Genomic DNA, 111,631 nt, shown 5'->3' with positions numbered 1-111,631 from the left:
GTCCGCCTGGCGGACTAGCCCGCACCGCTGGTCCGTCTCGCGGACTAGCGCGGCAGGCCGGTCGCGCCCTCCCCGGCTGCGACCGGCCACCGTCGTGCCCGCGGTGTCCCTGATCAGTACGAGTAGCCCGAGCCCTCGGCGTCGCTGGTGCCGCTGTCCGCGGGCGGCGCGACCGGCTTCGGCGTGGAGGTGGGCAGGCAGCTGAGGTTCTTCTTGCCGTCCGGCTGGACCACGAACCAGGTGCCGCCAACCGCCTGGCCCTTCCACTGGCCGGGCTTCTTGTCGCCGATGTAGCGGTAGACCGGCCAGCCGGCGATGGTGAGCTGACGGGTGCCGTCCTGGCGGGTCACGCTGCTGACCTTGTCGTCGGACACGCCGCTGAGCTGCGGGTTGCCGTCGGTCAGCGCCGGCGGCCACACCTCGGCGCACTTGTCGACACAGTTCGACGAGGGCGGGTCGGCGGTGTCCTTGTCGAAGCGGTACAGGATCCAGCCGTCCTGGTCGGTGACCACCTTGCCCATCCGGGCGACGCTCTTGCCGACCAGCTTCTCGGTCAGGTTGACGTTCGCGGGCGGCGCGTCGGCTGCCGGCGCCTCCGCTGACGCCGACGCCTCGGCTTCAACCGACGCGCTGGGCTCGGCCGCGGCGACGGCGACCGGCTCGGCCGCGCTCGAGTTCGCCCCGTCGTAACCTGCGGGAGCGCAGGCCGTTAGTGCGACCATCGCGCTCGCGACGATGACGGTCCGCTTCATCTTTGCCACGTGCCCTCCTCATTCTTGGCAGTTCACCCATAGGTACGGGAGGCAGGCTGTCAAGGTTGAAGTAATAACAGTGGTCAATTTCACTTGGCCTGATTGAACCAATTCCAGCGCGAATGCGTACGCCCCTGATGCGAGACTTCTCCGGCAACGACAGATCGGCGCCGGCCATTGTTGCCAGGCCGGCGCCGATCCGTACGCGAGACTACATCGGTAGCGTGACCAGCGGACTCGCCACACCATTGGCGTCCACCGACTGCACCTGGAGTTGCTTGATGTCCTCCACCGGAGCCGACGTCGACGCACTCAACTCCAGACCCTGCGGTCGGGTGTTGGTGCCGTAACCGCCATCCGGTACGGACCAACTCGAAACGACCTCGGTGCTGGCGTTCTTGCGCACCACCACCAACCGGCAGGTGCGCGGGCCGGGCAGCTTCCGCAGAACGAAATTGATCCGCGTCCCGTACTCCCGCTTCACCAGGAACATGGTGGTCTGCACACCTGTCGTCGGGTCGGTGGCCTCGACCTGGTCGCCCTCCTCCTCGGTGCCGCCGACACCCGGGCCGCTCGGCGGGGCCGTCGGCCCGCTGGTCTGCGGGTCGATCGGCGCGCTCGGCGTCGGACCGGCGACCGGAGTCGACCCGCTGTCGGTCACGTTGACGAAGCCGTACCCGCTCAGACCGCCGAAGACCACCACGGCGGCGGCCGTCGCGAGCATCTGACGAAACCGGGTACGTCGCCGGTCGGCCCGGACCGCGCCCAGCGTCCGGTTCAGCAACGCCGGGTCGGTGGCCGTCTGCTCCAGCGCCATCATCGTCTCGCCGTCGATGTCGGAGAGCAACCCGACCACCGGCACCATCGTCTCCAACTCGGCCGCGCACGCCCAGCAGGTCGCGAGGTGCTCCTCGAACCGCTCCGTGTCCTGCTCGTCGAGCACACCGAGCGCGTACGCCGCGACGTCCATGTGGTCCGGCCGGCTCATTCTGTCACCCCCCGCTCCTGCAGAGCCGTGCGCAGCGCGCGCAGCGCGTAGTAGACCCTCGACTTGGCGGTGCCGAGCGGTAGCCCCAACTCCTCGGCGGCCTCCGGCACCGTCCGCCCCCGGAAGTACGTCGAGATCAGGATCTCCCGGTGCGACTGACTGAGCGTACGCAGCGCGTCCGCGACAGTCATGGTCCGCAGCACCCGGTCGGTGCTGTCCGCCTCGGCGAACGCGGTGAGATCCCGGTCGTACGTCTCCGGCGGCCGAGCCTCCTGGCTGCGGTGCTCGTCGATGGCGATCCGCCGGGCCACCGTGACCAGCCACGGCCGCAGCGACCCCTGCCCCTGCGTACCCAGACGGTGCGCGTTGCGCCAGGCCCGCAGCAGCGTCTCCTGGACGATGTCCTCCGCACGCTGCCGGTCCCCCCCGGTAAGACGCATCACGAACATCAGCAACGGACCGGCGTGCTCGGCGTAGAGCTGACGGATCAACTGGTCGGAATGGCTGGCCTCGGTTGTCGTCGCCTGATGGCGTCCGGGCGCCGGTCGCGGCGTCACCGGACCATTCTGGCGAGACGGCGCGTGCGCGTCGACCCCCCGGGCAGACGACGTCGGCCGTGACGAGGACCGCGCCGACATCCAGTCCGCGCCAACCACGTCGCCATGCCAACCGGCCGCCACCGCGTGCATGCAGACCTCCGGGGTGTCCGTAACCATCGCCGGCCCACGAAGCGGGCCGCCCGGTGGTACGCAGCAGCGCCCCGAGCGGATCAACAAACGGCGGAAATTTTTTCCCGCCGTCGTTGAGCCGGCGGTCAGCGGCGGACGGAGAACAGGCCCGGTGGCGGCGGATCCGAGCCGGTCGCGTCGGCGTCGCGGACCACAGGCGCCCCGCTGGCGAAGCGGTCCAACTCGTCGCCGGCCACCACCCGGCCCGGGAACCAGTCGCCGGCGGCGCGCCGGGTCAGCTCCGGCACCGGGGGCGTGGACCGCCCCGCGACCAGCACCAGATTGCCGTACCGGCGGCCCCGCAACACCGCCGCGTCCCCGACCAGACAGGCCTGCGGCAACACCGAGCGGACCGTGGCGACCTGCCCCCGTGCGTGCCGCAACGGCGGGCCGTCGGCCAGGTTCGCCAGATACCAGCCCGCCGGGCGGAGCACCCGGGCCACCTCGGCCGCGTACTCCACCGAGGTGAGATGAGCCGGGGTACGGGCACCGGCGAACACGTCGGCGACCACCACGTCGTAACTGGCGTCCCGGGTGGCGGTCAACACGGCCCGCGCATCCTCCACACGGACCCGCAGCCGGGCGTCGGACGGCCACGGCAGCACCCTGCGGACCAGCTCCACCAGCGCGCCGTCCACCTCGGCCACCCGCTGGGTGGAGCCGGGCCGGGTGACCGACACGTAGCGGGGCAGGGTCAGGGCACCGCCGCCCAGATGCAGCACCCGCAGCGGCTCACCCGCCGGTGCGATCAGATCCACCGCGGCCGCCAGCCGCCGCACGTACTCGAACTCCAGGTGCGTCGGGTCGGTCAGGTCGACGTGCGACTGCGGCGCGCCGTCCAGCAGCAGCGTCCACGAGCCGGGCCGGTCCAGGTCCGGCACGAGCTCGGCCTGCCCCGTGTCGACAGGCTCGACCACCCGGTCAGCCGCCCGTTTACGTCCCATCCCGACAAGTATCCGCGGTCAACGGGCCGCGCGCGCCGCGGCGGTCAACGCGCGGTGCAGCAACCGGGAATCGCCGAGCAGGGCACGCAGCCGGCGCTCCAGCCCGGCGATCGGGATCAGGTTCTGTGGGGCCCGCGGGTCCTTGTACGGGGTGGAGGCGAAGCGGGGCAGGGTGACAAGCGACAGGTCGGCCAACTCGATCGCCGCCTCGACGGGCAGGTCGGCCGAACACTCCACCCGGACGATGCCCGCCCACGGGGCGCCGATCGCCACCGGCAACCGCAAATACCACGACCAGCCACCCCAGGCGGTGCCCAGCCGGAACACCGGGGACCGCTCACCCGACGCCATACCCGTCACCACGGCCGTCAGCCGGGCATCCAGATACTGGCTGTGCTGGGTCTTGATGTAGCCCAGCGTGCGCGGCAACTGCCGGCGACTGCGCAACGGGCCGTCCACCACCAGCAGATCACCGTCGACCCGGGCGGCGTCGGACACCGCCACCTCCAGCGCGGTCAGCGGACCCTGCACGGCAGCCGGTAACTTCGCCAGCTCACCCGTGCCACCCACCCGGTGCACCGGGTAACGGATCGAGCCCGCCACCACATCCTGCGCCGACGGGCTCGCCGTGAACAGGCCCCGACCCACCCGGGTACCGGCCAACTGCGCGGCACCCCGACCCAGGTCACACCGGACCACCCCGGCCGCGTACGAGGCGGCCAGACCGGGGAACGACAGGCCGTCGGCCTCCGCCGTCCAGATGCTCGCGTCGATCCGGCGGACCCCGTCGACGAGCAGCACCACGTCGGGCGCCCGCACTCCGGGGCGTACCCCGATCGCCCGCCAGTCCACCGCGGGCAGCTCCACGTCCGCGTCGACCTGCGCGCTGCTCGGCGCGGCCGGCCCGGCGGTCGAGGCCTCGAACGACGCCCCGTACGCCGGATCCCACGAATCCACGAAGAACGCGGGGTCACTCACCGGCCGGCCCGTCCCATCCGCGCTGCACTCCTCGCGCTCACCGGCCCGACCTTTCGTTCGCGACTGCGGGGCTCCGCTGCGCTGCACTCCTCGCGCTCACCGGCCCGTCCGCTCCACGCGCGCGGAACGCGCATCCTTGCGCACCTCGAAGCGGACCGGGATGCGTTCGGCCAGCGCCGGCACGTGGGTGACCACGCCGACCATCCGGTCGCCCCGGGCGGCCAGGTTCTCCAACGTGGCGGCGACCGTGTCCAGGGTCGCGGCGTCGAGCGTGCCGAAGCCCTCGTCCAGGACTATCGACTCCAGGCTCGCCGCCGTTGTCGACATCCCGGCCAGCTGCTCGGAGAGCGCCAACGCCAACGCCAGCGACGCCTGGAACGTCTCACCGCCGGAGAGGGTCCGCACCCCCCGGCGCAGACCCGCGTCGTGGTGGTCGACCACCACGAACTCGCCCTTGTCGTGCACCAGCTCGTACTGGCCGGAGGACAACTCCCGCAGGATCCCCGACGCGCCGTCGACAAGCAGGTCCAACGCCTCGGCGAGCAACCACCGCTCGAAGTTGTTGGCCCGCAGGTGCCCGGCGAGCGCGCGCGCCACCTGCGCCTCCCGCTCGTGCCCCGCCCGCTGCTCGCGCAACGTGCCGGCCTGCTCGCGACGCTCGTGCAGCCGCCGCCGTTCGGCGTCGGCCCGCTCGACCGCCACCGTCGCCGCATGCACCGGGTCGTCACCGACCGGCACGTCGGCGGCGGCGAAGATGCCGGTGATGCGCCGCTGCACCGCGTCGGCCACCGACTCCGCCTCGGCGACCGCCACGGCCCGGCTCGCCCGATCGGCGCGGCGGCGGTCCGCCTCGGTCGCCGCCCAACCGGTGAGCGCCGCCCACGCGACAGCCACGTCGTCCCGATCGGTCACCGGCGGGCCGAACCGGGCCAACCCGTCGCGGGACGTGTCGAAGGCCCGCCACGCCGCCCGCAGCCGCTCCTCGGCGGCGTCCACCCCGGCCCGGGCCTGGCGCGCGGCCTCGCGGCCGGCCCGCACCGCGGTCGCCGCCTCCTCCAGCGCACGCCGCAACCGGGCGTGCTCGGCCAACTCCCGGCGCAACACCGCGGGCTCCGCCGCCCCGGCGAGCTGGTCGTCCAACTCGGCCAGTCGGGCGTCCACCTGCTCCTGCCGGGCCCGCGCCTGCACCAGCAGCCGCTCCAGGTCCCGCGCCGCCGCGTCCCGCTCCTGCACGGTTGCCTGCGCGGCCTTGGTCGCGGCCCGCGCCGCCTTGCCCGCCGCCGTCGCCGCCGCCACCGCCGAGTCGGCAGGCACCGCCGGCACCAGCTCCACCTGCTGCTCGCAGACCGGACAGGCCGCCCCGGCGTGCAGGTGCACCCGCAGGCTGACCGCCAGGTCGGTGGCCTTCGCCTCCTCGTGCGCCCGGAAGGCCGCCTCCAACTCGGCGTCGGCCCGCTCGGCGACCACGCGGGCAGCGGCCAGGGCCGCCACCGCCGTGGCGTGCTCGTCGTTCGCCGCGCGCACCGCCGCGCGGACCGTGTCGGCCTCGCCGGAGAGCCGGTCCCGATCGTCGTATGCCCGCAGCAGCAGCCGCACCGCGCTCTCGTCGCCGGCACCGGCCAACTCGCCGCGCAGCTTCTCCTCCCGCTCCTCGGCCAACGACACAGCGGTCGCCGCCGCCTCCGCGTCGGCCCGCGCCGAGGTGACCGCGCGGGCCACCTCGGCCACCCCGCGCGGCGCGCGCACCCCGGTCAGGACGGTCAGCTCGTCGTCGAGGGCGGTCAGCGCCGCCGCCGCCTCCCGGGCGGCGGAGCGGCCCGCCGCCAGCTCCGGAACGGCGGCGGCCACCTTGCCGGCCAGCTCGACCATCCGGTCGACCCGCGCGTCGGCCTCGGCCAACGCCTCGTCGTCCACGCCGGTCAGCCCGGCGAGCACCTGGTCGACCGCCTCCAGTCGGGCCTCCGCCTGCCCGGCGCGCGCCGTCGCCTTCTTCTGCACGTCCTCGTAGACCCCGAGGCCGAGCAGGTTGACCAGGATCTGCTGCCGGGTCGCCGGTTTGGCGTGCAGGAAGTCCGCGAACTGCCCCTGCGGCAGCACCACACAGCTGGTGAACTGCTCGTACGGCAGCCCCACCGCCTCCAGCACCGCCTGCTCCATCTCGGCGGGGGTGCCGGCCACCACCTCGCCGAGGTCGTCCGGGCTCAACCCGGTGTCCAGTTTGGTCACGTCGAAGCCCGCCGGCATCAGCTGCAACCCGGCGTTCGCGGTCTTCACGTTGCCCCGGCCGTCCCGGCGGACCACCCGGGTCGCCACGTACCGGGCGCCGCCGGACTCGAAGACCAACCGCACCCGCGCCTCGGTCGCCGACGGCGCGAGCGCGTTCGCCAACCCCCGTGCCCCACCCCAGCGGGGCACCATGCCGTAGAGGGCGAAGCAGATCGCGTCCAGCACCGTCGACTTGCCCGAACCGGTCGGGCCGATCAGCGCGAAGAAGTCGGCGTCGGTGAAGTCGACTGTGGTCTCGTCCCGGAAGACCGTGAAGCCGGCCATGTCCAACCGCATCGGACGCATCAGTGCTCGACCTCCTCGAAAAGCTCGTCGAAGAGCTCCCGGACACCCTCGTCGGCGTGGCCCCGGCTGTCCAGGTAGTCGGCGAACAACTCCCGCGGCGAACGCCCGGAACGCTGGGCGATGCGCGCGCCGCTGCCCGGTGCGGTCAACAGTTCCGGGTCGATCCGGATCTCCAGGGCCCGGGGGAGCAGCTCCTGCACCTCCTCGCGCAGGCCGGCGCGGGGCTGCTCCCGCACGTACACCCGCAGCCAGGCGTCCGGTGCCTCGATCTCGGCGAGCTGGGCCAGGGTGCCCCGCACCGTGCGCAGCGCGCTCGCCGCCGTCACCGGCACCTCCCGCACCCGGGCGGCGGTGCTGGCCGTCACCTCGACAATCGTCACCGAGGGGACGTTTTCCTGCTCACCGAAGTCGACAGCGAGCGGGCTGCCGCTGTACCGCACCGGGCAGGGGCCCGCGACCCGCTGCGCCCGGTGCAGGTGGCCCAGCGCCACGTAGTGCGCGGTGGCCGGGAAGACCGTGGCCGGAACGGCGTAGCCCAGCACGGTGTGCGCGTCGCGTTCGCCGCCACCGGTGGCCGCGCCGGTCACCGTGAGGTGCGCGGTGACCAGGTGCACCCGGTCCGGTTCGGTGAAACTCTCGGTCAGTCGTCCCAGCACCCGGCCCAGGTGGTCGGCGTACGTCTGGTTGGTCTCCGCGGCGGTCAGGTCGTACATCTCCAAAGCGCGCACCGCGTACCGCTGGGACAGGAACGGCAGCGCGGCCAGCCGCCACCGCTCGCCGCCGGCGGTGGTGCCGTCGATCACGTGCTCGTCGGGATCTTCCCGCACCCCACCGCGCAGCGTGATGCCGGCGGCATCGGCCCACGGGCGCAGCGCGTCCAGCGCGGGGCCGTTGTCGTGGTTGCCGCCGATCGCGACCACGTCCGCGCCGGTACGCCGCAACGCGGTCAACGCCCGGGTGACCAGCCGGGTCGCCTCCGAACTGGGCGCGGCGGTGTCGTAGAGGTCACCGGCGACGATCACCAGATCCGGCTGCTCGGCACGGGCGATGTCGATCACGCCGGCCAGCACGGCCTTGTGCTCGTCGGCCCGGGACTGCCCCTTGAGCACCTTTCCCACGTGCCAGTCGGAGGTGTGCAGGATCTTCATGGCTGTGCTGGCCCCTGCCTAGAACGGGATGTCGTCGTCGGAGCTGCCGCCCCCGGAACCCACCACCGCGAACGGGTCGGCGGACTGGGTGATCGAGCGCAGTGTCTCCGATGGTGCCCGGCCCGCCTCGGAGACCCGGGTCGCCCAGGCCGGGAACGGGAACTCCAGGCACAGCGGCACCGGAATGTCCGGCTGGTTGACGAACATCGTGCCCGGCTTGGCCAGCAACGCCCGCTGCCGCTGCGCGGGCGGGAGGAAGCCGTACTCCGGGCGGGAGGCCTCGGCCGGGTCGAGTCGGCCGACCACCCGGATCGCCGAGTTGGTGACGATGCGCCGCTCCACCTCACTCGCCGTCTGCTGCGCGCCGATCAGGATCACCCCGAGCGAGCGGCCCCGCTCGGCGATGTCGAGCAGGACCTCCTTGATCGGCGAGGAGCCCTCCCGGGGGGCGTACTTGTTGAGCTCGTCGAGGACGACGAAGAGCAGCGGCTTGGCGGTGCCGGACTTCTCCTTGCGCTCGAACTCGCTCTTCAGCGTCACACCGACCACGAACCGCTGCGCGCGGTCCGGGAGGTTGTGCAGGTCGACCACTGTCACCTGGGCCGACTCGCTGGTGTTGATCGAGTGCGGGCGGCGGGTGGCCAGGTCGCCGCGGATCAACCGGGCGAGGTCCTTCTTGCTGCCGATCAACCGCCGGGCGAACGCGTTGACGGTGCCCAGACCGACCGCGCTGCCCGCCCAGTCGGAGCGGGTCTCGTCGTCGTTGAGCTGGTCGACGATGTGGTCGACCAGGTCGCCGTAGGAGCCGAGCCGCACCCCGTCGATGCTCACCCCGCCGTCGGCCGGCTGGGCGTAACGGGCCAGGTGCGCGGTCACCGAGTGGACCACCATCGTGTACTGCTGGCGCTCGTCGTCGGCGTCGGCGAAGACGTACGGCAGCAGGCGGTCGGCGCAGAACTCGCTCAACGTCCAGTAGAACGAGTCCACCCCGGTGAGCCGGCTGCTCACATCAGGTGTGCCCGCCGCGTCACCGACCCGGGGCGGGGCGTACACCCGCACGTCGGGGAAGGCGCCGGCGCTCAGCCCGAGCTTCGCGTACGCCGCGCGGGTGGGATCGTCGAGGCGGGAGTTGGGGTGGTCCAGGAAGAGCAGGTCCTCACCCTTGACGTTGAAGATCAGCGCCTTGGCGTTGACCGCGTCGCCGCCCAGCACACCGGAGCGGAAGACCGAGTAGAGCAGGAAGGTCGCGAAGCTGGTCTTGGTGGCCACCCCGGAGATGCCGGAGATCGAGACGTGCGCGCCGCGGCTGCCGTCGAGGAAGTCGGCGTTGAGATAGACCGGGACGCCGTCGCGACCCATCCCCATCGGGATGCGCCGCTCCATCCGGTCGAAGTGCAGCGCGCGCGCCCGGGCGTCGCCCTCGGCCCGGAACACCACCGCGCCCGGGGTCGGCGGCACGTACAGCTCCGGATCGACACGTGTCGTGGTGACCTCGGCCGCCTCCTGCACCTGCGCGGGAAGCGTGCCGTCCGCGATGGCGAACACGTCGGAGTCGAACTGGGCGCCCTCGTGGCGCGCGCGGACCTGGGTGACCACCCCGGCGATCGTCACCGGCTCCCGGTCCGGCAGCTCCCGCCGGGTGACCACCACGTCGTCGAGCTGCAGATAGCTGCCGGGCGCCACGGCCGTCCAGAACTGCAACGGGGTGGCGTCGGCGGTGCCCAGCACCCGCCCGACCGCCTCGCCAGGGCTGTCGAGGTCGGCGTCGGTCATCGGGCGACTCGGGTCGGTCGGTCAGCACGGTCGGGAACCATGAGGTGCATCCTGCCCGAGGAGTACGACAGGTCGCCACGCGACGCGTCGGACGACACCCTGCGCCGTCCGGCTCCTGACGCTGGGTGCCTGGGCGAGAACAGTGCGTCGCTCTCTCAACCTCTCGGCCGGCGGTCGCGTTACCCAGACATGGAGCCCGCATGAATGACGACTTCGAGACCTTCGTCTCGACACGTGGTCCCCGACTCCTGCGGTTCGCCGTTCTGATCACCGGTCAACGCGCGGACGCCGAGGACCTGCTGCAGGAGGTGCTGATGCAGGCGTACCCGCGCTGGCGGGTGGTGCGGGAACGGCAGCCGGAGGCCTACCTGCGCCGCGCCATGACCAACCGCCTGATCAGTCGCTGGCGCTCGCCGTGGAGTCGCCGACGCGTCGCCGGGTTGCCGGACCACCTCACGCAGCCGGACGAGGTGGGTCGGGTGGACGACCGCGAACTGCTGCTGGACGCGCTGCGTCAACTCCCGCCCCGGATGCGGGCGGTCGTGGTGCTGCGGTACTGGCTGGGCTGCTCCGAAGCGGAGACGGCCGCCGAGTTGGGCTGCTCGGCCGGGTCGGTGAAGAGCCAGGCGTCCCGTGGCCTGCACCGACTCCGCGCCGGTCTGGAAGGTGCCGCTGCGCTCCCGATCGACGTCACGAAGGAGAACCATGCGTGATCACGAGGTCACCGAGATGCTCGATCGCGCGGTCGCGACTGTCGAACTGCCCGCGGGTTTCACCGCCCGGGTGGTCGCCGGCAGCCGGACCCGACGCCGGCGACGTCTCCTGCTCTCCGGCGGTGCGCTGGTCGTCGTGGTGGCGCTGGCATCCCCGCTGGTGACACCGGATGGACCGGCCGGGCCGGGTGGTGGTGCGGGGAGCGGCGACGCGGGGCCGAGCGCCGAACTAGAGGTCCCGGCCGGGATCGTCGGCTCCGACGGCGGACCCGTCACGCCCGACCGGGTGGTCGCGGTGGGTCGGGCCGGCGCGGAGACGCTCGTGGTGCTGCGCCGTACCGCGCGGGCCCAGGAGCTGTCCGGGGGAGGACAGGCGGCCGAGGTGTGGATCGCGCCCGAGGGCGGCGACCCGCGCCGGGCGCTGGACTACCTCTCGTACGACCTGGCCTGCCTTGAGGGTGACCAGGTCTGCGCGGAGATCCGGTCCGCCGGCGGGGGGCTGGGACTGGCGATCGCCCACCGGTCGGGCGGCCGGCTGTTCGTCCTGGCTCAGGCGCCCGAGGGTCGTACCGTCGAGGTGGTCGTCAACGGCGTGCCGCAACCGGTCGGTGCCGCGCCGCGCGGCGCGGTGGCCGAGGTGGTCGCCGACGAACCGTACGACGACGTGCAGGTGTGGGCCACCATGGCGGACGGCCGGCGTTATCGGATCGTCTGGGCGCCCGGCGCCGTGCTGATCGACTGATTCCCCGGAGAACCGACAGGTCACCGACGGGCGTGGCGCAGCAGGAGGACACCGTCCTCGGCGGCCAGCACGTGCCGCAGGGTGAGTTGGCGCGGCGGCGCGGGGTCTCCCGCGCTGATCCGGCCCGGTCCGGGACCCGCCAGCAGCGGCGCGACGGTGAGGCACAGTTCGTCCACCAGGTCGGCATCGGCGAGCGCGCCGAACAGGTGCGGGCCGCCCTCGCAGAGCAGTTGGGTCAGCCCGCGTCGGTGCAGGTCGGCGAGACCGGCGGCCAGGTCGACCCGCTCGGTGCCGCGGCGCAGCAGGTCGGCGACGTCGGTCAGGCCGGGCGGCGGCTCGGCGTCGGCGTGGGTGAGCACGATCGGCCGGGTCGGGGCGTCGGCGAAGGCGGCCTGCCTCGGATCCAGGTCCAGCGAGCCGGAGACGACCACGAGCGTGGGGTACTCGGCCAGCCCGTGCTCGCGTCGCCAGGCGCGGCGGCGCTCGTCGAGGCGGACCGCACGGTATCCCTCGTGGCGCAGCGTGCCGGCGGCCACCACCAGCGCGTCGCAGAGCATTCGCAGCAGCCCGAACACCCGTTTGTCCGGCTGCCCGGAGAGCCCGGCCGAGTAGTCGTCCACGGTGACCGCGCCATCCAGGCTGGTGACGAAGTTGACCCGCAGTCGCGGCTCGTCCGCGCGGCGGTACAGGGCGGTCAGCGCGGCGTCGTCGAGTTGCTGCGTCGACGGCTCGGGCCAGAGCCGTCGGATCGGAATTCCGACGCTCATTCGCTGGCCGGACCGGTGACCGGAGGGGTCGGTTCGGCGGTACGGTGCTGGCAGTCGCACCAGTTCCGGCCCGGGCAGTCGTCGTGTCGCCGGGCCCGGCACGCTCGGCAGATCATGCTCGCAGCCTAAGCCGCGGGAGGACAGGACAGCATGCCGCGTCAGATCTTCCAGCTGAAGATGTCCCTCGCCGGCGTCCGCCCGCCGGTGTGGCGACGGGTGCTCGTGCCGGCCGGCTACACGCTGGACCGGTTGCACCGGGTGGTGCAGCACGCGATGGGTTGGCGTGACTGCCGCCTGCACTCGTTCGAGATCGACGCCATGCAGTACGGCGAGCCCGACCCGGACGGGGAGTTGGCGCTGCACGACGAGCTGGACGCGCGGTTGGACTCGGTGCTCGGCAAGGGCAGCCGGTTCTCCTACACCTACGACTTCGGCGACTGGTGGGAGCACGACCTGGTCGTGGAGGACGCGCTGACCGCGGACCCGGACGAGCGGTACCCGGTCTGCCTGAACGGCGAGCGGGCCTGCCCGCCGGAGGGTGTCGGCGGGCCGTCGGGGTACCAGGCGCTCCTGGTCGCGTTGGCCGACGAGGACGACCCGGTCGGGCCGATCGATCCCCGGCACGCGACGCTGCGCGACTGGGTGGGGTCCACCTTCGACCCGTCCCGCTTCGACCCGGACCGGGCCACCACCCTGCTGCGCCGCTTCTGCTGAAATCGACGCAGGTCGAGGCGGAGTTCCAGGCCCGGGGAGCGGTAACGATCTGGGAACGCTCCCAACGTCCTATTGACACCCCCGTTACCTGTCGGCAATCTCATGGGAGCGCTCCCGGAGGTGGCATGGGTCACTCACACACACCCTGGCGCGGCGCGATGAGCACCCCCACCACACACATCAGCCTCACCACCGGAAAGAGGGGTCAGCGAATGAGTGTCACCACGCGGCGTACCCGCCTGGCGGCCGCTGCCCTGGCCGCGATCACCGCGGTCAGCGGTCTCGCAGCCTGCGGCAACGACGACGACAAGCCGGCGGCCGGCGAGAAGCCCGCCAAGCTGGTCGTCGACACCTTCAGCGAGTTCGGCTACGACGAGCTCGTCAAGCAGTACGAGAAGGACACCGGCATCAAGGTCGAGCTGCGCAAGACCGCGCAGCTCAGCGAGTACCGGCCGAAGCTGGTCCGCTACCTGGCCACCGGCAAGGGCGCGGCGGACGTCACCGCCCTGGAAGAGGGCATCCTCAACGAGTTCAAGACCAACCCGAAGAACTGGGCTGACCTCACGCCGCACATCGCCGACCACTCCAAGGAGTACCTGCCCTGGAAGTGGGAGCTGGGCAAGGCGCAGGACGGTCGGCTGGTCGGCCTGCCGACCGACGTCGGCAGCCTCGCCGTCTGCTACCGCAAGGACCTGTTCCAGGCCGCCGGTCTGCCCACCGAGCGCGACCAGGTGTCGGCGCTCTGGCCGGACTGGAAGGGCTTCCACGACGCCGGCCTGAAGTACAAGCAGGGCAGTGGTGGCAAGGCGTTCGTCGACTCGATCACCGCCGTCTCCAACGGTGTCATGTTCCAGGGCAACGGTGACCTGTTCTACGACAAGGAAAACAACATCATCGCGGACACCAGCCCCGCGGTGAAGAACGCCTGGGACACCGCCACCTCGATGGCGGACATCTCCGCCAAGGCGCAGACCTGGTCGCCGGAGTGGTCGGGTGGCTTCAAGCAGGGCACCTTCGCGGTCACCTTCTGCCCGTCCTGGATGCTCGGCATCGTGTCGGACAACTCCGGTGCGGCCAACAAGGGCAAGTGGGATGTCGCGGCCGTTCCGGGCGGCGGCGGCAACTGGGGCGGCTCGTGGCTCGCGGTTCCGGAGCAGAGCAAGTACCCGAAGGAGGCGGCGAAGCTCGCCGAGTACCTGACCAACGCGAAGAGCCAGGTGGAAGCCTTCAAGCTCAAGGGCCCGCTGCCCACGAACCTGGAGGCGCTGAAGAACGACGCGTTCCTCAGCTACACCAACGAGTACTTCAGCAACGCGCCGACCGGCAAGATCTTCGGTGAGAGCGTCGCCAAGATCCAGCCGACCCACCTGGGTCCGAAGCACCAGGCGGTGAAGGAGAACGCGTTCGAGCCGGCCCTGCGGGCGTTCGAGAGCGGGCAGGCCAACAAGGCCAAGGCCTGGGAGCAGTTCACGAAGGACGCCAAGACTCAGGGTGCCTTCTGAGTGATCCCCTGCCGGTGGCGTTCGGGGTTTCCCGGACGCCACCGGCCGGTCCCCTCCGCGTAGCGCCCTGCGCGAGGGCCCCCGGGCCTCGCCGGAAAAGGAAATTCGCATGAGCCTGTCGGCCACGACGGCACCGCCGTCGCCAGCAGCACCGCCTTCTCCCGACGTCTCTTCCCGACGTAGCCGGGCAAGGTTACTCAACCGCCTCGACGTCAAGTACTCGCCGTACCTCTACATCGCCCCGTTCTTCCTGATCTTCGGCGTGTTCGGGTTGTACCCGATGCTGCGTACCGTCTGGATGTCCCTGCACGACTGGGACATGATCGGCGACCACTCGTTCATCGGCTTTGACAACTACACCCGGCTCGTGTCCGACGAGTACTTCTGGAACGCGCTGGTCAACACGTTGGGCATCTTCGCCCTGTCGACCATCCCGCAGCTGTTGCTCGCCCTCTTCCTGGCGAACCTGCTCAACCGGACCTTCCTGCGCGCCAAGACCTTCTTCCGGATGGCCATCTTCGTGCCGAACGTGGTGTCGGTGGCCGCGGTCGCGATCGTCTTCGGGATGCTGTTCCAGAAGGAGTTCGGCCTGTTCAACTGGCTGCTCAGCCTCGTCGGTGTCGACGCGGTCGACTGGGACGGGCAGCGGTGGAGCTCCTGGTTCGCCATCTCCACGATGGTCAACTGGCGGTGGACCGGTTACAACACCCTGATCCTGCTCGCCGGGATGCAGGCGATCCCGAAGGACCTCTACGAGGCCGCCGCGATCGACGGCGCCAGCCAGTGGCGGCAGTTCTGGCAGATCACCCTGCCGATGCTCAAGCCCACCTTCATCTTCGTGGTCATCCTCTCCACGATCGGCGGCATGCAGCTCTTCACCGAGCCCCTGCTCTTCGCCAACGGCAACATTCTCGGCGGCAACCAGCGGGAGTTCCAGACGCTGGCCATGTACATGTACGAGATGGGCATCGAGAACCTGAGCACCGCCGGCTACGGAGCCGCGGTCGCCTGGGCGATCTTCATGATCATCGTCGTGGTGTCGCTGTTCAACTTCCTACTCGTCCGCCGCTCGGCGAAGTGAGGAGAGATCGATGATCTCGGCTTCCCAGCGCCTGTGGCGCACCAGTCCGCTGACCTACGTCGCGCTCGTCCTGGCGGCGCTGCTGTCGATCTACCCGTTCTACTACATGTTGGTGATCGCCACTCGCAGCCTGGACCAGATCAACGACGTGCCGCCACCGATTACCCCCGCCGGCGCGTTCGGTGACAACTTCGGGCGGGTGCTCGACAACGACGCCGCCAACTTCTTCACCGGCATGATGAACTCGGTCATCGTCTCCTCGGTGGTCACCCTGTCGGTGGTGCTCACCGGTTCGCTGGCCGGGTTCGCCTTTGCCAAGCTGCGGTTCAAGGGCAGCAACGCCCTCCTGCTGACGATCATCATCACCATGATGATCCCGACCCAGATGGGGCTCATCCCGCTCTGGAGCATGATGCAGGACCTGGGGTGGTACGACACCCTCTACGCGGTCACCGTGCCGTTCCTGGTCACCGGCTTCGGCGTGTTCATGATGCGGCAGTACGCCAGCCAGGCGATCTCCGACGAGCTGATCGAGGCCGGTCGGGTCGACGGGGCGAGCACGTTCCGGATCTACTGGAGCATCGTGCTGCCCGCACTGCGCCCCGCCGCCGGCGTCCTCGGTCTGCTGACCTTCATGGAGACCTGGAACTCGTTCATCTGGCCGTACGCCATCCTCACCCCGGAGAACCCGACCCTCCAGGTCTCGCTCTCCTTCCTCTCGTACGCCTACTACACCGACTACTCCCAGGTGTTCGCCGCCACGGCGATCGGCACCATCCCCCTGGTAATCGTCTTTCTCGTGTTCGGCCGCCAGATCATCGGCGGGATCATGGAAGGTGCCGTCAAGTCGTGAGCAACCCCGCCAGCCCCAACGCCGTCGACGTCCTCGACGAGCGCCCCGGGCTGACCTTCCCACCCGGTTTCCTGTGGGGGGCCGCGACAGCGGCATACCAGATCGAGGGGGCGGCGGCCGAGGACGGCCGTACCCCGTCGATCTGGGACACCTTCAGCCACACCGACGGTCGAGTCCTCCTCGGGCACACCGGCGACGTCGCGTGCGACCACTACCACCGCCTCGGCGACGACGTCGCGCTGATGGCCGAGCTGGGCCTCAAGTCGTACCGTTTCTCGGTCTCCTGGTCCCGGGTGCAGCCCGGCGGCGTCGGCGCGGCCAACCCGCAGGGGTTGGACTTCTACCGCCGGCTGGTCGACGAGCTGCTGGCCAACGGCATCGAGCCGTGGCTGACCCTCTACCACTGGGACCTGCCGCAACCGCTGGAGGACGCCGGCGGCTGGCCGGCCCGGGACACCGCGGCCCGCTTCGCCGACTACACGACACTGGTGGCCGACGCGCTCGGCGACCGGGTGCGCTACTGGACCACGCTGAACGAGCCGTGGTGCTCGGCGTTCCTCGGCTACGGTGCCGGTGTGCACGCCCCCGGCCGCACCGACGGTGCGGACGCGGTGCGCGCCGGGCACCACCTGATGCTCGGACACGGCCTGTCCGTGCAGGCGCTGCGGGCCGCCCGGCCGACCGCCGAGGTGGGCGTGACGGTCAACCTCTACCCGGTGGACCCGGCCAGCGACGCCCCGGCGGACGTGGACGCCGCCCGCCGGATCGACGGGTTGGCCAACCGGTTCTTCCTCGACCCGCTGCTGCGGGGGTCGTACCCGGAGGACCTGGTGGCCGACCTCGCCACGGTGACCGACTTCGGCCACGTGCACGACGGCGACCTGGCGACCATCGCCACGCCGCTGGACCTGGTCGGGGTCAACTACTACAGCCGGCACGTGGTCGCCGCGGCGACCGAGGGCGCCGCGACCGACGCGGCCCCGTCGTGCTGGCCGGGCAGCGAGGACGTCCGGTTCGTCAGCCGTGGCGTACCGGTGACCGACATGGGCTGGGAGATCGACGCCCCGGGCCTGGCCGAGACGCTGCGCCGGGTGCACGACTACACCGACCTGCCGCTGTACGTCACCGAGAACGGTTCCGCGTTCGTCGACTCGGTGGTCGACGGGCAGGTCGACGACGTCGACAGGTTGGCCTTCTTCGACGCCCACCTGCGCGCCGCGCACGAGGCGATCAACGACGGAGTTCCCCTGCGGGGATACTTCGCCTGGTCGTTGATGGATAATTTCGAATGGGCCTGGGGTTACACCAAGCGGTTCGGCATGATCCACGTCGACTACGACAGCCAGGTCCGCACCCCCAAGTCCAGCGCCAAGTGGTACGCCTCGGTGATCCGGCGCAACGGTCTGGCCGCACAATAGGCTCGGGCCAGCCATCAGGACGGCCCTGGCGTCCACCTCTCGCAGGTGGCGCCGGGTCCGCCCGCCGTCGGAGGAGCAGACGATGACAACGCAGCGCACCCGGTCGCTCGGGCGCCCGACCCTCGACGCGGTCGCGGCGCGCGCCGGTGTCGGTCGGGGCACGGTCTCCCGCGTGGTCAACGGCTCGCCGCAGGTCAGTCCGGAGGCCCGGGCCGCGGTCCAACAGGCCATCGCCGAGCTGGGGTACGTGCCGAACCGAGCCGCCCGAGCGCTCGTCACCCAGCGGACCGACTCCGTCGCGCTCGTGGTGTCCGAGTCCGGCGAGCGGGTCTTCACCGAGCCGTTCTTCGCCGCGATCGTCCGGGGGATCAGCTCCGGCCTGCTGGAGACGCCGATGCAGCTCTGGCTGGCCATGGCGCAGTCGCCGGTGGAGCGGGAGCGGGTCGAGCACCACCTGACCAACCAGCACGTCGACGGCGTACTGCTGCTGTCGTTGCACGACTCCGACCCGCTGCCGACGCTGCTGGAGGAGCGCGGCCTGCCCGCGGTGCTCGGCGGCCGGCCCGCCCGGATGCTGCAACCGGGCGCCCAGCCGGCCTGGTTCGTCGACGTGGACAACGTTGGCGGGGCCCGGCAGGCCGTCGAGTACCTGGCGAGGCAGGGGCGACGTCGCATCGCCACCATCGCCGGCACCCAGGACATGGGCGTGGGCCTGGCCCGCCTGGCCGGTTACACGGAGGCCGTGAAGGCCACCGGGGCCGGCGTCAACCCCGACCTGATCGCGTACGGCGACTTCAGCGAGGGCAGCGGCGCGTCCGCCATGCGCCGGCTGCTGGACGTCTGCCCGGACCTGGACGCGGTATTCGTCGCGTCCGACCTGATGGCGTTCGGCGCGCTGCGAACGCTGCGGGAGGCCGGCCGGCGGGTGCCGGAGGACGTCGCGGTGATCGGCTTCGACGACGCGACGATCGCCCTCCGGGCGGACCCGCCGCTGACCACTGTCTTCCAACCGGTGGAGGAGATGGGCCGACAGATGGCCCGCCTGCTGGTGGCCCGGATCCGCGGCGAGGACCTCCCGGCCACGCACCTCCTCCTGGACACCCACCTGATCCACCGCGCCAGCGCCTGACCCCCACCCGGGGGCGGCGCGGGTTACGGGGTCCAGCGGCGGAGTTCGCGCTTGGCCAGGGAGTTGCGGTGGACCTCGTCGGGGCCGTCGGCCAGGCGTAGGGTGCGGGTCTGCGCCCAGAGGGCGGCCAGCGGAGTGTCCTGGCTGACGCCGGCGCCGCCGTACCCCTGGATGGCCTTGTCGATCACCCACTCCGCCATCGCCGGGGTGCCGATCTTGATGGCCTGGATCTCGGTGTGCGCGCCCCTGTTGCCGACGGTGTCCATCAGCCAGGCCGTCTTCAGCACCAGCAGCCGGGCCTGCTCGATACGCACCCGCGACTCCGCGATCCACTCCCGGACGACGCCCTGCTCGGCGAGGGGCCGGCCGAACGCGACCCGCCCGAGCGCCCGCTTGCAGAGCAGCTCCAATGCCCGCTCAGCCATTCCGATCAATCGCATGCAGTGGTGGATCCGGCCCGGGCCGAGTCGGGCCTGGGCGATGGCGAAGCCGGTGCCCTCGGCACCGATCAGATTTTCCGCCGGCACCCGGACGTCGGTGAAGTCGATCTCGGCATGCCCGCCGTGGGAGCCGTCGGTGTAGCCGAAGACGGTCATGCCCCGGCGCACGTGCACCCCGGGGGTGTCCCGGGGGACCAGCACCATGCTCTGCTGGCGGTGCCGGTCGGCGTCGGGGTCGGTCTTGCCCATCACGATGAAGATCTCGCAACGCGGGTCCATCGCGCCGGACGACCACCACTTGCGGCCGTTGATGACGTACTCGTCGCCGTCGCGGGTGATCGAGGTGGCGATGTTTGTGGCGTCCGAGGAGGCGACCTCCGGTTCGGTCATGCAGAACGCGGAGCGGATCTCGCCCTCCAGCAGCGGCATCAGCCACCGCTTCTGCTGCGCCTCCGAGCCGAACTCGGCAAGCAGCTCCATGTTGCCGGTGTCCGGTGCCGCGCAGTTGACCGCCTCGGGCGCGAGGTGCGGGCTGCGGCCGGTCAACTCGGCGAGCGGCGCGTACTGGAGGTTGGTCAGGCCGGCGCCGTAGCGCGGGTCGGGCAGGAACAGGTTCCACAGGCCGCGTCTGCGGGCCTCCGCCTTCAGCTCGGCCAGGACCGGGGTACGCGACCACGGGTCACCGGCGGCCACCTGCTCGGCGTGCACCGCCTCGGCCGGGTAGACGTGCTCGGTCAGGAACCGGGTCAGCTCGTCGCGCAGCTCCTCGGTCCGGCTGTCGTATGAGAAGTCCATCACCGCTCCCTGGCAGCGGTCAGCCCGTGCGCGACCAGCGGTGCCACCATCTCGCCGATCCGGTCGAAGCCCTCGCCGAGCGTCTGCCCGAGCGTGTGGCGGTAGTGGATGCCCTCACAGATCACCGCGAGCTTGAAACAGCCGAGCGCCACGTGCCAGTGCAGCGGCCCGACGTCCACGTCGCTGCGCCCGGCGTACCTGTCGATCAGCTCGCCGCCGGTCGGGAAGCCGGCGCGCGGGCCGAGCCCGTCGGCGACCGGGTTGCCCGCGGCCGTGTCGCTGCCACCGAGCACGTCCCAGTACGTCAGGAGCAGCCCCAGGTCGGCGAGCGGGTCACCGAGGGTGGCCATCTCCCAGTCGAGGACGGCGTGCACGGCCACCGGGTCGGCCGAGGCGAGGAGGTTGTCCAGCCGGTAGTCGCCGTGCACGATCCGGCCCGCGTTCGCGCCCTCCGGGGCGGTCGCCCCGAGCAGGTCACGCAGCTCGTCGATGCCGGGCAGGTCCCGGCTGCGCGAGCGGTCGAGTTGCCCGCCCCAGCGGCGGACCTGCCGGGCCAGGTAGCCCTCCGGTCGGCCGAAGTCGCTCAGCCCGACCGTGGCCGGCTCGACGCTGTGCAGCGCGGCGAGCGTGTCCATCATCGCCATGGCGAGAGCCCGGCGTCGGTCGTCGCCGAGCGGGTCGGTCTGCGCGCGGGTGCGGAACACCTCGCCGGGCATCCGCTCCATCAGGTAGAAGGGCGCGCCGATCACCTCGGGGTCGGTGCAGAGCAGCAGCGCGCCCGGGACCGGCACCTCGGTCGGCGCCAGCGCCGAGATGACCCGGAACTCGCGGGCCATGTCGTGCGCGGTCGCCAGCACGTGCCCGAGCGGAGGGCGGCGCAGCACGATCTCCCGGTCGCCGACGCGCAGCAGGTAGGTGAGGTTGGACTTGCCGCCCGCGATCAGGTCGGCCCGCAGCGGCCCGACCGCCAGCTCGGGTCGGTGCTCGGCGAGGTAGCCGGCGAGCCGGTCCAGGGAGAGCCCGGCGGGGGAGGCGGGGACGGTGCCCGGTCGCGACGCACTGACGGCCGGATCACTCATCCGACTAGTTGATGGCAGCTCGCTCACGTTGTCAAGGTCAGAATTTCCCCTCGGGACATGCCTCTGCAACAGGGACGAAATGGTCAACCGGCAGGCTCTGACACAGCCTGCCGGACGCTTGTCGCCGGCCCGCCGAGCGGAGGGACAGACATGTTGCTGCGAGTTCGGGTCACCCTGCCGGACCGTCCGGGCACGCTCGGCCAGGTCGCCCGCACGCTGGGCGTCTCCGGCGCGGACATCGTCCAGGTGGTGGTCCTCGAACGACTCGGCGGACGCGCGGTGGACGACTTCACCGTCGTCTGGCCGGGTGCCGCCCGGGTGGAGCGGCTGCTGGCTGGTCTCGCGGCGATTCCGGGTGTACGGGTGGACGGTGTGTGGCGGGCGATCGGCGCGCCCACCACCACCGGCCAGGACGCGGAGTTGTTGGCCCAGGTCGCGGCCAACCCGGCCGACGGGCTGGCCACCCTCGTCGACGCGGTTCCCGGGCTGCTGGCGGCGGACTGGGCCGTCGCCGCCGTGGTGCCCGTCGACTGGGCCTCCCGGACCGGTGGCGGCGGGGCGACGGTGGGGCATGCGAGCTGGCGTACGCCGGTGCCTCTGCGGTTGCCGGAGGTGACGCCGCTGCGAGGTCGGTCGATGACCACGCCCGACGGCACCCACCACGCGATCGCGCCGTTCGGCCGGGCGGGCCTGGTGCTGGTGGTGGCCCGGGAATACAGCGACACCCTCTGCGCCGCCAACTTCCACAGCACCGAGGTCGACCGGCTCACCCAGCTGGTCCGGGCCAGCGCGGTGATCCTCGGCGACCGGCTGGACCTGGTCGGGGCGCCGCCGGTGGTCGCCGGCCCCTGACCGGCCGACGAGTTCCCGGGCACGACACCACCGGGCAATCGGGCGGCAACAGCCGGCGACGAGGCTCAGCGGTGAGGAAGGGAGCCAACCATGACGTTGTGGCGGATCCGAGCGACGGTGGACGACCGACCGGGCTACCTGTCGGTGCTCACGGCGAGCCTCGCGCTGCGTGGGGTCAACATCCTCACCGTGCAGGTGCAACCCACCGAGCAGGGCGCGGTGGACGACTTCCTGGTCGACGCGCCGGACGCGCTCGACGAGGCCCAGCTGATCGCCGCCGTCGAGCGCGGTCGGGGCCGGGACTGCTGGGTGGCGCGCAGCGAGGCGCGCGGCCTGGCCGACCAGCCCACCCGGGTGCTCGGGCTCGCCAACCGGCTGGTGCGCGACCCGGACGCCACGGGCGAGGCGTTGCAGACCCTGCTCGGCGCCGACTCGGTCACCTGGCGACCCGCGTCGACAGGCATCGACCGGGGGATCAGCGGCGCCACCATGACGCTGGCCGACCCGGCGGGCGGCTCGTTCGCGCTGCGCCGGGCCGCGCCCGCCTTCACCCCGGCGGAGTACGCCCGCGCGCAGGCCCTGGTCGAGTTGGCCGCCACCGTGGCGCGTCGGGCCGCGGAGCAGGTCACCCTGGTGCTGCCCGACGGGGCCGAGGTGGCCGTCCGGCCGGGCTGCGCGCACGACCTGTCCGGCCTCGTCGAGCTGCACGAGACGTGCTCACCACGTAGTCGGCAGCGGCGTTACCTGGGCGGGGCGCTGCTGCCGCAGCCGGCCCGACTGCGCCGGCTGCTGGAGCCGGGGCGCGGGCTGACGCTTGTCGCCACGACCACCGGTGCCGACGGTGCGGCGGAGTCGGTGGTCGCCATGGCCAACCTGCTCGGCGAGGGCGACGAGGCCGAGGTTGCGCTGCTGGTGCGCGACGACTGGCAGCGGCGGGGGCTCGGCTCGGCACTGCTGCGCCGTGTGGTCCGGCACGCCGACGCGGCCGGGTACGCGGCGTTGGTGCTGCACGTCCAGGCGGAGAACACCCCGATGCTGCGGACGCTGCGCCGGCTGGACCGGCCCAGCTCGGTGGAGCGCGACGGCGCGCTGCTCACCCTCACCGTCCCGCTGGCCGTCCGCGCTGCGGCGGAGACGACGGGCACGGTGCTGACGCCTGGGGCGTAGCGAGGGTCCCGGTCACCGCCGGGGCGGTTCGCGGCGGCCCGAGACGCAGAACCGGTTGCCCTCCGGGTCGGCGAGCACCACGTACGGCGGCTCGGTCGGGAGTGGGTCCGTCGGGTAGTGCCGCCAGTCGACCGCTGGGCGCAGCGAACTAGCGGAGCCGCTCCGACCGCAGCCGCCGGTCCCGGGGCGGAGAGGCTTCCCAATCGATGACAGGCGCATTACATTGTCGGTTATCCATGGGAGCGCTTCCACGGCTTTCGTGGTCACACCGCCACCTCGCTGTCGCCGGTGGCCGTGCCGCCCGTACGCCGTCCCGCGTCGGTGCGACCGCCGGCGGCACCTCCGACAGGAGCCCGCATGCGCCACCTGACCCGGCCGTCCAGCGGCCACCCCGGTCGGTCACCGGTCGCCGACCAGCCTTGGCCCCGGCGCTTGCTGGCCGTCGGCGTCGCGCTGCTCACCGGCGCGTCCCTCGCGGTGACCGCACCGCCGTCCGGTCCCGCCGCCGCTGCGCCGGCCGCGACCTACAACTACGCCGAGGCGCTGCAGAAGTCGTTGCTCTTCTACGAGGCGCAGCAGTCCGGCAAGCTGCCCGACTGGAACCGGGTCTCCTGGCGCGGCGACAGCGCGCTCACCGACGGCGCCGGCGCGGGGCTGGACCTCACCGGCGGCTGGTACGACGCCGGCGACCACGTGAAGTTCGGGTTCCCGATGGCGTTCAGCACCACCATGCTCGCCTGGGGCGCGGTGGAGTACCGCAGCGGCTACACCTCCTCCGGCCAACTGCCGCACCTGCTCAACAACCTGCGCTTCGTCAACGACTACTTCATCAAGGCGCACCCGTCGGCGAACGTCCTCTACGGCCAGGTCGGCAAGGGCGACGACGACCACAAGTGGTGGGGTCCGGCCGAGGTGATGCAGATGGCGCGTCCCGCGTACAAGATCGATGCGAGCTGTGGCGGCGCGGACCTGGCGGGGGAGACGGCGGCCGCGATGGCCGCGTCCTCGATGGTGTTCCGGCCCACCGACGCGGCCTACGCGGACAAGCTGCTGGGCCACGCCCGGCAGCTCTACACCTTCGCCGACACGGTGCGGAAGTCCTACAGCGAGTGCATCACCGACGCGGCGTCGTTCTACAAGTCGTGGAGCGGCTGGCAGGACGAGCTGGTCTGGGCCGCCATCTGGCTGCACCGGGCCACCGGCGAGGCGAGTTACCTGGCCAAGGCCGAGAGTGAGTACGACAAGCTCAACACCGAGAACCAGACCACCACCCGCTCCTACAAGTGGACGATCGCCTGGGACAACAAGCAGTTCGGCGCGTACGTGCTGCTGGCCAACCTGACCGGCAAGCAGAAGTACGTCGACGACGCCAACCGGTGGCTCGACTACTGGACCGTCGGGGTGAACGGGCAACGGGTTCCGTACTCACCGGGCGGGATGGCGGTGCTCGACTCCTGGGGGGCGCTGCGCTACGCCGCGAACACCTCGTTCGCCGCGCTCGTCTACAGCGACAAGACCACCGACACCACGCGTAAGGCCCGCTACCACGACTTCGCCGTCCGGCAGATCAACTACGCGCTCGGCGACAACCCGCGCAACTCCAGCTACGTCATCGGGTTCGGCGCCAACTCGCCGAAGAACCCGCACCACCGCACCGCGCACGGCTCCTGGTGGGACAGCCAGACGGTGCCCGTGGAAACCCGGCACACCCTCTACGGCGCGCTCGTCGGTGGCCCGTCCTCGGCCAACGACGCGTACAGCGACAGCCGCTCGGACTACGTGATGAACGAGGTGGCCACCGACTACAACGCCGGCTTCACGTCCGCGCTGGTCCGGCTGACCTCCGAGTACGGCGGCACGCCGCTGGCGAACTTCCCGGTCGCCGAGACGCCGGACATCGACGAGTTGACAGTGGAAACCACAGTGGCGCAGGCCGAGCCGCGGGCCACCGGGCTCAAGGTGATGGTCTACAACAAGTCGGCGTTCCCGGCGCGCGCGTTGACCGACGGGAGGTTCCGGTACTACTTCCGGCCCGACGGCACCGGCCCGGTGCAGGTCACCGCCGGCTACACCCAGGGCTGCCCGTCCCCGACCACGGCCAAGCAGTTCAGCGGCGACATCTGGTACGTGGAGGTCGACTGCACCGGCTACACCATCGCCCCGGCCGGCCAGTCGGCGCACCGGATGGAGGTCCAGTTCAAGATCGGCGTGCCGGAGGGCGGCACCTGGGACCCGACCAACGACCCGTCGTACCAGGCCACCGCCGGTCCCAACCGGAAGGTGCCGCTCTACTCCGGCACCACCCGCGTCTGGGGCGAGGAGCCGGGGCCGGTCGTGCCGGACACCACCGCCCCGACCACGCCGGGTAAGCCCGTCGCGTCCGGCCTCGCGCCCCGCTCGGTCACCCTGACCTGGCCAGCCTCCACCGACACTGGCGGCAGCGGCCTGGCCGGCTACGACGTCCGCGAGATCCAGGTCGGTGGCGACACGGTGCTGAACCGGCCCGTCACCGGCACCACGCTCACCATCTCGACGCTGCTGCCGGAGCACACGTACGAGTTCGCGGTCATCGCCCGCGACGGCGCGGGCAACAGGTCGGCGGCCTCACCGGTGCTCACCGTGACCACACCGCCGACCGGCTCGGCCGACACGACGGTGCCGAGCACGCCCGGCACCCCGGTCGCGTCGGCGGTCACCGCCACCGGGCTCACCCTGGCCTGGACCCCGTCGACCGACAACGTCGGCGTCACCGGTTACCGGGTCTACCGCGAGGCCGGCGCCACCGACGCGCTTGTCGGCTCGCCGACCGGCACCACCGTGGCGGTGTCCGGGCTGACCGCGTCGACGGCGTACCAGTTCTACGTGGTGGCCGTGGACGCGGCGGGCAACACCTCCGCGGCGTCCGCGCCGGTCGCGGTGACCACCGCGACCGCGCCGGTCGGCGGGGCCTGCGCGGTGGGGTACGCCGTCACCGACTGGAGCCCCGGCTTCACCGCCAGCGTGACGATCACCAACACCGGCACCAGCGCGATAAACGGCTGGACGTTGCGGTTCAGCTTCCCCGGCGGGCAGACCGTCAGCCAGGGCTGGTCGGCGACGGTCAGCCAGACCGGAGCCGCGGTCACCGCCACGGGCCTGTCCTACAACGGCACGATCGCACCGGGCGCCTCGGTCAACTTCGGCTTCAACGGCGCCCACACCGGCACCAACCCGAAGCCCACGGCCTTCACCGTCAACAACGTCACCTGCACCATCGCCTGAGCTGAGTTCCGACGAGATCTTGGACAGTTTGTCGTCACGCCGAGACGGTAACTGTCCAAGATCTCGCTCGGGCCGGGGATAACCGGCCGGGATTCCGGGCAAGTCAGCCGCGTGGGGGAGTTGCTGACCGTCGGGCACGGCACAGCCGACCGGGTGCGGCTGGGAGAGCTGCTGACCGGCGCCGGGGTGGCCCTGCTGGTGGACGTGCGGCGGTACCCGGCCAGCCGCACCAACCCGGACGTCCACCGCGAGGAGCTCGAACGGTGGCTGCCCGAGTACGGGATCGACTACCGCTGGGAGCCGGACCTGGGCGGACGCCGGCACGTCCCGGCCGGCGAGCCGGAGCCGGACACCTGGTGGAAGGTCGCCGCGTTCCGGGCGTACGCCGCGTACACCCGCACGCCGGCATTCGACGCGGCGCTGACCGGCGTGCTCGCCGACGCTGCCCGACAGAGCACTGCCGTGATGTGCAGCGAGAGCCTCTGGTGGCGCTGTCACCGCCGACTGATCGCCGACGTCGCGACCCTCGGTCGGGCAACACCGGTGGCGCACCTCACGCCGGACGGGCGGCTCAGCACCCACCAGCCCGCCGAGGGTGCCCGGCGCCTCCCGAACGGGCAGCTGTGCTGGGACGGCTGAGTCACTCCACGAGATCGTCGGCGAGCAGGTCCATCAGCAGGCCGTCGTGCCAGCGCCCGTCGTCGCCACGCTCGTAGCGGCGCAGCACCCCCACCGGGCGGAAACCCACCTTCGCGTACGCGCGGATCGCGGCGCTGTTCGCCGCGGCCGGGTCGATGGTGAAGCGGTGGTGGCCGTACTCGTCGATCAGGTGCCGGGCCAGGGTGCGGATCGCGTCGACGCCGAGCCCGGCGCCGCGTACCGCCGGGTCGAGGAAGATGTCCATGCTGGCGTGCCGGTAGTCCGGGTCCGGTTCGGAGTGCCACTGGATCGCGCCGATCACCCGGCCGTCGTGCTCGATGGCGTACAGGGTCAGGTCGTCGTCGGCGAGGTCGTCGCGGACCGCCGCGGCGAGGTCGTCGTCGCCGCGCCACCAGCGGCGCACCTCCGGCGTGGCCCGGATCGCCGCGAGGGCCGGCACGTCCTCGACCGTCGCCGGTCGCAGGGTCACCGCCCGTCCACGCAGCACCGGCTCAGCCTCGGATCTCGCCGTGCTCGACGCAGGCCGCCGACCAGCCGACCGGCAGCACCTGCACCTTCATCCGGCGGCGGCACCGGTGGCAGAACCGGGGCGGCTCCAACTGGCGGGCCGAGGCGCAACCCGGATGGGCGGCGGTCGTCGCCGACTCACCGCACCTGTCGCACCACACCTCGGTCGTCGTCATCGTCGTCACAGCGTGGCGGAGAGCGCCTTGACCGGCATCTTCAGCTCGTCCAGCAGGTCCAGGTCGGCGGTCGCCGGCCGACCCAGCGTGGTCAGGTAGTTGCCGACGATCACCGCGTTGATGCCGCCGAGCAGACCGTCCCGGGTGCCCAGGTCACCGAGAGTGATCTCGCGACCACCCGCGTACCGGAGGATGGTGCGGGGCATGGCCAGCCGGAACGCGGCGATGGCCCGCAGCGCGTCCTTGCCCTCCACCACCGGACGGTCGCCGAGCGGCGTGCCCGGCCGGGGGTTGAGGAAGTTGAGGGGCACCTCGTGCGGGTTCAACTCGGCGAGCTGCGCGGCGAACTCGGCCCGCTGCTCGACGGTCTCGCCGAGGCCGAGGATGCCACCACAGCACACCTCCATGCCGGAGTCGCGCACCATCCGCAGCGTCTCCCAGCGCTCCTCCCAGGAGTGCGTGGTGACCACGTTGGGGAAGTACGACCGGCAGGTCTCCAGGTTGTGGTTGTAGCGGTGCACGCCCATGTCGACCAGCTCGTCGACCTGCTCCTGGGTGAGCATGCCCAGCGACGCGGCGACCTGGATGTCCACAGCCGCCCGGATGGCGGCGACGCCCTCGCGCATCTGCTTCATGAGCCGGGCGTCCGGGCCACGCACCGCGGCCACGATGCAGAACTCGGTCGCCCCGGTCTTCGCCGTCTGCTTCGCGGCCTCGACAAGCGACGGGATGTCCAGCCAGACCGACCGCACCGGAGAGGTGAACAGGCCCGACTGCGAGCAGAAGTGGCAGTCCTCCGGGCAGCCGCCGGTCTTCAGCGAGACGATGCCCTCGACCTCGACCTCCGGGCCGCACCACCGCATCCGCACGTCGTGGGCGAGTTGCAGGGCGGCGGGCAGGTGCTCGTCGGGCAGGTTCAGCACCGCGAGGATGCCGGCCTGGTCGAGGCCGACACCGTCACCCAGCACCTGGGTCCGGGCCTGGTCGAGGATCTCTGGCATGGCTCGTACCCTACTAGGCCGGCGTCCACGCCCCCCGATCAGCCGGAATGGCCGGCAGCCCGCCGGCCGCCCGCACCGAGTGGATCCGTCGGGCTGACGGGGGCGGGTGGTAATTTCGCCCGGCGGGTGTCGGGCTGACCGGCGCGGACGGCGACGAAGGGGTGACGGTGGCGGACTGGCTGGCGGCGCTCGACCGCCGCGCGCAGTTGCGGGCGAAGGCTGGGCTGACCCGGCGGCTGCACCCGCGTCCCGCTGGCGACGGGGTGACCGATCTGGCCGGCAACGACTACCTCGGCCTGGCCACGCACCCGGAGGTCACCGCGGCGGCCATGGCGGCGCTGTCGGCGTACGGGCTGGGGGCCACCGGGTCACGCCTGGTCCGTGGGTCCACCGACGCCCACCAGGCGCTGGAGGACGACCTGGCGCAGTGGTTGGGCACCGATCGTGCACTGGTCTTCTCCTCCGGCTACCTGGCCAACCTCGGTGCGCTGCGGGCGCTCGTCCAACCTCGGACGCTGCTCGTCTCCGACGCCCACAACCACGCGTCCCTGATCGACGGCTGCCGGATCTCCGGGGCGGAGACGGTGGTCACCCCGCACGCCGACGTGGACGCCGTGGCTGCCGCGCTCGCGGCCGCTCCGGGCCGCCCGGCGGTGGTGGTGACCGAGTCGGTCTTCTCGGTCGACGGTGACCTCGCCCCGCTGGCCCGACTGCACGCGGTGGCCCGCCGGCACGGTGCGCTGCTGCTTGTCGACGACGCGCACGCGCTCGGCGTGACAGGTCCGGCCGGCGCCGGCGCGGTGGCCGCCGCCGGGCTGGCCGGCGAACCGGACGTGCTGGTGACCGCCACCCTGTCCAAGGCGCTCGGTGGTGCCGGTGGTGTGGTCGCCGGCCCGGCCGAGTTCGTCCGGCATCTGGTCGAGACCGGGCGCACGTTCATCTTCGACACGGCACTGCCACCGGCGGTCGCCGCCGGGGTGCATGCCGCGCTGCGGCTGGCCCGGGTCGGTGACGAGCTGCGCGCGGAGCTGTCCGACCGGGTGCGACTGGCGGTCGGTCGACTGGGTGCCGCCGGGCTGTCGGTCTCCGCGCCGGACGCGGCGGTGATCTCGGTGACCGCCCCCGGGCCGGAGGCGGCGACCGCCTGGGCCGCGGACTGCCGGGATCGGGGTGTCGCGGTGGGCTGTTTCCGACCCCCGTCCACCCCGGACAGCCGTTCCCGCCTGCGCCTCACGGTCAGCGCCGGGGTGCCCCGGGTGGATTTCGAGCGGGCCCTGGAGGTCATCGTGGACTGTGCCCCGTGAGCGCGAGGAGTGAGCCGGGGTTGCGAGCCCCGCAGTCGCGAGCAGAGGTGGCCCCGTGAGTGGGTGGGAGGGGCCGGTCCTGGTGACCGGGACCGACACCGAGGTCGGTAAGACGGTGGCGACCGCGGCGATCGCGGCGGCGGCGCAGGCCGCCGGGCTGCGGGTGGCGGTGGTCAAACCGGGCCAGACGGGTACGGCCGGCGGTGAACCGGGCGACGTGGACGTGGTGAACCGGCTGGCCGCCCCGCTGACCGGCCGCACTCTGGCCAGTTTTCCCGATCCGCTCGCCCCGTTGGCGGCCGCCCGGGTGGCCGACCTGCCGCCGTTGGAGTTGTACGAGGCGGTGGACGCCGTCCGCGCGGAGGCGGACAAACACGACCTGGTGTTGATCGAGGGCGCTGGTGGGTTGCTGGTGCCGATGGGGTTGCGTCCGTCGGGGGAGCTGTGGACGATGGCTGACCTGGCGGTGTCGCTCGGCGCGCCGGCCGTGGTGGTGGCCCGTGCCGGGTTGGGCACGCTCAACCACACCGCGCTGACCCTGGAGGCGCTCGACCGGCGGGCGGTGCCGGCCGGTGTGGTGATCGGGGCCTGGCCGAGCCGGCCGGAGTTGGTGCACTGGACGAACCTCACCGACCTGGTGCCGAATCTGCTCGGCGCGTTGCCCGACGGCGCCGGCGCGATGGACCCGGGGGTGTTCCGGCGTTCCGCGCCGGGCTGGCTCACGCCGGCCCTGCACGGTGTGCTCGACGACTGGCGGGTCTGGGCCGAGGAGAGCGGCTGAGCACCTGACTTTCGTCGGTGTCCGCGCAGGTCGGGCGTGGGTAGCCTGACCGCCGTGCGGATCCTCGACTTCTCGCTGCCAGGTCCGCTGGATCGGCGGCGTCGCCTGCTGGCGGACGCGTTGCTCTGGGCGGTGGTCGCGGCCCCGGTCGGCTACGCCGGGATCAGCCCGCCCTACCCGCGGTACGCGCTGCCGCTGCTGGTCGGCAAGTTGCTGCTGCTCGGCGCGGCGGTGGTGGAGAGTCGACGCCGACCGTTGGTCGCCCTGGTGCTGGTGGTGCTCGGGTCGGTCGTCGATGGCAATTTCGTCTTCGCCGTTCCGATCTTCAGCTATCTCACCGGGCGGCGCAGCGTCTCCGCGCGTCCGGTGGCCGGGGTCTTCGTGCTGATCGCGGCCGGCGGTACGGCGCTCAACCTGGGTCTGCTCGGCACCGGCGAGGCCACCTGGTTCCTGCTGGCCTCGGTGTTGCTCTTCGCCGCGGTGTTCCCCTGGTTGGTGGGCCGGTACCGGCGGCAGCAGCAGGAGTTGGCCGCCGCCGGTCATCGTCACGTGGAGGCGCTGAGCCGGGAGAAGCGCGGCGTCGCCGAGCGGATCCGGCTTCGGGAACGGGCCCGGATCGCTGGGGAGATGCACGACTCGCTCGGTCACGACCTCAGCCTGATCGCGTTGCGCGCCGCCGCCCTGGAGGTCGCCGCCGACCTCGACGACCGGCACCGGGCCGCGGCGGGGGAGTTGCGGGCCAGCGTCTCCGCCGCCACCGAGCGACTGCACGAGATCATCGGGGTGCTCCGCGAGGACGGTGGCGCGTCGGTGCGTCCGAGTGGGGAGAGCGTCGCCGACCTGGTCGACAATGCCCGGGAGGCCGGCCTGGCGGTCCGGCTGGAGGCCGCCTCGGCGGTCGCGGAGCTGCCGGCGATGACCGGCCACGCGGCCCACCGGGTGGTCCGTGAGGCGCTGACGAACGCGGCCCGGTACGCGCCGGGCGCCCCGGTCCAGGTGCGCCTCATCCGCGACGGTGAACGGGTCGAGGTGAGCGTGGTCAACGCTGCTCCCCCGAGCGAGCCGCTGCCCGCCCCGCCGTCGCAGGGCAGCGGGTTGCTCGCCCTCGCCGAGCGGGTCCGCCTCGCCGGTGGGACGCTCGACGCCGGGCCCCGTACCGACGGTGGGTTCGCCGTGGTGGCGGCGTTGCCGGCGACCGTGCCACCGGTGGAGGCGATCGAGAGCGACCTGGCGCCGTCCGGCGGCTGGCCCGGCCCGGTGGAGCGGCCGGTGGACGCGGAGCGGCGGCTGCACGACGCCCGCCGGCGCGTCCGGCGCAGTCTGCTGGTGGCGCTCCTGGCACCTGCCGGTTTTGCCCTGGTGCTCTCGCTCGTCTACTACCCGGTGGCGACCGCCGGGACGGTGCTGGACCGGGCCACCTTCGACCGGATGCGCGTCGGCGTGGCCCGCTCGGAGTTGGAGGGTCTGCCCCGGCGGCAGGTGGACAGCCCCGTCGGCGTCGACCGGGCCGGCTGCGAGTACTACACCGACGGCAACTTCCCCCTCGCCGAGCCGACGTGGCGGCTCTGCTTCACCGACGGCCGGTTGGCCAGCAAGGAGTGGATCGCGTAGTGGACGCCGACAGGGCCGGGGCAGCGCCGGTGCGGGTGGTGCTGGCCGACGACGAGGCGATGATCCGGGCCGGTGTCCGGGCCATCCTCGCCACCGACCCCGGTATCGAGGTGGTCGCCGAGGCAGGTGACGGACGCGCCGCGGTGGAGCTGGTCCGCGCGCACCGACCTCGGGTCGCGTTGCTGGACATCCGGATGCCGCGGCTGGACGGGTTGGCCGCCGCCGCCGAGATCCGCCGGCTCGTGCCGGAGACCGCGACGATCATGTTGACCACGTTCGGCGAGGACGACCATGTGGCCCGCGCGCTCGGGCACGGTGCCAACGGGTTCCTGCTCAAGGCCGGTGACCCGCGTGAGCTGATCGCCGGTGTGCACGCCGTCGCCGACGGCGGGGCGTACCTGTCGCCGCGGGTGGCTCGCCGGGTGATCGAGCTGGGCGCCGACCGGTTGGCCCGCCGGCCCGCCGCGCGGGACCGGACGGCCGGGCTGACCGAGCGGGAACGGGAGGTGCTGGCCCTGGTCGGGGCGGGGCTGTCCAACGCCGAGATCGCCCGCCGGCTGCACCTGGTGGAGGGCACCGTGAAGAGTTACCTGACCAGCATCTTCACCCGGCTGGACGTGCGTAACCGGGTGCAGGCGGCGATCCTCGCGTACGAGGCGGGGCTGGTCGACGGCTGAGCGGGGGCCGGGCAGCCCCCGCTCAGGTCGTCAGGCGTCGCGGCGGCGCAGTGCGACCCGGCCCAGCAGCAGTGCGGCACCGGCCCAGCCGGCGAGCAGGAGCAGCCCGACCAGGCTCGGGTAGGGCTCGGTGTCGCCGGCCAGGAAGTGCCCGCCGGCCACGCCGGGGAGCGCGTCGGCGATCCGGTTCAACACCTCGATGTCCGGGTTCTGCAGGGACAGCGGCACGATCATCAGGGTGGCGAGGAGCACGACGATCGTGAGCACCGCGCTGCGTAGTGCGGCGCCGAGGCCCAGCGCGAGCACGCCGATCAGCGCCAGGTAGACCGCCACCGCCACGATGTCGCCGATCGTCTCGGCGGCCGGGGCGCTGCCCCACTCGCCGAGCACCGGCCGGGCGGCCAGGGCGCCGACGCCGCCGAGCAGCAACCCGAGGGCGAAGGTGACCGCGCCGGTGACCACGGCCTTGGCCAGCAGCACCCGGCCGCGCGACGGGGTGCACTGCAACGTGGTCCGGATGGTGCCGCTGGTGAACTCGGCGGTGATGGCCAGCAGGCCGAGCGCCAGCACCACGTACTGGGTCAGCTCGACCGAGTCGATCACCACGCTGCCGACGGTGACGATCCCCGCATCGTCGGCCGGGTCGTCGTTGGTGTTGCCGTTCGCGACGTAGATGGCCAGTTGGCCGGCGCTCGCGGCCATCACCAGCAGCCCGGCCAGCGCCGTCCACCAGCTGCTGCGCACCGAGGAGAGCTTGGTCCACTCGGCGGCCACCGCTCCCCGGAAACTGGCCGGCGCACCGGCGGCCGGCGTGCTGGCGGGGTGGGTGCCCGTGTCGGTCCGCGTGCTCATCGTTGCCCACCCTCGGTCGGACCGCCGGCGTACTCGACGCTGTCGGCGGTCAGTTCCATGAACGCCTGTTCCAGGGTCGCGGCCTGCGCGGTCAGCTCGTGCAGTCGTACCCCCAACTCGTGCGCCAGGTCGCCGACCCGGTCCGCGGTGGTGCCGGTGACGGTCAGCTCGTCGCGGTCGGCCGCCACCACGCTCGCCCCGGCGGCCGTGAGGCGCGCGGCCAGGGCGCTCAGCCCGTCCGGGTGCGGGCTGCGCACCCGGACGGCGACCGTGCCGCCGGCGAGCACGTCGCCGATCGGCGCGTCGGCGAGCAGCCGGCCCCGGCCGATCACCACGAGTTGGTCGGCGGTGAGCTGCATCTCGCTCATCAGGTGGCTGGAGACGAAGACGGTCCGACCCTGGTCGGCCAGCGAACGCGTGAGCCTTCGGACCCAGCGCACCCCGTCCGGGTCGAGGCCGTTCACCGGTTCGTCGAACATCAGCACCGGCGGGTCGCCGAGCAGCGCGCCGGCGATGCCGAGCCGTTGGCCCATGCCGAGGGAGAGGGTCCGCCCCGGTTTGCCGGCGGCCCGCGCGTCCAGCCCGACGGTGTCCAGCACCTCGTCGACCCGGCGGACGGGGATGCCGTTGCTGCGGGCCATGGCGAGCAGGTGTGCCCGGCCGGAGCGGGCCGGGTGGATGGCGCGGGCGTCGAGCAGCGCGCCCACCTCGTGCAGCGGTCGGCGCAGTTCCCGGTACGCGCGCCCACCGACCAGAGCCTGCCCGGCGGTGGGACGGTCCAGCCCGAGGATCATCCGCATGGTGGTGGACTTGCCGGCGCCGTTGGGGCCGAGAAAGCCGGTGACCCGGCCGGGCGCGACGTCGACGGTCAACGAGTCGACCGCGACGGTCGCCCCGAACCGTTTCGTCAACCCACGTAATGTGATCATGCGCTGACGCTAGGCGTGCGGCCCGTTGCCGCACCGCGCCCGAACGGCAGCACCCGACCCTGACTTTCGTCAGGTCGTCGGCGCCTCGGTCCGTACGTAGTCCTCCAGCAGCGCCGGCGTGAGCCCGGACCGGTGGATCGCCTTGAGCGCCGCGAGCAGGTCGTCCATCAGCGCCGGCCGGAAGTGCATCAGCAGCACGTCGCCGGGCCGTACCACCTTGTCCGGGGTCTGGTAGCGCACCTTCCCCTCGTGCACGGTCTCGGTCCAGTGGAAGACCGCCTTCGCGCCGCAGTCGTGCGCCGCCCGCAACGTGGTGGCGTCGTGGTTGCCGAAGGGCGGGCGGAACAGGGTCGCGCGCGTGCCGAAGAGGGTCTCCAACCTGTCCGCCGCCCCGCAGATCTCCCGCTTCTGGTAGTCGTACGACCGACCGGCCAGCGAGGTGTGCGTGATGGTGTGGTTCTCGACGACCCCGCCCGCCGCCACGATCTGCCGGAAGTAGTCGGTGTGCTCCTGCGCCGCCGGTGAGTTGAGGAACATCGTGACCGGGATGTGCGCCCGCTCGATGAAGTCGGGCACCGCGGGCGGGCGGGCCAGTCCACCGTCGTCGATGGTGATGAAGGCGACCTTCTGGTCGGTCGGCAGGCGGTGCCAGAACTGGGCCGCACCGGTCGCGGGCAGCGGCACCGGTTGCGGTGGCGGCGCCTCGGGGAAGGTCGGCACCTGGGACACGTACCAGTCCAGACTCCCCGGTGTGGGCTTCACGGTCGGGGACGGCGAGGCCGACGGTGGGGCAGGCGAGGCGGACCGGGCCGGCTGGCCCGTGGTGATCTGCCGTGCGTGCACCGTGTGGCCGGCTGTGCAGGCGCTCAGCGCCAGCAGGGCCAGAACTGGTACGACGGCGAGGATCCGACGTGCGGGGGTCGCTGACACGCCCGGAAACCTACCGAAGTGAGATCAGGATCCGGTCAGGCCGGTGCCCCCGCCGAGCGGCGGATGACGAAGGCGTCCGGCATCCGGAAGGTGAGATTGTCCGGGCACCAGGGCGGGCGGACCACCGTCACCCCGTCCAGCAGCGGTGCTGCCTCGGCAACCACCACGGCCGCCTCCATCCGGGCCAGCACGTCACCGACGCAGCGGTGGGCGCCCGCACCGAACGACAGGTGGCGACGGGACCCACGCTGGCCCGGCCGGAACTCGTCGGGCGTCTCGACCACCGCCGGGTCGCGGCCGGCGCGAGCCAGCCAGAGCACGAGGCTGCTGCCCGCCGGGACCGCCGTACCGCCGAGCGTGCTGTCCGTCGCCGCCACCCGCCGCCAGGTGACGATCGGCGGCTCCAGTCGCAGCCCCTCCTCCACCACGTCGGCCACCGCGACGTCGCCGGTGCGCAGGCCGGCGCGCACCGCGGGTTCGCCGGCCAGCCGGTGCAGCAGCAGGGTGAGGAACTGCGAGGTGGTCTCCTGCCCGGCGACCAGCAGGAAGAAGAGCGCGCCGACCACCACGTCCGGCGGGTGCCCGGCCGCGCGCAGCTCGCCGGCCAACCCGCCGCCGGTGGCCGCGAAGTCCCGCAGTACGCGGTGGAACTGGCCCACCTCGGCAGCGAGTGCCAGCTGCCGGTCGGTGTCCAGCGGCGCCCAGAACAATTCCAGCGCGGCGCGGGCGAACTCCTTGACCGCGCCGACGGGTGCGTCCGGCAGCTCGACCAGGCGGGCCAGCGTCAGCAGCGGCAGGTCGGCGGCGAGGTCCGCGTACAGGTCGACAGGCGCGCCGGTGTCGAGCCGGGCGCCGAGCCGGGCGACCCGGTCCCGGACCAGCACGGTGAGCCAGGGCCGCTGCGCGGCGACCCGCTCGGGGTGCAACGCCGCCGCGACGATCGCCCGGATCTCCGGATGGCTGGCACCCGAGTTGTTGGCAAGCGTCGGGGGCAGCCGGAACCGGTGCCCGGCGAGCACCCGCAGCGCGGTCACCGGCATCGGGGTCACCGCGTCCAGCGCGTTGTCCGGCCGGTAGGTGACCGGGTCGGCCAGCACCTGACGGACCAGCGCGTGCCGGGTGACGACCAGGTGGCGTACGCCGACGTGGTCGCTCACCTCGGCGACGTCCGGCCAGGGTGCCTGGACCGCGGACCCCCAGCTGGAGAACAGCACGTCGACACGCTAGCGGGCGGCTCCCGGCAGCCCGGCGCGCAACTGCCAGACGGTGGTGCGCTTCACCCGTACGCTCTCCAACGCCTCCGGCACCGGCACGTCGTACGCGGCCAACTCGTCGAAGCGGTCGCGGGGCAGGAACGCCCGGCCGGGGTCACCGACCAGCGCCGGTGCGCCGGCACGCGCGGCGCGCAGCAGGAAGCGCAACACCCGCCGGGCCATCGCGTCGCTGTAGAAGACGTCACCGGCGAGCACCACCTCGGCGTCCCCGGCGTCGGAGTCGAGGATGTCGCCGAACTCGGCGTCGACGCGTACCCCGTTGGCCTCGGCGTTGAGCGCGACGGCCGCCACCGCCAGCTCGTCCACCTCGACGGCCCGCACCGCCGCCGCCCCGGCGCGGGCGGCGGCGATGGCCACCAGGCCGGAGCCGGAGGCGAGGTCGAGCACCCGGCGGCCGGCGACCAGCTCCGGGTGGTCGGTCACGTAGCGGGCGAGGGCCTGACCGCCGGCCCAGGCGAACGCCCAGAACGGCGGCGGCCGGTCGGTGGAGAACTCGCCCTCGGTCAGCTCCCACAGCCCGATCGGCTCGTCGGCCTGGTGCAACCGCACCTCGGGGACGAAGGGGACCGGGGCCAGCCGGGCGTGCAGCCGGACGAACGTGCTGGAGAGCTCGGACACCCGGCGATTCTCGCGCACCGGCGATCCCGGGCGGCGCGGGGAGGTGGACCGGTACGGGTGAGGGGTTCACCACCGTCGGTGAAATCACCACCCGTCCTTGGCGTCCGATGCGAAGACACCCCTCTGTCCGGCCCGCCCGTTTCCTCCTAGCGTTTCCCGGGAGTGACGAGAAGAGGCGAGGTGGTGGTGATCGTGTGGCGGTACGCGCTGCGGGTCGGGGCGATGGTTGCCGGCGTGACCGGGGCGGTGCTGACCCTGGCGGCGCCGGCCCAGGCGGCCTTCGCCACCGAGCTGAGCGGCCTGCCGGCCCGGTTCACCGCCGGGGATCAGGTGCGGACGATCTCCGCGGTGGTGTCCCAGACGGACCGGCGCGGCGGATGCGTGAAGGTGCGCTGGTCGATGGTGCTCAGCGTGCAGGGCATCCGACTCGACCAGGTGAAGATGGACCGGGTGGAGGAGACCGGCGACTTCCCGCTGGAGGTGCGGACCGAGGGTGACGTGGCCCGGCTGACCGACCGGCAGCTCGACCCGGGCACGCTCTGCCCGGGCCGCACGGTCACGGCACGCTACCGGGTGGCCTTCGCCGAGGACGTCACCCAGGGGCGGGTCACCCTCGCTGCCGAGGCGTACGACGCCAACGCGCGCCTGCTGGCCCGGCAGACGGCCACCCGCTCGGTGCGGGGCGCGGGCGCCACCCCGACCGGTACGCCGAAGCCGAGCGCCACCCCGACGCGGCCCAGCGAGCCGGCGAGTGCGCCGGCCGAGGTGGACGACACGTCCGGGGTGGAGCCGGCGGGCGACTATCCGGCTGACGCGGCCCCACCGGCCGGCCGCCCAGCCTCGCAGTCCGGCGGGTTCGGCGTGGTCCACGCGGCGTTCCTGCTCGGCGGGCTGCTGCTCTTCCTCGGGATGGGTCTGCTGCTGCGGCTGCGGCACCTGACCCGGGCCACGCCCGACGAGGCCGAGGACCCGCCGGTGGACCGGCGCTGGGAGCGGCCGGTTCCCGCCGACCGCTGGCGGCCGGCCCGCCGCTGATCGAGGGACGTGGGGGCCGGCGGTGGTCCGCCGACCCCCGCGGTGTCACCCCGAGAACGCCTGGAACTCGGCGATCCGGACCTGCGTCCGGGCCGGGCTGGCGGTCGCGCAGTCCGTCGTCGTGACCGGGTCGTCGTCCTGCTCACCCGCGTACCGGGGGCCGCCGGTGCACTGGCTCGCCAGCACCTCCAGTCGCAGGTGGGTGGCGAGGGTGCTGGGCACCGCGAACGTGCGGAGGTTGATGTCCCGGCTGTACGACCGGTACGCCCCGCCGGGGAACGCGTCGCCCGCGCTGGTGTAGATCCGCTGCCAGCGCGTCGGGTCCGCGCAGTCGGTGGTCGTCGCGTTGCAGGCGGACACCGCGAACGAGCGCAGCGCGCTGAGCGCGTTCTGACTGCCGGTGTCGGCGTCGCCGGTGATCGCCGGGCGCAGCATCGCGCTGACGTTCACCCGCTTGACCGTCTGCGGGGCGCCGCCGGGCAACGCCACGGTGAGCTGCCGGCCGGCCACCCCGTCCAGGGAGGCCCAGTTCGTCGCCTCGGTGTCGTCGGTGACCCGGTCCAGGTTGACCCCGTCGCCGGTGATCGTCGCCCCGGACGCGGTGGACGCCAGGTTGCGGCTCATCCGCAGGTCCACGAACCCGTCCTGGTTGGCCTTGGCGACCACGCTGAGCCGCTGGTGCCCGAAGCCGGGGGCCACGGCGAGCAGGTCGTACGTGCCGGCCACCATCTCCACGGTGTCCGGGATCGGCGTCGCCGGGTCGGTGTCGGCGATCGGCGTGGCCCGTGCCTCGTACGCCCCGACGTACACCCGGATCGGCGCGTCGGCGCTGTCCCCGCGCGGGCGCAGGGTGAGCGTCGCGTTGCCGCCGCTCGGCGAGGCGAAGCTCGGCGTCGGGTCGGTGTCGCCGGCGCCGAAGGTGGCGGCGTCCCGGCCCATCCCGGAGCGGGCGAACTCGGCCCAGATCAGGTCCTGGTTGGCGCCGCCGAAGCGGAGCAGGTCGGCGGTGAGCATGTTGTCGCGCATGTCGAGCATGCTGACCTGGCTGGCGGCCTGGAGCAGGAACGAGTCGAAGACCAACTGCGACCAGCGCCGGTTGCCGGGGCACTTGTCGGCGGCGACCTTCCCCTGTGCGCAGTCGAGCTGCCGCTGCGGGGTACCGAGGCCGTACCGCTTGACCAGCGCGGCGCGGACCCGGAAGTTGGTGGCGCCCCAGATCTCCCCGTCGGCGTGCACGGCGGGACCGCCGGTGTTGTAGCCGATGTCGGAGTAGTTGAGCGGGCTGCGGCTGAGGTCGTAGTTGCGGATGCCGCTGACCAGGTTGCCGGTGACGTAGCCGCCGGTGACGAAGGGCGTCTCCCCGGGTGCGCGCAGTCCGTTCTGGAAGAGGTACTCGGCGGCGAGCAGGTCGCCCCACGACTCGCCCATCGCGCCGCCCTGGTGGCCGCCGATCCCGCTGTCCGGGCCGGCGATCATCCGGTTGGTGATCGCGTGGGTGTACTCGTGGCCGATCACCGTCATGTCGTAGTCGCCGTCCACACACGGCGGGTACGGGCCACCGGCCTGCGGCTGCCACAGGTACATGTTCGTGGTCGGCGGCTGCCCGTCGCGCCCGGTGCCCTGGTTGGCGTTGTTCCGGTTGCCGGTCAGCGCGCCCTGCTGGGCGCGGCCCTGCTCGGCGTCACCGCCCAGCCCGGCCGGGGTGAGGTTGACCGCCTGGAGGTTCCACGCCGACTCGGTGAAGCCCAACTGGTACGACCAGTCGTGCATCCGGTTGTGCGGGCTGGTGGTGGCCGGGACGATCGGGGTGCCCGCCCCCCAGGAGAGCACCGTGTTGGCCGAGTTGCCGCGCGAGGTGAAGGTGGGTGTGCCGGTGGCCGCGTCGAGGTCCCACGGTTGGCCGGTGGCCGGGTCGCGGAAGGCGGCCTGGCAGCCGGGTGCGGGGTCGCCGCACCAGCGCACCCGCGGGTCCTGCCCGGGGTCGAGGTCGCGGGGCGGGGTGGCCGGGAAGACCGCCCAGCTCGGGTTGTCGGAGTCGAAGTCGACGAGGTCCTCACGGACCAGGACCTGCCCGGTGCCACCGTCCACGTAGCTGGTGAACGCGACCGGGTCGTCGGCGTCCGCGCCGATCATGGTCACCTCGTAGGCGGCCCGTGGCCCGTCGAGCGGGGTGGGTACGGCCACCGGCCGGATGGTGTGGCTGGCCACCGCGGCGGCGGTCAGCCCGGCGTCGGCGAGCGCGGCGGCGTACGCCTGCTCGGCGGTGCGGGTGGCCGGCGCGGGCGTACCGGTGTGCCGGGCCAGCGAGGAACTGACCGAGAGCACCGTGCCCTTGGCGACCGCGAGGGTGACGAGACCGTCCGGCCCGGCGGGCAGGTCGCCGAAGCGTTGCCGGAGGGTGACCACGGCGCCGCTGCCGATCGGCCGGACCAGCACCCGTTCCATGCTGGCAACCGCTGCGGGGTCCAGGCCGAACAGGTCGCGGTTGGCCCCCAGGTAGGCGCGGGCGGCGGCCTCCGGGTCGGCGGGCAGGCCGGTGGCGAGCGGTGCGTGGCCGGGGCCGAGGGCCTGCGGGGTGCCGAGTCGGTTCCACCGGACGTCGGGGTCGGCGGCGCGGGCCAGGCCGCGTTGGCGGGCGTCGGGTGCCGCCGTACCGGTGCGGTTGTCGGCGTCGGCGGGCTCGTGCCCCTCGCTGAACGGTCCGGACCGGCGCTCGGCGGACGCCGCGCCGCCGGTGGGGGCCGCGGTGCTCACGCCGGTGGGGAGCAGCGCGGCGACCGTGGCCGTCGTCGCCAGGACGGCGATGAGCCGGCGTCGACGCCGGCTCATCGGGGGTGACCATTCGGGTAGTGGCACGGGACCTCCTCGTGGGAGCGGAAGGGCCAGCGGTCGCCGACCGTCGATGCGCGGTGACGCATGCGCATCTGTGGATATCAGTCGATCGAGATCGCGGCAAGGTCCCGGGGGCCCGACGGGCCAACTGATCGAAACAGCCTCGGGGCGGTCAGTCGCCCGGCGCCCAGTCGGGGTTGCGGCCGAAGGCGGCCAGGAGGTGGTCCTGCTCGTCGGCGTCGTCGGGGACCCGCACCCCGGTCTGGACCAGGTTGTCGCGGCGGTAGTCGTCGATCTGGCCGGCGAACCACCGGGCGGCCACGTGCACCGCTGCCGGGTCGAGCCGAGGCTGCGCGCCGATCGCCACGGCCACGTCCCAGCCGTGGACGAGATGCTCGGCGAGGAGCTGCTGAAGGTATTCCACGGCCGGGGTCTCACCACCGGAGAGGTGCACGGCGCGGTCGAGCGTGCCCGGATGGGTGGCGGCGATCTCGGCCTGCGCGGCTGCCTCCCGCGCCACCGAGATCGGGTCGTCGCCGAGTTGGTCGCCGTCGAGTCGGTCGCCGACCTCGTCGATGGTCCGGCCGGCGAGCAGCGGGACGCTCCATCGGTCCTCACTCACCACGTGGTTGACAAGCGTGCGTACGTCCCAGTCGGAGCAGGGTGTCGGGTCGGACCACTGGCCGGGTCCGACCTGGTCCACCCGGTCGACGAATTCGGCCAGGCTCCGGCGGTACGCCTCCAGCAGATCCATGCTGCCGATTGTTCCGGTCGGCGGGGCGGGCCGAGCCGTTTTGCCGGGCCTGGTGGGGGCGATTGCGCCGGCTGTCCGGCTCAGTCCAGGTCGGTGAGGTCCAGGCCGAGCTCCCGGGCGGTGACCAGCCGGACCCACTCGCCGAACTGCCGACGGGAGATCACCCGGTCGTGCACGGCGAGTTGGACGGCGAGGCCGTCCATCACCGCGCTGATCCGCCAGGCGGCCCCGTCCGGGTCGGCGCACTGGAAGGTGCCGTCGGCCACCCCGGCGGAGATCACCGCGGCCAGGTCCTGGCGCCAGCGCAGGTCGAGCCGGCGGGACACCTTCTCCAACTCCGGGGTGCGCAGCGACTCGGACCAGCCGTCGATCCACATGGACCAGGAGGTTGCCCGGCCGGCCGGCGTGTAGAGCTTGAGGATCCGGCGGAGCTTGGTCAGCGGGGGAGCCGAGGAGCGGGTCACCGTGTCCAGTCGGGCCAGATCCTGTTCGACCGCGTACGCGAAGGCCTGCGCGAGCAAGCGTTCCTTGGTGGCGAAGTGGTAGAACACAAGTGCCTGACTCACGCCGGCGGCCTGTGCCACGTCGGCCGTCCGGGTGTTGGCCAGACCGCGCTCCACGATCACGTCACAGGCGGTGCGCAGCAGGGCATCCAGGCGGATCTCGGCCGCACGTCTCGTCACGACCGTTACCGTAGCCCATCCGACTGAACACGAACAGTTACCGCTACGGCCGGATCCGCGATGCGACAGTCGGAAGCCGGACACTTCCTCGGGGTGCCGTCAGTCGTTCCTGTGCGAGCGTTCACCGAGGTCCGCCGCGAGTGGATGATGCACGAAGTGCCTGGTGGGCGGCGTGCGGCGCAACGATGGCCATCATCGTCCGCTGGTGCCCGAGCGTGACGGTCGGTGGCGGTCCTCGGCACCAGGCCAGCCCCCTAGGAAGCCCGCAGGTGGTGGTCCCCGTCCCCGCCCGACAGGGTTGGGACGCGCCGAGGTGACCCCGAGTTGGCAGTCTCTCACCGGCTCGGCTAAAGTTCTCATCCGTCACCCGGGAACGTCCGGGGGCGTGCGGACGTAGCGCAGCTGGTAGCGCATCACCTTGCCAAGGTGAGGGTCGCGGGTTCGAATCCCGTCGTCCGCTCGGAGCTGCCGCCACGCATGACGGGGGCAACCTCGGTGGGGTGGCCGAGAGGCGAGGCAACGGCCTGCAAAGCCGTGTACGCGGGTTCAAATCCCGTCCCCACCTCGGCAACAAGCACGGGCGATTGGCGCAGTGGGAGCGCGCTTCCTTGACACGGAAGAGGTCACTGGTTCAAACCCAGTATCGCCCACCAGCAGATCAGCAGGCTCGGCACCGGATTCCGGTGCCGAGCCTGCTGCTGTTTACGCCTCCGGGACAGCGCCGGTGCGGCTTCGCATGGCACGCTTCCAGCGCGACGATCCATCGAATCGCAATGGCGGGGGCGGACCATGACCGGGGCGGCTGGACCATCCGACAGTGCCGAAGCGGGTCCGGCCCGCGCACCGAGAGTCTCGATCGTTGTGCCGGTGCACAACGAGGAGGAGACCATCGGGCCGTGCCTCGACGCGGTTCTCCGGCAGACGACGCCGGCAGACGAGATCATCGTGGTGGACAACGCCTCCACGGACGCGACCCGGGCCCGGCTGGCCGGGTACACCGATCGGGTCGTGGTACTCGCCGAACCGCGGCTGGGCGTACTGGCCGCCCGCAACCGCGGCCTGACGGCGGCCACCGGCGACGTCATCGGGCGGATCGACGCGGACACCAGGCTGCCGCCGTACTGGGTGGAGGCGGTCCGCCGGGTCTTCGCGGACGGCACCGTCGCGGCGGTGACCGGTCCGGTGACCTACTACGACATCCGCTTTCCGGCGGCCCTCAACGCGGTGGACCGGACGCTGCGCCGGGCGTGGACACTGCCGAGCCGGCAGCGGCTCGACTGGCTGTTCGGTGCGAACATGGCGGTCCGGGCTCGGGCCTGGCACGCCATCCGGCCCGACCTCTGCGACGATCGCCGCTACCACGAAGACCTCGACCTCGGCATCCACCTGCGGCGGGCCGGTCATCGGGTGGTCTTCGCCGCCGGGCTCCGGGCCGGCACCTCAGCGCGCCGTTTCCGGAACGACCCGGCTGACTTCTGGGCGTACCTGCGGATGATCGACGCCTCCTACGCCAGCCACTCGGGGCGGGGTGGTAGCGCCAGTTACTGGCGGGCCTGGCTGACCAGCCGGCTGATCATGCTCTGCTACCTGCCGTTCCGGGCGTTGCACCGAACCCACCCGGCCTACACCGCCGCCGCCCCGCCCCGGAAGAACCCGATGGCGGCGGAGCCGTCGCCCTAGCCCGAACTGGCCCGGCCGGGCGCGCTGAGTTCCTAGAAGGTGAGGATGCGGAACTCGCCCACGGGCCGGAAGCCGAGGCGACGGTAGACCGGCTCGCCGATCGGTGACGAGGTGAGGGCGGCGGCTCGGGCGCCGTGTTCGCTGGCCAGGTCGAGCGCTGCCCGGGTCAGGGCCGCGCCGATGCCCCGGCGGCGGTGCTCGGGCTGCGTACCCACGAAGTAGAGCGTGACCAGACCATGGCTGAGCCAGGCGACTGCCGTTCCGACCACCTGGCCGTCGTCCAGACGGCCGGCCAGCCGGAGCACCGTGCCGTCGCCGGTGAACGCCTTCTCCCGTTCGATCGTCGCGGCCACCCCACCCGCCGGAATCCCGGACACCCGGGCGTACGCCGGGACGAACGTGTCCAGGTCGATGGTCTCGGTGATGTGCAGGCCGGCGGGTGTCGCGACCTCGGCCGCCACGTCGATCGCCACCGTCATGATCGGCAGGCGGGCCATCTCGGCCGCGCCGAGGGCGAGCAGACCGTCGGCGGTTCCGGCGTCGCTGTCCGGGCCGACCCACCAGACCCGAGGTACGCCGTGCAGTCGCTGCCGGGCCTCGACGAGCGCGTCCCGTGGTGTACGTCCGGCCACGCGCAGCACGCCGTTGAGGGTCGCGTGCGGCACCTCGCTGCGGTACGTCGGGAGGTCCGGCCCACCGGCCACGCCGATGTTCCAGCCGAGCAGGTACGCGCGGTGCGCGGCCAGCACCGTGTCGAGAGACTCCATGATCCGGATGTTAGCGCGCCCCTCTTAACGCCTTCACCTGGGAAAATGGGTGAATTCAATGGCTGTGACCGGCGATACTTTGTCGATCGTTCCAGATAGCCGGTAGCGTTCGCGGCATGGCCCGTACCCGTGAGTTCGACGTCGACGCCGCGGTCACCGCGGCCATGGACGCCTTCCGGAGGAAGGGCTACGAGGGCACCTCCATGCGCGACCTCTCCGAGGCGACCGGTTTGGGCAGCGGCTCGATCTACGCCGCCTTCGGCAGCAAGGACGGCCTCTACCTGGCGGTGCTCGACCTGTACCGGCAGCGTTACGCCGCACCGATCGTCGATCTGCTGCGCTCCGGCAGCGACGCGCGGGAGGTCATCCGCGAGGTGTTCGTCGGCGCGGTGGACGACATCACCGGTGACGGCCGGCATCTCGCCTGCCTCATCGTCGGGGCGTCGATGGAACGGGCGCAGCAGGACCTGCGGGTCGCCGAGCGGCTCCGCTCCACCACCCAGTCCCTGGAGTTGGCGCTCCACGACCTGCTCGCCGAGGCGCAGGCGCGGGGCCAGATCAAGCCTGATCGAAGCGCCAGCGACCTGGCCGGCTTCCTGGTGACCAGCCTTCAGGGCCTGCGGGTGATGGGTGCCATCAACCCGGACCGGGCGTTGCTGACCCGGTACGCCGAGGTCGCGCTCACCTGCCTGGACTGACGGCCCTGCGCGCTGGCCGACCCGTCGGCCAAGCCATCGATCAGTGATCCGATTTCTCATCGTATGAGGAGATATAGCCATGTCCACGATCGGCGTCGGCATCATCGGCGCGAGCACCAGCGGATGGGCCTCCATCGCGCACGTGCCCGCCATCGCCGCGACACCCGAGTTCACGCTCCGCGCGGTGAGCACGTCCCGTCCCAGCAGCGCCGAGGCCGCAGCGGCCAAGTACGGCGTCCCCGCCTACCACGACCATCGCGACCTGATCCGCCATCCGGGCGTCGACCTCGTCGTCGTGGCGGTGAAGGTCCCCGAGCACTTCACGCTCATCTCCGCGACCCTGGACGCGGGCAAGATGGTCTACAGCGAGTGGCCGCTGGGCAATGGCCTGGCCGAGGCCCGGCAGCTCGCGGACCGGGCGGCGAAGGCGGACGTCCGCACGGTGGTCGGGCTCCAGGGGCGGTACGCCCCCGAGGTCCGGTACGCCCGGGAGCTGATCCGCGACGGGTACGTCGGCAAGGTGCTCGGCACGACGATGGTGGGCTCGGGGATGGTCTGGGGTGGTGAGGTCGTCGACCCCAGCCAGGCGTACTGGTTCGACAACGCCAACGGCGCATCCCCGCTCACCTCGGCCACCCTGCACGCCCTCGATCCGCTCCACTTCGTCCTCGGTGAGTTCGACTCGGTGGCCGCGAACCTCGTCGTCGGCCGCAAACAGGCGACGCTCGCGACGGACGGCAGCACCATCCCGGTCACCGTGCCGGACCAGGTCTCGGTGATCGGCACCCTCGACGGCGGCGCGGCGGCGTCCATCTTCTACCGGGGCGGGTTGTCCCGCGGGGACAACTTCCGGTGGGAGATCAACGGCAGCGAGGGCGACCTGGTACTGACGGCCGACTGGGGCAACATGCAGGTCGCCGAACTCACCCTCGCGGGCGGCCGGGGCACGGACAGCGCTGTCCGACCACTGGAGGTGCCGACGTCCTACCTGGACGGCGTGCCGGCCGAGCTGAGTCGTTCCGTGGCGGGAGGTGTGACGCGGCTCTACCGGCAGTTCGCCCGGGAGTTGGCGGACGGCACCCGGACCGTCCCCGACTTCGCGCACGCCCTCGGTCGGCACCGGCTCATCGACGCGATCGAGCGGGCCGCCGCCATCGGCGTGACCCAGCCCCTGACCCGACCCGAACTGATGAGGAGTCAGGCATGAGAGCGGTCGGACTGCTGCGCTACGGCGGGCCCGAGGTGCTGCGGGTGGTTGAGCTTCCGACGCCGCACGCCGGCCCTGGTGAGGTCCGCATCCGGGTACGGGCGGCGGCGGTCAATCCCGCCGACACCCTGATCCGGGCCGGTATGACGCCGGTGCGACTGCGCGGCGGCGACCCGCTGCTGCCCGGCCAGGACATCGCCGGCACCATCGACGAGGTGGGCTCCGGCACCAGTGGCGCACTCGCCCCGGGTGACCCGGTGATGGCCATGGTCAATCCGACCCGGGCGGCTGGCGGTGGGTATGCCGAGTGGGTCGTGCTCCCGGAGGCCTGGGTGGTGCCCGCCCCGGCGGGCGTGTCACCCGCCGAGGCGGCAACTCTGCCGTTGAACGGGTTGACCGCCCTGCACGCCCTGGACCAGCTGCGGCTGCCGCCCGGCAGCACCCTGGCGGTGACCGGCGCGCCCGGAGCCGTCGGCGGATACGCGGTACAGCTCGCCAAGGCCGCCGGTCACCGGGTGTTGGCCGACGCGGCGCCCGACGACGCCGAACTGGTCGCCGCGCTCGGCGCCGACGTGACGGTGACCCGAGGTCCGGGGGTTGCCGACCGCTTCCGGGAGTACGCCCCGGACGGGGTGGACGCCGCTGTCGACGCCGCGTTGCTCGGTGGCGCGCTGCTGCCGGCAGTGCGCGCGGGCGGTGCCGTGGCGCTGTTGCGGGGCGGGCCCGATCCAGCGCTGCGGGCGCAGGCCGACCAGCGGAGGATCGACCTGGTTTCCGCGTACGTGCACGAGTACGACGGGCGCCGCGACAAGCTCGACCTGCTTCGGCGGCTCGCCGAGGAGGGTGCGCTGACCCTGCGGGTCGCCGGGCGGTTTCCGCCGGAGGAGGCGGCCCGCGCGCATCAGCTCCTGGAGGCCGGAGGGGTACGCGGCCGGTTGGTCATCGAGTTCTGACTCCGCCGACGGCACTACCGGAGCAGGCTGGTCCAGTCACCGGCCGCTCCGCCGACCCGGCGTCTGCTGCGGGGTTCACGGGTGCGACGGGTCGGCTGCCTTCGGTGCGGCGGCCGACCCGGTGTGACGTCGATCTGTTGGCTCCGTCGGTGGTGGAGCGGGTCGGGTCACATCGGCGGGGCGATGTCCCGACGCTCCTCGACCCGCGCGTACTCCACCGGCTGCTCGGTGGTGGTGACCACCTGACGGCGGCGACCCAGGATCAGCGCGGTCATGATCAGGCCGAGGACGCCGGCGCCCATCAGGATCCAGCCGACCACGTCGAGGTTGATGCCGCCGACGCTCGCGTCGAGCGCGAAGGTGAGGATCGCGCCGAGCGCGATCAGAAAGATGCTGGTGCCGATACCCATGACAGCCTCCTTAGGGGGATGTGGTGTGCTGTCGAGCCCCTCAGTACCCCGGCGCGGACCAGCGCAACCGTCACCGTCCAGGGTGCCGTGCCAAGCGATCTTGGCATCGGGTAGAGTTCACCTGTCGCCGGCGGTTGTCGGGGACGTGCGGACGTAGCGCAGCTGGTAGCGCATCACCTTGCCAAGGTGAGGGTCGCGGGTTCGAATCCCGTCGTCCGCTCGTGATTCGCCCCGACGGGGGCTGACTGCCGGTTCCGGCGGTCACCACGGGCGATTGGCGCAGTGGGAGCGCGCTTCCTTGACACGGAAGAGGTCACTGGTTCAAACCCAGTATCGCCCACCATCCATACCGGCAGATCAGCTGGTCCGTTGACCCGGGCCGCGGGTCGCCGTTCCTGCCCGGCTTGACGGCGTCCGAGACGATTCAGCCGAGCGTCACGCCGGGCACCGCCTGGTTACTCGCCGGCGCGGAGGACCTCGCTCAGCCGGTCGCGTCGCCGCAGCGCCGACTCGACAGGTACGACCGTGGCGGCCGTCGCGATCAGCGCCACGCTCACCAGGCCCAGCAGCCACCAGGGCAGGACCGTCACCGGGTCGGCGGTTTGGCCGGTGAGCAGCCGCAGGTCGAGTGGGCCGAGCGTCAGACGTGCGAGCAGTGCCCCGAGGAGCGGGCCACACACCGCGGCGACCGCGACCGGCGGCAGCAGCTCTCCGGCGGCGACCCAGCGGGCGTCGCGTGGTCGCAGGCCGAGGGTCCGCAGCCGGGTCAGGGTCTGCCACCGCGCCGACGCACCGGCGGCCGCGGCGAGCGTGAGGCCGAGCAACCCCAGCGCCACCAGCACCGCGGCGGCCGTCCACGCCAGCCGTAGCAGCCCTGCGGTCAGCGGAGCCACCCGCTGCGCCCGCAGGACGTCCGCGCGCAGCACGACCTCGGAGGCGACGCCGGTGTTCGACACGGCCCGTGCCGCGCCGGGACCGGTCACCCAGACGGTGTTCGGAGCGGTTGGCAGCCCGGCGGCGGCGAGGGCAGTGGCGTCCACGATGACGACGTCGTTGGTGCCGCCGACGGAGGGAGCGGTACCGACCGCGGCAAGAGGGATCGCCGGGGCGTCGTCCCGGGGAAGCTTCAGCCGCATGCCGGTCCGCAGCCCGCCGTCGCTCGATCGGACCAGCGCGGGGACGTCCCCGGGGCCGGGTGCCGTGAGCCGGGCCAGCGCCGGCGCGTCGGGCAGCGGGGTGGTGGCCAGCAGGCGCTGGAACGCGTCGGCGTCCACGACGACCAGGAGTGGGGTGAGCAGTGTCGATTCGGTGAAGACGGGCGCCGAGGCGGTCACCTGCGCGACGACGACCTGCTCCACCCCGGGTGCGGCGGCGATGCGTTCGGCGAGTGCGGGTGTGGCGGTCGCGGCGTCGGTGTCGACGTTGAGCCGGGCGTCGGCGCCGACGGTGCTCCACGCGCCGTCGCTGAGACCCCGGGTGACGGTGGGGCCGAGGATGAGCGCGAACGACGCGAGCGCCGTGGTGCTGACCACAACCAGCACTGGCAGCGCGCGCCCGGCCGTCGTGGCCGCCTGGGCGGCACCGAACACGGCCAGCGGGCGGCGCGAGCGCAGGGCCTGTCGGAGCGCGAACCGCGCCCCGAGGGGCAGCAGCCGGAGCAGGACGAGCGCGCCGACGAGCGCGCCCAGGGTCAGGGCGCTGATCGGCAGGACCAGGTCTCCGGTCAGCCCACCGGCGTCGCCGTCGGGGCCGACGGGCAGCAGCCCGCGCTGGTGCAGGGCCACGAAGGCGGCGACCGCGGCGATCAGGACAGCGGCCTCCACGGCGGCGCGGCGCAGCTGACCGGTGGCCTGGATCCAGCGCCGGGCGGCCCGGTTGGCGGGTTGGCGCCGGTCGCGGCTGGCGCGGGCGGCGGCGAGGGTGCCGAACGCCGGCCCGGCGACGGCGCCGGCCAGGACCAGGGGAACGGCCCAGGTCCAGGAGACGCCCGGAGCGGCCGCGCGGGCGAGCGCGAGCCCGACGGCGGCGGCCGCCAGGGACAGCACTGTGGACTCGATGACCAGTTCCGTAGCGAGGTCGGGTAGCGCCGCGCCACGCTGACGGGCGGCGCTCAGCGCCGGGGTGCGGCGGCGGACCAGCAGGTCGGCGGCGAGCAGCAGGACCAGTACCGTGGCGGTCAGCACCCCGGCGAGCAGGACGGCGGCCTGTGCGGCGGCGACGCTGTTGCGGGCACTGGCGTCGCGCAGGGTGGTGTCGAGCCGCGATTCCCACTTCAGGGACCTGTCGCGGTCGCTCGACGAGCCGGAGGTCGCCTTCAGCTTGACCACCTGCCTGGCGAGGGCCGCGGTGGCGTCCCAGGTGAGGTCGGCGGGGTCGGGGGCGAAGTGGACGGTGCGCCGCAGTTGGTCCTCTTGCACGGCGAGTCGGGCGTCCGGTAACGACGCTCGGGACAGCAGGCCACCGAACCGGGTGGTCCCCACGCCGTCGGCGCCGGGCACGGGACGCAGGAGCGCCGGGGCGAGTCGCCAGGTGGGGTCGGCGCTGTCCGCGGGTCGGTAGATCCCGCTGATCCGGACGTCTGTGTCATGTTCCCGGCCGTCCGAGGTCGAGATTCGGTCGCCGGGGCGGAGGTCGAGTGCGGCGGCGGCCTCCTCGGAGAGGCCGACCTGCACCGGCCAGGGTGGGGCGTCGTAGGGGATCTCGACGTACTGGTCGGAGACGGCGCCGCCGGGCGCGGTGCCGGCGATCCAGGTCACGTCCGGGGGGCCCGACTCACCGTCCAGGTAGGTGAACTGGAAGGTACGCGGCGCGCTGCCGTCGGTGATGTTGAGGACCGGGCCGTTGACGACGACGACGGGCGGGAGCAGCGCGGCGTCCAGTTCGGGTCCGAGCGCGTACGTCGCCCGCGTGCGGAAGCCGTCGATGTCCTCGGCGAGGCGGGGCACCCGGACCCGTCCGCCGGCCGACCCGTCGTCGCGTTCCCAGTGGGCGAGTACGAGGACGTTCGAGTCCTGGCCGGAGCGGCGTACCGCGTCCTGGATGGCGTCGTCGGCGGCGGCGCGGAGCAGCGTCGGCACGGCCCCGGCGAGCAGCGTGACGGCCGCGATGACGGCGGCGGTGAGCAGCAGCGGTCCGGCGTCGGTACGGCCACGGCCGCGGATGCTGGGCCAGTGCGGCGCCGGCCACCGGCGGGTCAGCCACCGCTTCACGGGGCCACCCGCAGGTGCGCGGCGTCGGCCCGGCGGACCTGGACGGTGACCACGACGGCGACCGCCAGCAGGCATCCGGCCAGCAGGACGGCGAGCAGTGCGGCCTCGGCTGGCCACGGCCAGTGTGGTTGGGCGGCCGGGACGGGCGCGGCACCGGTGTCGGAGCGCACGAGCAGGGGAGCGACGACGCGGGTGGCGAGCGCGCCGATGCCCGCACCCGCCACGAGCAGGGGCAGCAGGACGCCGGCGTGCTGGCCGAGCAGGACGGCCCGGATGCCGCGCCGGGACATCCCCAGGCCGCGCAGCCGCGCCACCTCGACGGCGCGGAGCTGTAGGTCACAGGTCACGTGCAGGACGACGCCGGCGAGCAGCAGCAGGGCCGCGGCCGGGACGGTGAGTTGGAGCGCGGCCGGCAGTCCGACGCGCAGCGGGCCGCCGGTGAGGCGGGCGGTCTCCGCCTCGCGGGTCGCGACGGTGCCCAGGTGCAGGGCGTCGGCCCGCTCGGCGGCGGCGGGACCGGCTGGGTGGCCGACCCACCAGGCGTCGACCGGGAACGTCAGGTCGCCTCGGACGGCGCGTGCGCGCGACAGCGTGTCCAGGTCGGCCAGGACGGCGACTGCGCCGGGGGCCGACGGTACGGTCGGCACGACCCCCGTGATGACGATCGGGACGGGCGTGCTGCCGACCGTGATGCTGAGCTGACTGCCGTTGTCGGCGTCGACCTCGCTGGCGAAGGCGGCGGAGACGGCGACGGGCACCGGGCCGGGGTCGGGGAAGGCGGTGGCGACGAGGGTCCGGGCGGCGTCCTCGGCGCCGCCGTCGAGCTTGACGGTCGCGGCCATCCGCAGCGCGGTTCCCGTCGGCGTGGCGGACAGCGTGACGGTCGGGTCGGTCAGCTTGCCGGGGATCGGCGGCGCGGACGTGGCGGTCCAGTCCGATCCGTCGGTGGGCCTCTCCGCCGATCCGGCGGGCGGGATGGTGAGTGTGACGGCTATGGCGACGGGTCCCCCGACCATGTCGGTGGTGATCGGCAGGGCGACCGCGACGAGGCGTAGCCCGTCAGTCGTCGCGCAGTTGGGCAGCCGAAGCTCCTGGCCGTCGAGGGGGAGGGCGGGACCCCCGCAGGACGTGCGGAGGCCGGTGGCGTCCTGCAGCAGCAGCCGGGGCGTCACGGTGAGCGGAGTGTCGCCGGCGGCGGTCCCGCTCAGGACGAGCGGGGCGCCGGTCGGGACGGGGAGGCCGGCGACCCGGGTGCGTGGTGCCAGCGTGGTGCCCACGTCCGCCCATTCGCGGTCGCTGTCCAGCCGCCCGCGCAGCAGCGCGTCGGCGCGGGTGGTGTCGACGGCGACCAGGTGTGGCGGGATGCCGGCGCTGCCGAGCCACTGACCGACGGTGACACCACGGTTGAGGGCCGGACTCACCACCCCCGTGGTGGCCGCGCTGACGGCCGCGCCGTCGCCGGCCACCGGCGCCGTGCTGAGGGTGAGTGCCAGGTCGGTGCCGACGGAGAGCGCCGCCTGGTCGCGCTGCGACTGGTGCCACGTCTCGTCGAAGGCGAGGCCGAAGGTGCCGGCCGCGCAGGCCAGCCCGACGAGCAGCCCGGCGGCGACCGCCTGTGGCCGGCGGGCGGCCTCCGCGACCGCCAGCGGAAGGGCCAACCCGCGGGCGCGGTACGCCAGCCGGTCGGCGGCGCGAAGCGCGGGCAGTACCACCCGGAGGGCCAGGGCGGCGCCTGCGGTGAGCAGCAGCGCGGGTGCGAGCACCCGGACCGCGTCGACGCGTGGGCTGGCGGCGGTGGGCTGCGCGTACAGCTGCCACCACCCGACGGCGGCGAACACCGCGAGCATCACGTCGGCGCCGGATCGGGCCAGCAGTTCGCCGCGGGTGCGCTGCTCGCCGGCTGCCGGGACGGGCCGGATCGCCAGGATGGTGAGGACGGCGGCGAGCACCAGCGCGCCGCCGGTGACCGCGAGGACCTGGGCGCCGGCGATGGCCGGCCGGACGGTCAGGCCCGCGCCGTCCAGCGGCGGCAGGTGGGTCAGGCCGGCGTGCAGGGCCGACGAGGCCGGTATCGCGAGCGCGGCGGCGACGGCGGCGACGAGTCCGGCCTCGAGTGTCGCGGTGGCGGCGAGTTGGCGACGACTGGTACCCAGGGCGGACCGTAGGGCGGTCTCCTCGGCGCGGATGCCCGTGGTCAGCCGGCCGGCGAGGACGAGTGCAACCGCGGCCAGGACGCCGCCGAGGACGGCGATGGCGAGCACGACGGCGGCGGTGACGTGCCGTTGGTCGTCGGCGGCCCGCAGGGTCAGCGGCAGTTCGGAGGAGACACGGGCGAGCTGGACGCGGTCGCCGAGGGTGCCCGCCAGCCGGCTGTCGGCAGCACGGACGGCCCCGGCCACGGTCTCCAGGTCGTGGCGGTTGGGGTGGGACAGGTCCGGATGGGCGGTGAGCTCCATCCGGTCGATGGTGGCACCGGTGGTGAGCAGGTCGTCGAGGTCGACGAGGAACGGGCCGTAGGCGTTGACCGGCTGCAGGAAGCGGCCGTCCCGGTAGCCGGTGCGGGTGCCTTCGGCGGACAGCGGATCGCGGTCCCAGCCGCGCTCCGGCAGCGGGCGTACCACACCGACGACGAGCACGTCGATGGCCGGGACGGGCGCGTGGGCCAGTTCGGCGCCGAGGCGCACCCGGCGACCGGGGGCGAGGCCGAGCAGCCGGGCGGTGGACTCCAGCAGCACCGTGTCGCCAGGGTCCTGCGGCCAGCGGCCGGTGACCAGCTCGGCTCGGGCCGGCAGGTCGTCGAGCCCTGACAGGTATGCCTGGGCTCCGACGGTGGTGCCCTCGGCGAGCGTGGGCGGCAGCGCCCGCAGCACTGTCGACGCCCGCGCGGTCGTCGTCACCGGGTACGGCGCGAGCGTGGAGGCCACCACGGCACGGGTGTCGGCGGCGACCGACGACGTGTCCGGGCCCTCGACGGTGCCGGTGTAGACGGTCACGTCGACGGCGGCGGGGGCGGCGCGGGCCATGGCGACCTCCAGCGCCCGGTCGGCGGTGCGGGTGACCAGCAGGGTGCAGGTGCCCAGCAGGGTCGCGCCGATCGTGACGACCCCGAGGAGGGCTGCCAGCAACGGCCACTGCGCGCGGGCGCGCCGGCTGACCAGCCTCATCATCGCGTCACCCGGCGTCCTGTTCGTCGAGGTGCCCGTCGTGGATGTGGATCACCCGGTCGGCCAGGGCCATCATCACCGCGTCGTGCGTCGACACCACCACGGTGACGCCCTCGGATTCCACGATCCCGCGCAGCAGGGCCATCACCGACAGGCCGGTCTCGGCGTCCAGTTGCCCGGTGGGTTCGTCGGCGAGCACCAGCTGGGGCGAGGCGGCCAGCGCGCGGGCGATCGCCACCCGCTGCTGCTGACCGCCGGACAGCTCGGCCGGCCGCTGCCGGGCGTGGTCGGCCAGGCCGATCAGCTCCAGCAGCAACTCGACCCGTCGCTCACGCTCGGTGGGGTCGACGCGGGCCATCCGCAGTGGGGCCGCGACGTTCTCCGCGGCCGACAGCACCGGGATCAACCCGAAGTTCTGGAAGACGTACGACACCTTCTCGCGCCGCAGCCGGGACAGCCCGTCCTCGTCGAGCGCGGTGACGTCGGTGCTGCCGACGTGCACGGTGCCGGCGTCCGGGCGGTCCAGGCCGCCGATGACGTTGAGCAGGGTGGTCTTGCCCGAGCCGGACCGGCCGACGAGCGCCACCATCGAACCGGCGGCCACGTCGAACGACACGTCGCGCAGGGCGTGTACGACGCTCGGCCCGGTGCGGAAGCGCCGGTGTACGCCGCGCACGCGAAGCAGCGGCTCGCCGCTCATTCGCCGCTTCCCGAGTCGGGGCGGATCGTGATGTGGTCGGGTTCCAGTGCCAGCCGGACCCGTCGGGTCAGCTCCAGCGCCTGGCGGAACTCGCGGGGCACCTGGACCCGCCCGGCCCGGTCCATCACGGCGTACTCCTCGGCGATCATCTGCGTGTCACCCTCCGCGTCGGTGGTGGTGCGGCGCAGCACCTCGCTGCTGGTGCGCCCGTCCCGGATCGCGACGGTCCGTTCGACCTGGCCGCTGACCTCCGGATCGTGGGTCACCACGACGACGGTGACGCCGTACCGCCGGTTGACGTCCCGCAGCACGCCGAAGACCTCCGCGGACGTGGCGGCGTCCAGTTCGCCGGTCGGCTCGTCGGCGAGCAGGACCCGCGGCTGGTTGGCCAGCGCCACCGCGATCGCGACCCGCATCTGCTGCCCACCGGAGAGTTGCCCGGGTCGCCGATCGGCGCAGTCGGCGACACCGAGGCTGTCCAGCAGCTCGGCCGCGCGCTCCCGGCGCTCCTCCTTCGGGGTACGGGCCGCCGTCATCGGCAGGTCCACCATCTCCCGTGCGGTCAGGTACGGGATCAGGTTGCTCGCCGTCTGCTGCCGGACGAACCCGACGGTGCGCCGTCGGTAGTCCACCCGGTCCGCGCGGGACATCGCCAGCAGGTTCCACCTGTCGACCCGGACCCGCCCGGCGGTGGGGGCGTCGATGCCGGCCAGGATGGAGAGCAGCGTCGACTTGCCCGACCCGGAGGCGCCGACGACGGCGATCAGCTCACCGCTCTCCACGGCCAGGTCCAGTCCCTGGAGCGCCTGCACCTCGATCGAACCGGTCTGGTAGATCCGCACCAGGTTCTCGCAGACGATGAGCGCGTCCTGGCCGAACTCGGGTGCCCGCGCGGATGGCTGCGGCAGGGACAGCGGTGTGCTGGACATTGCCTTCTCCGTCCGGGTCGTGCCGACGTCGAGCCAGCCTCGGATGGCCTCGAGAGGCTGCGGCACGCCAGTATCGCCCACCGCAGAAAACTTCTCGTCATCGCAACCCCGGTGGCGAGCCGTTCCCGTACACAAACCGATAGCGGTCCTCACCGGAGCTTGCGAGACTCCGACCTGTGCGAGAACCGGACCGCTTCCGAGATGCCGTGCAGGTCTGGGCGGCCGGCGGCGCGGGCGCCACGGCAGCCGCCACGGTGGCCCGTGCCCAGGCCCGCGACCTGAGCACGGTCGTGCTCGTCGAGGGCTTCAGCGACCAGTGCGCGGTGGAGGCACTGGCCGAGCGGCGGGGCCGCGACCTGGCCGGCGAGGGCGTGTGCGTCCTGCCGATCGGTGGCGCGATGAGTGTTGCCCGCTACCTGCGGCTCTTCGGCGAGCAGGGGCTGGCACTGACCGTACGAGGGCTCTGCGACGAGGCCGAGGAGGGCTTCTTCCGGCGAGGGCTGGAACAGGCCGGCTTCGGTGGCGACCTGACCCGCTCGGACCTGGAGGCGCTCGGCTTCCAGGTCTGCGTGACCGACCTGGAGGACGAGCTGATCCGCGCGCTCGGCAGCGACGGTGTCGAGTGGGTCATCGACGCCGAGCGGGATCTGGCGAAGTTCCGGGTCTTCCAGAACCAGCCCGCGCAGCGCGGACGGACGGTCGAGCGGCAACTGCGCCGCTTCATGGGCACGATGAGCGGCCGCAAGGCGCGCTACGCCCGCGCGCTCGTCCACGCCCTCGACCCGGGCGCCGTCCCTCGACCACTGGATCGGCTGCTCACCTGACGCCCGACGGCTGCTGGTCGCCGGGCGGTCAGCGTTCCCGGACCACCGCGACCGGACAGTTGGCGTGCTGGATCACCTGCTGGCTGACCGAGCCGAGCAGCATCCCGGCCAGCCCACCCCGGCCCCGGCTGCCGACCACCACCGACTGCGCGGACCGGCTCGCCTCGATCAGCATCGCCGCCGGGCTGCCCGAGATCAGGTCGACGGTCACGTTCAGCTGCGGGAAGGTTCGCCGCCACGGCTCCAGCGCCTGCTCCACCGCGGCCCGCTCGTCGGGCACCCCGGCCGCCCCGCCGGGTCCCGGAGTCCAGGCGTGCAGTACGCGCAACGGCATCTGCCGGCGGGCCGCCCGTTCCGCCGCGAAACCGAGCGCCACCAGCGACGGCCCCGAACCGTCCACCCCGACCGCCACCGGGCCGTCCGGTTGACCGCCCGTCCCGTCGCGGACCACCACCACCGGGCAGTGGGCGTGGGCGGCCACCGACACGGCCGTGGACCCGGCCAGCAGGCCACCGAATCCGCCGTGACCCCGGCTGCCGAGCACCAGCATGCCGGCCTCGACCGAGCGTTCCTGCAACACCAGGGCAGGTGGTCCGTCGTACACGTCGCCGGTGATCGTCAGCCCGGGGTGGGTGGCGGCGGCGTCCGCCGCGGCCTTGCCGACCAGGTCCTCGACCTGCCGGCGGGCGGTCTCGTCCGGCCAGACCCCGGGCGTCACACCCGGGCCGACCCAGCCGGCCACGGTCAGCCACTCGAAGACGTACGCCAGCCGCACCGGTTGGCCGCTGTGCCGAGCCTCCTCCAGCGCCCACCGCAGCGCCACCGAGGCGTCGGTGGAGCCGTCGTAGCCGACCAGGATCTCCGCGTCGCGCACGTCGTTCTCCTCAGGGGTTCGTCGGGTCGGTTTCGCGGACCCAGCGCCACTCGGCGACCTCGGGGTCGTCCTCGCCGTAGCGGCGGGTGTAGTCGCGGGCGGCCTGCCGGGCGTCGACCATCCGCTGGCGCAGGTGCGCGGCGCGGGCGGCCAGCCCGGGTACCCGGTCGATGACGTCGATGACCAGGTGGAAGCGGTCCAGGTCGTTGAGCATCACCATGTCGAACGGGGTGGTGGTGGTGCCCTCCTCCTTGTAGCCGCGTACGTGCAGGTTCTCGTGGTTGTTGCGGCGGTAGGTCAGCCGGTGGATCAACCAGGGATAACCGTGGTACGCGAAGATGATCGGCCGGTCCTGGGTGAAGATGGTGTCGAACTCGTTGTCGGTCAGGCCGTGCGGATGCTCGGTGTCCGTCTGGAGTCGCATCAGGTCGACCACGTTCACCAGTCTCACCCGTAGGTCGGGGAGGTGCTGGCGGAGCAGCTCGACGGCGGCCAGCGTCTCCAGGGTGGGCACGTCCCCGCAGCAGGCCAGCACCACGTCCGGTTCGATGCCTCCGTCGTTGCTGGCCCACTCCCAGATCCCCAGGCCGCGTCGGGTGTGCTGGATCGCCTCGGTCATCGTCAGCCAGTTCGGCGCCGGCTGCTTGCCGGCCACCACCACGTTTATGTAGTGCCGGCTGCGCAGACAGTGGTCCATCGTGGCGAGCAGGGTGTTGGCGTCCGGCGGCAGGTAGATCCGGACCACCTCGGCCTTCTTGTTGACCACGTGGTCGATGAAGCCGGGGTCCTGGTGGGAGAAGCCGTTGTGGTCCTGACGCCAGACGTGGCTGGACAGCAGGTAGTTCAGCGAGGCGATCGGCTGCCGCCAGGGGATGGCCCGGGTCACCTTCAGCCACTTGGCGTGCTGGTTGAGCATCGAGTCGACGATGTGGATGAACGCCTCGTAGCTGGTGAAGACACCATGACGGCCGGTCAGGAGGTAACCCTCCAGCCAGCCCTGGCAGAGGTGCTCGGAGAGCACCTCCATGACCCGGCCGTCGGGGGAGAGGTGGTCGTCGCCGGGAACGGTGGCGGCGACCCACGCCCGTCCGGTCACCTCGAACGCCGCGCCCAGCCGGTTGGAGGCGACCTCGTCCGGGCCGAACAGTCGGAACGTCTCCGGGTTGGCGCTGATGACGTCCCGGATCCACGGGCCGAGCACCCCCGTCGCACCGGCCATCGGCTGGCCCGGCTCGGGAACGTCCACGCCGTAGTCGCGGAAGTCGGGCAGGGCCAGGTCGCGCAGCACCACGCCACCGTTGGTGACCGGGTTGGCGCTCATCCGCCGGTCCCCGCGCGGCGGCAGCGTCCGCAGCTCCTCCACCGGCGCGCCGGTGGCGTCGAACAGCTCCTCGGGGCGGTAGCCGCGCAGCCACCGCTCCAACTCGGCCAGGTGGGCCGGGTTGTCGCGGACCCCCGACAGCGGCACCTGGTGGGCGCGGTACGTGCCCTCCACCTGGACGCCGTCCACCTCCTGCGGGCCGGTCCAACCCTTCGGCGTCCGCAGAATGATCATCGGCCAGCGGGGACGCTCGACGACGCCGCCGGAACGGGCCCGCCGCCGGATCTCGGCGATCTCGTCCAGCACCCGGTCCATCGTCGCGGCGAGCGTGCGGTGCACCACGACCGGGTCGTCGCCGGCCACCACGTACGGCTGGTAGCCCGACCCGCGCATCAGGTCGAGCAGATCGGCCTCGGGGATCCGGGCCAACACGGTCGGGTTGGCGATCTTGTAGCCGTTGAGGTGCAGGATGGGCAGCACCGCGCCGTCGCGCGCCGGGTTGAGGAACACGTCGGAGAGCCAACTGCCGGCCAGTGGCCCGGTCTCCGCCTCGCCGTCGCCGATCACGCAGGCCACCACCAGGTCCGGGTGGTCGAACGCCGCGCCGTAGGCGTGGCTGAGCGCGTACCCCAGCTCGCCGCCCTCGTGGATGGAGCCCGGCACGTCCGCCGCGACGTGGCTGGGGATGCCGCCGGGGAAGGAGAACTGGCGGAACAGCTTGGCCATCCCGACCTCGTCGCGCGCCACATCGTGGTAGCGCTCCGACCAGGTGCCCTCCAGCCAGGTGTTGGCCACGATGGCCGGGCCACCGTGCCCGGGGCCGGTGACCAGCATGGCGTCGAGGTCACGCGCCACGATCACCCGGTTGAGATGGGCGTAGATGAGGTTGAGCCCGGGGCTGGTGCCCCAGTGCCCGAGCAGCCGTGGCTTGATGTCGTCGGGGGTGAGCGGCTCCCGCAGCAGCGGGTTGCCCAGCAGGTAGATCTGCCCGACGGTGAGGTAGTTCGCGGCGCGCCAGTAGGCGTCCAGCCGGCGCAGTTCGTCGTCGGTGAGGGCGCTTCGCACGTCGAGAGCGGTGTCCATCAGGCTGCCTCTCGCGGGTAGGAGTGGGGCGTCGGCTTCGCCGCCGCGCACGCCCCGGGTCAGGGCCGTTGGTTGCGGGCCGGCCGGGCGTCCGGACCGGTCAGCGGCGTCTCGCTGAGACCACGGACGACGACCACCGGTGCGGGGGAGTGGTAGAGCAGGGACTGGGCGACCGCGCCCAACATCGCTCGTCCCGGTTCGTCGCCGCGGGCGGCGACCACCGCCAGCTGCGACGTGCGGGAGGTGTCGATCAGCACCTGACCGGGATCGCCGCGGACGACACGGCACTCGGTGGGCACCGGACCGTTGCGGCCGGTATGCCGGGCCACCGCCTCGTTGAGCTGCTCGGCGACCGCGTCGGTGTCCTCGTCCTGCTCGGCCACCCGCAGCGCGAGCAGCCGGGCGTCCCGGCGGGACGCGCACTCCACCGCCCACTGCAGCGCGAGGTGCGAGCTGGGTGAGCCGTCCACCCCGACCAGCACCGGGCCCTGCGGTGGCGGTTCGCGGCGGGCCACCAGCAGCGGGCAACCGGCCCGTGCGGCCAACTGCACGGCGGGCGTCTCGGCCGGGACGCACTGGCCGCTGCCGGCCATCCCGCTGTCGCCGACCGCCAGCAGGAAGGCCGTCTCCGACCGGCGGATGAGGGTGGCCAGCAGGGCGCTCTCGACGATCTCGCTGCCCACGGTCAGTCCGGGCTCGGTCTGGTGGGCGAGTTGTGCGGCCCGGGTGAGCAGCTCCTCGGCCCGGTCGCGGGGTGCGGCGACGCTGTCCGCGGCGAAGGCCGCGTGCCAGTCGAAGGTGTGCAGCACGTGCAGGGCACGGCCGTGTCCGGCGGCTTCCTGCGCGGCCTGTTCGACGACCGGGAGGTCGAGATCCGAGCCGATGGCGACCAGCACCGCTGCGTCGGCGGGTGCGGCCATCGATATCACCTCCCGGGCGTCGCGCCCGGCACGACCACGCTGTCTCTAGCCGAGGGTAGTCGGATGGTCACGGTTGCGGGGCGGTTGTGGGTTCTCGACGACGCCAGCCTGGCGGCGGTGGGGGAAAGTGCACGTCGGCATGGCCATTCAGTGGATGCGGCGTGCCGGGGCGAGTCAGACATGATCTGAGATGCAGGCTGATCATTGGGGCGAGACAATGTCAGACGGAGTGGAGGGCCGGCCCACCGGTCGGTGGACGGCGCTGCGTGGGTCACTGGTCCTCGCCGGCCAACTGATCGCGGTGCTGGCGATGACGGTCGTCGCCGTCACGGCCTTCTGCCTCATCCCGCTGGGTGTCGGTGTATTGATCTTTCCCGGCTGCGTACGCGTCCTGCACCGTCAGGCCGAGCGGCTGCGCCGGACGGATCAGCGTCTCGCCGGCATCGACGTCGCGGTGCCGAGCCTGCCGGACCCCGCCGCGTCCGGATTCGTTGCCCAGGCGCGTCAATGCTGGCGACTCGTCAACGACCGCGCCTTCTGGCGTCTGACGCGGTGGGCGGTTGTCGACCCGTTCACCAGCACTGTGCTCGTGCTGATCGCACCACTCGGGCTCGTCGGCTGGGGTCTGTACGGGTGCGTGGCCATGCCGATCCTCTACCTCGGCCTCCGGCTGGAACCAACCGAATGGTACGTGTTCATCCCAGTCACGACGGCCAGCACGGTGCCGTACGCCGCCGTCCTCGGCTGCGCCCTGGTCGTCATCGGCCTGCTCAGCGGATCCTGGTGGTTGCGGGTGCAGGCCCGCTGGTCGTCCGTGCTGATCGGCAGCCACCTGGTCGATCTGCAAGCGCGGGTCTCCGTCCTCTCGGCCAGCCGCGAAGAGGTCCGCGACGACGCGGCCGCGCAACTTCGCCGCCTCGAACGGGACGTGCACGACGGTGCTCAGGCCCAACTCGTGGCGATCGGCATGAAGCTGGGCTTTGCCGAGACCCTCATGGCCAGCGACACCGACGCCGCGCTCGCCCTCATCGCGCAGGCGCGCGACGACTCCTCGAACGCCCTCGGTGAGCTGCGCGACCTCATGCGCGGGATCCACCCGCCCGTCCTCGCCGACCGCGGCCTGGGCGCGGCGATCGAGGCGATGGCCATCGAGTCGGCACTGCCGGTGACCACGCGGATACGGCTACCCGTACGGCTGGACTCGTCGCTCGAGGCTGCGGCGTACTTCGCCACCCGCGAACTGCTGACCAACGCCGCGAAGCACTCCGGCGCGGCTCACCTCGTGGTGACGGCGGACATCGGTGAGGATCGCCTCCGCATCGAGGTGCGGGATGACGGCAAGGGGGGCGCGGTGGTCGTCCCCGGCAGCGGGCTCGACGGTACGCGCCGACGCCTGGCCGCCTTCGACGGCACTCTCACCATCCGGAGCCCGGTGGGCGGCCCGACGGAGATCGCACTGGAGGTGCCGTGCGCGTAGTCGTCGCAGAAGACCAGACAATGCTGCGTGTGGGCCTGGTCAGCCTGCTCGAGGCCGTCGGTCATGAGGTGGTCGAGCAGGTGGGTACCGGACCCGAGCTGAGTCGGGTGCTCGGCGACTGGCGCGCCGACGTCGCGATCGTCGACATCCGCCTGCCCCCGTCGCACACCGACGAGGGGCTGCGCGCCGTGCTGGCGGCGCGACGGGTCCAACCGGCGCTGCCGGTCCTGCTGTTCTCGCAGTACGTCGAGCAGTTGTACGTGCGTGAACTCCTCGCCGACCAAGCCGGTGCGATCGGCTACCTGTTGAAGGACCGGGTGTCCCATCCTCGCCAGTTCATGGACGCCCTCGACCAGGTCGCCGTCGGCGGCACCGTACTCGACCCCACGGTCATCAGCGCGCTCATCAACCGGGTCGAACGAGGCGGGCCCGTCGGCACACTCACGGAACGCGAGCGGCAGGTCCTCGACCTCATGGCGCAGGGCCGCTCGAACACGGCGATCGGCTACGAGATGCACATCAGCGAGAGCGCGACGACCAAACACATCTCGAACGTGTTCGCGAAGCTCGGTCTGCACCCGAGTCTCGACGACAACCGGCGGGTCCTGGCGGTACTCGCGTATCTCAACGAACGCTGAGCCTGCTTGGTGGAGGAAGCTGCACCCCAGTCGGAGGTCCAGCTCCAGTGTTCGCAGCCGCCGCCTGTCCGAGGCTGGACACATGACGAAGACTTCTCCTCCGACCGGAGCGGGTGGGGCCCGCGTGACGACGGTTGTCGTCGCGTTCCTCGCGGTGTCGGCCGCAGCCTCGCCGGTACTCGCGCTGGTGCAGGGGGCAACTGGGCTCGATCCGACCATACTGGTGCTCGCCCAGTTCTCCACCGCCGTCGGCGCCCTCGTCGCGTACGCCGTCTGGCGAGGCCGCCTGCCCTACCCGCGTACGACCAGGCGAGGCGTTGTCGCCCCACTCTGTGCCGCCGCCGGGCTGGCGCTGATGGTCACCCTGGTCCTCTGGCTTCTGGCGATCGCCGAACCGCACCGCTGGCAGTCGCCGCACACCTCGATGCTTCCCGCGCCACTGGCACTGATCCTGTTCGCGCAGTTCCTCGGCGCGGCCGGCGAGGAAGTCGGCTGGCGGGGCTTCGTGCAACCCATCCTCGAAACACGCATGGCGACGCTGTCGGCCGCCGCCATCACCGGCCTGTTGTTCGGGCTCGGCCATTTCCCCGTGGCAGGCGCCGGGCTCGCGGTCTACTCCGTCTTCGTCGTATCGGCCATCGGGCTGTCCGTCGCCGCGGCGGCCGTCACGACCGGACGCCCGTGGTGGGCACGCGTCCTCGTGTCCACCGTCCTGCACTGGGGCGTCAACATCGGGATACTCGTCGGCTTCTCCAACGCCGATGAATCCATGCTGTGGATGGCCAACACCGCAATCGCGATGGGTCTCGTCGGAGCGGCGTGCGTCCCGTTCCTCCTCCGGCCGAACCGTCGAGGGTCGAGTGGTTCGCCGGCACCAGCCAGGGATCCCGGTTTTCACGCGCCCGGTCCAGGCCCGCGAGCCGATCAACGACTATGACTGATCAGGGGCGCGTCAACCAGGGTTGACACGAGGTGCGGTGTCAACGTATGTTGACGGTATGAGTCAGGCGACAGAACTCGCGGCGGCAGCCGGCAGCACCGACCCCCGGGTCGGGCTGCGCGCTGTCCGCGCGCTGCGCCGGCTGCTCGAGCGGCTCGAGGTGGTCCAGGTGGACAACGCCCGTCGACAGGGCTGGTCCTGGCAGGAGATCGCCGACGCGCTCGAGGTCAGCCGGCAGGCGGTGCACAAGAAGCACGCCGGGCGACCGGCGGTCAACTCATCCTGGGAGGCGTGATGTTCGAACGGTTCACCGACCGGGCGCGCGGCGTGGTGCATCGGGCGCTGGAGGAGGCGCGGGCCGAGGGCCAACGGCCGGTCGGCACCGAGCACCTGCTGCTCGCCCTGCTCGCCGACGACGCCGGCCTGGCCAGCCGGGTGCTCGCCGACGCCGGCGTACGCGCCGACGACCTGCGCGAGCGCGTCCGCCGACACACCGTCAGCGGGGGCACCGGCCTCGGCGACGCGGACGCGGCGGCCCTGCGGGAGATCGGCATCGACCTGGCCGCGATCGTGGCCCGCATCGAGCAGTCCTTCGGCCCGGACGCGCTGCGCGAGGCCGTGCCGGCGCCGCGCCGCCGGTGGGGGCGCAGGCGCTACCTCGGTGGGCCGTTCTCGGCCCGGTCCAAGAAAGCGCTGGAGTTGTCCCTGCGCGAGGCGCTGCGCCTGCGCCACAAGCACATCGGCACCGAGCACATCCTGCTCGGGGTGCTCCGGGAGGGGCACGGGCTGGGCGCGCTGGTGCTCACCGAGTCCGGCATCGACCTCGACGATCTGCGCCGCCGGGTGGAGAGCGCGCTCCGGGCGGCGGCCTGACGGGCGTGCTCGCGTTGAAACGTGTCTGTGGCACTTTCGACGCGAGCCCCCCGCTGGGTCGCTGAAGGTGCCCCGGTGCTGCACACTGGCGCCCGTGGATGCTGGACAGGACAGGCGGCCCTCGGGGGGCGACGGCGGGCTGCGCTCCGCCGTGGTGGTCAACCCGGTGAAGGTCGACGATCTCGACGAGCTGCGCCGTACCGTGAACGACGCGCTCAAGGCGGCGGGCTGGCCCGAGCCGCAGTGGTACGAAACCACCGTCGACGACCCCGGCCGCGGTCAGGCCGAGCAGGCCGTCAAGGCCGGCGTCGACCTGGTCTTCGCCTGCGGTGGCGACGGCACCGTGATGTCCTGCGTCAGCGCGCTCGTCGGCACCGACGTGGCCCTCGCCGTGCTGCCGCAGGGCACCGGCAACCTGCTCGCCGCCAACCTCGGTCTCTCCACCGACCTGGCCGCCGGGTTGCAGGTCGCCGTCGAGCGGGGCCGCCGACTGCTCGACGTCGGCGCCGTCGAGGACAAATACTTCACCGTGATGGCCGGCATGGGCTTCGACGCCCAGATGCTCGAGGCCACCAACGAGACCACCAAGGCCCGCATCGGCTGGCCGGCGTACGTCATGGGCGCCGCCCGCCACCTGCGGGACCGGCCGATGCGGGTGCAGATCCGCATCGACGACCGCCCGCCGGTGCGCCGCCGGGCCCGCTCGGTCCTGATCGCCAACGTCGGCCGCCTCCAGGGCGGGGTGACCCTGCTCACCGAGGCCGAGCCGGACGACGGCTGGCTCGACGTCGCCGTGCTCACCCCGCGCAGCCTGCGGCACTGGCTGGCGCTCGGCTGGGCGGTGGTTCGCCGCAGCGGCCAGGTGCCGCGGATGGAGGTGTTCCGGGGCAAACGCGTGGTGGTCAGCAGCAACCGGGCCCAGCCCAGGGAACTGGACGGCGACCTCATCTCCCCGGGCCGGCGGCTACAGGCGGAAGTTCGGCCCGAGGCGCTCTGGCTCTGCGTCCCCCAACCCCAGGACGCCCCCGACCTGGCCGTCGACGCGCAGGGCGCCGGAGAGCGGGGCGAGCAGCTGATCGAGGAAGCGCGCCGTGAGTAGCACCCGGATCGTGCCGGAGACCCGGCTGATGGCCGACGAGGAGCTGTCCGCCGACGACGCCTGGCACACGCTGAGCCGGCAGGGCGGGTGGCACCTCCTGCGAGACGCCTTCATCCGGTTCCGCTACGGCGACGGGTTCAGCCACTCGCGGGCCTTCGCACTGCAACTCTGCCTCGCCGTGGTGCCGTTCCTGATCGCCCTCACCGGCCTGATCAGCGAGCTGGGCGTCGAGGAGGGCGGTCAGGTGGTGGCCGACACCGTCCTGGCGCTGACCCCGGGCCAGAGCGCCCAGATGGTCGCCGAGCTGCTGGGCGAGGGCGAACGCGTCGAGGACGCGGGAGAGCTCGCACTCACCCTCGGTCTGCTCACCGGTCTGTTCGCGCTGACCACCACGATGGCCCAGATCGAACGCGGGGCCAACCGGATCTACGGCGTCGAACGGGACCGCCCCGCACTGCGGAAGTACCTCCGCGCCGCGGTGCTTGCCGTCACCGCCGGCCTGCCCGCGCTCGCCGGTTTCCTGATCCTGGTCGGTGGCGGCGCGATGGGCGACTCGGTGCGCAAGCACTACGAGTGGGGTGAGGTCGCGCACGGCATCTGGGACGTGGTCCGCTTCCCCCTGAGCCTCGCCCTGACGGTCCTCGCCGTCGCCGTGCTGTTCCGGCACGCGCCACGACGCAACCAGCCGGGCCTGTCCTGGCTGTTCTTCGGTGCCGGCATCGCCACGGTCCTGTGGTGGCTGGCCAGCCTGCTGCTCGCCGCGTACGTGCGGTTCAGTGACGGCTTCGGGCAGACCTACGGCGCGTTGACCGGCATGATGGCGCTGCTGCTCTGGGCCAACCTGACCGGGATGGCGCTCTTCGGCGGGCTGGCCTTCGCCGCCCAACTGGAGGCGCTGCGCATCGGTGCGCGAGAGCCGGCCCAACCCGACCTCTGGGAACCCGACACCGACCGTGCCGAGCTGCTCGACACCGGGGACATGACGGCGCTCTAGCACCACCGGCGTGTACGACGAACGCGGATCGGGTAAAGCGGCCCCGCCAGAGCCGAACAAGGAGGTGCGGGGTGACCGCGGTCAGAGAGATGGCGCGACGTCCGATCGGTCACTTCGCCGAGCGGAGCATCGCGGGTCTGGCGGCCGTCACCGGCGCCGGGGTGGCCTTCGGGCTGCTGTTGCTGCTCGTCCGGGTGCGGTGGAGCCCGTTGCAGGACGGCGACCACGCCGTCGCCGAGTGGTTCAACGGGCTCGTCGCCCCGCACCACGCCCTGGTCACCGTCCTGCAGGCGGTGACCGACCTGGGTGGCCGACCGATCTACATCTGGTTGGTCAGCGTCGCGGTGGTGGGGCTCCTCATTCGCAAACAGCCACGGCTGGCCGTCTACCTGATCGTCACCGGCATCGGTGGCCTGATCCTCGACCCGTCGCTGAAGACGCTTGTCGGTCGGCTCCGCCCCGTGGTGGACGTGCCGATCGCCAGCGCGCCGGGCAACAGCTTCCCGAGCGGGCACGCGCTGGGCTCGATCGTCGCGTACGGGGCTCTGCTGCTGGTGTTCCTGCCGGCCATGGCGCCGCGCTGGCGCAAGCCCGCGATCGTCGGCTTCAGCCTGCTGGTGGCGGTGATCGGCCTGACCCGGATCGCGTTGGGCGTGCACTACGTCTCCGACGTGCTGGCCGGCTGGCTGCTCGGCGCGGCCTGGCTGGGCGTCACCGCGTACGCCTTCCGGCTGTGGCGGCGCGAGCGCGGGCGGCCGGTACCGCCGCTGAGCGAGGGCCTGGAGCCCGAGGCCGGGCACGACATCGCTCCCGCCCCGGCGGAGGAGCACGTGCTGGCGCACCCCCGCTCGGCGGTGGCCGAGCTGCTGGTGGGCTGGGTGCTCGTGTTCGGGGCGCTCTACAGCTTCGGCACGTACGTCAGCTACCACGCCAAGGGCACCCTCTTCGACACCCTCGACACCGACGTGCCGCGGTGGTTCGCCGAGCGGCACACCGACGTGTTGACCGACGTGAGTTGGTGGTGGAGCAAGTTCGGCGACACCCACGCGATCCTGATCATCTCGCTGGTGTTCTGCCCGCTGATCCTGGCGGTCTGGCGGCGCTGGCGTCCGGTGCTCTTCCTGGCGCTGGCCATGGTGGGTGAGCTGACCCTGTTCCTCGCCTCGGCCCGCGCCGTCGACCGGCCGCGCCCGGCGGTGGAGAACCTCGACGGGCAGATGCCCACCTCGTCGTTCCCGTCGGGGCACATCGCGGCCACCATCTGCGTCTGGCTGGCCATCACGGTCATCGTGTTCCCGCGTACCGACAGGTGGTGGCGTTGGATCTTGGTGGCGCTGGCCGTGATCATGCCGGTCGGGGTCGCCACCTCCCGGATGTACCGGGGCATGCACCACCCGACCGACTTCATGGGCGCGATCCTGCTCTCCGCGCTCTGGATCGGGCTGCTCTACCTCGTCATCCGCCCGAACGCCGACCTGAAGGAAGGCAACCAACCGAGCATCGAGTCGGAGGACGTGGACACTCTCGACGACGAGCTGGCGCGCGCCGGCAGAGCCGACTGACGCCACCGTGCTGCGGTTGATGACCTGGAACATCCGCACCGGCGGCCGGGATCGCGGCGGCGCCGACCGGCTGGATCAGGTGGTCCAGGTCATCGACGAGCAGGCACCGGACGTGCTGGCCCTGCAGGAGCTGCGCGGCTTCGACCGCGACGGGCTGATGGCCACCGTGGCGGGTCGGGTGGGCATGACGCCGTACCTGGCCCGGTCCTGTCTCGGGCAGCCGGTGGCGGTGCTGGTCCGGCCCCCGTACCGGACCGTCGACGCGGGGGCAGTGCGCCGGCCGTTCCACCACGCCGCCGCCCGTGTCGTGGTGGCGACCGCCGCCGGCCCGCTCACCGTGCTCGGCGCCCACCTCTACCCGTACTCCGGGGGACGGCGGCGGATGGAGGCCGACTGGCTGGTCCGGGCGGTGCGACGTGCCCCGGGTCCGTTGACGCTCGTCACCGGTGACCTCAACGCGCTCGACCCGAGCGTGGACCACACCGAGCGACTGGCCGGGATGCCGACCCTCTACCGGCGGCGGCACCTGCGCCGGCGCGGTGGCGACGTCGACACCCGCGCAATCGCCGGGTTGCTCGCCGCCGACCTGGTCGACCTCTGGCCGTCGGTCAACGCCGGAACGGCCGAGGCCGAGGGCCGGACCGTCCCCACCCGCTTCGGTGGGGCCGAGTTCGCCGGGATGCGACTGGACTACCTGCTCGGCACCCACGAGGTGGCGCAGCGGACGCGGGAGTGCCGGGTCGTCCGGGGCGGGACGGCGGACACCGCCTCGGACCACTATCCGCTGCTCACCACACTCGACCTCGATCCGGCCGAAACCGCCGGCTGAGGCGTGGCGCGGGCCGGTTACCGTGCCCAGCGTGACCGACCCCCTGCCGGCCCGCTCGCCGCTGTCCGACCCGCCGAGTGGGCACCCCGCCGCACCGACGGCGGCGCGTCCGGCACCGTCCGCCGTGGACCCGGCAGCACCGGCCGCCGTCGCGCTCCCGCTCGTCGCGGCCGTCGCGCGAGGTGTGGCGTTGGTCGTGGTGCTTCCGGTACGCCTGCTCTGGGAGCTGATCGCGGCTGCCGGCCGGCTGGCGTACCGGAGTCTGCTCACCCCCGTCGGGCGGTTCCTGGGCCGCTGGTTGTTGTCTCCACTGTCCTGGGCGCTGCACCGACTTCTCTGGCTGCCGCTGGTCTGGTGCGCCCGTAACCTGCTCTGGGTTCCGGCGCGCTGGGCGGCTCGGGTCCTCGTCTGGCTCCCGCTGGTCTGGTTGGGGCGGGGCCTCACGTGGGTGGCCCGCACGCTGCTCTGGCAGCCGCTGGTCTGGCTGGCGTACGGCATCGCCTGGGCCGTCCGCACGGTGCTCTGGCAGCCGCTGGTCTGGCTGGCGTACGGCATCGCCTGGCTGGTCCGCACGCTGCTCTGGACGCCGCTGGTCTGGTTTGCCCGCCGAGGGCTGCGTCCGCCTCTCGTCGCTCTGGGGCGCGTGCTGGTGTGGCTCGCCGAGCATCTGGTCCGGCGGCCGCTGCGCTGGCTGGGCGCTGCGCTCACCCCCGCCGGACGGCTGCTGTGGCGGGGCGTCGCCGCCCTCGCCGGGGCGATGCGCGCCGCGCTCGTCGGGTTGGTCCGAGGGGTCTGGTGGGCTGTCCTGGGGTTCGGCCGTCTACTCGTCGCCGTGGTGGTCGGTGCGTGGTGGGCGGCCGGCTGGGTGCTGCGGCAGTTCTACCGCCTGCTGCTGCGCCCGCTCGGGCATGGGCTGCGCTGGATGTGGCGGCACGGCGTGCGCCCGTTGCTGCGGGGAGCCCGGTGGGCCTGGTCGGTGACGGTCGTGCCGGTGGCGCACGGGGTCCGGGCGGCCTGGCGGGCGACCGTCGCGCCGGCGGCCCGGTGGACCCGCCGGTCGGTGCTCGACCCGGCCCGGCTGGCCTCCCGCGAGGTGCTCAGCGCCCTGGGCCTACGCCGCTGACCGGGCCACCGCCGAGTGGGCGGATCGCGGTCGCGGTCGTCCTCACAGCACCAGGTTGAGCAGGACGGTGAGCACCACCGAGGCGACGATCGAGAAGAGGATCATCAGGAGGCAGCCGAGGCCACCGCCGAGCGGGCGGATCTCCGTGTTGCCGAAGCGCATGGGGTCACCTGTCCGAGAGTGCGGGTTGCGGGGCGAGCAGGCGGCGAATCCCGTCCGCGACCTGCGTCGGGGCGGTCGTGACCACGTTGTGCGCGGCGCCGGGGACCACCAGCAGGTTCGCGTCCGGCACGAGCCGGGTCGCCTCGTCGCGCCAGGGCGCCGGTACGACCGGGTCGCGATCACCGGTCACGACCAGGGTCGGCGCGGTGACGCGGACGAGGTCCCGCTCGATCGGGTTGCGCACCGAGTGCGACACGGTCGCGAAGACCCGCGGCGTCCCGGTCCCCGGGTCCGTACTGCGCCGGGTGTGGGTGCGCAGGCCGTCGACGAGCCGCCACTCGCTCGTCAACCCGGCGGCCGACCGGGGCGCGGCCATGGCGAGCCGCAGCTCGGTCGGACCGAAGTGGCCGCCACCCACCGGCGTCACAACTCCCGCAGCCGGGGCAGGAGCTGCTCCTGCGCCCAGTCCAGGAACATCGGCTGGGTCTCTCCGCCGACCTGGATGATCGCCACGTGGGTGAAGCCGGCGTCGATGAACTTGCGGAACGCCTCGACGTGCGCGTCGATGTTCGGCCCGCAGGGGACGCCCTCGGCGACGTCCTCCTCCCGGACGAACTGGGTGGCGGCGGCGAAGGACTCCGGGCCGGGCAGGTCGGCGTTGACCTTCCAACCCATCCCGAACCAGCGGAACTGGTCGTGCACGATCTTGCGGCACTCGGCCTCGTCGGGGCCGTAGCAGATGGCCACCTGCCCGTACCGGGGCTGGCCGGCGCCGCCGGCGTCGTCGTACATCTCGATGATGTGCCGGTCGGGTTCGGTGGAGATGATGCCGTTGCCGTACTCCGCGGCCAACGTCGCGGACTGCCGGCCGGACGCGGCGACGGCCATCGGCACCGGTCGTTCCGGGCGGTCCCAGACGTAGGCGTCGGGCACGTCGAAGTGGTTGCCGGAGAAGGTCAACGTCTCTCCGTTGAGCAGCGGCCGGATGATCTGCAACGCCTCCTCGAACATCTCGTGCCGCTGCTGCACGTGCGGCCAGCCACCGACCACGTGCTCGTTCAGGTTCTCTCCGGCGCCCAGGCCGAGGGTGAACCGGCCGTCCGAGAGTGCCCCGATCGTGCTGGCCTTCTGCGCGACCACGGCCGGGTGGTAGCGGCGGATCGGGCAGGTCACGAACGACATCAGCTGGGCGCGGGAGGTGGCGTGGGCGACCGCGCCGAGCACCGACCAGGCGTACGGAGAGTGGCCCTGGGAGTCCAGCCAGGGGTAGTAGTGGTCGGACATCACCAACTGGTCGAAGCCGGCCGCCTCGGCCCGGACCGCGTGGTCGACCAACTGCTTGGGACCGGCCTGTTCGCCCATCAGGGTGTAGCCGACGCTGACCATCCTGGTATCCCCTCTCACTGGCTGATCGTTCCCGGGATACCCCGGTCGGCCGCCGTCAACCCTCCCGTCCGGTTCTCAGATGGCAGTGCTTGACGGATGACGGGTGACCTGCCTACCGTCGCTCTTAACCGGTTAAGAGCCGGAGGTGGCGCACATCCTGTGGTGGGGATGATCGCCCCGCGACGGCCCGCGCTCGCGTGGGCCGTTGCGGCTGTCCGGGGAGCGGGCCGCTCAACTGAACCGGTTGCGAGGGTCAATCCATCGCCATACGCTGATCCGTGCGCGCCGGGCGTCGGGCGCGGCTGCCGGGCTGCAGCCGCCTTCCCCCTGTCACGTCCCACCCCTGTCGGGCACCGGGGGTCCTCCCTGAGGAAGACCATGAAGACTCGACTCACCGCCGCCGGCGCGGCCCTGCTCGCGTTGCTCGTCGCCGTGCTGGCGTTCGGCCAGCCGGCGCACGCCGCGGCCGGTTTCTCCGTCGCGAACGGCAGGTTGTACGACGCCAACGGCACCGAATTCGTCATGCGGGGTGTCAACCACGCGCACACCTGGTATCCGCAGCAGACCAACTCCTTCGCCGACGTCAAGGCGCTCGGCGCGAACACCGTGCGGGTCGTGCTCTCCAACGGGGACCGGTGGACCCGCAACACCAACGCCGACGTCGCCAACGTCATCTCGACGTGCAAGGCCAACCGGCTGATCTGCGTGCTCGAGGTGCACGACACCACCGGGTACGGCGAGCAGAGCGGGGCAATCACCCTGGACCGGGCCGTCGACTACTGGCTCAGCCTCGCCGACGTCCTCGTCGGCCAGGAAAGATACGTCATCGTCAACATCGGCAACGAGCCGTACGGCAACCAGAACTACGGCTCCTGGACCACCGACAACGCCAACGCGATCAAGCGCCTGCGGACCGGCGGACTGACCCACACGATCATGGTGGACGCGCCGAACTGGGGTCAGGACTGGTCCTTCACCATGCGGGACAACGCCGCGTCGGTGTTCGCCGCCGACCCGGCCCGCAACACCGTCTTCTCCATCCACATGTACGGGGTCTTCGACACCGCCGCGGAGATCAGCGACTATCTGGGTCGGTTCCGTGCCGCCGGCCTGCCGATCGTGGTCGGTGAGTTCGGTTTCAACCACTCCGACGGGGACCCGGACGAGGACACCATCCTCGCGTACAGCCAGGCCAACGGGATCGGCTGGTTGGGCTGGTCGTGGAGTGGCAACGGCGGTGGGGTGGAATATCTCGACCTCGCCACCAACTTCAACCCGGCCAGCCTGACCACCTGGGGTCAGCGGCTCTTCAACGGCCCCAACGGCATCCGGCAGACCGCCCGGGAGGCAAGCGTCTTCGGCGGCACCCCGCCGCCGACCACGCCCCCGCCGACGACGCCCCCGCCGACGACGCCTCCGCCGACGACGCCGCCACCCACCACGCCCCCGCCGGTCGGTGGTTGCACGGCAACGTACACGGTGACCAACCAGTGGCAGGGCGGCTTCCAGGCCGAGGTGCGGGTGACCGCCGGCACCGGCGGGGTCACGGGCTGGACCACCCGGTGGACGTACGCCAACGGCCAGAGCGTCACCCAGTCCTGGAACGCGACGGTGACCAGCAGCGGATCCACGGTGACCGCGCGCAACACGGACTACAACGGCCGGCTGACTGCCGGTGCCAGCGCCAGCTTCGGCTTCCTCGGCAGTTGGACCGGCAGCAACCCCACGCCGGAGGTGAGCTGCACGGCAGGCTGACCGAAGCCAGGTGGCCGGGCCCGCACCGCGCCCGGCCACCGCGGCCGGGTCCGCACCGCGCCCGGCCACCGCGCCGGGCTGCGGTCAGTGCTCCCCGGTCAGGTTCACGATGACCACCCCCGCGATGATCAGAGCGATGCCGGCGAGCTTGACCAGCCCGACCGACTCGCCCAGGAACACCGCGCCGATCGCCACGATCGCCGCGGTGCCCAGACCCGACCAGAGGGCGTACGCGACGCCGACCGGTATCTCCTTCACGGCCTGGGCCAGCAGGAGGAACGCCAGCGCGTACCCGGTGAGGCAACCAAGCGTCGGCCAGAGGCGGCTGAACCCGGCGGTGCTCTTGATCAGGCTGGTCGCCAGAACCTCGGCGAGGATGGCGATCCCCAGCAGCACGTACGCCATACGGCTCCCTGGTGTTCGATGCTCGATGAACGCGTCGCTGCTGATGCTCGATGAACGCGCCGCTGCTGAGGTTAGTGCCGGCGGTGTCCCCGACCAGCCGACCAACCGGCAAGACGGCCGCCCGGTGAGGGCTGGCCGGCTAGATCTTGGACACTTTCCGTTCCGCGCTAACGGAAAGTGTCCAAGATCTAGCCAACTCGGGCTTGGTGGACGGCGCCGCGTCGGGCTTGGTGGACGCGCCGGGTCACGGGAGATCGACGGGCTCGGCGGCTAGTCGGGCTGCCCGCATCTGCAGATAGCGCTGTTCGGGCAGGCTGCTCGTGCGCGCGGCGGCGGCGCGGTAGCCCGCCATCGCCCGCTCCCGGTCGCCGGCCATCTCGTGCAGGTGGGCGAGGGCGGCGGGCAGCCGGTGGTGCCCGGTCAGTCGGGGGTCGTCGGCCAGCGCGTCGAGAGCGGCCAGTCCGGCCGCCGGTCCGTGCACCATGGCGGTCGCCACGGCCCGGTTGAGCGCCACCACCGGGCTGCCGACGAGCCGTTCCAGCACCTCATAGAGCGCCAGGATCTGCGGCCAGTCGGTCTGCGACGTGCTCGGCGCCTCGTCGTGCAGGGCGGCGATGGCGGCCTGCACCTGGTACGGGCCGACCGGCCCACGCGGTAGCGCATGGGTGACCAGGGCGACGCCCTCGGCGATCGCCGCCGCGTCCCAGCGGCTCCGGTCCTGGTCGGCCAGTGAGATCAGCTCACCGGAGGGTCCGGTCCGCGCCGGACCGCGTGCCTCGGTGAGCAGCATCAACGCCAGCAGCCCGGTCGACTCGCTGTCGTCGGGCAGCAGCGTGTGCAGTGCGCGGGTCAGCCGGATCGCCTCCACCGCGAGGTCGACCCGGCGCAGGTCCGGGCCGGTGGTGCTGGTGTGTCCCTCGGTGAAGACCAGGTAGAGCACCTGCCGGACGCTGGTGAGCCGGTCGGCGCGCTCCGCCTCGTCCGGCATCCGGAACGGCAGCCCGGACGCGCGGATGCGCTGCTTGGCCCGGCTGATCCGTTGCGCCATCGTCGCCTCGGGCACCAGGAACGCGCGGGCGATCTCGGCGGTGCTCAGCCCGCCGACGGCGCGCAGGGTCAGCGCCACGGCCGATGTCGGGGCGAGCGCCGGATGGCAGCAGAGCATCAGCAGGACCAGGGTGTCGTCGCGCTCGGCGGTCAACTCCTCGTCCGCGGCCGGTGCGTACTGCCGGTCGTCCGGGTCGCGGCGAGCGACCAGGTCCTCCCGGCGGCGTCGGGCCTGCTCACCGCGGACCAGCTCGATCATCCGGCGATAGCCGACCTGGATCAGCCAGCCGCGCGGGTTCGCCGGCAACCCCTCGGTCGGCCACTGGGTGGCGGCGGCCAGCAACGCCTCCTGCACCGCGTCCTCGGCGGTGGCGAAGTCACCGAAACGGCGGGCGAGCACGCCGAGGACCTGCGGCGCCAACTCGCGCAGCAGGTCCTCGGTGCGGGCATCGGTGATCAGCCGTCACAGCTCCTGAGGTGGGGCGGACATCACCGGGTGCACCTCGATCGGCATGTTCAGCGGCTGGCCGCCGGGGCCGGGTGCGGTGGAGATGTGCGCGGCCAGTTCCACCGCCCGTTCCGGGCTGTCGCAGTCGACGATCCAGTAGCCGGCGAGGAACTCCTTCGTCTCGGCGAACGGCCCCTCGGTGACCACCGGTGCTCCGCCGTCGCCGGCGCGCACGATCCGGGCCTGCTGCGGCCCGCCGAGGCCCTGCGCGTCCACCCACTCCCCGGCGGCGGTGAGTTTGCTGTTGACCTCGCCCATGAACGCGATGTGCGCCCGGACCTCGTCCTGCGTCCAGGTGTCGATGCCCGGGAAGTCGGTCCCCGCGGCGCTGAACTGCATCAGCAGCATGTACTTCATTGTTGGCTCCTCACGCCTGGGCACCGTCGTCGGTGCTCTCACCCTGGGGTAGAAGCAGGCACCACCGTTATCGACACTCCGACGGAGAAATTTCTAGCCGACCGCGTCCACCTCCAGCACCAGGCTCTGCTCCGGGTGCAGGGCCGGCAGTTGCACCCCCACCCGGGCCAGTGCCGCCCCGCTGAGGGTGACACCGCTCGCCAGCCAGGCCGGCGCGGTCCGCTCGATGGTCGCCGGGGTCGGCACGCCCGCCACCTGCCGCACCCGGTAACGCCGCCCCGGGTCCAGGCCGGGCAGTCGGACCGCGCCCGGAGTCTGCGTCACCGAGGTGCTCAGGCGCGCCACCGCGTACACCGCCCGGGTGTTGTCGTGAGCGACCACGCCGTGTGCCCAGACGGCCGGGTCCGGGTGGTCGACCCGGACCACCCGCCCGGCGTGCAGCAGCGGGCGCAGCCGCTTGTGCAGCGCCACCCAGGCGGCCAGTTCGGTCTGTTCGGCGGCGCTGATCGAGGCGATGTCCCACTCGATGCCGTGGTGGCCGAACAGCGCGGTCGCCGCCCGGAAACCCAGGTCGTGGACGCGGTTGGTGGTGTGCGAGCGGTGCGGGCCGATGTGCGTGCCGATCAGCTCCGGTGGCAGCAGCAACCCGGTCCAGCGCTGGATGCTGAGCCGTTCCAGGGAGTCGTTGCAGTCGCTGGCCCAGACCCGGTCGGTGCGGGCCAGGATGGCCAGGTCCACCCGTGCCCCGCCGGACGAGCAGCTCTCGATCTCCACGCCGGGATGCCGGCGGCGCACCTCGTCGAGCAGCCGGTAGACCGCCAGGGTCTGCCCGTGCACGCCGGGGCGGCCGTGGTGCCCGGCCTCGGTGAGGTCCCGGTTCTGGTCCCACTTGAGGTAGCTGATGCCGGGATGGTCGGCGAGTAGCGTGTCGAGGCGTTCCAGCAGGTAGGCGTAGGTCTCCGGGCGGCCCAGGTCGAGCGCCTGCTGGTTGCGCCACGCCGGTGGGAGCCGGCCCGGCACGGCCAGCAGCCAGTCCGGGTGCGCGCGGAACAGGTCGGAGTCCGGGTTGACCATCTCCGGCTCGACCCACAGACCGAACTGAAGGCCCCGGCCGGTCACGTGGTCGATCAACGGTTGCAGGCCGTCGGGCCAGACGCCCTCGTCGACGTACCAGTCACCGAGGCCGGCGGTGTCGTCGCGCCGGCCGCGGAACCAACCGTCGTCGAGCACGAACCGCTCCACGCCGATCTGCGCGGCCCGGTCGGCGAGCGCCCGCAGCCGGTCCAGGTCGTGGTCGAAGTAGACCGCCTCCCAGACGTTGAGGGTCACCGGTCGGGGGGAGCGCGGGTGTCCGGGCCGGGCCCGCAGGTGCGAGTGGAGTACGTCGCTGAGCCCGTCCAGCCCGACATCGGACCAGACCGCGTAGAGCAGGGGAGTGTCGTACGACTCGCCGGGGCCGAGCCGGATCTCGCCGGGGGCCAGCAGCTCACCGCCGCCGAGGGTCGACTCGCCGGTGGGTCGGCGTTCGGCGACGGTGACGTGGTCGCCGCTCCACGCGGTGTGCACCGCCCACACCTCGCCGTGGCCGAAGCCGAACCCGGCGGTGCCCGCCACCAGCAGCAGCGTGGCGTCGTGCCCGGTCCGTCCGTGCCGACCCTCGCGGACCCAGGCGCCGTGCGGCCACGGGTGCCGCTGCGGCGACCGTTCCCGGCACCACCGGCCGGTCAGGTCGAGCAACTCGGTGGCGACCGCCGGCACCGGCAGCACCGGCGTCAGCTCGCGCAGCTCGTACGCCGTGTCGCCGTCGTTGCGCAGCCGATGGCGAACGGTCAGCAGGCCGTGCGGGTCCAGGGTGATCTCGCTGGTCAGGGTCAGCCCCGCGGTCGGGTCCGACGCCCGCACGGTCAACAGCGCCGCGCCGGGCCCGCCGCGCCCACCGTCGCCCGGGAGTACGCCCACCGCCTCGCCGCCCGCAGCCGGGTGGCCGGGGTCGGTGCCGATGTCCCGCACGTCCCACCCGTCGAGGCGGAAGGAGGTGGACCAGTCTCGTCCGTCGCGGTGCCCGGCCAGCCCCGGCCGCCCACCCCACCCCGCGCTCGCCTCCGGCAGCAGCGACAGCACGGGCGGCTCGTCGAAGCTGCTCGGCACCACCGGCGGCACCGTCGCCTCGGCGAGGTGGCGCAGGGCGTCGTCGTCGAGGTCGCCGACGTCGCCGCCCCAGTGCACGATCCGGGGCAGTCCCGGACCGCGCGCGTCGAGCACCAGGCTGGTCCGCGCGCGGCGCAGGTGCAGGATGGTCATCCTTTGGAGGCCCCCAAGGTCAGGCCCCGGACGAAGTGCCGCTGGAGCATGAAGAAGATCACCAGGGTGGGGATCGCGACGAGCACGCTGCCCGCCGAGACCAGGTTGTTGTCGGTGAAGAACTCGCCGCGCAGATTGTTGAGCGAGCTGGTGACGGGAAACTTGTCACCGGTACGCATGAGGACGGTGGCCCAGAAGAACTCGTTGTAGATCCAGGTCACCTCCAGGGTCGCCAGCGCCGCCAGTGCCGGCCGGCACAGTGGCATGGTGACCTGCCAGTACTGCCGCCAGATGCTGGCCCCGTCGACCATCGCCGCCTCGTACAGGTCGCGGGGCAGCGCCTTCATGTAGTTGCTGAGCACGAAGACGCAGAATCCACACTGGAAGGCGACGTTGATCAGGATCAGGCCCCAGTAACTGTCGTAGAGCAGCTCCGAGTCGCTCATGAACTCCGGTAGTGGCACCTCGGTGAACAGCCGGAACAGCGGGATGAGCAGCGCCTGCTGGGGCAGCAGGTTGGCCGCGGTGAAGATCCCCAGCAGGACGAGGTTGAGCTTCCAGCTGAACCGGGCGATGACGAACGCCACGCAGGAGGCGAGGAAGAGGGTGAGCAGCACCGCCGGCACGGTGATGTACACCGAGTTGAGGAAGTGCTGACCGAACTCCGCCGTCCGCCAGGCGGTGACGTAGTTGTCGAGGGTCCAGCCGCCGAACGACACGTAACCGTTGGCGGCGGTGTAGTCGTACGAGCGTAGCGACGTCAGCACCGCCCAGGCGATCGGAAAGAGCCAGGCCAGCGAGACGGCGATGAGGAAGCCGTGCAGCAGCAGCCGCAGCGGGGTCAGCTTGCGCCGACGAACCGGAGTGTCCACGCTCATTCCCGGTTCTCCCTCATCACGGTCGCCAGGTAGATGGTGATGAAGACGAGCGAGACGACCAGCATGATCGTGGCCAGTGCCGAGCCGAACCCGATCCGGCTCGCCTCACCCACCACGTTCTGGGTGACCAGCGCGGAGATCAGCTCCAGCCCGTTGCGGCCCTTGTTGACCACCCAGACCAGGTCGAACGCGCGCAGCGACTCGATCACCGTCACCACCAGCACGATGATGTTGATGGGCCGCATGACCGGGAACACGACCCGGAAGAACGCCCGGCTCTCCGAGGCCCCGTCGACGGCCGCCGCCTCCCGCAACGAGGGATCGACGCCCTTCAGGCCGGCCAGGTAGAGCAGCATGATGTAGCCGACGTGCCGCCACCCGGAGGCGATCATCACCGCCCAGATGTTGACGCTCGAGTCGCCGTACCAGTCGATGCTGCTGCCGAAGACCGCGTTGATCAGGCCCTGGTCGCGGGAGTAGAGCAGCTGCCAGACGAAGCCGATGAGCGCCAGCGAGAGCACCACCGGCAGGTAGAGCGCGGTCTGGTAGAAGCGGCTGCCGCGCAGCTCCTTGTCCAGCAGGACGGCCAGGAACATGCCGAACGGGGTGGCGACCACGAACAGGGCGGCCAGCCAGAGCAGGTTGTGCTGGATCGCCGGCACGAACGGCGGGTAGATGTTCACCACGTCGCTGTAGTTGCGCGCGCCGACGAACTCGATCTCGTTCAGTGGGCCGATGCCGTCCCAGTTGGTGCCGGACAGCAGCACGGTGGCCGCGGCCGGTAACCAGACCAACCCGGTGACGAGCAGCAGGGGGACGAGCACCATCAGCGTGATGACCACGCGGTCGGTGCGGGACAGGAGCCGTAGCCGCCGGCGACGACCACCCGTGGAGGTGGTCGAGGCCGGCGGCGGCACGGCGCGATCCGCTTGGATCAGGGGCAGGTCGGACACGATGTCCTTCCCCTTCCGCCGTCAGTCAGTGAAGATCGACTTCTTCTGGTTCTCGATGGACGAGGTGAGCCCGCCAATGTCCCTGGGGTTCTTGATGAACTGCTGGATCGCCGGGATCATCACGGTGGACGCGAAGTCCGGTCGGGTGTCCCGATCCAGGAACTGCGCGATCTCGGTGGCCGACCCGACCAGTTCGGCGGCCTTCTTCTGCAACGCCGTGTAGCCGCTGGTGTCCGCACTGGTGTTGGCGACCAGGGTGGTCGGGTCGCTCTTGACTGTGATGTCCCCGGCGGTCTTGCCGCCGAAGTACTCCATCAGCTTGCGGGCGTTGTCCTCGTTCTTGGGCCTGCGGGCCATCATGTAGCCGTCGATGGGCGCGTCGAGGGCCTTGGCGCCGATCGACGGGTCGATCTCGGGGAAGGTGAAGAAGTCGAGGTCGCTCTGCTCCTCGTTGCTGAACTGCTGGCCGACGAAGAGACCGAGCAGGTACATGCCGCTCTTCTTCTGCTGCAACGACTGTGCGGCCTCCTGCCAGGTGCGGCCGAGGCTGTCCGGCTGGTGCAGGGGGAGCAGGCCGGCCCAGGTGTCGAACACCTTCTTGACCTTGTCGGAGGTCCAGGCCTCCTTGCCGGCCATCAGGTCGACGTGGAACTGGTAGCCGTTGATGCGCAGGTTGAGGATGTCGAAGGTGCCCATCGCGGGCCAGCCGTCCTTGTCGGCGAAGGCGATGGGGGTCAGGCCGTCCTTCTTCATCTGCTCGCCGAGCGCGGTGAACTGGTCCAGGGTGGTGGGCACCTGGTAGCCGTGCTGCTGCCAGACCGACTTGCGGTAGAACACCGCCCAGGGGTAGTAGGACGCGGGCACGAAGTACTGCTTGCCGTCGTCGCCGGTGGACGCCTTCTTGAAGGCGTCGGAGTAGCCGGAGATCTTGCCCCACACGTCGCTGACGTCGCCGGCCAGGCCCTTCTGGGCGAAGAAGCGCATCCGGTAGCCGGCGAACCAGGTGAAGACGTCGTCCGGCTTGCCCTGCAGGTAGTTGTTGATGTTCTCCTGGAACGTGTTGTGGTCGACGGTGTTCACCGCGACCTGGACGCCGGACGCGGTCTTGAACCCGTCGGTGACCTTGACGAGGACCTCTTTCGGCTTCGGGTCGGACTGGTTGGAGCCGAGCGACACGTCCTTGCTGGATCCGCCGGAGCCGGAGTCGTCGCCGCAGCCGGCGAGGAGGCCGGTGCCGAGCAGTGCACCCGTGCCGGCCGCGCCGGCCAGCAGGGAGCGTCGGTTGATGCCGGCGACGGAGGGCGGTACGAGCCGAGCGAGGTACTCGGCGTGGGAGCGGGGACGGGACATCTGTGCCTCCTGCGGTGAAGAGGTGCGATGAGGTGGGCCGTCAGAGGTGGGGTAGAGGAGCGGCGACACGTTCGCCCATCGGGATCCACCGAGAATCCACATTGGTCAACACGAACGGCCATTGGGGCCTCAAGTTACCCCTCAGTCAGGCGCTGTCAAGAGGGCAGTTCACCTTCGATAACCCAGTTGTGATATGGCCGTAACGCGGTAAACGTTGGAAAGTGAATCGATGTTGGAACCTGTTGACTTCCGCGCCGTGCGGGGTGCACCCTCAGCTCCCATGCGGCAATGGCACGAGAACGGCATCTCTTTCGGCGGCGACTACAACCCCGAGCAGTGGCCCGAGGAGACCTGGTCCGAGGACGTCGAGTTGATGCGCCGAGCCGGGGTCAACCTGGTCTCCGTCGGCATCTTCTCCTGGGCACTGCTGGAGCCCACTCCGGGCCGCTACGAGTTCGGTTGGCTGGACCGGGCGCTGGACCTCCTGCACAGTGGCGGGATCCAGGTGGACCTGGCCACCGCCACCGCCAGCCCGCCACCGTGGCTGGCCAGGGCGTACCCGGAGACGTTGCCCCGCCGCGACGACGGCACGATCCTCTGGCCGGGCGGCCGGCAGGCGTACTGCCCCAGCTCGCCCACCTTCCGCGAACGATCACTGGAGTTGGTGCGGGCGGTCGCCGGCCGGTACGCCGAGCACCCCGCCGTGGTGATGTGGCACGTCTCCAACGAGCTGGGCTGCCACAACGCGCACTGCTACTGCGACGTCAGCGCGGAGGCGTTCCGTGGCTGGCTGCGGGAGCGCTACGGCGACCTGGCGCGGCTCAACGACGCGTGGGGCACCGCGTTCTGGAGTCAGCACTACGGCGACTGGGCCGAGATCAACCCGCCGCGCACGGTGACTGCCTTCGCCAACCCCACCCAGCAGCTGGACTTCCTGCGCTTCTCCTCCGACGAACTGCGCGCCCAACTACGCGCCGAACGCGAGGTGCTCAAGACCCTGGTCCGCCAGCCGATCACCACCAACTTCATGATCGGCATGGGCGTCAAGCACATGGACTACCAGTCCTGGGCCGACGATGTGGACCTGGTGTCCAACGACCACTACCTGACCGCCGCCGACCCGCAGGCGCACCTCGGTCTGTCGCTCGCCGCCGACCACACCCGGGGCGTCGCCGGCGGTGACCCGTGGCTGCTGATGGAGCACTCCACGAGCGCCGTCCAATGGCAGCCGCGCAACGTGGCCAAGCTGCCCGGTCAACTACGCCGCAACAGTCTGGCGCACGTCGCCCGCGGTGCCGACGGCGTGCTGTTCTTCCAGTGGCGCGCGTCCCGGGCCGGCGCCGAGAAGTTCCACTCCGCGCTGGTGCCGCACGCCGGCCCCGACACCAAGGTGTTCCGCGAGGTCTGCCAACTCGGCGCCGACCTCAAGGCCCTCGCCGAGGTACGCGGAAGTCGGGTGGACGCCGACGTCGCCATCCTGTTCGACTGGGAGGCCTGGTGGGGAGTCGAGCTGGATTCCCACCCCAGCGCCGACGTCACCTACGACGACCGACTGACCGCCCTCTACCGGTCCCTCTGGCGGGCCGGCGTGACCGCCGACATCATCCACCCCTCGGCCGACCTCAGCGGCTACCGGCTGGTGCTGGTGCCCACCCTCTACCTGGTCCGGGACGCCGACGTCGCGGCACTGCACCGCTTTGTCGAGGACGGCGGCACGGCGGCGGTCACCTACTTCAGCGGCATCGTCGACGAGAACGACCACATCCGCCTCGGCGGCTACCCCGGCGCGTTCCGGGAGCTGCTCGGCGTACGGACCGAGGAGTTCTTTCCGCTGCGCGAGGGCGAGCAGGTCCGCCTCGACGACGGCAGCACCGCCGACGTGTGGACCGAGTGGCTGCACCCGGACGGCGCGGAGGTGCTCGCCTCGTACACCGATGGGCCCTTGCCGGGTGTGCCGGCGCTGACCCGGCACCGGGTCGGCGACGGCGCTGCCTGGTACGTCGGCACCCGGTTGGACGACGCGGCCACCGACCGGCTGGTCGCCCGGCTCGTCGACGAGGCCGGCGTGCGCCCGGCGGCGACGGCGCCGCCCGGGGTGGAGGTGGTACGCCGGCGCGACGGGGAACGCACGTGGCTGTTCGTCCTCAACCACACCGAGGCGGAGACCCGGCTCCCGGCGACCGGCGTCGAGCTGTTGACCGGCGAACGGTGCTCCGGTGAGCTGACGCTGCCGGCCGGTGCGGTGGCGGTCGTCCGTGAGGATCGGACCTGACTCTGACGACAGTTCACGGCGCGAAGGAGCCTTCCCCATGCTCGCCCAGCAGCGGCAGACCGCCATCCTCGATCTGATCCGCCAACGTGGCGGCGTACGGGTGAGCCACCTGGTCAGCCGGTTCGGCGTGTCCGACATGACGATCCGCCGCGACCTGGAGGCGCTGGCCGAGCGCGGCCTGGTGGACAAGGTGCACGGCGGCGCGACACTCGCCGGGCCGGGTTCGGCCGAGGAGCCCGGCTTCGCCGCTAAGTCGATCCGCCAGCAGGCGGAGAAGCGCGCCATCGCCGAGCGGGCGGCGACGATGGTGGAGCCGGGGATGGCGATCGCGCTCTCCGCCGGCACCACCACCGCCGCGCTGGCCACCCTGCTCTCCGACGTGCGAGGGCTGACCGTGGTCACCAACTCGATCCCGGTGGCCGACGCGCTCTACCAGGACCCGCGCGCCGACCAGACGGTCGTGTTGACCGGCGGCATCCGCACCCCGTCGGACGCGTTGACCGGTCCGGTGGCCGAGGCGGCGATCAGCGCGCTCAACGTCGACCTGCTCTTCCTCGGCGTGCACGGACTCAGCCCGCGCACCGGATTCACCACGCCCAACCTGCTGGAGGCCGGGGTCAACAGGTGCCTGATCGGTGCCGCCCGCCGGCTCGTGGTGCTCGCCGACCACACCAAGTGGGAGACCATCGGCATCGCCACGATCGCGCCGCTGGAGGCCGCCGACGTGCTGATCACCGACGTCGGGCTGCCACCCGAGGCGCGCACCACGATCGGCGAGCAGGTGGGCGAGCTGGTGATCGTCGAGCCCGCCTGACGGCCCGACGCCGCGCGTGCTCAACCTTGATCGACTCGGCTTCCTGAAAACCGGGGTGTCCCGGTCGTGGTGATGCCCCGACTTTCAGGAAACCGAGTCGATCAAGCGGCGGGCGCTTCACAGCCACCTCACAGGGGTGCTGGATAGGGTGCCGTTCGAGTCAACGTCCGACTCCAACCAGGAGCGGTCGGCGTCGCACAGGAGTTCCGATGGTCTTCAAGAAGATGTTGAGCGCGTTCGGTGTGGGCGGTCCCAGTGTGGACACTGTGCTGACCAACCCCAACACCCGGCCCGGCCTGACCCTCGACGGGCAGGTCAACCTCGTCGGCGGCGACGCTGAGGCGGCCATCGAGCAGGTGGTGATCGGTCTGGTGACCCGGGTGGAGGTCGAGGGGCACGACGCCGAATACTCCGGCACCCTCGAGTTTCACCGGATGGCGGTCAGCGGCGCGTTCCTGCTCGCCCCGAAGCAGCAGCTCTCGATCCCGTTCCAGCTCCCCGTGCCGTGGGAGACCCCGATCACCGACGTGTACGGCCAGCGCCTGCACGGCATGACGATGGGTCTGCGTACCGAGTTGGCGATCGCCCGCGCGGTCGACAAGAGCGACCTGGACCAGGTGGCGGTGCACCCGCTGCCGGTGCACGAGCGGATCCTGGAGGCGTTCCAGCGGCTCGGCTTCCGGTTCAAGCACGCCGACCTGGAGCGCGGTCACATCCGGGGCGTGCAGCAGACGCTGCCGTTCTACCAGGAGATCGAGTTCTTTGCCGCGCCGCAGTACGCGAGCACGATCAATGAGGTCGAGCTGACCTTCGTGACCAGCCAGCGCGGCGTCGAGGTCATCCTGGAGTGCGACAAGCGCGGCGGCTTCCTCAGCGCCGGGCACGACGCGTTCGGCCGCTTCCAGGTGTCGCACACCGACGTCGACCGGGTGGACTGGGCGCAGGTCGTCGACGGCTGGTTGCGCGAGACCACGTCCCGCTACGGCAGCCTGCGGTCCCAGTACGGCCCGAGCCGCGGTCACGGTCACAGCCGCGGGCACGGCATGGGCGGCATGGTGGCCGGCGCCGCGCTGGGCGTCGCCGGCGGCATGGTCGCCGGCGAGATGATCGAGGACGCGTTCGAGGGCGACTTCGGTGGCGACTTCGGCGGCGACGAGTAGCCGGTCACCACACGACGACAGTGGCCTCCGGGAGATGCTCCCGGAGGCCACTGCTTCACGCGTGAGTCGTCAGTGCTTGTTGCGCTCCCGGCCGGATCGGCGTGCGGAGCCGGCCTTCGACAAACCACGGCTGACCAGGTATCCACCGGTCAGGATGGTGAGGAACAGCCACGCCTGGTTCGGGTTGTTGATGTTCAGCCCGTTGGCGGTGGTGCCCTTCCAGAACGCGGCGATCACCACGAGCGCGACCGCGGCGGCGTAGACCCAGAATTCCGTCGTCAGGAACGCCTGCTTGGTCTCCGTGCCCGGCGACGGCATCGGGTCTCGATGCCCGTCCCGCATGGACGGCATCTGCTGGGTCGGCATGTCCCGCATCGACGCGGGATTCTGCGGGTCGTTCATGGGCCGGTTCATCGGCCGGGTGGAAGCAGCCTGCGTGCTCATCTGGTCCTCCTCAGGATGCGATGAGTCGTACCTGCATTCCCTCGCCCCGCTACCGCGTTTCGGCCACGGCACGGTTCGCATTCGTGGCGGGGACAACCCCCGACTACCCGAGGCCCGGGAGCAGGTAACACCGATCGCCGGCCGGAAAATCCGGCCGGCGATCGGGTGGACGCCTGAGTCAGCGCAGGCCGTTGCGCCTGGCCACGCTCACCAGAAGGTCCGGGTCGTCGGTGATCATGCCGTCGACGCCGAGGTCGATGACCCGCTGCATCACCGTCGCGTCATCGACGGTGTACGGGATCACCTTCAGTCCGTCGCGCGCCTGAAGCGTGCGTACGTCCGGTCCGTGGAAGTATGCCGGGTTCTCCCGCAGGTACCAGTCGTCCGAGGCGACCGTGCCCTGCTTCGGGTCGTGCACCTGCCAGTTGGCCGACACGGTGCCGGCACCGGCGGCCCGGGTCAGCTTGCCGAGGTCCTGGTACTTCCACCAGTCCAGCCCACCGGTCCACGGGCTCTTCACCGACGGGTTCCCGTACGCCGCCTGCAACGAGCACTCGTCGGCGAGGGTCGCGCACTCGGCCGGGCCGTACTGCCAGACCAGAGCGACCGTGCCGATGCGCCGGTCGAGCTGCCGTGCGTAGGTGATGGTGCGCCAGTCGAACGACTGGATGGTGGCCCGGTTGGTGAAGCCGGCGCGCTGGATGGCGTCGACCAGCTTGCGGGTGAAGCTGCGGTACGGCTCGGTGTCGTTCACCACCGGGCTGATCTTCGTCTCGATGTTCATCCCGATGTCGCTGCGGCCACTGGCCTTCACCAGGGCGAAGACCTCGTCCAGGGTCGGGATCCGGGCACCCGGCGCGGGCACCTGCGCGGGCAGCTCGGGCAGCGTCTTCGTACCGCAGTCGACGGTCTTGAGCTGCGCGAGGGTCAGCTCGTGCACCGGCTTGCCCACGTACGGGAACTTCGGGTCACCGCGGCGCACCGGCTTGGTGTCGACGCAGTGCGACCCGTTGACCGTGCGGTCGTGCAGCACCACGAGCTTGCCGTCGGCGCTCACGCCGGTGTCCAGCTCCAGCGTGGAGATGGACCGGTTGGACAGCGCGTTGGAGAAGGCCGGCAGGGTGTTCTCCGGCCGGGTGGCCCGGCCGCCGCGGTGCGCCTGGATGTCGAACGGCGCCACGTACGCCTTCGGCAGCCGGTAACCGCGCTGCGCCAGCAGACCCCGTAGCCGGTCCGGGTAGTCGGTGATCATGCCGTCCACACCGTCGTCGATCAGCTTGGCCATGGTCGGCACGTCGTCGACGGTCCACGGGATCACCTTGATCCCGTAGCGGTGCGCCTCGGCGACCATCTCCTTGGTGACGTACGGCTGGTAGCCGGGGTCGGTGACCGTGCCGTTCTGCGGCATGCCGTGCACCGGTGAGAAGGCGCTTGCGCCGAAGCTGCGGATCGCCCTGATCGGGTCGCCGCCGAAGTCGTCGATGTCCAGTCCGCCCAGCCACGGCGACGCGCCCGGCTGTCCGGTCTGCAGGAAGTCGTAGTTCGTCAGGGCGACAAGCGGCAACTTCGGCTCGACCTGGCGCATGCGCATCAGCGCTCCCCAGTCGAAACTCTGGATGGTGACCTGCTTGAGCAGCCCGGCGGCGCGGATCTCCGCCGCGGTCACCCGGACGAACTGGTCGCGGGGCGCGGTCTCGGTCGGCGCTCCGGCCTCCACCTTGGTCTCGACGTTGAGCGTCACGTCCTTCGCCCGGTAACGGTTCACCAGGGCGAAGACCTCACGCAGCATCGGCATCCGGGCGCCCGGGACGGCGAGCTGACCGGGCTTGTCCGCCAGCGTCTTCGAGCCACAGTCGAGCGTGCGCACCTGGGCCAGGGTGAGCGTGTTGACGTACTTCCCGACGTACGGGAACTCCGGGTCCCCGGCCGTCACCGGGGTGGTGTCGACGCACTTCGTGCCACTGATCTTGCGGTCGTGGGTGACGACGGCCTGAGCGTCCTCGGTGATCTGCACGTCCAGTTCGAGGGTGGTCACCCCGAGTTGGAGGGCGTTGCCGAAGGACGCGAGGGTGTTCTCCACCCGCAACCCGAGGCCGCCCCGGTGGGCCTGCACGTCGAATGTCCGGTCCGGTCGCGGCTTCGCCTGGGCGGGCACCGCGAGCCCGGTCGTCACCGTCGCGGCCACCAGGGCCGCGACGGCGGTACGGCGTACTGTGCGCACGCTGTCATCCCCTCTGCCGGTGGGCATCTCCCGCCGGTCGCCGGACAGCATGGACATCTCGGGCGGCGGGCAGGCGGCCAGCGGGCGGCGCGGCGGTGAACCACCGTGGACGACCTCCCGGTCACCCCGGGTTTGGTCGGCCGGTGGTCGGGCACGCAGTCAGTTCCACAGCTTCTGCGAGGTGATGATCGTGCGTGAGGACGACATGCGGCAGGACGCCGCCCGCCAGGCCGAGGATCGGATCGCCGGAGGCGTGTACGGCAAGGGTGCCGTCGACGAGGTGACACTTCCCCGTACCGATGTGCAGAGTCAGATCCAGCGCGACGACCCGTTCGATCCGGCGAAGGAACGGATCGACCCGCAGGTGCTGCGCGACGGCGGCCCCGTCGGCGGGCAGGGCGCGGTGACCACCACCGGTGGCACCGCCGGTCCGGCGAGCGTGCGACGGGTGGCCCGCCAGCCGGAGCGGCACCGGGGCAAGGTCGCCCCGACGACGACCGGCGACGCCACCACCGGCGGCCTGAGCACGCCGCTGAGCGGCAACACCAGCGACCAGTCCACGTCCGCCCCAGAACCAGCCAAGTCGGTCCGAGACCGGTCCACCACCGACTGACCGCCCCCATGGCGGCGTGATCATGAGGTTGACGTGGCGGTGAGAGTTCACCGTCCACGTCAACCTCATGATCGACTCAGCGGGTGGGGGTGGGGCGGAGGACTCCCAGGCGTTGGGTGGCCCGGGTCAGGGCCACGTACAGGTCGCTGCGGCCGCGGGGGGACTCGGCCACCATCCGGTCCGGGTCGACGACCAGCACCGAGTCGAACTCCAACCCCTTGGCCTGCGCGACGGTCAGCACCACCACCCGGCTCTCCAACTCCGGATGCTCGCCGACGGCGGCCTCCGGTAGCGCGGCGGTCACCGCGGAGCCCAGCTCGCCCACCCGGCCGGCCGGCACGAGCACGCCGAGCCGACCCTCGGTCAGCGCGGTCGCCTCCCGGGTGGCCTCCGCGACCAGTTCCGCCGCCAACCGCTCGGCGGGCACCGTCCGGTCCCACGGGGGTACGCCGCCCTCCCGCACCGAGCGCGGCGGACGCAGCGTCGGGTCGATCTCCGCCAGGACGTTCGCGGCGACCGCCATGATCTCGGCCGGGGTGCGGTAGCTGACCGTCAACTCGGTCAGCCGCCACCGCTGCGCCACGTACGGGGCGAGGGCGTCCGCCCACGAGGGTGTGCCGCTGAGCGCGCCGGTCTGTGCCACGTCCCCGACGATCGTCATCGACCGGCTCGGGCAGCGGCGCATCAGCAGCCGCCACGCCATCGGGGACAACTCCTGCGCCTCGTCCACGATCACGTGGCCGAACGCCCAGGTCCGGTCGGCGGCGGCCCGCTGAGCGGTGGTCAGCCGGTCGGCCTCCTCCTGCCGTTCCAGCAGCCGGTCCGCGTCGATCAGGTCGGTCACGCCGAGGATCTCACCGCCCTCGGCCTCGTCCTCGACGTCGATCGAGCGGGAGCCCCGGGCGATCTCCAGCACGCCCTCGGCGTACTCCCGTTCCATCATCCGGATCCGGTCCCGACGGGCGGCAGCGGCACGCTCGTCCTCGCCGAGCAGTTCGGCGGCCTCGTCCAGCAGCGGTACGTCGGCAGGCGTCCAGCCACCCGGCTCGCGGTGCAGCAGCGCCCGCTCGTCGTCGGTGAGCATCGGCGCGGCGGCGGCGATCCGGTCCGGCTCGGCGTACAGGTCGGCGAGCAGGCGTTGCGGGGTGAGCACCGGCCACAGCCGGTCGAGGACGGCCTGGACCTCCGACTCCTCGCGCAGCTCGCGGCGGATCTCGGCCCGGTCGGCCTCGTCGAGCAGGTTGTCCCCGCCCAGGGGGTCGGCGCCGATCCGTTCGGCCACCTGGTCGGCGAGCGCGTGCACGATCTCCGTCGCGAACAGCGTGCGGGCCAGGTTGTGCGGCCGGTCGACGCGCCGGACCCGGTCCCGGGCGGTGCGCACCGTTTCCGGGTCGAGGCTCAGCGCCTCCCGCTCGACCTCGATCTCCAGCGGCTCGTCCGGCACCCACTGCCGGTCCCGTACGGCCAACGCCAAAACCTCCGCCAACACGGCACGGCCCTTGAGCGCCTCGGTCTCGGCCGGTTCGGTCCGTTGGGCGCTCACCCCGGGAAAAAGATCACCCTGGGTACGTAGCAGCACGCCCGTCTCGGCCAGCGTCGGCAACACCTGGGAGATGTAGCGCAGGAATGTCGCGTTCGGGCCGACCAGCAGCACGCCGCGGCTGGAGAGTTCGCGGCGGTGGGTGTAGAGCAGGTACGCCGCGCGGTGCAGCGCGACGGCGGTCTTGCCGGTGCCGGGGCCGCCCTGCACCACCATGACGCCCGGCAGTTCCGCCCGGATGATCTCGTCCTGTTCGGCCTGGATGGTCTCGACGATGTCGCGCATCCGGCCGGTCCGGCCCGCGTTGAGCGCGGCGAGCAGGGACGCCTCGCCGGTCAGCTCCTCGTGGCCGCCGGGAGAGGCGCTGTCGATGTCGAGGACCTCGTCGTTGAGCCCGGTCACCTTGCGCTGCCGGGTACGCAGGTGCCGGCGTCGGCGTACGCCCTGCGGGTTGGCGGCGGTGGCGAGGTAGAAGGCGCGGGCGGCGGGGGCCCGCCAGTCCATCAGCAGCGGATCGTAGTCACCTGTGGTGTCGAAGATGCCGATCCGGCCGATGTAGTGGCGGGAGTCGTCGTCACCGTCGAGACGGCCGAAGCAGAGCCCGTTCTCCACGGCGGAGAACTGCTCGACCTGATCGGCGTACATCGCTACCGAGCTGTCGCGCTGCGAGCGGTCCTGGAGGGTGCCGCCGGTGTTGCGCAGTTCGGCGGTGAGCCGGTGGGCGGCCTGCTCACGCAGCCCGTCCAGCCGGTCGTAGAGCATCGAGACGTACTCCTGCTCGCGACCGATCTCGTCGTCGAGCGGCAATTCGCCGGAACCGCCGGAGTGCCTTGACAAGCCGTCTCCCTAAAGATTAGAATCCTTTGCAGGAACGGCTTTCAGCCGTTCTTTTTTGTGTCCCCGAACTGTTGAAGATAGCGCGTTCCGCCGGTTCTCACCAAGCCCGGCGGGTCGGCGCCGGTGATCGCGAGGTGGCGTCGGATGATCCTGCGGGCCGGGCAACGCGTCGTCTTCATTGGCGACAGCATCACCGATTGTGGTCGGCGCGACGTCGCCGCGCCCTACGGCTCCGGTTATATGAGCCTCGTCCGCGCGTTTGTCGACGCCCGGCACCCGGAGCTGGAGCTGACCTGGGTCAACCGGGGTGTGGGCGGCGACACCGTACGGGACCTGGCCGCTCGCTGGGACGACGACGCCATCGCCGAGCGCCCCGACTGGCTCGCGGTGCTGATCGGCGTCAACGACGTCTGGCGGCACTACGGCGACCGGCCGGAGGAGGCCGTCGGGATCGAGGAGTACGAGCGCACACTGCGCGACCTGCTGCGTCGGGCGGTTGCCGCCACCGGCTGCCGGCTGATCCTCGGTGACCCGTTCCTCATCGAGGCCGACCGTGGTGTCCCGCAACGCGCCGACACCGACCGGTACGCGGCGGTGGTGGCGGGGCTGGCGGCCGAGTTCGACGCGGTGCACGTGCCCAACCAGGCGGCGTTCGACCGGGTGCTCGCGGTCAGCCCGTCGACGCGCTGGGCCGACGACCGCGTGCACCCGTACCTGCCCGGCCACGCGGTCCTCGCCGACGCCTACCTCAGCGCCCTCGGCGCCGGCTGACTCGGCGCCCGCCGACACCGGTGGCTGCCGCCCGCGCGCGGCAGGGGTCGGACACGATGCCGCCGGGCCAACCACGAGGGTCGACCCGGCGCGGACACCGGAGGATCAGCCGCGAGCAGCCTGGTAGAGCCGCTCGGGAGTGACCGCGCCGGCGAGGACCCGGCCGTCGTCGGTGAGCAGCACACTGAACAGCTTGCTGGTGAGCAGACGACCGCTACCCCAGTCGCCCTTGACCGCCGCGAGCCCGCCCAGCAGCTTCGACAGGTCCATGTCGGGTGCGGCGCCGGCCGGTGGCACGGCCGGCTTCGCCGCGACCGGCTTACCGCCCACGGCCTCGTCGAGGCGGGCGACCAGCACTGTCGTCCAGCCGGTGCCCACCGCGCGTACCTGTGGATCACCGGCCGGCTCGACGTGGCCGGGCCTGCCCGCGGCCGGCCGCTCAGCCTTCTCCTCGGTGACGGTCACGCCGGGCGGTGGGTTGAAGGTGAACTGGTCCGCTTCGGGCCGGCGGTAGTCGATCTGGGTGAAGGCCATCTCGAACGCCGGCTGGTCGCTGCCCTTCGCGAGCACCTCGAAGCGCAGCGGCACGTGCTGCTTGGCGTCGATCGCGATCCGCAGCTGGTGCACCAGGGAGCCCTCGTCGCGCGGCTGGAGCACCAGCTCGTACGCGTCCTGGCCGGCGACGGTCGCCGAGCGGCCGACGCTCACCTGGGTGCTCGGGTCGATCGCGGCCAACGCCAGGTCGGCGGCCTGCTGCGGGGTGGCCGGCAGGCTCGGGCGCGCCTCGGGCGCCGCCCGTCCGGTCTCGGCGTCGCCCAGTGTGCGGTGGCGGGCGGTGTTGGTCCGGCTCTCCCAGGTCCACACGTCCCGGCCGTTGCGGATCACGTCCTGCTCACCGAGGGTGTCCAGCAGCGCGACCCGCTGCCGATCCGGGCCGGAATACCAGACCCGCAGGGTGTGCGTGCCGGTCAACACGCTGGTCAGGTCGTTGCCGGGAATCAGCCCGACGAGTGGCGGCAGGCCGAGGTCGGCGCGCTGCACGACGGTCCCGGAGACCCCCTCCAGTCGGGAGGTCTGCAGGTCGACCAGGAGTTGGGCGGCGGTACGCGGCGGAAGGCTCGGCTCAGCCTCGGCGGCGAACGTGCCGATCGCCGCTCCACCGCCGATGACGGCGACGGCTGCGGTGGCCGGGACCAGCCAACGAAGGACGGGACGGCTTCTCAGGACGGACATGGTGGCACCTCCTGCTGCCATCCTCCCCCCTCGGGCCTGAGAACGTGCTGAGGACGCCGAGCCGGCACCGGTTGGACCCGGGGTGGCACCCTTGACCCGTGCGATTGCTGGTGGTGGAGGACGAGGCCCGGTTGGCGGCCGCCCTGCAACGGGGGCTGCGGGCCGAGGGTTTCGCGGTGGACGTGGCGCGCACCGGTCCGGCCGGCCTGGACGCGGCCCGGCACGGCGGGTACGACGCGATGATCCTCGACGTGATGCTGCCCGGCCTCTCCGGCTACGAACTGGTCCGGACACTGCGAGCGGAGCAGCACTGGTTGCCGGTGTTGATGCTCTCCGCCAAGGACGGCGAGTACGACCAGGCCGACGGCCTCGACTGCGGCGCGGACGACTACCTGACCAAACCCTTCTCGTACGTGGTGCTGCTGGCCCGGCTGCGGGCGCTGCTGCGCCGGGGCGCGCCGGAACGCCCGGCGGTGCTGGCGGTCGGTGACCTGCGACTGGACCCGGCCCGCCGACGGGTGACCCGGGCCGACGCCGAGGTGACGCTCACCGCACGGGAGTTCGCGCTGCTGAACTACCTGATGCGCCGGCCCGGTCAGGTGATCTCCAAGATCGAGCTGCTGGACCACGTCTGGAACGCGAGCCTGGAGACCGCGCCGAACATCGTCGAGGTGTACGTCGGCTACCTGCGCCGCAAGCTCGGCCGGGACCGGCTGGAGACGGTCCGGGGCGTCGGTTACCGGCTGGCGATGTGACCGCGGGCCGCCCGGTGCCGGCCCGTCGTGCGTGGGCCGGCTGGCTGCCGGTGCTGGGGCTGCGGGGGCGGCTCATGGCGATCGGCGTGGTCGGTCTCACCATCGGGCTGGCCCTGGGTGGGGTGGTGCTGCTCGGCGCGCTCGGTTTCGTGCTCCAGCGCACGGTCGACACCGAGGCCTTCCGAACCGCCGACGCGGTCGCCCTGCTCGCCGCCGAGGACGTGTTGCCCGACCCGCTGCCGGTGGCCGGTGGGCAGGTCCGCGTCCAGGTCGTCGACGAGCAGGGACGGATCAGGGCTGCCTCGATCGATGCCGATCGCCTCGTCCCGATGGTCCGCCCGGAACGGCTGCACCGGGACCGTCGGCAGCAGTTGGACGTGCCGGCGGAGCGGGTCGGGCTCGCCGGTCCGGTCCTGGTGGTCACCGTGCCGGCCGGCACGGCGGACGACCCGCTCACCGTGCTGGTCGCCCGCTCGATGGCCGACGTGCGGCAGAGCACCCACGTGGTCCGGGTCATCCTCCTGGTGGCCTTCCCGCTACTGGTGGCCGTGCTGGCCGGCGTGGCGTGGCGGGTGGTGGGCGCGACTCTGCGGCCGGTCGAGGCGTTACGTCGGGGAGCCGAGGAGATCACCGGGCGGGCCGGTACCGGCCGGTTGCCGGTGCCCGCGTCGGCCGACGAGATCCACCGACTGGCGGTCACCCTCAACGGCATGCTGGACCGGCTGGAGTCCGGCCGAGCACGTCAACGGGCGTTCGTCTCCGACGCCGCGCACGAGCTGCGCAGCCCGTTGACAAACATCCGGACCGAACTGGAGGTGGCGCAGCGACTCGCCGACCGCACGGACTGGACGGCGGTGACCGCCAACCTGCTGGCCGACACCGACCGGCTGAGCCGGCTGGTCGACGACCTCCTGCTGCTGGCCCGCCTGGACGAGGCTCCGCCGGCGCGGGGGACCGGCGCGGTGGAGTTGGGCGGGCTGTTGACCGAGGTCGCCGCCCGCTACCCGGCGTCGCCGGTGCGGGTGACCACGCCGCCGGGGCCGCTGTGGACGACCGGCAACGCCGACGAGCTGCGGCGCGTACTGGCCAACCTGGTCGACAACGCGGTACGGCACGCGTCCGGCGAGGTGGTGCTCGCCGCCGAGGCGGCGCCGGCGGCGCGGCCGACGGTCGGGTCCGGCGCCGGGGCGTACCACCTGGTGACGGTGACGGACGACGGCCCGGGGATCCCGACGGCCGACCGGGAGCGGGTGTTCGATCGGTTCACCCGCCTGGACGACGGCCGGGCCCGCGACGACGGCGGCGCCGGCCTGGGGCTGGCCATCGTCCGGGAGTTGGTACGACGCGCCGGCGGCAGCATCACCCTCACCGACGCCCCGGAGCAGCACGGGCTCCGGGTGTGTCTGCTGCTGCCGGCTGCGCCGGCGGGGGAGTCTCCAGGGCACTTGGTTGACGCACCGTGATGGCGCTGGTGCCCCCGCTCACCCACCTCGGACCCTTTGCTCTGCTTCAACCGACGCAACAGTCACGCCCCGTGATCAACGCCGGCTTCAGTGGCACCGACCAAGGCGACATTTGTGCTGGTCACACGCTGGTGCGTGGAGTGAAGCAGAGCAAAGGCTGTATGAGGCATGCCGTCGGCCCAGCCTTCTGTGACGCGCTGTCACATGTGAATCGCCCGGCCAGCGGTCACGGTCCGTCAATCTGTCAGGTCAGCGGCGGCGGGTGCAGACCTGCTCGGAGTTGGCGACGGTGTCGGTGGACCAGACCACGGCGACGGTGAAGCAGTAGTCGTTGGTGCGGTTGAGTGCGTAGATGACGTAGCTGGTGGTGCCGGCGGGCAGGGTCGCGAAGACGTTGCGGTCCTGACCGGTACGACCACCCGCGATGACCACCGGACCCTCGCTGCCGGCCGGGTAGGTCCAGTTCAGCGCGATGCTGTCCCGGGTGTCACGCAGGCTCACCGCGCCGGGCGGACTGCCGGGCGGCGCCCCGGTGACAGCCGGCGTGGGCTCGGCACTGCCCGAGCTGGGCGCGGGGGCGGCGGGCGCGCTGGCGGTGGGGGAGCCGCTCGCCGGCGGCGGAGTCGGCTCGTCGTCGCCGTCGACCCCGGCCACCCCGGCGATCACGGCGGCTGCGCCGAGCAGCACCACGACCACGCCGGCCACCAGCACGGGCACCAGCCGGTTGCGCTGTGCCGGAGGTGCCCGGTGCACGGGCACCGGCAGCAGACGAGACGGCGTGTAGGGCTCAACCGGCGCGTACGGGTCAGGCGGCGTGTACGGGTCGGCCGCCGGGTACGGGTCGGACGCGGTGTACGGGTAGGGGTCGGATGGCGTGGCGGGGCGGTGCAGCCGGTACACCCCGGGCTGCTCCTCGGTGCCGCCGGCCAGCCCGATCACCGACGGGGGCACCGGTGGGTCGGCGTGGTGGGACGAGGGTTCGTCCGCCGTCTCGGGTGGCCACCTGGTGCCCGTCGACCCGACCGGCTCGTCGGCGGGTGTTCGCGGATTCGGAACGGTGCCGCCGGCCGTCGACCCGGCCTGGTGGGGGGCCGGTGGCTGGTGGTCGGCCTCGATCGGGTCGTCGTCGTGCGGTGGGACGCGGGCGGCCGGCACCACAGGCGTGTCCCGGGCGGTGGGCGGGTTGTCGGCGCAGGCGTGGTCGGGATTGGCCGCCGCCCGAGCCAGGGCCGCCACCTGTGCGGCCAGCGGATCGTCGGCGGGCAGGTGCTGCCGGCACAGCTCGCGGGCCAGCGCCAGGTTGTCGTGCGCCTCGGTGAACTGCCCGCAGTCGCGCTGCATCGCCCCGAGCCGCGCCAGCATCTTGATGCCGCTGGGGTGCCCGTCGCCGTAGATCTCGCGGTGCAGCTCCCAGGCGTCCTGGAGGCGGTCCCGGGCGAGCGTGCACTGGCCTCGGGCGTACTCGACGGTGGCCAGGTCGGCGTGTGCGGCGAGCACCCGCAGCGACTCGGGGCCGTCCTGCGCGGTCAGCTCGATGATCACTTCCTGGTAGAGCCGCGCGGCCCGGGAGTGACTGCCGACCCGGTGCAACACCGCGGCCAGGGTCGCCGCGGCGGCCACCGTGCGCGGGTCGGAACGGCCGTGCAGCCTGGTGGTGGCCGCGTACGCGAAGGCGGCCCATCCTCGGGCCGAGTGCGGCTCACCGAGGGCGACCAACACCCTCGCCTGGAGGCTGGCCGCCTCGGCCAACTCTCCGGTGGCATTGGCCGGGCGGGGATCGGCGTCGGTGAGCGCGTCGGCGAGCAGTTGCTGCGCGCCGGCCAGATCGCCGGCCGACACGAGGTGGTGCGCCTGGTCAGTCAGTTCGCCGAAGCCGGAAGACACGCCCCATCGTGCTCATTCGACGACGGTAAGTACAAGACCCGCGCCGGTGTCGATTGGTCAGGATCTCCTCAGGTGGTCGGCCAGGGTTTCGCTGATTCGGCGTAACTGGTCGACCTGAGCGGGGCTCAACGCGTCGAACAGATGTCGGCGTACCCCCTCGACGTGGCCGGGCGCGGCGGCCGCGAGGGTCGCGAAACCCTCGTCGGTGAGCAGCGCGACCTGCCCACGGCGGTCGGTGGGGCAGTCCTCGCGGCGCACCCATCCGGCCGCCTCCAGCCGGGCCACCGCGTGCGAGAGCCGGCTGCGCGACGACCCCGCGGCCTCGGCCAGGTCGCTCATCCGTAGTTGGCGGCCGGGGGCCTCGGAGAGCCGGACCAGGATCTCGTAGTACGCGTGCGGCATGCCCGCCTCGCGCTGCAGCTCGCGGTCGAGGGTGTCCATCAGCATCCGGGACGCGGCGAGGTACGCGCGCCACGTGCGCTGTTCGTCGGGGTCCAGCCAGCGGGTCATGACGGCCATCATAACGCAGATAGTTGAACGTTCAACCAAAGCGCGCTAGCCTGGGGGCATGGGTATCCACCGGCTCAACCACGCGGTCCTCTACGTCAGTGACCTCGCCCGCAGCGTCGCGTTCTACCGGGACGTGCTGGGCTTCCGTGCGGTGGCGATGACCCCGGACGGTTTCCGGGGCGCCACCTTCCTCCAGGCCCCCGACTCCACGAACGACCACGACCTCGGCTTGTTCGAGATCGGCGCCGGAGCCGGGCGGTCGACCGCCGGCCGAGCCACCGTCGGCCTCTACCACCTCGCCTGGGAGGTGGACACCCTCGACGAGTTGGCCGTCACCGCCGAGCGGCTCGCCGCCGCCGGGGCACTTGTCGGCACCTCCGACCACGGCACGACCAAGAGCCTCTACGGGCAGGACCCGGACGGCCTGGAGTTCGAAATCGTCTGGCTGGTCCCCGCCAACCTGCTCGACGACGCCGCGCTGACCGCCCGCAAGCAGATCGGCCGGCTCGACCTGGACGCCGAACGGCAGCGCTACGGCGGGCAGACCCGGGGCGGGGTGGGGATCTCCGTGCCGGCCTGACCAGGTCGTACGGTAGAACGGACCGATGCCGACCGACCGGACCACCGATTTCCTCCGCGCGCTGCTGGTCCGCCAGCTGACCACCTGGCTGCCCACCGCCCTGCACCGCGCCCGGCGGGCCACCGTGGCGCTCGCCGGCACCGACGCGGGCGGCGCGGTGGCCGCGCTGCAGCTGGTCGCCGCGCACGCCGACCAGCTGCGCGGGCGGCAGGTGACGGTGCTGGTGCTGGCCGACGGCGCACCCGACCTGCCGGCCCGCCTCGGCCCGGTCGAGGCGGAGCTGCCCGCCGAGGTCACCGTGCACCTGCTGCCCGGCGCCCCGGACCGGCTGCCGGTCGCCGTGAAGGCGGCCGGCGCGGCCGGATCGCCGCTGTTCTCGTTCGTGGACGTGCCCGGCGAGGTGAGCCGGGAACTGCTCACCGCCGCCGCCAACGGCCGTACCGGCGAGGTGCTGCTGCACGCGGGCGGCAGTGCCCGTCACGCGCTCGTCGCGGTCGGCTTTCCCCTGGTCGCCGAGCTGGCACCGGTGCTGACGGATGACGAGGCCGCCGGCGTGATCGCGTTCGGCAGTCGTTCGGACCGGAGCCTGGAGGCGGTCCGCGACGCGCTCTGGGCGGTCGGCGCGGACCTCGGCGTGCGCTACCGCGACCCGGCCGGCGCGACTGTCGACGTGGCCGGCGATCCCGACCTCGAACCGCTGGCCCAGGCACTGCTGGCCGAGCTGCGTCGCGGCGGTCCACGGCCGGTCACCGAGCTGCGTCGGCACACCCTCACCGCGACGGTCTACCGTGCCGCCGACGCCAACCGGGCGCTGGCCGACCTGCTCGACGCGGGCGACGTGCGGCGCGACCGCGAGGCCGGCAAGCTCGCCGGCGACGAGCTGATCACGCCGAGCTGAGGCCCCTCCCCGCCCCGGGCCGGGAGTTGAGAACCCGCAGACGCCGAGCGGGGTGCCGGTGAATCACCGGCACCCCGCTCGACTCCCGGGAGGCTACGACCGGGACTTGTCCTGCTTCCAGGACAGTGGACCCGGCAGGTCGACCCGGTGCGCGCGGGCCTTGGAGTTCCAGGACCAGCGCCCGATCTTGATGCTCCACGAGGAGAAGCCGTTCTCGGTGAAGTTCAGGATGATCGGACCGTACTTCTTGCGCTTGCGAAACATGAGGCCCATCGGAGGTCTCCCCTCGTCACCGTTCCCTGCCGTGTCGAGATCGAACATGCCCGAACCGACGACTTTTGAAACCCTCTCGCCGTCCGTCCTGGACAGTGTCGGTCGCGCACCGTCAATCTCTATTCAACAGATAGGTGTTCTGCGACGGTAGGCACTGCTAGTGGTGCTTCATTGCATCGGCGACGGTGCAATTCTCACCTTCTGGAAGACCGTTGACCGGCCGATCCCGTCCCGGCAACATGAGGTCATGTCGCAGCGGGATGAGCTTCACCTCACCGCTCGTGTGCACGTCGACCTGGTCCGGCACGCGAGCGCGCTCTGTTGAGCTGACCGGTTCATCCGGCTCGGCTCCAGCGTCACACTCACACCGCCGGCCCGCTCAACGCGGAGCAGCGTGCCTCCCCACCCCCTCCGAGCGTCCCCGCCTCCCACCGTGGACAGATCAGGAGACTGCGCATGTCCCCACCCCGTTTTGCCGACGCCCCGATCACCGCCGCGGCCCGCTGCCGCGGCACCGGCCCGCGGAGCCGCTCCAGCCGGCCCCGTACACACCCGACGCCGGCTCCGGTGTCGGCATGACCACCGTGGAGCGTCCACCGGTGGACGCGGCCGAGCTGCGACCGGTGAGTTCGGACCTGTTCCGTGCCCTGCTGCGTCGACAGGCCACCAGCGTCACAGTGGTCACCGCGGTCGCCCGCGCCACCGACCCCGCCTACCGGGGTGGGATCGGCGCGCCGATCCGGGCCGGTTTCACCGCCACCTCGTTCACGTCGGTGTCGCTTGATCCTCCGCTCGTCTCGTTCTGCCTCGGCACGGCGTCGTCGAGCTGGCCGGTGCTGGCCCGCGCCGAGCACGTCGCGGTGCACCTGCTGACCGCGGGGCAGCGGGACGCCGCGACGATCTTCGCCACCAGTGGCATCGACCGGTTCGCCGCGTACCCGGACTGGTCGCCTGGACCATTCGGGGTGCCGCTGCTGACCGGCGTGCTGGCCCGACTGTTCTGCCGGGTGGTGCACCGGGTGCCCGCCGGTGACCACACGCTCGTGATCGCCGAGCCGCTGGCGCTCGGCGACGGCGGCGACGGCACGCCACTGGTGCACCACCGCGGCGGCTACACCGTGCCGGTGCCCCGGTGACGGCAGCGACCTCACCGGACCTGCTCGCGCTGGACCGGGCCGCCCAGGACCTGCTGTTCCGGGCGGCCCGCACGGCCAACACGTTCACCGACGAGCCGGTCACCGACGCCGAGGTCGCGGCGATCCACGACCTGATCCGGTACGGGCCGACCGCGTACAACGGCCAACCGCTGCGGGTGCTGCTGCTGCGCAGCGCGGCGGCCCGGGCGCGACTGCTGCCCCACCTGTCGTCGAGCAACCGGGCGAAGACCGCCAGCGCCCCGCTGGTGGCGGTGCTCGCCGCCGACGTGGACTTCCACGAGCGACTGCCCGAGCTGTACCCGCACCGCCCACAGGCCCGCGACTGGCTCACCGATCGGGTGACCCGGGTCGAACAGGCCCGGTTCAGTGCGACCCTGCAGATCGGCTACCTGCTGGTGGGCGTCCGCGCGGCGGGGCTCGCCGCCGGTCCGATGGCCGGGTTCGACACGGCGGGCGTGACCCGGGAGTTCTTTCCCGACGGGCGGCACGAGGCGCTGCTGGTCATGAACGTGGGCCGTCCCGGCCCGGGCTCCTGGCAGGATCGGCTGCCCCGGCTGAGCACCGAGGACGTGGTCCGGACGCTCTGACGCGCGGGTGGATCAGCGTGGCTCCCGCGCGAGAGTGGATCAGCGTGGCTCCCACGCGTCGGGCAGCGCGGTGAGCTTGCGCACGTGGGCGGGCAGTCGACCACTGACGATCTCGGCGAGGCTCACCTCGTCGACCACGCGTCGCACTGCCGCCCGCACCGCCACCCACAGGCCGGGCAGGTTCTCCGCCGCACCCTCGTACCGGGTCTCCTCGGGGCGCAGGCCGCGCACCCCGGCCAGCGGGCCGTCCACCGCCCGCAGCACCGCGCCGACGGTCACCTCGCGCGGCGGACGGGCCAGTGTGTAGCCGCCCTCGGCGCCGCGCTGGGCGCGGACGATGCCGGCCCGGCGCAGATCCGCCAGGACCGCCTCCAGGAACTTGCGGGGCATGTCCTGCTCCCCGGCGATGGCCTGGGTGGACAGCAGCGAGGGGTACGCGGTGGCGAGGCTCAGTGCCGCCCGTACCGCGTAGTCGCCGCGCGCGGAGATCTGCACCCCGTCATCATGCCCGGCCGGTGCCGCGGGCCGGTCCGGTGGGCGACCCGGACGGCCCGGCGTGGCCGCCGTTTGCCGGTTCGCCGAGCGCGCCGGCGCGGAATCTGCCGCCGCCGCCGGCCGTCGGCTCGACGGGCGGTCGAGGTCGGACCACCCGGCCGGTCGCGCGGTGGTCGCGGGCGGCCCGGAACGCGCCGGGGCTGACCCCGACCTCCCGGGTGAAGAAGCGGCCGAAGTTCGTCGGCTCGGAGAAGCCGAGCTGCCGGCCGATCTGGGCGATCGGTTGATCGGTCGCGGCGAGCAGCCGACCGGCCTGCAAGGCGACCCGCTCGTCGATGACCTGCTTGGCGCTGCGGCCGGTGACGGCCAGGCACGCCCGGGTCAGGGTACGCACCGAGCAGCGGAGATCGGCGGCATAGTCCTCCACCCGTCGGGTGTGCGGGTAGCGGTGCTCGACCTCCTGGCGGAACCGGTGGAACGTCTCATCCTCGGGGCGGGAGGTCGGGCGGTCGGCACCGGCCAGGGTGAGTCGCAGCAGCAGCACGGCCAGTTGGTGGCGGAGCAGCGCGCGGGCGGTGCGGTCGTCGGGGTGCCGCTGGCAGTCCACCGCCAACTGGCTCACCTCGGTGATCACCGCGTCCTCGTCCTCGCCGGCCAGTTGCCGCCAGGTGACGGGCGCGTCCGGGTCGACGTCGAAGCCGCGCAGCGCCTCGGGGTCCCAGGAGACCACCGTGGCGTCGAACTGCGGGCCGGCGCAGCGCAGCGCCTGGCCGGCGCGGACCCGCAGCAGTGTGCCGGGCCGGCACGGCAGCAGGTGGAAGTCGAGTTCCGCATCGCCGTGCCCACGGGTGGTGAGGATCAGCAACTCCTGCTCGACGATCACCGGCCGACGCCAGCCCGGGGCACCGGCAAGGGCGGCCAGCGCGAACGTGGCGATCTCGTCGGGTACGGGTGGAGCCGAACCGATCGGTGGCGCGGGGGAGGGACCGGTGAAGACCATCGCCTGCGACGGTAGCCCGAACCGCAGGTCACCGCATCCCAATCGACGCGGGTCGCGGAATCGGCGCCGCCCGCGGGGCTTGTCGCCGTCCCGGCGACCGGGCTACGTTACCCGGCGGTAGTGCCGTCCGGTCCGCGGTCCGCCCGGCGCTCCGTCGGCCGCCCGACCGGTCGGCGGCCCCGCCGACTCGCGATGGGATGGGCATGACGCAGCTGTTCTCGGTCGAAGGTAAGACGGTCCTGGTCACCGGCGGGTCGCGGGGGATCGGTCTGATGATCGCCCAGGGCTTCGTGCGGGCCGGCGCACACGTGATCATCTCGTCTCGGAAGGCCGACGTCTGCGAGGCGGTCGCCAAGGAACTCTCCGCCGAGGGTCGGTGCGAGGCCATCCCCGCCGACCTCGGCGACGACACCGGCGCCGAGGCGCTGGCCGCCGCCGTACGTGAGCGCTTCGACCGCCTCGACGTGCTCGTCAACAACGCCGGCGCGACCTGGGGCGCACCGCTGGAAAACTACCCGGAGGCCGCGTTCGACAAGCTCTGGGCCGTCAACGTCAAGGCCGTCTTCCGGCTCACCACCGCGCTGTTGCCGGCGCTGCGCGCGGCGGCCAGCGCCGACGACCCGGCCCGCGTGATCAACATCGGGTCGATCGACGGCATCCGGGTCCCGATGATGGAGGTGTACGCGTACTCGGCCACCAAGGCAGCCGTGCACATGCTCACCCGCAGCCTGGCCCACCAACTCGCCGCCGAACAGATCACCGTCAACGCGATCGCGCCCGGCCCGTTCGAGAGCAAGATGATGGCCTTCGCGCTGGAGGACCCCGCCAGCCGGGCCGCCATCGAGCAGCAGGTGCCGCTGGGCCGCATCGGACGCCCCGAGGACATGGCCGGCACGGCCATCTACCTGTCGTCGCGGGCGGGCGCCTACCTCACCGGGGCGGTCATCCCCGTCGACGGGGGCATCACCACCCACGGCTGAGCATCGGCCAGCCCGGGTCGGGCTGCCCGCGTACCCCCGGGTGTGCCAGGGCCGCGCGGACTCGGCAGATCCGCGCGGCCCCGGTATGGCCGGTGTTGCCCGTTCAGGCGGTGCTCAGCGACCGGCGAGCAGCCGGTTCACCGCTGTGTCGACGTCCAGGTGCTCGGCTTCGCGGCCGCGCGGGACGACGACGTACGTCCGTCGAAGGAAACGCACCAGAACGCTGCGCGGCACCTCGAAGAGGGCGTTGCCGTCCGGTGACGAGAGGGCCAGCGCGACGAAGTCGCCGCGCGGTGTGGCCCAGGGCCAGACCCGAACATCACCGATGCCGGCCGGCTCGTCCAGGCCGGTGACCAGAAGTTCGCGAGCGAACGACCAACTCACCGCCTCGCCCCCTGCCGATTCGGCATGGAACAGGACATGGACCGCATACGGGTCAGCAGGGTCGTAACGCAGACTGGCACGCACCGGCAAGGCGGTGGCGTCAGGTGCGACGAGCCTTAGCGACGTCTCGACCTCTACGGTCGTCGGTCGGATGACACTCATGGACGTTCTCCCCCCGGCACCGCTGCGGAACGCGCGTGTCCCGCTTTTCCCATACTCAGGTGCTACTCCTGGCTACGCTCCGCCATACGCTGACTTCACCCAGTGGTGGGAAGGGGGACGGAAAGGCCGCGTGAATGTGAACATTCATGTAGGATTTCCGGTTCTGCCCAGTGCGTGATCCCGCCCGGCATCGGGTGGTTCAGTCGTCGACTTACTCCGGTAACGTCCAGTCGGCCGTTGCAGTGACGGGCCTGAGCGACACTGGGGGGTGAAATGGTGGCGAAGAAATCCTCAGTGGATCGGCCCGCGGCGCCCAGCCCACCGAAGGTCGCGGTCCGAGCAGCCGAAAAGCGGGGGTACGGAACAACGATGGAGCAGCCCGAACGCGCCGATCGGCCAACGTCCGACGCCGATCGTCCCGGCGGTGTCCTCGTCGTCGGGGACCCGCCGCGCCGCCCCCGCTGGCGGGAGCGGATCTCGCTGACACTCGACCTCATCCGGGCCAACCCCACCGGGCGGATCGCCCTCAAGATCTTCATTGCGATCGCGGGAGCGATCGTGGTGACCATCGGCATCGCTCTCATCCCCCTGCCCGGCCCCGGCTGGCTGCTGGTGATCGCCGGATTGGGCATCTGGGCCGTCGAATACCACTGGGCGCGCCGGCTGCTCGGCTTCACCCGCCGACACGTCCACGGCTGGACACAGTGGGTGACCCGACAGTCACTAGCAGTGCGAATCGTGCTCGGGTCCGTCGGCCTGGTCTTCGTGGCCACCGTGGTCTGGCTGTCGCTCAAGTTCAGCCTCGGCATCGACCTGGTCGCCAAGGTGATGCAGTACCTCGCGACGCACTGACCCCGGATTTCCGGTCTCGTTCCACGATCGGGTAGAGTCAGTGGCGCTGAGGGCGATTAGCTCAGTGGGAGAGCGCTTCGTTCACACCGAAGAGGTCGCTGGTTCGATACCAGCATCGCCCACCCTTAGTTTTGCAGGTCAGAGGCCCGTTGCCGGATCAGTCGGTAACGGGCTTCGCCGTATGTGCTGCTTACATTAGGAGCAGATTGGGAGCAGCGCGGCTGGTCTATCTTAGGGCCGCCGTGGACCTGTCTGGTTGAGTGACCTGATGTGCGGCCCGAGCGGGCCTGCTGGCTAGTTGAGGAGTTGGGCCGGCCGCTGCCGGTGCCGCGTGGCGAGAGGGTGGCCCCGGTTATGGCTCATGGGTTGGCTGGCGGCCGTGGGTCCGATGGTTGGCCCATTCGCCGGTCCACATTGCGAGGTCGTGTACCCAGAGCTCGGCGCTCTGCCGGGACTGGACGGCCCACTTTGTTGCGTTCTTCGACGCGAAGTGGTCCAGGACCTGCCGGTCGGTCGCCGTCCATGCGGGAAGCTGGGTTAGCCACTCTTCTGCCTGTTCCGCGCTGTGGCCGCTGCCGATCAGCCACTGGAGGAGCAGCGCGAGTTCGACCCATGCGGCGGCCTTGGTTGCTCACGCCAATCGCTGGGTGTCAGGTCGTCCACCGTGGCGGGACAGTGGCACCGGCGCCCACATCACGAGGGTGCCCCGCGCTGTGGCTCGGGGCTGACTGATGGCCGTCGGTCTGGTGATCTGCCCACCCGCCGGTCCACACTGCGAGGTCGTACCTGGCGCTCGGTTTTCTGCCGGGACTTCGCCGCCACTTCGTTGCGTTCTTTGACGGGAAGTCGTGCAGGACCTGGCGGTCGGTCGCGGTCCAGGCGGGAAGCTGCGCTATCCACTCTTCTGCCTGCTCGGCGCTGTGGCCGCTACCGATCAGCCATGGGCGGGCTGTCAGTTGTCCTGCCGGCGGCAGGACTGCCGTGCGTGCCTTGACAGGAAGGCGGAGCAGCAGGACAGTCGACCTATTCATTGACGTGCAGCTATCTACGGCGAGGTGTGCCATGCGGAAGTCGCTGACTGCTGTGGCCGCCATCGCTGTTGCCATGGTCGCGATGATGGCCGCGATCTCACACGCCAGTGCGGCGAACGCGGCGGCCGGGTGTCGGGTGAACTACGTCGTCACCAGCCAGTGGACCGGTGGCTTCCACGCCGACATCGCGGTCACCAACTTGGGTGACCTAGTCAACGGGTGGACGCTGCGGTTCGCGTTCCCTGCGGTCGACCAGCGGCTCACGCAAACCTGGAGCGCCACCTGGGCCCAGGCGGGCCAGCAGGTCAGCGCGACCAATCTGGGCTGGAACGCGACCCTGGGCACCAATGGCTCCGCGAACATCGGTTTCGTTGGCGCCTGGTCAGGCAGCAACCCCATACCGGCGTCGTTCACGCTCAACGGCGTCACGTGCACCGGCGGCGTCCTGCCCAGCGTGACGCCGACCCGGACGGCCACACCGCCGGTCGCTGACTACCCGGCGATCGTCACCTGGCTCAGCCCGACCGCCGGCGCGGTGTACACCACGCCGGGAACCGTCCCGCTGGCGGCGACCGCGACCGTGGGAGGCGGACACAGCATCACCTCGGTGTCGTTCCGGGTGGACGGCGTCACGGTGGCTCGGGGGGTGAGGACGACCGGTGACCGGTACGAGGCGCTGTGGACACCACCGATCGGGGAGCCCGGCACCAGCACCACCTTCGTGCTGTACGTCTCGGCCGGCACCGACCAATCGCTGCCCGGCGCTGCGCCGCCGCTGCTGGTCACGGTGGTGACGCCGGCGTCCACCGGCACCAACCACCCGCCGGCGGCGGCGCTGAGCACCCCCGGCGGGCAGACCTACTTCCTCGAACCGACGACCGTCACGCTGGTCGCCGACGTCGCCGATACCGATCCCGGGGACCTCGTCAGCCGGGTGGAGCTTTACCTCGGCGCGACCCGGTTGGCCGTGACGCCGACCAACAGCGGACAGCGCTACCAGTTCCAGGCTGCCCTGTCGGCCGGCACGTCGTCCACTTTCACCGTGCGGGTCCACGATTCCCACGGCGGCCTCGGCATCTCGAACCCGCTGACCTTCACCATCCGTTAGCGCCTCGGCCCTCCGTTAAGGGCTGACCAAGGTCCTTCCACTGGCCGTCGACACGTTTGCGAGTCGGCACGGCGCTCTGGGTCAATTCGACCAGGCCATCGGGGTTGGCGGTGACCGTCGTGGTGGGTGAACCTGCGGCGGTCGCCTCAAACAGCTTGCTGGAGCTTTGGCGTTGCGGGTGAGCTTGCTGGAGTCCGCCGTCGTTCCGTCATTCGAGACACCGATCCCACAGGCAGTGCCCTGACCAGGACCTTCAGACTGGAGACCTCTTCGGCGAACCCGAAGGCGCCAGTGGCGGGCGCGCACTCTGCACTCAGGGTCGCTGCGCGGGTGCCGAGCGGGCGATCAATCGTCTCCATCAAACTCGGTTTCGTCGACGAGGCCGCCTAGGAACGTCTCGAAGTCACGGGCGATGACCGTGATCTGGTAGTTCCACTCCTGGTCGACGTGTACGACTGTCGGCTCGCCGGGGGATCGGTAGTCGAGGGCGATCATGTCGTGGCCCGCCGAGGGGCAGTCGGCGATGTAGATGCCGATGTCGGGGTAGCCCCACTCGTCTATCCAGAACGCGTTTCCGAGTTCTCCGCACAGGCTGAAGTGAGCAGTCCGACCGATCGCCGCGAGTGTGTACACAGCCACGTAGTTTGCGGACCAGGAGGTTCGGCTGGGCGAGGGGTGGGCGTCACGGGCCAACACCCCGCCGTTGTGTCGCTGGGCCAGATCGATGTACGCAGCGGGTACGTTGCGTCCGAGTTGCGCCTCCACCTCCCGCAGAACCTCGTCTGTGAGCGGGCTTTCCAGCGGACCGGAGGTGTCGAAGACGATCGTGGGATCGAGCACGCGCTGACGGTAGTCGCTCAGCGCCAGTTGCAGAAACAACTTCAGCTCCACAGTCTGATGCTGTCCGCGGTGGCACGCCCGGAGCTGCCTGCTCCGCGGGACTGGCGTGCGCTGGTTACGGGTCGCTCGCGCATCGCAGCGGCGGACGGGCCACTTATTGGTGACGATTGCGTTTCCCCGGACTTGCAGGCGTCAGCTGCCGCGAAGAATCTGGTCCCGGTACTGCTGGAAGCCGTGCCATCCAGCCGTCTGAGTGGGCTCGCCGGTTAGGAACTCGCCGGTCGAGATGTCGAGAGCGCGACCACCAACCGAGGCGACGATCCGCGCGATAACGGCCAGAACGTCGTCGCCGCCTCCACGCACGTACAACATGATCGAATCAACGGGGTCGTGCGACCCGATGTTGAGCTCGATGTGCCAAGTCGGACCGACCAAGCGCCCCCACTCAGGATCCGAGAGGTCGAGGTCCTGAAGGGTTTCACGTAGCCACCGCCTGACATCCGGCCCAGTTCCCAACGGCGGCGGATTGAAGTCCTGCGGAAGCTGGTCAACCGACCTGGCGTCGGCCGGGGCGTCGAAGATAAGAACGTCCCAACTCATGGCGTCCTCCGGCGTGCTCAGCCAACCCGGGCAGTTTACTCGTGGTCGTTGCACCACGATCCCTGCCATCCGCTCGGGCGTGTAGACGGCCGGTGCCCGCTCGGTAAATGTGCGTTGCCGGTGCGAGTGCCCGGTACGGCTATGTCCAGGGCGGGAGGTGTCGGCCGATGTAGTCGCGGGCGCGGGGTCGCGGGTCATGCCAGTACTGGTTCGGCATGCGGTGGTGGTGCTTCTGGCAGAACTCAGCGAGACCTTCCGTGATCTTGATGCGCGTGAGCGGTTGGCCTTCGAAGTTCGTGTTGACCGCCAGCAGTTGGGGCTCGGGATTCCAGCCTGAGTGGTCGAACGCCCAAGCGTCCCAGGCCGCGTAGGTGTGGATGACGTGCAGCTGGCCTGGGAGGCGCATCGCGGTTATGTCGATGGACCTGTCTGGATAGAAGTCCCGGCAAGCCCAGGCGAGGATGTGACAGGCTCCGGCAGCGAAGAAGGCCTGGTCTGTCCGGTCCCATGCGACCCGTTGGTCTGATCGCTCGATGGGCGTCCGACGAAACGCTCCCGCTGCTCTGGCTGCCACAGCCCGGACGGTACTGGATGCGCCGACACATCCGATCATGTCCGACGGGGCGTCGCGGTGAGTATCCGGCTGTGACGCCGAAGCCGTCCGGTCACGCCTAGTTGAGGGTATGCGCGTCAACGTGGTGGATCAGCAACAGCTTTCCGGGCGAGCAGATACCCCTGCGCGGGGCTGCCCGGCCCATCGGCGGGGACGCCGCCCCAGAACACGGTGGTGAAGCCAGCGTCCGTGACGTTTTGTTCCATCTCCTGCGGGGTCTGCCAGTAAAGGTCGAACTCAACACCTAAATTGGCGCTGCGGCCCGCACGTCGGACCTGACTGCTGCCGGCCTTGAACGCGGTCACCAGATAGCCGCCCGGCTTGATGACGCGATACAGCTCGCCAAAGGCCGCTTGTCGATCGCCTGGTTTCAGGAAGATGAGGGAGTACCAGCAAAGCACGCCTACTAGCGACGCGTCCTCGAAGGGCAGCTCGCGCAGGTCGGCGACGTCGAATCGGTAAGCGGCATGGTCACGCTGAGCCACGCGGATCATCTCGGGTGAGAGGTCGACTCCCCACGGTGTCAGACCCTTGGCCGCCAGGTAGGGCGCGAGGCGTCCCGTCCCGCAGCCAACGTCGCCGACGTTGATGCCCAAGTCCGTGGCAAGCGTCAGGTCGCAGAACAGGTCGAGGACGGCCCGTTCCGCGGGCATGCGATCCAGAGCATCTGCCAGGCGTTCGGCGTAGAACTCGGCGAGGACGTCGTGTGCGGCTCTCAACTCTTTGGTGTTGGCGTCCACGGAGGGACTATAGGGCGCGGCACCGGCGGTGCTGCGTGACTACGGCAAGTCGATGAAGCCTTACTGGGACGAGGCGGCGCTCATTCCCGACAAGGGCGCTGCCGGGCCCGGATCGGGGAGCAGATGGGGAGCATCAGGCTGCTCTGAACGGCATTCAACTGCGCTCAACGGCGTCCAACGGCCTTCAACTGCACCCACCCCTGCCTGCGGCTCCACGTTGCCGCAGGTCAGAGTTGGTCCGGCGTCCTGTTCCCGCGGAGTGCTCTGCGGTTCTGCACAGCGGTCGACAAGCTTCTATGTGGCCTGGCAGGGGAGTGTGCGCAGGTCTAGTACTCCAGCAGGAGATCCGTTTCAGGGCTCAGTGAGGGCTTGTCGTGCGTAGTGGCTGATCTTGGCTTCGGCTTGGTGCTGGCGTCGGA

The 111,631-nt window shown here is 71.9% G+C and carries 102 protein-coding genes and 6 tRNA genes; 55 read left to right on the top strand and 53 right to left on the bottom strand.

Features of this window, described 5'->3' with window-relative positions; all coding sequences use genetic code 11:
* Window positions 1-113: 113 nt before the first annotated feature.
* The 8 genes from AB0C25_RS32525 to AB0C25_RS32490 form a co-directional block, all read right to left on the bottom strand.
* Window positions 114-752, bottom strand: coding sequence for a hypothetical protein (locus AB0C25_RS32525; RefSeq protein ID WP_357378387.1), 639 nt, complete (start codon window positions 750-752; stop codon window positions 114-116).
* A 211-nt stretch (window positions 753-963) separates the two neighbouring features.
* Window positions 964-1,740: a zf-HC2 domain-containing protein gene (locus tag AB0C25_RS32520; protein WP_357378373.1), complete on the bottom strand. Its 777-nt coding sequence runs from the start codon at window positions 1,738-1,740 to the stop codon at window positions 964-966.
* Complete coding sequence (locus tag AB0C25_RS32515) at window positions 1,737-2,429, bottom strand: sigma-70 family RNA polymerase sigma factor (protein ID WP_357248063.1); 693 nt, start codon at window positions 2,427-2,429, stop codon at window positions 1,737-1,739. Before AB0C25_RS32515 ends, AB0C25_RS32520 begins: the two co-directional genes overlap by 4 nt.
* 125 nt (window positions 2,430-2,554) lie before the next feature.
* The gene (locus tag AB0C25_RS32510; RefSeq protein WP_357378371.1) at window positions 2,555-3,412 is read right to left on the bottom strand and encodes a fused MFS/spermidine synthase; all 858 of its coding nucleotides are present in this window, start codon (window positions 3,410-3,412) and stop codon (window positions 2,555-2,557) included.
* 18 nt (window positions 3,413-3,430) lie between these two features.
* On the bottom strand, window positions 3,431-4,390 hold the full coding sequence (locus tag AB0C25_RS32505) for a hypothetical protein (RefSeq protein WP_357378369.1): 960 nt from the start codon (window positions 4,388-4,390) through the stop codon (window positions 3,431-3,433).
* A 96-nt stretch (window positions 4,391-4,486) separates the two neighbouring features.
* Entirely contained in the window at window positions 4,487-6,961 is a 2,475-nt protein-coding gene (locus AB0C25_RS32500) for an SMC family ATPase (RefSeq protein ID WP_357378367.1), read from the bottom strand.
* The gene (locus tag AB0C25_RS32495) at window positions 6,961-8,109 is read right to left on the bottom strand and encodes an exonuclease SbcCD subunit D (protein ID WP_357247781.1); all 1,149 of its coding nucleotides are present in this window, start codon (window positions 8,107-8,109) and stop codon (window positions 6,961-6,963) included. The genes AB0C25_RS32500 and AB0C25_RS32495 overlap by 1 nt, the downstream gene beginning before the upstream one ends.
* Window positions 8,110-8,127: 18 nt before the next feature.
* Window positions 8,128-9,882: an ATP-binding protein gene (locus AB0C25_RS32490; protein WP_357378365.1), complete on the bottom strand. Its 1,755-nt coding sequence runs from the start codon at window positions 9,880-9,882 to the stop codon at window positions 8,128-8,130.
* 200 nt (window positions 9,883-10,082) lie between these two features.
* On the opposite strand from AB0C25_RS32490, the gene AB0C25_RS32485 reads away from it, so the two are divergent.
* Both AB0C25_RS32485 and AB0C25_RS32480 read left to right on the top strand, forming a co-directional pair.
* Window positions 10,083-10,595 carry a SigE family RNA polymerase sigma factor gene (locus AB0C25_RS32485; protein WP_357378363.1) on the top strand — a complete coding sequence of 171 codons (513 nt, stop codon included), beginning with the start codon at window positions 10,083-10,085 and terminating at the stop codon, window positions 10,593-10,595.
* Window positions 10,588-11,337, top strand: coding sequence for a hypothetical protein (locus tag AB0C25_RS32480; RefSeq protein ID WP_357378361.1), 750 nt, complete (start codon window positions 10,588-10,590; stop codon window positions 11,335-11,337). The genes AB0C25_RS32485 and AB0C25_RS32480 overlap by 8 nt, the downstream gene beginning before the upstream one ends.
* A 20-nt stretch (window positions 11,338-11,357) precedes the next feature.
* Here AB0C25_RS32480 and AB0C25_RS32475 read toward each other — a convergent pair whose 3' ends face one another.
* Window positions 11,358-12,104, bottom strand: coding sequence for a pyrimidine reductase family protein (locus tag AB0C25_RS32475; RefSeq protein ID WP_357378359.1), 747 nt, complete (start codon window positions 12,102-12,104; stop codon window positions 11,358-11,360).
* Between the two features lie 150 nt (window positions 12,105-12,254).
* On the opposite strand from AB0C25_RS32475, the gene AB0C25_RS32470 reads away from it, so the two are divergent.
* The 6 genes from AB0C25_RS32470 (at window position 12,255) to AB0C25_RS32445 (ending at window position 18,801) form a co-directional block, all read left to right on the top strand.
* The gene (locus tag AB0C25_RS32470; RefSeq protein ID WP_357378357.1) at window positions 12,255-12,818 is read left to right on the top strand and encodes a plasmid pRiA4b ORF-3 family protein; all 564 of its coding nucleotides are present in this window, start codon (window positions 12,255-12,257) and stop codon (window positions 12,816-12,818) included.
* A 212-nt stretch (window positions 12,819-13,030) separates the two neighbouring features.
* Window positions 13,031-14,320 (top strand): extracellular solute-binding protein, encoded by a 1,290-nt coding sequence (locus tag AB0C25_RS32465; protein ID WP_357378355.1) that lies wholly within the window; start codon window positions 13,031-13,033, stop codon window positions 14,318-14,320.
* Window positions 14,321-14,429: 109 nt separating this feature from the next.
* The gene (locus AB0C25_RS32460) at window positions 14,430-15,401 is read left to right on the top strand and encodes a sugar ABC transporter permease (RefSeq protein ID WP_357378353.1); all 972 of its coding nucleotides are present in this window, start codon (window positions 14,430-14,432) and stop codon (window positions 15,399-15,401) included.
* A gap of 10 nt (window positions 15,402-15,411) precedes the next feature.
* On the top strand, window positions 15,412-16,254 hold the full coding sequence (locus AB0C25_RS32455; RefSeq protein WP_357378351.1) for a carbohydrate ABC transporter permease: 843 nt from the start codon (window positions 15,412-15,414) through the stop codon (window positions 16,252-16,254).
* The gene (locus tag AB0C25_RS32450; RefSeq protein WP_357378349.1) at window positions 16,251-17,672 is read left to right on the top strand and encodes a GH1 family beta-glucosidase; all 1,422 of its coding nucleotides are present in this window, start codon (window positions 16,251-16,253) and stop codon (window positions 17,670-17,672) included. The genes AB0C25_RS32455 and AB0C25_RS32450 overlap by 4 nt, the downstream gene beginning before the upstream one ends.
* 82 nt (window positions 17,673-17,754) lie before the next feature.
* Window positions 17,755-18,801, top strand: a complete 1,047-nt coding sequence (locus tag AB0C25_RS32445; RefSeq protein WP_357247804.1) for a LacI family DNA-binding transcriptional regulator — start codon at window positions 17,755-17,757, stop codon at window positions 18,799-18,801.
* A 23-nt stretch (window positions 18,802-18,824) separates the two neighbouring features.
* Here AB0C25_RS32445 and AB0C25_RS32440 read toward each other — a convergent pair whose 3' ends face one another.
* Both AB0C25_RS32440 and AB0C25_RS32435 read right to left on the bottom strand, forming a co-directional pair.
* Window positions 18,825-20,036: an acyl-CoA dehydrogenase family protein gene (locus AB0C25_RS32440; RefSeq protein ID WP_357378347.1), complete on the bottom strand. Its 1,212-nt coding sequence runs from the start codon at window positions 20,034-20,036 to the stop codon at window positions 18,825-18,827.
* Window positions 20,036-21,115 (bottom strand): phosphotransferase family protein, encoded by a 1,080-nt coding sequence (locus tag AB0C25_RS32435; protein ID WP_357378345.1) that lies wholly within the window; start codon window positions 21,113-21,115, stop codon window positions 20,036-20,038. The genes AB0C25_RS32440 and AB0C25_RS32435 overlap by 1 nt, the downstream gene beginning before the upstream one ends.
* A 150-nt stretch (window positions 21,116-21,265) precedes the next feature.
* On the opposite strand from AB0C25_RS32435, the gene AB0C25_RS32430 reads away from it, so the two are divergent.
* From AB0C25_RS32430 to AB0C25_RS32415, 4 genes are all read left to right on the top strand, one after another.
* The gene (locus tag AB0C25_RS32430) at window positions 21,266-21,967 is read left to right on the top strand and encodes an amino acid-binding protein (protein WP_357247813.1); all 702 of its coding nucleotides are present in this window, start codon (window positions 21,266-21,268) and stop codon (window positions 21,965-21,967) included.
* A gap of 90 nt (window positions 21,968-22,057) precedes the next feature.
* Window positions 22,058-23,134, top strand: coding sequence for a GNAT family N-acetyltransferase (locus AB0C25_RS32425; RefSeq protein ID WP_357378343.1), 1,077 nt, complete (start codon window positions 22,058-22,060; stop codon window positions 23,132-23,134).
* Between the two features lie 357 nt (window positions 23,135-23,491).
* Window positions 23,492-26,395, top strand: coding sequence for a glycoside hydrolase family 9 protein (locus AB0C25_RS32420; protein ID WP_357378341.1), 2,904 nt, complete (start codon window positions 23,492-23,494; stop codon window positions 26,393-26,395).
* Window positions 26,396-26,506: 111 nt separating this feature from the next.
* Window positions 26,507-27,034 carry a DUF488 domain-containing protein gene (locus AB0C25_RS32415; RefSeq protein WP_357378339.1) on the top strand — a complete coding sequence of 176 codons (528 nt, stop codon included), beginning with the start codon at window positions 26,507-26,509 and terminating at the stop codon, window positions 27,032-27,034.
* Window position 27,035: 1 nt separating this feature from the next.
* On the opposite strand, the gene AB0C25_RS32410 is transcribed toward AB0C25_RS32415, so the two are convergent.
* Genes AB0C25_RS32410 through bioB form a run of 3 tightly spaced genes read right to left on the bottom strand, consistent with a single transcriptional unit; the run spans window position 27,036 to window position 28,739 of the window.
* A complete protein-coding gene (locus AB0C25_RS32410) occupies window positions 27,036-27,542 on the bottom strand; it encodes a GNAT family protein (RefSeq protein WP_357378337.1) in 507 nt (168 codons plus the stop codon).
* Between the two features lie 4 nt (window positions 27,543-27,546).
* A complete protein-coding gene (locus AB0C25_RS32405; protein WP_357378335.1) occupies window positions 27,547-27,738 on the bottom strand; it encodes a hypothetical protein in 192 nt (63 codons plus the stop codon).
* A 5-nt stretch (window positions 27,739-27,743) separates the two neighbouring features.
* Entirely contained in the window at window positions 27,744-28,739 is a 996-nt protein-coding gene (gene bioB / locus AB0C25_RS32400; RefSeq protein ID WP_357378333.1) for a biotin synthase BioB, read from the bottom strand.
* Window positions 28,740-28,906: 167 nt separating this feature from the next.
* Between bioB and AB0C25_RS32395 the strand changes: the two genes are divergently transcribed.
* From AB0C25_RS32395 to AB0C25_RS32380, 4 genes are read left to right on the top strand one after another with little or no spacing between them, the layout of a single operon-like run.
* Window positions 28,907-30,043, top strand: coding sequence for an 8-amino-7-oxononanoate synthase (locus AB0C25_RS32395; protein WP_357378331.1), 1,137 nt, complete (start codon window positions 28,907-28,909; stop codon window positions 30,041-30,043).
* 55 nt (window positions 30,044-30,098) lie between these two features.
* The gene (bioD, locus tag AB0C25_RS32390; protein WP_357378329.1) at window positions 30,099-30,824 is read left to right on the top strand and encodes a dethiobiotin synthase; all 726 of its coding nucleotides are present in this window, start codon (window positions 30,099-30,101) and stop codon (window positions 30,822-30,824) included.
* Window positions 30,825-30,860: 36 nt separating this feature from the next.
* Window positions 30,861-32,435 (top strand): histidine kinase, encoded by a 1,575-nt coding sequence (locus AB0C25_RS32385; RefSeq protein WP_357378327.1) that lies wholly within the window; start codon window positions 30,861-30,863, stop codon window positions 32,433-32,435.
* On the top strand, window positions 32,435-33,112 hold the full coding sequence (locus AB0C25_RS32380; RefSeq protein WP_357378325.1) for a response regulator transcription factor: 678 nt from the start codon (window positions 32,435-32,437) through the stop codon (window positions 33,110-33,112). The genes AB0C25_RS32385 and AB0C25_RS32380 overlap by 1 nt, the downstream gene beginning before the upstream one ends.
* A 30-nt stretch (window positions 33,113-33,142) precedes the next feature.
* On the opposite strand, the gene AB0C25_RS32375 is transcribed toward AB0C25_RS32380, so the two are convergent.
* The 5 genes from AB0C25_RS32375 to AB0C25_RS32355 all read right to left on the bottom strand — a co-directional run bounded on the left by AB0C25_RS32375 (window position 33,143) and on the right by AB0C25_RS32355 (window position 37,715).
* A complete protein-coding gene (locus AB0C25_RS32375) occupies window positions 33,143-33,964 on the bottom strand; it encodes an ABC transporter permease subunit (RefSeq protein WP_357378323.1) in 822 nt (273 codons plus the stop codon).
* Window positions 33,961-34,893, bottom strand: a complete 933-nt coding sequence (locus AB0C25_RS32370) for an ATP-binding cassette domain-containing protein (protein ID WP_357378321.1) — start codon at window positions 34,891-34,893, stop codon at window positions 33,961-33,963. Before AB0C25_RS32370 ends, AB0C25_RS32375 begins: the two co-directional genes overlap by 4 nt.
* Before the next feature lie 69 nt (window positions 34,894-34,962).
* On the bottom strand, window positions 34,963-35,823 hold the full coding sequence (locus AB0C25_RS32365; protein ID WP_357378319.1) for a polysaccharide deacetylase family protein: 861 nt from the start codon (window positions 35,821-35,823) through the stop codon (window positions 34,963-34,965).
* A 35-nt stretch (window positions 35,824-35,858) separates the two neighbouring features.
* A complete protein-coding gene (locus tag AB0C25_RS32360) occupies window positions 35,859-36,980 on the bottom strand; it encodes a cytochrome P450 (RefSeq protein ID WP_357378385.1) in 1,122 nt (373 codons plus the stop codon).
* Between the two features lie 66 nt (window positions 36,981-37,046).
* Complete coding sequence (locus AB0C25_RS32355; protein ID WP_355029349.1) at window positions 37,047-37,715, bottom strand: 50S ribosomal protein L11 methyltransferase; 669 nt, start codon at window positions 37,713-37,715, stop codon at window positions 37,047-37,049.
* 162 nt (window positions 37,716-37,877) lie between these two features.
* Between AB0C25_RS32355 and AB0C25_RS32350 the strand changes: the two genes are divergently transcribed.
* Window positions 37,878-38,750, top strand: coding sequence for a hypothetical protein (locus tag AB0C25_RS32350; RefSeq protein WP_357378317.1), 873 nt, complete (start codon window positions 37,878-37,880; stop codon window positions 38,748-38,750).
* A 45-nt stretch (window positions 38,751-38,795) separates the two neighbouring features.
* On the opposite strand, the gene AB0C25_RS32345 is transcribed toward AB0C25_RS32350, so the two are convergent.
* The 3 genes from AB0C25_RS32345 to AB0C25_RS32335 all read right to left on the bottom strand — a co-directional run bounded on the left by AB0C25_RS32345 (window position 38,796) and on the right by AB0C25_RS32335 (window position 43,019).
* On the bottom strand, window positions 38,796-41,606 hold the full coding sequence (locus tag AB0C25_RS32345) for a M36 family metallopeptidase (RefSeq protein WP_357378316.1): 2,811 nt from the start codon (window positions 41,604-41,606) through the stop codon (window positions 38,796-38,798).
* Between the two features lie 148 nt (window positions 41,607-41,754).
* A complete protein-coding gene (locus tag AB0C25_RS32340; protein WP_357378314.1) occupies window positions 41,755-42,336 on the bottom strand; it encodes a TIGR03086 family metal-binding protein in 582 nt (193 codons plus the stop codon).
* 80 nt (window positions 42,337-42,416) lie between these two features.
* Window positions 42,417-43,019 carry a TetR/AcrR family transcriptional regulator gene (locus AB0C25_RS32335; protein WP_357378312.1) on the bottom strand — a complete coding sequence of 201 codons (603 nt, stop codon included), beginning with the start codon at window positions 43,017-43,019 and terminating at the stop codon, window positions 42,417-42,419.
* Window positions 43,020-43,406: 387 nt separating this feature from the next.
* Between AB0C25_RS32335 and AB0C25_RS32330 the strand changes: the two genes are divergently transcribed.
* From AB0C25_RS32330 to AB0C25_RS32315, 4 genes are all read left to right on the top strand, one after another.
* Window positions 43,407-43,479: transfer RNA gene (locus AB0C25_RS32330), tRNA-Gly, on the top strand.
* Between the two features lie 34 nt (window positions 43,480-43,513).
* Window positions 43,514-43,584, top strand: a tRNA-Cys gene (locus AB0C25_RS32325).
* 13 nt (window positions 43,585-43,597) lie between these two features.
* A tRNA-Val gene (locus AB0C25_RS32320) sits at window positions 43,598-43,672 on the top strand.
* Window positions 43,673-43,808: 136 nt separating this feature from the next.
* On the top strand, window positions 43,809-44,699 hold the full coding sequence (locus tag AB0C25_RS32315; protein ID WP_357378310.1) for a glycosyltransferase family 2 protein: 891 nt from the start codon (window positions 43,809-43,811) through the stop codon (window positions 44,697-44,699).
* 32 nt (window positions 44,700-44,731) lie between these two features.
* Here the strand turns inward: AB0C25_RS32315 and AB0C25_RS32310 are convergent, their stop codons facing one another.
* Entirely contained in the window at window positions 44,732-45,466 is a 735-nt protein-coding gene (locus tag AB0C25_RS32310; protein WP_357378308.1) for a GNAT family N-acetyltransferase, read from the bottom strand.
* A 116-nt stretch (window positions 45,467-45,582) separates the two neighbouring features.
* Here AB0C25_RS32310 and AB0C25_RS32305 point away from each other — a divergent pair, with 116 nt between their 5' ends.
* From AB0C25_RS32305 to AB0C25_RS32295, 3 genes are all read left to right on the top strand, one after another.
* Entirely contained in the window at window positions 45,583-46,164 is a 582-nt protein-coding gene (locus AB0C25_RS32305; RefSeq protein WP_357378306.1) for a TetR/AcrR family transcriptional regulator, read from the top strand.
* Between the two features lie 79 nt (window positions 46,165-46,243).
* Complete coding sequence (locus AB0C25_RS32300; RefSeq protein WP_357378304.1) at window positions 46,244-47,371, top strand: Gfo/Idh/MocA family oxidoreductase; 1,128 nt, start codon at window positions 46,244-46,246, stop codon at window positions 47,369-47,371.
* Window positions 47,368-48,324 carry an NADP-dependent oxidoreductase gene (locus AB0C25_RS32295; RefSeq protein ID WP_357378302.1) on the top strand — a complete coding sequence of 319 codons (957 nt, stop codon included), beginning with the start codon at window positions 47,368-47,370 and terminating at the stop codon, window positions 48,322-48,324. Before AB0C25_RS32300 ends, AB0C25_RS32295 begins: the two co-directional genes overlap by 4 nt.
* Before the next feature lie 167 nt (window positions 48,325-48,491).
* Here the strand turns inward: AB0C25_RS32295 and AB0C25_RS32290 are convergent, their stop codons facing one another.
* Window positions 48,492-48,734 (bottom strand): DUF6458 family protein, encoded by a 243-nt coding sequence (locus AB0C25_RS32290; RefSeq protein ID WP_357247876.1) that lies wholly within the window; start codon window positions 48,732-48,734, stop codon window positions 48,492-48,494.
* 147 nt (window positions 48,735-48,881) lie between these two features.
* Here AB0C25_RS32290 and AB0C25_RS32285 point away from each other — a divergent pair.
* Both AB0C25_RS32285 and AB0C25_RS32280 read left to right on the top strand, forming a co-directional pair.
* Window positions 48,882-48,954 (top strand) — tRNA-Gly (locus AB0C25_RS32285).
* 48 nt (window positions 48,955-49,002) lie between these two features.
* Window positions 49,003-49,077 (top strand) — tRNA-Val (locus AB0C25_RS32280).
* 112 nt (window positions 49,078-49,189) lie between these two features.
* On the opposite strand, the gene AB0C25_RS32275 is transcribed toward AB0C25_RS32280, so the two are convergent.
* From AB0C25_RS32275 to AB0C25_RS32260, 4 genes are read right to left on the bottom strand one after another with little or no spacing between them, the layout of a single operon-like run.
* Window positions 49,190-51,943, bottom strand: a complete 2,754-nt coding sequence (locus AB0C25_RS32275) for an ABC transporter permease (protein ID WP_357378300.1) — start codon at window positions 51,941-51,943, stop codon at window positions 49,190-49,192.
* A complete protein-coding gene (locus tag AB0C25_RS32270) occupies window positions 51,940-55,110 on the bottom strand; it encodes an FtsX-like permease family protein (protein ID WP_357378298.1) in 3,171 nt (1,056 codons plus the stop codon). Before AB0C25_RS32270 ends, AB0C25_RS32275 begins: the two co-directional genes overlap by 4 nt.
* Window positions 55,111-55,114: 4 nt before the next feature.
* Entirely contained in the window at window positions 55,115-55,807 is a 693-nt protein-coding gene (locus AB0C25_RS32265) for an ABC transporter ATP-binding protein (protein ID WP_357378296.1), read from the bottom strand.
* The gene (locus AB0C25_RS32260; RefSeq protein WP_357378294.1) at window positions 55,804-56,736 is read right to left on the bottom strand and encodes an ABC transporter ATP-binding protein; all 933 of its coding nucleotides are present in this window, start codon (window positions 56,734-56,736) and stop codon (window positions 55,804-55,806) included. The genes AB0C25_RS32265 and AB0C25_RS32260 overlap by 4 nt, the downstream gene beginning before the upstream one ends.
* A 176-nt stretch (window positions 56,737-56,912) precedes the next feature.
* On the opposite strand from AB0C25_RS32260, the gene AB0C25_RS32255 reads away from it, so the two are divergent.
* Window positions 56,913-57,560 (top strand): TOPRIM nucleotidyl transferase/hydrolase domain-containing protein, encoded by a 648-nt coding sequence (locus AB0C25_RS32255; protein WP_357378292.1) that lies wholly within the window; start codon window positions 56,913-56,915, stop codon window positions 57,558-57,560.
* 28 nt (window positions 57,561-57,588) lie between these two features.
* Here AB0C25_RS32255 and AB0C25_RS32250 read toward each other — a convergent pair whose 3' ends face one another.
* Genes AB0C25_RS32250 through AB0C25_RS32240 form a run of 3 tightly spaced genes read right to left on the bottom strand, consistent with a single transcriptional unit; the run spans window position 57,589 to window position 61,758 of the window.
* The gene (locus tag AB0C25_RS32250; protein WP_357378290.1) at window positions 57,589-58,434 is read right to left on the bottom strand and encodes a universal stress protein; all 846 of its coding nucleotides are present in this window, start codon (window positions 58,432-58,434) and stop codon (window positions 57,589-57,591) included.
* A gap of 10 nt (window positions 58,435-58,444) precedes the next feature.
* A complete protein-coding gene (locus AB0C25_RS32245; RefSeq protein WP_357378288.1) occupies window positions 58,445-60,838 on the bottom strand; it encodes a phosphoketolase family protein in 2,394 nt (797 codons plus the stop codon).
* A 59-nt stretch (window positions 60,839-60,897) separates the two neighbouring features.
* Complete coding sequence (locus tag AB0C25_RS32240; protein WP_357378286.1) at window positions 60,898-61,758, bottom strand: universal stress protein; 861 nt, start codon at window positions 61,756-61,758, stop codon at window positions 60,898-60,900.
* A 217-nt stretch (window positions 61,759-61,975) separates the two neighbouring features.
* Here AB0C25_RS32240 and AB0C25_RS32235 point away from each other — a divergent pair, with 217 nt between their 5' ends.
* The 10 genes from AB0C25_RS32235 to AB0C25_RS32190 all read left to right on the top strand — a co-directional run bounded on the left by AB0C25_RS32235 (window position 61,976) and on the right by AB0C25_RS32190 (window position 71,293).
* Window positions 61,976-63,235, top strand: a complete 1,260-nt coding sequence (locus tag AB0C25_RS32235; protein WP_357378284.1) for a histidine kinase — start codon at window positions 61,976-61,978, stop codon at window positions 63,233-63,235.
* On the top strand, window positions 63,226-63,873 hold the full coding sequence (locus tag AB0C25_RS32230; RefSeq protein WP_357378282.1) for a response regulator transcription factor: 648 nt from the start codon (window positions 63,226-63,228) through the stop codon (window positions 63,871-63,873). The genes AB0C25_RS32235 and AB0C25_RS32230 overlap by 10 nt, the downstream gene beginning before the upstream one ends.
* A gap of 124 nt (window positions 63,874-63,997) precedes the next feature.
* The gene (locus AB0C25_RS32225) at window positions 63,998-64,810 is read left to right on the top strand and encodes a type II CAAX endopeptidase family protein (RefSeq protein ID WP_357378280.1); all 813 of its coding nucleotides are present in this window, start codon (window positions 63,998-64,000) and stop codon (window positions 64,808-64,810) included.
* 61 nt (window positions 64,811-64,871) lie between these two features.
* Window positions 64,872-65,108: an HTH domain-containing protein gene (locus AB0C25_RS32220; protein ID WP_007457155.1), complete on the top strand. Its 237-nt coding sequence runs from the start codon at window positions 64,872-64,874 to the stop codon at window positions 65,106-65,108.
* Window positions 65,108-65,686, top strand: coding sequence for a Clp protease N-terminal domain-containing protein (locus AB0C25_RS32215; protein ID WP_357378383.1), 579 nt, complete (start codon window positions 65,108-65,110; stop codon window positions 65,684-65,686). The genes AB0C25_RS32220 and AB0C25_RS32215 overlap by 1 nt, the downstream gene beginning before the upstream one ends.
* 94 nt (window positions 65,687-65,780) lie before the next feature.
* The gene (locus tag AB0C25_RS32210; protein WP_357378278.1) at window positions 65,781-66,785 is read left to right on the top strand and encodes a diacylglycerol kinase family protein; all 1,005 of its coding nucleotides are present in this window, start codon (window positions 65,781-65,783) and stop codon (window positions 66,783-66,785) included.
* Complete coding sequence (locus tag AB0C25_RS32205) at window positions 66,778-67,779, top strand: YihY/virulence factor BrkB family protein (protein ID WP_357378276.1); 1,002 nt, start codon at window positions 66,778-66,780, stop codon at window positions 67,777-67,779. Before AB0C25_RS32210 ends, AB0C25_RS32205 begins: the two co-directional genes overlap by 8 nt.
* A gap of 71 nt (window positions 67,780-67,850) precedes the next feature.
* A complete protein-coding gene (locus AB0C25_RS32200; protein ID WP_357378274.1) occupies window positions 67,851-69,341 on the top strand; it encodes a phosphatase PAP2 family protein in 1,491 nt (496 codons plus the stop codon).
* Between the two features lie 7 nt (window positions 69,342-69,348).
* The gene (locus tag AB0C25_RS32195) at window positions 69,349-70,170 is read left to right on the top strand and encodes an endonuclease/exonuclease/phosphatase family protein (protein WP_357378272.1); all 822 of its coding nucleotides are present in this window, start codon (window positions 69,349-69,351) and stop codon (window positions 70,168-70,170) included.
* Window positions 70,171-70,201: 31 nt separating this feature from the next.
* Entirely contained in the window at window positions 70,202-71,293 is a 1,092-nt protein-coding gene (locus AB0C25_RS32190; RefSeq protein ID WP_357378270.1) for a hypothetical protein, read from the top strand.
* Window positions 71,294-71,459: 166 nt separating this feature from the next.
* On the opposite strand, the gene AB0C25_RS32185 is transcribed toward AB0C25_RS32190, so the two are convergent.
* Both AB0C25_RS32185 and AB0C25_RS32180 read right to left on the bottom strand, forming a co-directional pair.
* Window positions 71,460-71,873 carry an alpha/beta hydrolase gene (locus AB0C25_RS32185; protein WP_357378268.1) on the bottom strand — a complete coding sequence of 138 codons (414 nt, stop codon included), beginning with the start codon at window positions 71,871-71,873 and terminating at the stop codon, window positions 71,460-71,462.
* Window positions 71,874-71,878: 5 nt separating this feature from the next.
* On the bottom strand, window positions 71,879-72,841 hold the full coding sequence (locus tag AB0C25_RS32180) for a TIGR03557 family F420-dependent LLM class oxidoreductase (protein WP_357378266.1): 963 nt from the start codon (window positions 72,839-72,841) through the stop codon (window positions 71,879-71,881).
* 378 nt (window positions 72,842-73,219) lie between these two features.
* On the opposite strand from AB0C25_RS32180, the gene AB0C25_RS32175 reads away from it, so the two are divergent.
* The gene (locus AB0C25_RS32175; RefSeq protein WP_357378264.1) at window positions 73,220-74,596 is read left to right on the top strand and encodes a cellulase family glycosylhydrolase; all 1,377 of its coding nucleotides are present in this window, start codon (window positions 73,220-73,222) and stop codon (window positions 74,594-74,596) included.
* Window positions 74,597-74,680: 84 nt separating this feature from the next.
* Here AB0C25_RS32175 and AB0C25_RS32170 read toward each other — a convergent pair whose 3' ends face one another.
* The 7 genes from AB0C25_RS32170 to AB0C25_RS32140 all read right to left on the bottom strand — a co-directional run bounded on the left by AB0C25_RS32170 (window position 74,681) and on the right by AB0C25_RS32140 (window position 82,395).
* On the bottom strand, window positions 74,681-75,001 hold the full coding sequence (locus AB0C25_RS32170; RefSeq protein ID WP_234581628.1) for a multidrug efflux SMR transporter: 321 nt from the start codon (window positions 74,999-75,001) through the stop codon (window positions 74,681-74,683).
* Window positions 75,002-75,245: 244 nt separating this feature from the next.
* Window positions 75,246-76,505: a sigma-70 family RNA polymerase sigma factor gene (locus AB0C25_RS32165; RefSeq protein WP_357378381.1), complete on the bottom strand. Its 1,260-nt coding sequence runs from the start codon at window positions 76,503-76,505 to the stop codon at window positions 75,246-75,248.
* Between the two features lie 6 nt (window positions 76,506-76,511).
* Window positions 76,512-76,913, bottom strand: a complete 402-nt coding sequence (locus AB0C25_RS32160; RefSeq protein ID WP_357378261.1) for a YciI family protein — start codon at window positions 76,911-76,913, stop codon at window positions 76,512-76,514.
* 93 nt (window positions 76,914-77,006) lie between these two features.
* Entirely contained in the window at window positions 77,007-79,214 is a 2,208-nt protein-coding gene (locus tag AB0C25_RS32155; protein WP_357378259.1) for an alpha-galactosidase, read from the bottom strand.
* Complete coding sequence (locus AB0C25_RS32150; protein WP_357378257.1) at window positions 79,211-80,092, bottom strand: carbohydrate ABC transporter permease; 882 nt, start codon at window positions 80,090-80,092, stop codon at window positions 79,211-79,213. The genes AB0C25_RS32155 and AB0C25_RS32150 overlap by 4 nt, the downstream gene beginning before the upstream one ends.
* Window positions 80,089-81,045, bottom strand: coding sequence for a sugar ABC transporter permease (locus AB0C25_RS32145; protein WP_357378255.1), 957 nt, complete (start codon window positions 81,043-81,045; stop codon window positions 80,089-80,091). Before AB0C25_RS32145 ends, AB0C25_RS32150 begins: the two co-directional genes overlap by 4 nt.
* Before the next feature lie 21 nt (window positions 81,046-81,066).
* Window positions 81,067-82,395: an ABC transporter substrate-binding protein gene (locus AB0C25_RS32140; protein ID WP_357378253.1), complete on the bottom strand. Its 1,329-nt coding sequence runs from the start codon at window positions 82,393-82,395 to the stop codon at window positions 81,067-81,069.
* A 280-nt stretch (window positions 82,396-82,675) separates the two neighbouring features.
* On the opposite strand from AB0C25_RS32140, the gene AB0C25_RS32135 reads away from it, so the two are divergent.
* From AB0C25_RS32135 to AB0C25_RS32125, 3 genes are all read left to right on the top strand, one after another.
* Window positions 82,676-84,667 carry a beta-galactosidase gene (locus AB0C25_RS32135; RefSeq protein ID WP_357378251.1) on the top strand — a complete coding sequence of 664 codons (1,992 nt, stop codon included), beginning with the start codon at window positions 82,676-82,678 and terminating at the stop codon, window positions 84,665-84,667.
* A 37-nt stretch (window positions 84,668-84,704) separates the two neighbouring features.
* Entirely contained in the window at window positions 84,705-85,481 is a 777-nt protein-coding gene (locus AB0C25_RS32130) for a DeoR/GlpR family DNA-binding transcription regulator (RefSeq protein WP_357378249.1), read from the top strand.
* A 209-nt stretch (window positions 85,482-85,690) separates the two neighbouring features.
* A complete protein-coding gene (locus tag AB0C25_RS32125; protein ID WP_357378247.1) occupies window positions 85,691-86,641 on the top strand; it encodes a sporulation protein in 951 nt (316 codons plus the stop codon).
* Between the two features lie 69 nt (window positions 86,642-86,710).
* Here the strand turns inward: AB0C25_RS32125 and AB0C25_RS32120 are convergent, their stop codons facing one another.
* On the bottom strand, window positions 86,711-87,085 hold the full coding sequence (locus AB0C25_RS32120) for a hypothetical protein (RefSeq protein WP_231392564.1): 375 nt from the start codon (window positions 87,083-87,085) through the stop codon (window positions 86,711-86,713).
* Window positions 87,086-87,263: 178 nt separating this feature from the next.
* Window positions 87,264-89,306 (bottom strand): glycerophosphodiester phosphodiesterase family protein, encoded by a 2,043-nt coding sequence (locus AB0C25_RS32115; protein ID WP_357378245.1) that lies wholly within the window; start codon window positions 89,304-89,306, stop codon window positions 87,264-87,266.
* Window positions 89,307-89,496: 190 nt separating this feature from the next.
* Between AB0C25_RS32115 and AB0C25_RS32110 the strand changes: the two genes are divergently transcribed.
* Window positions 89,497-89,919: a hypothetical protein gene (locus AB0C25_RS32110; RefSeq protein WP_357247972.1), complete on the top strand. Its 423-nt coding sequence runs from the start codon at window positions 89,497-89,499 to the stop codon at window positions 89,917-89,919.
* Between the two features lie 76 nt (window positions 89,920-89,995).
* On the opposite strand, the gene AB0C25_RS32105 is transcribed toward AB0C25_RS32110, so the two are convergent.
* On the bottom strand, window positions 89,996-92,296 hold the full coding sequence (locus AB0C25_RS32105) for an ATP-binding domain-containing protein (protein ID WP_357378243.1): 2,301 nt from the start codon (window positions 92,294-92,296) through the stop codon (window positions 89,996-89,998).
* Window positions 92,297-92,440: 144 nt separating this feature from the next.
* On the opposite strand from AB0C25_RS32105, the gene AB0C25_RS32100 reads away from it, so the two are divergent.
* A complete protein-coding gene (locus AB0C25_RS32100) occupies window positions 92,441-93,067 on the top strand; it encodes an SGNH/GDSL hydrolase family protein (RefSeq protein ID WP_357378241.1) in 627 nt (208 codons plus the stop codon).
* A gap of 105 nt (window positions 93,068-93,172) precedes the next feature.
* On the opposite strand, the gene AB0C25_RS32095 is transcribed toward AB0C25_RS32100, so the two are convergent.
* Window positions 93,173-94,300: a sigma-E factor regulatory protein RseB domain-containing protein gene (locus AB0C25_RS32095; RefSeq protein WP_357378239.1), complete on the bottom strand. Its 1,128-nt coding sequence runs from the start codon at window positions 94,298-94,300 to the stop codon at window positions 93,173-93,175.
* Between the two features lie 98 nt (window positions 94,301-94,398).
* Here AB0C25_RS32095 and AB0C25_RS32090 point away from each other — a divergent pair, with 98 nt between their 5' ends.
* Together AB0C25_RS32090 and AB0C25_RS32085 are read left to right on the top strand one after the other, a co-directional pair.
* Entirely contained in the window at window positions 94,399-95,055 is a 657-nt protein-coding gene (locus tag AB0C25_RS32090) for a response regulator transcription factor (protein ID WP_357378237.1), read from the top strand.
* A gap of 74 nt (window positions 95,056-95,129) precedes the next feature.
* Window positions 95,130-96,518, top strand: coding sequence for an ATP-binding protein (locus tag AB0C25_RS32085; protein ID WP_357378379.1), 1,389 nt, complete (start codon window positions 95,130-95,132; stop codon window positions 96,516-96,518).
* A 249-nt stretch (window positions 96,519-96,767) separates the two neighbouring features.
* Here AB0C25_RS32085 and AB0C25_RS32080 read toward each other — a convergent pair whose 3' ends face one another.
* Both AB0C25_RS32080 and AB0C25_RS32075 read right to left on the bottom strand, forming a co-directional pair.
* Entirely contained in the window at window positions 96,768-98,402 is a 1,635-nt protein-coding gene (locus AB0C25_RS32080) for a tetratricopeptide repeat protein (protein ID WP_357378235.1), read from the bottom strand.
* A gap of 57 nt (window positions 98,403-98,459) precedes the next feature.
* Window positions 98,460-98,921 carry a MarR family transcriptional regulator gene (locus AB0C25_RS32075; RefSeq protein WP_357378377.1) on the bottom strand — a complete coding sequence of 154 codons (462 nt, stop codon included), beginning with the start codon at window positions 98,919-98,921 and terminating at the stop codon, window positions 98,460-98,462.
* Between the two features lie 49 nt (window positions 98,922-98,970).
* Between AB0C25_RS32075 and AB0C25_RS32070 the strand changes: the two genes are divergently transcribed.
* Together AB0C25_RS32070 and AB0C25_RS32065 are read left to right on the top strand one after the other, a co-directional pair.
* Entirely contained in the window at window positions 98,971-99,492 is a 522-nt protein-coding gene (locus AB0C25_RS32070; protein ID WP_357247987.1) for a VOC family protein, read from the top strand.
* A 25-nt stretch (window positions 99,493-99,517) separates the two neighbouring features.
* Window positions 99,518-100,390, top strand: a complete 873-nt coding sequence (locus tag AB0C25_RS32065; protein WP_357378233.1) for a hypothetical protein — start codon at window positions 99,518-99,520, stop codon at window positions 100,388-100,390.
* A 93-nt stretch (window positions 100,391-100,483) separates the two neighbouring features.
* Here the strand turns inward: AB0C25_RS32065 and AB0C25_RS32060 are convergent, their stop codons facing one another.
* Window positions 100,484-100,663: a DUF4236 domain-containing protein gene (locus AB0C25_RS32060; RefSeq protein ID WP_030333600.1), complete on the bottom strand. Its 180-nt coding sequence runs from the start codon at window positions 100,661-100,663 to the stop codon at window positions 100,484-100,486.
* A 247-nt stretch (window positions 100,664-100,910) separates the two neighbouring features.
* On the opposite strand from AB0C25_RS32060, the gene AB0C25_RS32055 reads away from it, so the two are divergent.
* From AB0C25_RS32055 to AB0C25_RS32045, 3 genes are all read left to right on the top strand, one after another.
* Entirely contained in the window at window positions 100,911-100,988 is a 78-nt protein-coding gene (locus AB0C25_RS32055; RefSeq protein WP_350938629.1) for a putative leader peptide, read from the top strand.
* Between the two features lie 250 nt (window positions 100,989-101,238).
* Window positions 101,239-101,799 (top strand): flavin reductase family protein, encoded by a 561-nt coding sequence (locus AB0C25_RS32050; protein ID WP_357378231.1) that lies wholly within the window; start codon window positions 101,239-101,241, stop codon window positions 101,797-101,799.
* Window positions 101,796-102,407, top strand: coding sequence for a malonic semialdehyde reductase (locus tag AB0C25_RS32045; protein ID WP_357378229.1), 612 nt, complete (start codon window positions 101,796-101,798; stop codon window positions 102,405-102,407). The genes AB0C25_RS32050 and AB0C25_RS32045 overlap by 4 nt, the downstream gene beginning before the upstream one ends.
* Window positions 102,408-102,446: 39 nt before the next feature.
* Here the strand turns inward: AB0C25_RS32045 and AB0C25_RS32040 are convergent, their stop codons facing one another.
* Complete coding sequence (locus tag AB0C25_RS32040; protein ID WP_355032917.1) at window positions 102,447-102,902, bottom strand: Rrf2 family transcriptional regulator; 456 nt, start codon at window positions 102,900-102,902, stop codon at window positions 102,447-102,449.
* A gap of 7 nt (window positions 102,903-102,909) precedes the next feature.
* Window positions 102,910-103,902, bottom strand: coding sequence for an AraC family transcriptional regulator (locus AB0C25_RS32035; protein WP_357378227.1), 993 nt, complete (start codon window positions 103,900-103,902; stop codon window positions 102,910-102,912).
* A gap of 203 nt (window positions 103,903-104,105) precedes the next feature.
* On the opposite strand from AB0C25_RS32035, the gene AB0C25_RS32030 reads away from it, so the two are divergent.
* Window positions 104,106-104,882 carry a glucose 1-dehydrogenase gene (locus AB0C25_RS32030; RefSeq protein ID WP_357378225.1) on the top strand — a complete coding sequence of 259 codons (777 nt, stop codon included), beginning with the start codon at window positions 104,106-104,108 and terminating at the stop codon, window positions 104,880-104,882.
* A gap of 114 nt (window positions 104,883-104,996) precedes the next feature.
* Here the strand turns inward: AB0C25_RS32030 and AB0C25_RS32025 are convergent, their stop codons facing one another.
* Complete coding sequence (locus AB0C25_RS32025) at window positions 104,997-105,428, bottom strand: SsgA family sporulation/cell division regulator (RefSeq protein WP_007457244.1); 432 nt, start codon at window positions 105,426-105,428, stop codon at window positions 104,997-104,999.
* Window positions 105,429-105,701: 273 nt separating this feature from the next.
* On the opposite strand from AB0C25_RS32025, the gene AB0C25_RS32020 reads away from it, so the two are divergent.
* The 3 genes from AB0C25_RS32020 to AB0C25_RS32010 all read left to right on the top strand — a co-directional run bounded on the left by AB0C25_RS32020 (window position 105,702) and on the right by AB0C25_RS32010 (window position 108,419).
* Window positions 105,702-106,280 carry a TIGR02611 family protein gene (locus tag AB0C25_RS32020; protein ID WP_357378223.1) on the top strand — a complete coding sequence of 193 codons (579 nt, stop codon included), beginning with the start codon at window positions 105,702-105,704 and terminating at the stop codon, window positions 106,278-106,280.
* 50 nt (window positions 106,281-106,330) lie between these two features.
* Window positions 106,331-106,402, top strand: a tRNA-Val gene (locus AB0C25_RS32015).
* Between the two features lie 859 nt (window positions 106,403-107,261).
* Window positions 107,262-108,419, top strand: a complete 1,158-nt coding sequence (locus tag AB0C25_RS32010) for a cellulose binding domain-containing protein (protein ID WP_357378221.1) — start codon at window positions 107,262-107,264, stop codon at window positions 108,417-108,419.
* Between the two features lie 345 nt (window positions 108,420-108,764).
* Here the strand turns inward: AB0C25_RS32010 and AB0C25_RS32005 are convergent, their stop codons facing one another.
* Window positions 108,765-109,259, bottom strand: a complete 495-nt coding sequence (locus AB0C25_RS32005) for an SMI1/KNR4 family protein (protein WP_357378375.1) — start codon at window positions 109,257-109,259, stop codon at window positions 108,765-108,767.
* Between the two features lie 192 nt (window positions 109,260-109,451).
* Window positions 109,452-109,859, bottom strand: a complete 408-nt coding sequence (locus AB0C25_RS32000) for a hypothetical protein (RefSeq protein WP_357378219.1) — start codon at window positions 109,857-109,859, stop codon at window positions 109,452-109,454.
* Between the two features lie 196 nt (window positions 109,860-110,055).
* Here AB0C25_RS32000 and AB0C25_RS31995 point away from each other — a divergent pair, with 196 nt between their 5' ends.
* Window positions 110,056-110,196, top strand: coding sequence for a hypothetical protein (locus tag AB0C25_RS31995; RefSeq protein WP_357378217.1), 141 nt, complete (start codon window positions 110,056-110,058; stop codon window positions 110,194-110,196).
* A gap of 353 nt (window positions 110,197-110,549) precedes the next feature.
* Here the strand turns inward: AB0C25_RS31995 and AB0C25_RS31990 are convergent, their stop codons facing one another.
* Complete coding sequence (locus AB0C25_RS31990) at window positions 110,550-111,212, bottom strand: class I SAM-dependent methyltransferase (protein ID WP_357378215.1); 663 nt, start codon at window positions 111,210-111,212, stop codon at window positions 110,550-110,552.
* Between the last annotated feature and the right edge of the window lie 419 nt (window positions 111,213-111,631).

Source organism: Micromonospora sp. NPDC048839, from assembly GCF_040649915.1.
In the GTDB taxonomy this organism is placed as follows: domain Bacteria; phylum Actinomycetota; class Actinomycetes; order Mycobacteriales; family Micromonosporaceae; genus Micromonospora.
The sequence above is the reverse complement of the archived record's forward strand: the minus strand, read 5'-3'. Positions and strand labels throughout refer to the sequence as shown.

Excerpts from the sequence above, each read along its gene's own strand:
- AB0C25_RS32525 (WP_357378387.1), bottom strand. The coding sequence starts at position 752 with ATGAAGCGGACCGTCATCGTCGCGAGCGCGATGGTCGCACTAACGGCC.
- AB0C25_RS32520 (WP_357378373.1), bottom strand. The coding sequence starts at position 1,740 with ATGAGCCGGCCGGACCACATGGACGTCGCGGCGTACGCGCTCGGTGTG.
- AB0C25_RS32515 (WP_357248063.1), bottom strand. The coding sequence starts at position 2,429 with ATGCACGCGGTGGCGGCCGGTTGGCATGGCGACGTGGTTGGCGCGGAC.
- AB0C25_RS32510 (WP_357378371.1), bottom strand. The coding sequence starts at position 3,412 with ATGGGACGTAAACGGGCGGCTGACCGGGTGGTCGAGCCTGTCGACACG.
- AB0C25_RS32500 (WP_357378367.1), bottom strand. The coding sequence starts at position 6,961 with ATGCGTCCGATGCGGTTGGACATGGCCGGCTTCACGGTCTTCCGGGAC.
- AB0C25_RS32495 (WP_357247781.1), bottom strand. The coding sequence starts at position 8,109 with ATGAAGATCCTGCACACCTCCGACTGGCACGTGGGAAAGGTGCTCAAG.
- AB0C25_RS32490 (WP_357378365.1), bottom strand. The coding sequence starts at position 9,882 with ATGACCGACGCCGACCTCGACAGCCCTGGCGAGGCGGTCGGGCGGGTG.
- AB0C25_RS32485 (WP_357378363.1), top strand. The coding sequence starts at position 10,083 with ATGAATGACGACTTCGAGACCTTCGTCTCGACACGTGGTCCCCGACTC.
- AB0C25_RS32480 (WP_357378361.1), top strand. The coding sequence starts at position 10,588 with ATGCGTGATCACGAGGTCACCGAGATGCTCGATCGCGCGGTCGCGACT.
- AB0C25_RS32475 (WP_357378359.1), bottom strand. The coding sequence starts at position 12,104 with ATGAGCGTCGGAATTCCGATCCGACGGCTCTGGCCCGAGCCGTCGACG.
- AB0C25_RS32470 (WP_357378357.1), top strand. The coding sequence starts at position 12,255 with ATGCCGCGTCAGATCTTCCAGCTGAAGATGTCCCTCGCCGGCGTCCGC.
- AB0C25_RS32465 (WP_357378355.1), top strand. The coding sequence starts at position 13,031 with ATGAGTGTCACCACGCGGCGTACCCGCCTGGCGGCCGCTGCCCTGGCC.
- AB0C25_RS32460 (WP_357378353.1), top strand. The coding sequence starts at position 14,430 with ATGAGCCTGTCGGCCACGACGGCACCGCCGTCGCCAGCAGCACCGCCT.
- AB0C25_RS32455 (WP_357378351.1), top strand. The coding sequence starts at position 15,412 with ATGATCTCGGCTTCCCAGCGCCTGTGGCGCACCAGTCCGCTGACCTAC.
- AB0C25_RS32445 (WP_357247804.1), top strand. The coding sequence starts at position 17,755 with ATGACAACGCAGCGCACCCGGTCGCTCGGGCGCCCGACCCTCGACGCG.
- AB0C25_RS32440 (WP_357378347.1), bottom strand. The coding sequence starts at position 20,036 with ATGGACTTCTCATACGACAGCCGGACCGAGGAGCTGCGCGACGAGCTG.
- AB0C25_RS32435 (WP_357378345.1), bottom strand. The coding sequence starts at position 21,115 with ATGAGTGATCCGGCCGTCAGTGCGTCGCGACCGGGCACCGTCCCCGCC.
- AB0C25_RS32430 (WP_357247813.1), top strand. The coding sequence starts at position 21,266 with ATGTTGCTGCGAGTTCGGGTCACCCTGCCGGACCGTCCGGGCACGCTC.
- AB0C25_RS32425 (WP_357378343.1), top strand. The coding sequence starts at position 22,058 with ATGACGTTGTGGCGGATCCGAGCGACGGTGGACGACCGACCGGGCTAC.
- AB0C25_RS32420 (WP_357378341.1), top strand. The coding sequence starts at position 23,492 with ATGCGCCACCTGACCCGGCCGTCCAGCGGCCACCCCGGTCGGTCACCG.
- AB0C25_RS32405 (WP_357378335.1), bottom strand. The coding sequence starts at position 27,738 with ATGACGACGACCGAGGTGTGGTGCGACAGGTGCGGTGAGTCGGCGACG.
- bioB (WP_357378333.1), bottom strand. The coding sequence starts at position 28,739 with ATGCCAGAGATCCTCGACCAGGCCCGGACCCAGGTGCTGGGTGACGGT.
- AB0C25_RS32375 (WP_357378323.1), bottom strand. The coding sequence starts at position 33,964 with ATGAGCACGCGGACCGACACGGGCACCCACCCCGCCAGCACGCCGGCC.
- AB0C25_RS32370 (WP_357378321.1), bottom strand. The coding sequence starts at position 34,893 with ATGATCACATTACGTGGGTTGACGAAACGGTTCGGGGCGACCGTCGCG.
- AB0C25_RS32340 (WP_357378314.1), bottom strand. The coding sequence starts at position 42,336 with ATGGATCTGCTGGAGGCGTACCGCCGGAGCCTGGCCGAATTCGTCGAC.
- AB0C25_RS32315 (WP_357378310.1), top strand. The coding sequence starts at position 43,809 with ATGACCGGGGCGGCTGGACCATCCGACAGTGCCGAAGCGGGTCCGGCC.
- AB0C25_RS32310 (WP_357378308.1), bottom strand. The coding sequence starts at position 45,466 with ATGGAGTCTCTCGACACGGTGCTGGCCGCGCACCGCGCGTACCTGCTC.
- AB0C25_RS32305 (WP_357378306.1), top strand. The coding sequence starts at position 45,583 with ATGGCCCGTACCCGTGAGTTCGACGTCGACGCCGCGGTCACCGCGGCC.
- AB0C25_RS32300 (WP_357378304.1), top strand. The coding sequence starts at position 46,244 with ATGTCCACGATCGGCGTCGGCATCATCGGCGCGAGCACCAGCGGATGG.
- AB0C25_RS32295 (WP_357378302.1), top strand. The coding sequence starts at position 47,368 with ATGAGAGCGGTCGGACTGCTGCGCTACGGCGGGCCCGAGGTGCTGCGG.
- AB0C25_RS32290 (WP_357247876.1), bottom strand. The coding sequence starts at position 48,734 with ATGGGTATCGGCACCAGCATCTTTCTGATCGCGCTCGGCGCGATCCTC.
- AB0C25_RS32270 (WP_357378298.1), bottom strand. The coding sequence starts at position 55,110 with ATGATGAGGCTGGTCAGCCGGCGCGCCCGCGCGCAGTGGCCGTTGCTG.
- AB0C25_RS32265 (WP_357378296.1), bottom strand. The coding sequence starts at position 55,807 with ATGAGCGGCGAGCCGCTGCTTCGCGTGCGCGGCGTACACCGGCGCTTC.
- AB0C25_RS32260 (WP_357378294.1), bottom strand. The coding sequence starts at position 56,736 with ATGTCCAGCACACCGCTGTCCCTGCCGCAGCCATCCGCGCGGGCACCC.
- AB0C25_RS32245 (WP_357378288.1), bottom strand. The coding sequence starts at position 60,838 with ATGGACACCGCTCTCGACGTGCGAAGCGCCCTCACCGACGACGAACTG.
- AB0C25_RS32240 (WP_357378286.1), bottom strand. The coding sequence starts at position 61,758 with ATGGCCGCACCCGCCGACGCAGCGGTGCTGGTCGCCATCGGCTCGGAT.
- AB0C25_RS32235 (WP_357378284.1), top strand. The coding sequence starts at position 61,976 with ATGTCAGACGGAGTGGAGGGCCGGCCCACCGGTCGGTGGACGGCGCTG.
- AB0C25_RS32220 (WP_007457155.1), top strand. The coding sequence starts at position 64,872 with ATGAGTCAGGCGACAGAACTCGCGGCGGCAGCCGGCAGCACCGACCCC.
- AB0C25_RS32215 (WP_357378383.1), top strand. The coding sequence starts at position 65,108 with ATGTTCGAACGGTTCACCGACCGGGCGCGCGGCGTGGTGCATCGGGCG.
- AB0C25_RS32180 (WP_357378266.1), bottom strand. The coding sequence starts at position 72,841 with ATGGTCAGCGTCGGCTACACCCTGATGGGCGAACAGGCCGGTCCCAAG.
- AB0C25_RS32175 (WP_357378264.1), top strand. The coding sequence starts at position 73,220 with ATGAAGACTCGACTCACCGCCGCCGGCGCGGCCCTGCTCGCGTTGCTC.
- AB0C25_RS32170 (WP_234581628.1), bottom strand. The coding sequence starts at position 75,001 with ATGGCGTACGTGCTGCTGGGGATCGCCATCCTCGCCGAGGTTCTGGCG.
- AB0C25_RS32160 (WP_357378261.1), bottom strand. The coding sequence starts at position 76,913 with ATGAAGTACATGCTGCTGATGCAGTTCAGCGCCGCGGGGACCGACTTC.
- AB0C25_RS32155 (WP_357378259.1), bottom strand. The coding sequence starts at position 79,214 with ATGACCATCCTGCACCTGCGCCGCGCGCGGACCAGCCTGGTGCTCGAC.
- AB0C25_RS32150 (WP_357378257.1), bottom strand. The coding sequence starts at position 80,092 with ATGAGCGTGGACACTCCGGTTCGTCGGCGCAAGCTGACCCCGCTGCGG.
- AB0C25_RS32140 (WP_357378253.1), bottom strand. The coding sequence starts at position 82,395 with ATGTCCCGTCCCCGCTCCCACGCCGAGTACCTCGCTCGGCTCGTACCG.
- AB0C25_RS32135 (WP_357378251.1), top strand. The coding sequence starts at position 82,676 with ATGCGGCAATGGCACGAGAACGGCATCTCTTTCGGCGGCGACTACAAC.
- AB0C25_RS32130 (WP_357378249.1), top strand. The coding sequence starts at position 84,705 with ATGCTCGCCCAGCAGCGGCAGACCGCCATCCTCGATCTGATCCGCCAA.
- AB0C25_RS32125 (WP_357378247.1), top strand. The coding sequence starts at position 85,691 with ATGGTCTTCAAGAAGATGTTGAGCGCGTTCGGTGTGGGCGGTCCCAGT.
- AB0C25_RS32120 (WP_231392564.1), bottom strand. The coding sequence starts at position 87,085 with ATGAGCACGCAGGCTGCTTCCACCCGGCCGATGAACCGGCCCATGAAC.
- AB0C25_RS32100 (WP_357378241.1), top strand. The coding sequence starts at position 92,441 with ATGATCCTGCGGGCCGGGCAACGCGTCGTCTTCATTGGCGACAGCATC.
- AB0C25_RS32095 (WP_357378239.1), bottom strand. The coding sequence starts at position 94,300 with ATGTCCGTCCTGAGAAGCCGTCCCGTCCTTCGTTGGCTGGTCCCGGCC.
- AB0C25_RS32085 (WP_357378379.1), top strand. The coding sequence starts at position 95,130 with ATGGCGATCGGCGTGGTCGGTCTCACCATCGGGCTGGCCCTGGGTGGG.
- AB0C25_RS32075 (WP_357378377.1), bottom strand. The coding sequence starts at position 98,921 with ATGGCCGTCATGACCCGCTGGCTGGACCCCGACGAACAGCGCACGTGG.
- AB0C25_RS32070 (WP_357247987.1), top strand. The coding sequence starts at position 98,971 with ATGGGTATCCACCGGCTCAACCACGCGGTCCTCTACGTCAGTGACCTC.
- AB0C25_RS32065 (WP_357378233.1), top strand. The coding sequence starts at position 99,518 with ATGCCGACCGACCGGACCACCGATTTCCTCCGCGCGCTGCTGGTCCGC.
- AB0C25_RS32060 (WP_030333600.1), bottom strand. The coding sequence starts at position 100,663 with ATGGGCCTCATGTTTCGCAAGCGCAAGAAGTACGGTCCGATCATCCTG.
- AB0C25_RS32055 (WP_350938629.1), top strand. The coding sequence starts at position 100,911 with ATGTCGCAGCGGGATGAGCTTCACCTCACCGCTCGTGTGCACGTCGAC.
- AB0C25_RS32050 (WP_357378231.1), top strand. The coding sequence starts at position 101,239 with ATGACCACCGTGGAGCGTCCACCGGTGGACGCGGCCGAGCTGCGACCG.
- AB0C25_RS32035 (WP_357378227.1), bottom strand. The coding sequence starts at position 103,902 with ATGGTCTTCACCGGTCCCTCCCCCGCGCCACCGATCGGTTCGGCTCCA.
- AB0C25_RS32030 (WP_357378225.1), top strand. The coding sequence starts at position 104,106 with ATGACGCAGCTGTTCTCGGTCGAAGGTAAGACGGTCCTGGTCACCGGC.
- AB0C25_RS32025 (WP_007457244.1), bottom strand. The coding sequence starts at position 105,428 with ATGAGTGTCATCCGACCGACGACCGTAGAGGTCGAGACGTCGCTAAGG.
- AB0C25_RS32020 (WP_357378223.1), top strand. The coding sequence starts at position 105,702 with ATGGTGGCGAAGAAATCCTCAGTGGATCGGCCCGCGGCGCCCAGCCCA.
- AB0C25_RS32000 (WP_357378219.1), bottom strand. The coding sequence starts at position 109,859 with ATGAGTTGGGACGTTCTTATCTTCGACGCCCCGGCCGACGCCAGGTCG.
- AB0C25_RS31995 (WP_357378217.1), top strand. The coding sequence starts at position 110,056 with ATGCCAGTACTGGTTCGGCATGCGGTGGTGGTGCTTCTGGCAGAACTC.